The sequence below is a fragment of the Rhizobium sp. JAB6 genome (assembly GCF_003024605.1).
Lineage (GTDB): Bacteria > Pseudomonadota > Alphaproteobacteria > Rhizobiales > Rhizobiaceae > Rhizobium.
On sequence record NZ_PYJQ01000005.1, the window covers coordinates 108,974 to 221,457 of the forward strand.

General features: G+C 60.4%; 107 protein-coding genes and 1 tRNA gene (2 of these 108 running past the window's edge). 53 read left to right on the forward strand and 55 right to left on the reverse strand.

What is annotated here, in order from left to right:
- Positions 1 to 506: the final stretch of a peptidoglycan-binding domain-containing protein gene (locus C7U61_RS06385; protein ID WP_106997321.1), read on the forward strand. 520 nt of this gene lie to the left of the window's left edge; the window shows 506 of its 1,026 coding nt (coding positions 521-1,026); its start codon lies beyond the left edge, outside the window; the stop codon is at positions 504 to 506.
- 96 nt (positions 507 to 602) lie between these two features.
- A complete protein-coding gene (locus C7U61_RS06390; RefSeq protein ID WP_106997690.1) occupies positions 603 to 962 on the forward strand; it encodes a DUF1491 family protein in 360 nt (119 codons plus the stop codon).
- 7 nt (positions 963 to 969) lie between these two features.
- Here the strand turns inward: C7U61_RS06390 and C7U61_RS06395 are convergent, their stop codons facing one another.
- Both C7U61_RS06395 and C7U61_RS06400 read right to left on the reverse strand, forming a co-directional pair.
- Entirely contained in the window at positions 970 to 1,977 is a 1,008-nt protein-coding gene (locus tag C7U61_RS06395) for a DUF2336 domain-containing protein (protein ID WP_245410761.1), read from the reverse strand.
- Between the two features lie 430 nt (positions 1,978 to 2,407).
- Entirely contained in the window at positions 2,408 to 2,614 is a 207-nt protein-coding gene (locus C7U61_RS06400; RefSeq protein WP_106997323.1) for a hypothetical protein, read from the reverse strand.
- 520 nt (positions 2,615 to 3,134) lie between these two features.
- Between C7U61_RS06400 and C7U61_RS19475 the strand changes: the two genes are divergently transcribed.
- Positions 3,135 to 3,302, forward strand: coding sequence for a hypothetical protein (locus C7U61_RS19475; protein ID WP_181315809.1), 168 nt, complete (start codon positions 3,135 to 3,137; stop codon positions 3,300 to 3,302).
- A gap of 126 nt (positions 3,303 to 3,428) precedes the next feature.
- Here C7U61_RS19475 and C7U61_RS06405 read toward each other — a convergent pair whose 3' ends face one another.
- From C7U61_RS06405 to C7U61_RS06415, 3 genes are all read right to left on the reverse strand, one after another.
- Complete coding sequence (locus C7U61_RS06405) at positions 3,429 to 3,977, reverse strand: DUF1254 domain-containing protein (protein WP_106997324.1); 549 nt, start codon at positions 3,975 to 3,977, stop codon at positions 3,429 to 3,431.
- Positions 3,970 to 4,557, reverse strand: a complete 588-nt coding sequence (locus C7U61_RS06410; protein WP_106997325.1) for a DUF1214 domain-containing protein — start codon at positions 4,555 to 4,557, stop codon at positions 3,970 to 3,972. Before C7U61_RS06410 ends, C7U61_RS06405 begins: the two co-directional genes overlap by 8 nt.
- A 212-nt stretch (positions 4,558 to 4,769) precedes the next feature.
- Positions 4,770 to 6,989, reverse strand: a complete 2,220-nt coding sequence (locus C7U61_RS06415; RefSeq protein ID WP_106997326.1) for a transglycosylase domain-containing protein — start codon at positions 6,987 to 6,989, stop codon at positions 4,770 to 4,772.
- A 165-nt stretch (positions 6,990 to 7,154) separates the two neighbouring features.
- Between C7U61_RS06415 and C7U61_RS06420 the strand changes: the two genes are divergently transcribed.
- The gene (locus C7U61_RS06420) at positions 7,155 to 7,643 is read left to right on the forward strand and encodes a YcgN family cysteine cluster protein (RefSeq protein WP_106997691.1); all 489 of its coding nucleotides are present in this window, start codon (positions 7,155 to 7,157) and stop codon (positions 7,641 to 7,643) included.
- Here the strand turns inward: C7U61_RS06420 and C7U61_RS06425 are convergent.
- Positions 7,621 to 7,950 carry an MmcQ/YjbR family DNA-binding protein gene (locus tag C7U61_RS06425; protein ID WP_106997327.1) on the reverse strand — a complete coding sequence of 110 codons (330 nt, stop codon included), beginning with the start codon at positions 7,948 to 7,950 and terminating at the stop codon, positions 7,621 to 7,623. The genes C7U61_RS06420 and C7U61_RS06425 overlap by 23 nt on opposite strands.
- 153 nt (positions 7,951 to 8,103) lie before the next feature.
- On the opposite strand from C7U61_RS06425, the gene C7U61_RS06430 reads away from it, so the two are divergent.
- From C7U61_RS06430 to C7U61_RS06490, 13 genes are all read left to right on the forward strand, one after another.
- Positions 8,104 to 8,412, forward strand: coding sequence for a Dabb family protein (locus tag C7U61_RS06430; RefSeq protein WP_106997328.1), 309 nt, complete (start codon positions 8,104 to 8,106; stop codon positions 8,410 to 8,412).
- A 557-nt stretch (positions 8,413 to 8,969) separates the two neighbouring features.
- Positions 8,970 to 9,224, forward strand: a complete 255-nt coding sequence (locus C7U61_RS06435) for a hypothetical protein (RefSeq protein WP_015339224.1) — start codon at positions 8,970 to 8,972, stop codon at positions 9,222 to 9,224.
- A gap of 120 nt (positions 9,225 to 9,344) precedes the next feature.
- The gene (locus tag C7U61_RS06440; protein WP_106997329.1) at positions 9,345 to 10,016 is read left to right on the forward strand and encodes a response regulator transcription factor; all 672 of its coding nucleotides are present in this window, start codon (positions 9,345 to 9,347) and stop codon (positions 10,014 to 10,016) included.
- A complete protein-coding gene (locus C7U61_RS06445; protein ID WP_106997330.1) occupies positions 10,006 to 11,403 on the forward strand; it encodes a HAMP domain-containing sensor histidine kinase in 1,398 nt (465 codons plus the stop codon). The genes C7U61_RS06440 and C7U61_RS06445 overlap by 11 nt, the downstream gene beginning before the upstream one ends.
- 91 nt (positions 11,404 to 11,494) lie before the next feature.
- Positions 11,495 to 11,926, forward strand: a complete 432-nt coding sequence (locus C7U61_RS06450) for a hypothetical protein (RefSeq protein ID WP_106997331.1) — start codon at positions 11,495 to 11,497, stop codon at positions 11,924 to 11,926.
- Positions 11,927 to 12,021: 95 nt separating this feature from the next.
- Positions 12,022 to 13,164, forward strand: a complete 1,143-nt coding sequence (gene ccmI / locus C7U61_RS06455) for a c-type cytochrome biogenesis protein CcmI (RefSeq protein WP_106997332.1) — start codon at positions 12,022 to 12,024, stop codon at positions 13,162 to 13,164.
- Positions 13,161 to 13,610, forward strand: coding sequence for a cytochrome c maturation protein CcmE (ccmE, locus tag C7U61_RS06460; protein WP_106997333.1), 450 nt, complete (start codon positions 13,161 to 13,163; stop codon positions 13,608 to 13,610). Before ccmI ends, ccmE begins: the two co-directional genes overlap by 4 nt.
- The gene (locus C7U61_RS06465) at positions 13,607 to 15,595 is read left to right on the forward strand and encodes a heme lyase CcmF/NrfE family subunit (protein WP_106997334.1); all 1,989 of its coding nucleotides are present in this window, start codon (positions 13,607 to 13,609) and stop codon (positions 15,593 to 15,595) included. Before ccmE ends, C7U61_RS06465 begins: the two co-directional genes overlap by 4 nt.
- 58 nt (positions 15,596 to 15,653) lie before the next feature.
- On the forward strand, positions 15,654 to 16,109 hold the full coding sequence (locus tag C7U61_RS06470; RefSeq protein ID WP_106997335.1) for a cytochrome c-type biogenesis protein: 456 nt from the start codon (positions 15,654 to 15,656) through the stop codon (positions 16,107 to 16,109).
- Positions 16,110 to 16,275: 166 nt separating this feature from the next.
- A complete protein-coding gene (locus C7U61_RS06475) occupies positions 16,276 to 17,829 on the forward strand; it encodes a Do family serine endopeptidase (RefSeq protein WP_106997336.1) in 1,554 nt (517 codons plus the stop codon).
- A 186-nt stretch (positions 17,830 to 18,015) separates the two neighbouring features.
- Positions 18,016 to 18,693 carry a response regulator transcription factor gene (locus C7U61_RS06480; RefSeq protein WP_197044210.1) on the forward strand — a complete coding sequence of 226 codons (678 nt, stop codon included), beginning with the start codon at positions 18,016 to 18,018 and terminating at the stop codon, positions 18,691 to 18,693.
- Entirely contained in the window at positions 18,690 to 20,105 is a 1,416-nt protein-coding gene (locus tag C7U61_RS06485; RefSeq protein WP_106997337.1) for an ATP-binding protein, read from the forward strand. The genes C7U61_RS06480 and C7U61_RS06485 overlap by 4 nt, the downstream gene beginning before the upstream one ends.
- A gap of 105 nt (positions 20,106 to 20,210) precedes the next feature.
- Positions 20,211 to 23,171, forward strand: coding sequence for a bifunctional [glutamine synthetase] adenylyltransferase/[glutamine synthetase]-adenylyl-L-tyrosine phosphorylase (locus C7U61_RS06490; RefSeq protein WP_106997338.1), 2,961 nt, complete (start codon positions 20,211 to 20,213; stop codon positions 23,169 to 23,171).
- Here the strand turns inward: C7U61_RS06490 and C7U61_RS06495 are convergent, their stop codons facing one another.
- Together C7U61_RS06495 and pepN are read right to left on the reverse strand one after the other, a co-directional pair.
- Positions 23,172 to 25,487 (reverse strand): PAS domain-containing sensor histidine kinase, encoded by a 2,316-nt coding sequence (locus tag C7U61_RS06495; RefSeq protein WP_106997339.1) that lies wholly within the window; start codon positions 25,485 to 25,487, stop codon positions 23,172 to 23,174.
- Between the two features lie 227 nt (positions 25,488 to 25,714).
- On the reverse strand, positions 25,715 to 28,363 hold the full coding sequence (gene pepN / locus C7U61_RS06500; RefSeq protein ID WP_106997340.1) for an aminopeptidase N: 2,649 nt from the start codon (positions 28,361 to 28,363) through the stop codon (positions 25,715 to 25,717).
- 467 nt (positions 28,364 to 28,830) lie between these two features.
- On the opposite strand from pepN, the gene C7U61_RS06505 reads away from it, so the two are divergent.
- On the forward strand, positions 28,831 to 29,688 hold the full coding sequence (locus C7U61_RS06505; protein WP_106997341.1) for a hypothetical protein: 858 nt from the start codon (positions 28,831 to 28,833) through the stop codon (positions 29,686 to 29,688).
- Positions 29,689 to 29,697: 9 nt separating this feature from the next.
- On the opposite strand, the gene C7U61_RS19480 is transcribed toward C7U61_RS06505, so the two are convergent.
- The 7 genes from C7U61_RS19480 to C7U61_RS06535 all read right to left on the reverse strand — a co-directional run bounded on the left by C7U61_RS19480 (position 29,698) and on the right by C7U61_RS06535 (position 38,304).
- On the reverse strand, positions 29,698 to 29,853 hold the full coding sequence (locus C7U61_RS19480; protein ID WP_181315810.1) for a hypothetical protein: 156 nt from the start codon (positions 29,851 to 29,853) through the stop codon (positions 29,698 to 29,700).
- A 59-nt stretch (positions 29,854 to 29,912) separates the two neighbouring features.
- Positions 29,913 to 30,104, reverse strand: a complete 192-nt coding sequence (locus C7U61_RS06510) for a hypothetical protein (protein WP_106997342.1) — start codon at positions 30,102 to 30,104, stop codon at positions 29,913 to 29,915.
- A gap of 140 nt (positions 30,105 to 30,244) precedes the next feature.
- Positions 30,245 to 31,129, reverse strand: a complete 885-nt coding sequence (locus C7U61_RS06515; protein WP_106997343.1) for a uracil-DNA glycosylase — start codon at positions 31,127 to 31,129, stop codon at positions 30,245 to 30,247.
- Between the two features lie 107 nt (positions 31,130 to 31,236).
- On the reverse strand, positions 31,237 to 32,526 hold the full coding sequence (locus tag C7U61_RS06520) for an Hsp70 family protein (protein ID WP_106997344.1): 1,290 nt from the start codon (positions 32,524 to 32,526) through the stop codon (positions 31,237 to 31,239).
- A 217-nt stretch (positions 32,527 to 32,743) separates the two neighbouring features.
- Positions 32,744 to 35,863 carry an efflux RND transporter permease subunit gene (locus C7U61_RS06525; RefSeq protein WP_106997345.1) on the reverse strand — a complete coding sequence of 1,040 codons (3,120 nt, stop codon included), beginning with the start codon at positions 35,861 to 35,863 and terminating at the stop codon, positions 32,744 to 32,746.
- Positions 35,860 to 37,095 (reverse strand): efflux RND transporter periplasmic adaptor subunit, encoded by a 1,236-nt coding sequence (locus C7U61_RS06530; RefSeq protein ID WP_106997346.1) that lies wholly within the window; start codon positions 37,093 to 37,095, stop codon positions 35,860 to 35,862. Before C7U61_RS06530 ends, C7U61_RS06525 begins: the two co-directional genes overlap by 4 nt.
- A 420-nt stretch (positions 37,096 to 37,515) precedes the next feature.
- The gene (locus C7U61_RS06535; RefSeq protein WP_106997693.1) at positions 37,516 to 38,304 is read right to left on the reverse strand and encodes an SDR family oxidoreductase; all 789 of its coding nucleotides are present in this window, start codon (positions 38,302 to 38,304) and stop codon (positions 37,516 to 37,518) included.
- 292 nt (positions 38,305 to 38,596) lie between these two features.
- On the opposite strand from C7U61_RS06535, the gene C7U61_RS06540 reads away from it, so the two are divergent.
- Both C7U61_RS06540 and C7U61_RS06545 read left to right on the forward strand, forming a co-directional pair.
- Positions 38,597 to 40,261 (forward strand): electron transfer flavoprotein-ubiquinone oxidoreductase, encoded by a 1,665-nt coding sequence (locus C7U61_RS06540; RefSeq protein ID WP_106997347.1) that lies wholly within the window; start codon positions 38,597 to 38,599, stop codon positions 40,259 to 40,261.
- Between the two features lie 6 nt (positions 40,262 to 40,267).
- Positions 40,268 to 40,795: a GNAT family N-acetyltransferase gene (locus C7U61_RS06545; RefSeq protein ID WP_106997348.1), complete on the forward strand. Its 528-nt coding sequence runs from the start codon at positions 40,268 to 40,270 to the stop codon at positions 40,793 to 40,795.
- An 83-nt stretch (positions 40,796 to 40,878) separates the two neighbouring features.
- On the opposite strand, the gene C7U61_RS06550 is transcribed toward C7U61_RS06545, so the two are convergent.
- Entirely contained in the window at positions 40,879 to 41,793 is a 915-nt protein-coding gene (locus tag C7U61_RS06550; protein WP_106997694.1) for a DMT family transporter, read from the reverse strand.
- A 144-nt stretch (positions 41,794 to 41,937) separates the two neighbouring features.
- Between C7U61_RS06550 and C7U61_RS06555 the strand changes: the two genes are divergently transcribed.
- Complete coding sequence (locus C7U61_RS06555; RefSeq protein ID WP_106997349.1) at positions 41,938 to 42,411, forward strand: Lrp/AsnC family transcriptional regulator; 474 nt, start codon at positions 41,938 to 41,940, stop codon at positions 42,409 to 42,411.
- Between the two features lie 66 nt (positions 42,412 to 42,477).
- Here the strand turns inward: C7U61_RS06555 and mgtE are convergent, their stop codons facing one another.
- Positions 42,478 to 43,851: a magnesium transporter gene (gene mgtE / locus C7U61_RS06560; protein WP_106997350.1), complete on the reverse strand. Its 1,374-nt coding sequence runs from the start codon at positions 43,849 to 43,851 to the stop codon at positions 42,478 to 42,480.
- Positions 43,852 to 44,203: 352 nt separating this feature from the next.
- Entirely contained in the window at positions 44,204 to 45,217 is a 1,014-nt protein-coding gene (locus tag C7U61_RS06565; protein ID WP_106997351.1) for a zinc-binding alcohol dehydrogenase family protein, read from the reverse strand.
- Positions 45,218 to 45,321: 104 nt separating this feature from the next.
- On the opposite strand from C7U61_RS06565, the gene C7U61_RS06570 reads away from it, so the two are divergent.
- Complete coding sequence (locus C7U61_RS06570; protein WP_106997352.1) at positions 45,322 to 45,726, forward strand: helix-turn-helix domain-containing protein; 405 nt, start codon at positions 45,322 to 45,324, stop codon at positions 45,724 to 45,726.
- Here C7U61_RS06570 and C7U61_RS06575 read toward each other — a convergent pair.
- Positions 45,691 to 46,899 carry an MFS transporter gene (locus tag C7U61_RS06575; RefSeq protein WP_245410770.1) on the reverse strand — a complete coding sequence of 403 codons (1,209 nt, stop codon included), beginning with the start codon at positions 46,897 to 46,899 and terminating at the stop codon, positions 45,691 to 45,693. The two genes, C7U61_RS06570 and C7U61_RS06575, sit on opposite strands and share 36 nt — an antisense overlap.
- A gap of 325 nt (positions 46,900 to 47,224) precedes the next feature.
- On the opposite strand from C7U61_RS06575, the gene C7U61_RS06580 reads away from it, so the two are divergent.
- Positions 47,225 to 48,172 (forward strand): diacylglycerol kinase family protein, encoded by a 948-nt coding sequence (locus tag C7U61_RS06580; RefSeq protein ID WP_106997354.1) that lies wholly within the window; start codon positions 47,225 to 47,227, stop codon positions 48,170 to 48,172.
- A gap of 6 nt (positions 48,173 to 48,178) precedes the next feature.
- Here C7U61_RS06580 and C7U61_RS06585 read toward each other — a convergent pair whose 3' ends face one another.
- Positions 48,179 to 49,516, reverse strand: coding sequence for a glutamine synthetase family protein (locus tag C7U61_RS06585; RefSeq protein WP_106997355.1), 1,338 nt, complete (start codon positions 49,514 to 49,516; stop codon positions 48,179 to 48,181).
- A 148-nt stretch (positions 49,517 to 49,664) separates the two neighbouring features.
- Between C7U61_RS06585 and C7U61_RS06590 the strand changes: the two genes are divergently transcribed.
- Positions 49,665 to 51,032: an aspartate aminotransferase family protein gene (locus C7U61_RS06590; RefSeq protein ID WP_106997356.1), complete on the forward strand. Its 1,368-nt coding sequence runs from the start codon at positions 49,665 to 49,667 to the stop codon at positions 51,030 to 51,032.
- A gap of 30 nt (positions 51,033 to 51,062) precedes the next feature.
- Here the strand turns inward: C7U61_RS06590 and C7U61_RS06595 are convergent, their stop codons facing one another.
- The gene (locus tag C7U61_RS06595) at positions 51,063 to 52,082 is read right to left on the reverse strand and encodes a glycosyltransferase family 2 protein (protein ID WP_181315819.1); all 1,020 of its coding nucleotides are present in this window, start codon (positions 52,080 to 52,082) and stop codon (positions 51,063 to 51,065) included.
- Positions 52,083 to 52,178: 96 nt separating this feature from the next.
- Between C7U61_RS06595 and C7U61_RS06600 the strand changes: the two genes are divergently transcribed.
- The gene (locus tag C7U61_RS06600; protein ID WP_106997358.1) at positions 52,179 to 53,138 is read left to right on the forward strand and encodes a lysylphosphatidylglycerol synthase domain-containing protein; all 960 of its coding nucleotides are present in this window, start codon (positions 52,179 to 52,181) and stop codon (positions 53,136 to 53,138) included.
- Between the two features lie 4 nt (positions 53,139 to 53,142).
- Here the strand turns inward: C7U61_RS06600 and C7U61_RS06605 are convergent, their stop codons facing one another.
- From C7U61_RS06605 to C7U61_RS06620, 4 genes are read right to left on the reverse strand one after another with little or no spacing between them, the layout of a single operon-like run.
- Positions 53,143 to 54,384, reverse strand: coding sequence for an RNA polymerase sigma factor (locus C7U61_RS06605; protein ID WP_181315820.1), 1,242 nt, complete (start codon positions 54,382 to 54,384; stop codon positions 53,143 to 53,145).
- An 11-nt stretch (positions 54,385 to 54,395) separates the two neighbouring features.
- The gene (locus C7U61_RS06610; protein ID WP_106997360.1) at positions 54,396 to 54,776 is read right to left on the reverse strand and encodes a YciI family protein; all 381 of its coding nucleotides are present in this window, start codon (positions 54,774 to 54,776) and stop codon (positions 54,396 to 54,398) included.
- Positions 54,777 to 54,793: 17 nt separating this feature from the next.
- Positions 54,794 to 55,156 carry a YciI family protein gene (locus tag C7U61_RS06615; protein ID WP_106997361.1) on the reverse strand — a complete coding sequence of 121 codons (363 nt, stop codon included), beginning with the start codon at positions 55,154 to 55,156 and terminating at the stop codon, positions 54,794 to 54,796.
- A 10-nt stretch (positions 55,157 to 55,166) separates the two neighbouring features.
- A complete protein-coding gene (locus tag C7U61_RS06620) occupies positions 55,167 to 55,526 on the reverse strand; it encodes a YciI family protein (protein ID WP_106997362.1) in 360 nt (119 codons plus the stop codon).
- A 155-nt stretch (positions 55,527 to 55,681) separates the two neighbouring features.
- Between C7U61_RS06620 and C7U61_RS06625 the strand changes: the two genes are divergently transcribed.
- Positions 55,682 to 55,912: a hypothetical protein gene (locus tag C7U61_RS06625; RefSeq protein WP_106997363.1), complete on the forward strand. Its 231-nt coding sequence runs from the start codon at positions 55,682 to 55,684 to the stop codon at positions 55,910 to 55,912.
- Between the two features lie 32 nt (positions 55,913 to 55,944).
- Here C7U61_RS06625 and C7U61_RS06630 read toward each other — a convergent pair whose 3' ends face one another.
- From C7U61_RS06630 to C7U61_RS06635, 3 genes are all read right to left on the reverse strand, one after another.
- Positions 55,945 to 57,447, reverse strand: coding sequence for an AMP nucleosidase (locus C7U61_RS06630; protein ID WP_106997364.1), 1,503 nt, complete (start codon positions 57,445 to 57,447; stop codon positions 55,945 to 55,947).
- Positions 57,448 to 57,578: 131 nt separating this feature from the next.
- Positions 57,579 to 57,755, reverse strand: a complete 177-nt coding sequence (locus C7U61_RS19485; RefSeq protein ID WP_167667933.1) for a hypothetical protein — start codon at positions 57,753 to 57,755, stop codon at positions 57,579 to 57,581.
- Between the two features lie 204 nt (positions 57,756 to 57,959).
- The gene (locus tag C7U61_RS06635) at positions 57,960 to 58,298 is read right to left on the reverse strand and encodes a DUF2147 domain-containing protein (RefSeq protein WP_106997365.1); all 339 of its coding nucleotides are present in this window, start codon (positions 58,296 to 58,298) and stop codon (positions 57,960 to 57,962) included.
- Between the two features lie 463 nt (positions 58,299 to 58,761).
- Here C7U61_RS06635 and C7U61_RS06640 point away from each other — a divergent pair, with 463 nt between their 5' ends.
- Positions 58,762 to 59,025, forward strand: coding sequence for a sel1 repeat family protein (locus C7U61_RS06640; protein WP_047627276.1), 264 nt, complete (start codon positions 58,762 to 58,764; stop codon positions 59,023 to 59,025).
- Between the two features lie 172 nt (positions 59,026 to 59,197).
- On the opposite strand, the gene C7U61_RS06645 is transcribed toward C7U61_RS06640, so the two are convergent.
- Both C7U61_RS06645 and C7U61_RS06650 read right to left on the reverse strand, forming a co-directional pair.
- Positions 59,198 to 60,310, reverse strand: coding sequence for a pyridoxal phosphate-dependent aminotransferase (locus C7U61_RS06645; RefSeq protein ID WP_106997366.1), 1,113 nt, complete (start codon positions 60,308 to 60,310; stop codon positions 59,198 to 59,200).
- Positions 60,311 to 60,839: 529 nt separating this feature from the next.
- Positions 60,840 to 61,238: a PilZ domain-containing protein gene (locus C7U61_RS06650; RefSeq protein WP_181315811.1), complete on the reverse strand. Its 399-nt coding sequence runs from the start codon at positions 61,236 to 61,238 to the stop codon at positions 60,840 to 60,842.
- A gap of 310 nt (positions 61,239 to 61,548) precedes the next feature.
- Here C7U61_RS06650 and C7U61_RS06655 point away from each other — a divergent pair, with 310 nt between their 5' ends.
- The gene (locus tag C7U61_RS06655; protein ID WP_106997368.1) at positions 61,549 to 61,983 is read left to right on the forward strand and encodes a glyoxalase superfamily protein; all 435 of its coding nucleotides are present in this window, start codon (positions 61,549 to 61,551) and stop codon (positions 61,981 to 61,983) included.
- 65 nt (positions 61,984 to 62,048) lie between these two features.
- A complete protein-coding gene (locus C7U61_RS06660; protein WP_106997369.1) occupies positions 62,049 to 63,416 on the forward strand; it encodes an MATE family efflux transporter in 1,368 nt (455 codons plus the stop codon).
- A 64-nt stretch (positions 63,417 to 63,480) separates the two neighbouring features.
- On the opposite strand, the gene iolB is transcribed toward C7U61_RS06660, so the two are convergent.
- The 5 genes from iolB to C7U61_RS06685 all read right to left on the reverse strand — a co-directional run bounded on the left by iolB (position 63,481) and on the right by C7U61_RS06685 (position 70,254).
- Positions 63,481 to 64,278 (reverse strand): 5-deoxy-glucuronate isomerase, encoded by a 798-nt coding sequence (iolB, locus tag C7U61_RS06665; RefSeq protein WP_106997695.1) that lies wholly within the window; start codon positions 64,276 to 64,278, stop codon positions 63,481 to 63,483.
- A gap of 70 nt (positions 64,279 to 64,348) precedes the next feature.
- Complete coding sequence (gene iolE, locus C7U61_RS06670; protein ID WP_106997370.1) at positions 64,349 to 65,266, reverse strand: myo-inosose-2 dehydratase; 918 nt, start codon at positions 65,264 to 65,266, stop codon at positions 64,349 to 64,351.
- A gap of 64 nt (positions 65,267 to 65,330) precedes the next feature.
- Positions 65,331 to 67,181, reverse strand: a complete 1,851-nt coding sequence (iolD, locus tag C7U61_RS06675) for a 3D-(3,5/4)-trihydroxycyclohexane-1,2-dione acylhydrolase (decyclizing) (RefSeq protein WP_106997371.1) — start codon at positions 67,179 to 67,181, stop codon at positions 65,331 to 65,333.
- An 88-nt stretch (positions 67,182 to 67,269) separates the two neighbouring features.
- Positions 67,270 to 69,204, reverse strand: a complete 1,935-nt coding sequence (iolC, locus tag C7U61_RS06680) for a 5-dehydro-2-deoxygluconokinase (protein ID WP_106997372.1) — start codon at positions 69,202 to 69,204, stop codon at positions 67,270 to 67,272.
- A gap of 177 nt (positions 69,205 to 69,381) precedes the next feature.
- Positions 69,382 to 70,254 carry a MurR/RpiR family transcriptional regulator gene (locus C7U61_RS06685; RefSeq protein WP_106997373.1) on the reverse strand — a complete coding sequence of 291 codons (873 nt, stop codon included), beginning with the start codon at positions 70,252 to 70,254 and terminating at the stop codon, positions 69,382 to 69,384.
- A 233-nt stretch (positions 70,255 to 70,487) separates the two neighbouring features.
- Between C7U61_RS06685 and C7U61_RS06690 the strand changes: the two genes are divergently transcribed.
- From C7U61_RS06690 to C7U61_RS06700, 3 genes are all read left to right on the forward strand, one after another.
- The gene (locus tag C7U61_RS06690) at positions 70,488 to 71,606 is read left to right on the forward strand and encodes a Gfo/Idh/MocA family oxidoreductase (protein WP_106997374.1); all 1,119 of its coding nucleotides are present in this window, start codon (positions 70,488 to 70,490) and stop codon (positions 71,604 to 71,606) included.
- A gap of 142 nt (positions 71,607 to 71,748) precedes the next feature.
- Entirely contained in the window at positions 71,749 to 72,966 is a 1,218-nt protein-coding gene (locus tag C7U61_RS06695; RefSeq protein WP_106997375.1) for an FAD-dependent oxidoreductase, read from the forward strand.
- 127 nt (positions 72,967 to 73,093) lie between these two features.
- Positions 73,094 to 73,183 (forward strand) — tRNA-Ser (locus C7U61_RS06700).
- A gap of 81 nt (positions 73,184 to 73,264) precedes the next feature.
- Here C7U61_RS06700 and C7U61_RS06705 read toward each other — a convergent pair.
- Positions 73,265 to 74,167, reverse strand: coding sequence for a LysR family transcriptional regulator (locus C7U61_RS06705; RefSeq protein ID WP_106997376.1), 903 nt, complete (start codon positions 74,165 to 74,167; stop codon positions 73,265 to 73,267).
- A 119-nt stretch (positions 74,168 to 74,286) separates the two neighbouring features.
- Between C7U61_RS06705 and C7U61_RS06710 the strand changes: the two genes are divergently transcribed.
- From C7U61_RS06710 to C7U61_RS06725, 4 genes are all read left to right on the forward strand, one after another.
- Positions 74,287 to 75,015, forward strand: a complete 729-nt coding sequence (locus C7U61_RS06710) for an SDR family oxidoreductase (protein WP_106997377.1) — start codon at positions 74,287 to 74,289, stop codon at positions 75,013 to 75,015.
- A gap of 30 nt (positions 75,016 to 75,045) precedes the next feature.
- Complete coding sequence (locus tag C7U61_RS06715) at positions 75,046 to 75,330, forward strand: Atu4866 domain-containing protein (RefSeq protein ID WP_245410771.1); 285 nt, start codon at positions 75,046 to 75,048, stop codon at positions 75,328 to 75,330.
- Positions 75,331 to 75,869: 539 nt separating this feature from the next.
- Positions 75,870 to 76,931, forward strand: a complete 1,062-nt coding sequence (locus C7U61_RS06720) for a porin (RefSeq protein ID WP_106997379.1) — start codon at positions 75,870 to 75,872, stop codon at positions 76,929 to 76,931.
- Between the two features lie 447 nt (positions 76,932 to 77,378).
- Positions 77,379 to 78,467 (forward strand): porin, encoded by a 1,089-nt coding sequence (locus C7U61_RS06725; protein ID WP_106997380.1) that lies wholly within the window; start codon positions 77,379 to 77,381, stop codon positions 78,465 to 78,467.
- 111 nt (positions 78,468 to 78,578) lie between these two features.
- Here C7U61_RS06725 and C7U61_RS06730 read toward each other — a convergent pair whose 3' ends face one another.
- Together C7U61_RS06730 and C7U61_RS06735 are read right to left on the reverse strand one after the other, a co-directional pair.
- Positions 78,579 to 79,484: an alpha/beta hydrolase gene (locus C7U61_RS06730; RefSeq protein WP_106997381.1), complete on the reverse strand. Its 906-nt coding sequence runs from the start codon at positions 79,482 to 79,484 to the stop codon at positions 78,579 to 78,581.
- Positions 79,485 to 79,611: 127 nt separating this feature from the next.
- The gene (locus C7U61_RS06735) at positions 79,612 to 81,663 is read right to left on the reverse strand and encodes a lytic transglycosylase domain-containing protein (protein WP_106997382.1); all 2,052 of its coding nucleotides are present in this window, start codon (positions 81,661 to 81,663) and stop codon (positions 79,612 to 79,614) included.
- A 217-nt stretch (positions 81,664 to 81,880) separates the two neighbouring features.
- Between C7U61_RS06735 and dapA the strand changes: the two genes are divergently transcribed.
- Both dapA and smpB read left to right on the forward strand, forming a co-directional pair.
- A complete protein-coding gene (gene dapA, locus C7U61_RS06740) occupies positions 81,881 to 82,765 on the forward strand; it encodes a 4-hydroxy-tetrahydrodipicolinate synthase (RefSeq protein ID WP_106997383.1) in 885 nt (294 codons plus the stop codon).
- A 134-nt stretch (positions 82,766 to 82,899) separates the two neighbouring features.
- Positions 82,900 to 83,379, forward strand: coding sequence for an SsrA-binding protein SmpB (smpB, locus tag C7U61_RS06745; RefSeq protein ID WP_069616140.1), 480 nt, complete (start codon positions 82,900 to 82,902; stop codon positions 83,377 to 83,379).
- Positions 83,380 to 83,892: 513 nt separating this feature from the next.
- Here smpB and C7U61_RS06750 read toward each other — a convergent pair.
- Positions 83,893 to 84,477, reverse strand: a complete 585-nt coding sequence (locus C7U61_RS06750) for an NYN domain-containing protein (protein ID WP_106997384.1) — start codon at positions 84,475 to 84,477, stop codon at positions 83,893 to 83,895.
- Positions 84,478 to 84,788: 311 nt separating this feature from the next.
- Here C7U61_RS06750 and rpoZ point away from each other — a divergent pair, with 311 nt between their 5' ends.
- From rpoZ to recO, 11 genes are all read left to right on the forward strand, one after another.
- Positions 84,789 to 85,187, forward strand: coding sequence for a DNA-directed RNA polymerase subunit omega (gene rpoZ / locus C7U61_RS06755; RefSeq protein WP_075852112.1), 399 nt, complete (start codon positions 84,789 to 84,791; stop codon positions 85,185 to 85,187).
- A 100-nt stretch (positions 85,188 to 85,287) separates the two neighbouring features.
- A complete protein-coding gene (locus tag C7U61_RS06760; RefSeq protein WP_106997385.1) occupies positions 85,288 to 87,510 on the forward strand; it encodes a bifunctional (p)ppGpp synthetase/guanosine-3',5'-bis(diphosphate) 3'-pyrophosphohydrolase in 2,223 nt (740 codons plus the stop codon).
- A gap of 181 nt (positions 87,511 to 87,691) precedes the next feature.
- The gene (locus C7U61_RS06765; RefSeq protein WP_106997386.1) at positions 87,692 to 87,841 is read left to right on the forward strand and encodes a DUF3563 family protein; all 150 of its coding nucleotides are present in this window, start codon (positions 87,692 to 87,694) and stop codon (positions 87,839 to 87,841) included.
- A 210-nt stretch (positions 87,842 to 88,051) separates the two neighbouring features.
- The gene (locus C7U61_RS06770) at positions 88,052 to 88,639 is read left to right on the forward strand and encodes a DUF2062 domain-containing protein (RefSeq protein WP_106997387.1); all 588 of its coding nucleotides are present in this window, start codon (positions 88,052 to 88,054) and stop codon (positions 88,637 to 88,639) included.
- Positions 88,640 to 88,680: 41 nt separating this feature from the next.
- Complete coding sequence (gene acpS, locus C7U61_RS06775; RefSeq protein WP_106997388.1) at positions 88,681 to 89,085, forward strand: holo-ACP synthase; 405 nt, start codon at positions 88,681 to 88,683, stop codon at positions 89,083 to 89,085.
- A gap of 114 nt (positions 89,086 to 89,199) precedes the next feature.
- Entirely contained in the window at positions 89,200 to 89,946 is a 747-nt protein-coding gene (gene lepB / locus C7U61_RS06780) for a signal peptidase I (RefSeq protein ID WP_106997389.1), read from the forward strand.
- The gene (gene rnc, locus C7U61_RS06785) at positions 89,943 to 90,662 is read left to right on the forward strand and encodes a ribonuclease III (RefSeq protein ID WP_106997390.1); all 720 of its coding nucleotides are present in this window, start codon (positions 89,943 to 89,945) and stop codon (positions 90,660 to 90,662) included. Before lepB ends, rnc begins: the two co-directional genes overlap by 4 nt.
- Positions 90,663 to 90,684: 22 nt before the next feature.
- A complete protein-coding gene (gene era, locus C7U61_RS06790; RefSeq protein WP_106997696.1) occupies positions 90,685 to 91,629 on the forward strand; it encodes a GTPase Era in 945 nt (314 codons plus the stop codon).
- 85 nt (positions 91,630 to 91,714) lie between these two features.
- Complete coding sequence (locus tag C7U61_RS06795) at positions 91,715 to 92,470, forward strand: Crp/Fnr family transcriptional regulator (protein WP_106997391.1); 756 nt, start codon at positions 91,715 to 91,717, stop codon at positions 92,468 to 92,470.
- A gap of 191 nt (positions 92,471 to 92,661) precedes the next feature.
- On the forward strand, positions 92,662 to 93,171 hold the full coding sequence (locus C7U61_RS06800; protein ID WP_245410762.1) for a response regulator: 510 nt from the start codon (positions 92,662 to 92,664) through the stop codon (positions 93,169 to 93,171).
- Between the two features lie 58 nt (positions 93,172 to 93,229).
- A complete protein-coding gene (recO, locus tag C7U61_RS06805; protein ID WP_106997393.1) occupies positions 93,230 to 94,009 on the forward strand; it encodes a DNA repair protein RecO in 780 nt (259 codons plus the stop codon).
- A 27-nt stretch (positions 94,010 to 94,036) separates the two neighbouring features.
- Here the strand turns inward: recO and C7U61_RS06810 are convergent, their stop codons facing one another.
- The 3 genes from C7U61_RS06810 to C7U61_RS06820 form a co-directional block, all read right to left on the reverse strand.
- A complete protein-coding gene (locus tag C7U61_RS06810) occupies positions 94,037 to 94,885 on the reverse strand; it encodes an MOSC domain-containing protein (RefSeq protein WP_106997394.1) in 849 nt (282 codons plus the stop codon).
- A 9-nt stretch (positions 94,886 to 94,894) separates the two neighbouring features.
- On the reverse strand, positions 94,895 to 95,533 hold the full coding sequence (locus C7U61_RS06815; protein ID WP_106997697.1) for an HD domain-containing protein: 639 nt from the start codon (positions 95,531 to 95,533) through the stop codon (positions 94,895 to 94,897).
- Positions 95,534 to 95,618: 85 nt separating this feature from the next.
- Entirely contained in the window at positions 95,619 to 98,363 is a 2,745-nt protein-coding gene (locus tag C7U61_RS06820) for a DUF2339 domain-containing protein (protein ID WP_245410763.1), read from the reverse strand.
- Positions 98,364 to 98,654: 291 nt separating this feature from the next.
- On the opposite strand from C7U61_RS06820, the gene C7U61_RS06825 reads away from it, so the two are divergent.
- Both C7U61_RS06825 and C7U61_RS06830 read left to right on the forward strand, forming a co-directional pair.
- The gene (locus C7U61_RS06825; RefSeq protein ID WP_106997396.1) at positions 98,655 to 98,993 is read left to right on the forward strand and encodes a hypothetical protein; all 339 of its coding nucleotides are present in this window, start codon (positions 98,655 to 98,657) and stop codon (positions 98,991 to 98,993) included.
- A 148-nt stretch (positions 98,994 to 99,141) separates the two neighbouring features.
- Positions 99,142 to 99,654 (forward strand): superoxide dismutase family protein, encoded by a 513-nt coding sequence (locus C7U61_RS06830; protein ID WP_106997397.1) that lies wholly within the window; start codon positions 99,142 to 99,144, stop codon positions 99,652 to 99,654.
- Positions 99,655 to 99,770: 116 nt separating this feature from the next.
- On the opposite strand, the gene C7U61_RS06835 is transcribed toward C7U61_RS06830, so the two are convergent.
- The 7 genes from C7U61_RS06835 to C7U61_RS06865 all read right to left on the reverse strand — a co-directional run bounded on the left by C7U61_RS06835 (position 99,771) and on the right by C7U61_RS06865 (position 104,001).
- Positions 99,771 to 100,289 (reverse strand): tyrosine phosphatase family protein, encoded by a 519-nt coding sequence (locus C7U61_RS06835; RefSeq protein ID WP_106997398.1) that lies wholly within the window; start codon positions 100,287 to 100,289, stop codon positions 99,771 to 99,773.
- On the reverse strand, positions 100,286 to 100,903 hold the full coding sequence (locus C7U61_RS06840; protein WP_106997399.1) for an HD family hydrolase: 618 nt from the start codon (positions 100,901 to 100,903) through the stop codon (positions 100,286 to 100,288). Before C7U61_RS06840 ends, C7U61_RS06835 begins: the two co-directional genes overlap by 4 nt.
- Positions 100,900 to 101,739 carry a folate-binding protein YgfZ gene (locus tag C7U61_RS06845; protein ID WP_106997400.1) on the reverse strand — a complete coding sequence of 280 codons (840 nt, stop codon included), beginning with the start codon at positions 101,737 to 101,739 and terminating at the stop codon, positions 100,900 to 100,902. Before C7U61_RS06845 ends, C7U61_RS06840 begins: the two co-directional genes overlap by 4 nt.
- Positions 101,740 to 101,915: 176 nt before the next feature.
- Entirely contained in the window at positions 101,916 to 102,674 is a 759-nt protein-coding gene (locus C7U61_RS06850) for a hypothetical protein (protein WP_106997401.1), read from the reverse strand.
- 16 nt (positions 102,675 to 102,690) lie between these two features.
- Positions 102,691 to 102,948, reverse strand: coding sequence for a hypothetical protein (locus tag C7U61_RS06855; RefSeq protein WP_015339315.1), 258 nt, complete (start codon positions 102,946 to 102,948; stop codon positions 102,691 to 102,693).
- A 104-nt stretch (positions 102,949 to 103,052) separates the two neighbouring features.
- Positions 103,053 to 103,487 (reverse strand): TIGR02301 family protein, encoded by a 435-nt coding sequence (locus C7U61_RS06860; RefSeq protein WP_181315812.1) that lies wholly within the window; start codon positions 103,485 to 103,487, stop codon positions 103,053 to 103,055.
- Between the two features lie 94 nt (positions 103,488 to 103,581).
- Positions 103,582 to 104,001: an NUDIX domain-containing protein gene (locus C7U61_RS06865; RefSeq protein ID WP_106997403.1), complete on the reverse strand. Its 420-nt coding sequence runs from the start codon at positions 103,999 to 104,001 to the stop codon at positions 103,582 to 103,584.
- 161 nt (positions 104,002 to 104,162) lie between these two features.
- Between C7U61_RS06865 and C7U61_RS06870 the strand changes: the two genes are divergently transcribed.
- Together C7U61_RS06870 and C7U61_RS06875 are read left to right on the forward strand one after the other, a co-directional pair.
- A complete protein-coding gene (locus C7U61_RS06870; protein WP_106997404.1) occupies positions 104,163 to 104,483 on the forward strand; it encodes a YnfA family protein in 321 nt (106 codons plus the stop codon).
- 43 nt (positions 104,484 to 104,526) lie between these two features.
- A complete protein-coding gene (locus C7U61_RS06875) occupies positions 104,527 to 105,291 on the forward strand; it encodes an SOS response-associated peptidase (RefSeq protein WP_106997405.1) in 765 nt (254 codons plus the stop codon).
- Between the two features lie 75 nt (positions 105,292 to 105,366).
- Here the strand turns inward: C7U61_RS06875 and C7U61_RS19490 are convergent, their stop codons facing one another.
- From C7U61_RS19490 to C7U61_RS06900, 6 genes are all read right to left on the reverse strand, one after another.
- Entirely contained in the window at positions 105,367 to 105,507 is a 141-nt protein-coding gene (locus C7U61_RS19490; RefSeq protein WP_015339320.1) for a hypothetical protein, read from the reverse strand.
- 323 nt (positions 105,508 to 105,830) lie between these two features.
- Positions 105,831 to 106,691 (reverse strand): CDP-diacylglycerol--serine O-phosphatidyltransferase, encoded by an 861-nt coding sequence (gene pssA, locus C7U61_RS06880; RefSeq protein WP_106997406.1) that lies wholly within the window; start codon positions 106,689 to 106,691, stop codon positions 105,831 to 105,833.
- A 20-nt stretch (positions 106,692 to 106,711) separates the two neighbouring features.
- Positions 106,712 to 107,410, reverse strand: coding sequence for a phosphatidylserine decarboxylase (locus C7U61_RS06885; RefSeq protein WP_106997407.1), 699 nt, complete (start codon positions 107,408 to 107,410; stop codon positions 106,712 to 106,714).
- A 302-nt stretch (positions 107,411 to 107,712) separates the two neighbouring features.
- Complete coding sequence (locus tag C7U61_RS06890; RefSeq protein ID WP_106997408.1) at positions 107,713 to 108,411, reverse strand: phosphatase PAP2 family protein; 699 nt, start codon at positions 108,409 to 108,411, stop codon at positions 107,713 to 107,715.
- A 136-nt stretch (positions 108,412 to 108,547) separates the two neighbouring features.
- Entirely contained in the window at positions 108,548 to 110,434 is a 1,887-nt protein-coding gene (locus tag C7U61_RS06895; RefSeq protein WP_106997409.1) for an ABC transporter ATP-binding protein/permease, read from the reverse strand.
- 202 nt (positions 110,435 to 110,636) lie between these two features.
- A protein-coding gene (locus tag C7U61_RS06900; RefSeq protein WP_106997698.1) for a LysM peptidoglycan-binding domain-containing protein crosses the window boundary here: on the reverse strand, positions 110,637 to 112,484 show its 3' portion. Its footprint extends 207 nt past the window's final position; the window shows 1,848 of its 2,055 coding nt (coding positions 208-2,055); the start codon falls outside the window, past its right edge — the gene reads right to left on this strand; it ends in the stop codon at positions 110,637 to 110,639.

A 112,484-nucleotide genomic window follows, 5' to 3' on the forward strand; every position in this document is an offset into this window, starting at 1 on the left:
ACGGCGCCGTCGACGGAAAGCCGGGATCGCGCACGACATCGGCCATCCTCTTCTTCCAGGAGGCGTCCGGCCTCGCGCAGACCGGTACGCCGACGCCGGAACTGCTGGCCGCCCTGAAGGCCAGCAATGCCGCCAACGCCCAGGCTGCAAGCGACAAGACGAATACGGCAGCTGTTATTCCCTCCGCTCGCCCCGTCAATGTTTCCGCTACGGCGGATGCGGTGGACCCGGTTGCCGCTGCCATCCAGAATGCCGAGAAGAACATGAAGACCGGAGCCGTCGCGGCCAAGGCAACGCCGAGCGATGCCGTCAACAAGGTCAACATGGTCATGCAGATCCAGAAGGGTCTGAGCAATATCGCCTACAGCAACGTCAGCGTCGACGGCGTTGCCGGAGAGCAGACGAAGGCAGCTATCCGACGCTTCCAGAAGCACTACCGCCTGCCGGAGACCGGGGAACCGAACATGGCGGTCCTCAAGAAGCTGCAGGATATCGGCGCGCTCTGAAGCCGGCTGTACAGGCTTCTACCGCAAATCTGGTACGACTACGCGCTGCAGGCGGCTTCAATTGCCTTGGCGGGCATGCACCGCTATAGCTCGGACATGAGATTGCGCAGCGACATATTTGTTTCCGCCCTTATCCGCCGCTTGTTTGCCGGTGGCGATTTTGCTGCTGTCGAGCACAAGGGGGAGGAGCAGGCGGGCGCGATCTTCATCCGCCAGCGTTTCCGCGACGGATTAGAGACCCTGTATGCGCCGGCTCCGCAGAGCCTGTTCGATGAGGAAGAGAGCGGAACACGGCTCTTCGAGGTCCGTGTCGAGCGGAAGGAACCGCCGGAAATCCGCGAAATCCTCAATCGCGAGCTAAAGTTCGATCCCGATTTGTGGGTCGTCGAGCTTGAAACGGACGATATCGGCGATATCGTCCCCTTAGCCGGTTTCCGCGCCAATCCTCTCGATTGAGCCGTCCTTATCGACGGTTTGCGACGCGCAACTGGTGGGCGGATCCCGATTTCGGCCCGAACAGCGGTGCTCCGGAACGTTGTGTCGATTTTTCCTGTGGCAGATAGGTGTAGCGGTCGGCGCGACGCCATGCCTCGACGCGCGCCTGGCTCTCTTCCGGGTCGATATCATCAAGCACAAGCCATGCGCGGCTAACGCTGCCATGCCGCTCGGCCAGATGCGAATAGAAGCGCTCGAGTGAATAGACGGCATCGGCAATGCCCATGCCGAGGCTGACGAGCGTGACGGCGAGCTGTTGCCCCGAAGTGTCGAGCAGCACGCGTTCCGCAAGCCAATAGCTGGAGGAGAGAGCATCGGCTAGCGTCGTTGCAAATTGCACCGCATCGCGCTCGCGCGCAAAACGGACGAGCAGCGCCTCTTGCGTCTCGCTGAGGCTGCGCAATCCAAGCCGGTCGCTATCGTTGCGGGTCAGATGGCGCGCAGCTTGCTTGATCTGCTGGCGCAGGATTTCTTCGCGCGATTGCCGTTCGGTTTCCGCCGTGCCGGCCTGCGATGAAACCACGTCGGCCGGCTGCCCCGGCATTGTCATGCCGCGTTCCGGTTCGGCCTGGTGCAGGCCGACGAGCGCGTCGATCACCTTGGGAGAAAGGGACGAGCGGCGAACGATTGCCCGCGCGTGGGCCGCGCCTTGCGTTCGGGCGATGGTGATGAGCGTATCGTCATCGATCGCTTGTGAACTCGTCAGGAAGGGCGCAGCGATGGCGATCGGCTGACAGCCGATGAACAGCGCAACGGCCTGCGGCACCGTCTCGCATTGAGAAAGGGCGGCAACTGCCTGTCGCTTCGCTTCGTCGGAGGATGCCTGGAAAACAGGGGTGAAAAGCTCGGCGAACTGGCGAAGCTCCGATTTGGACGGATGGCCCATGCCCTCGAAGCTGGTGATCGTCGCCATCAGAACCACGTCCTTCTTGCGGACAGTCGCAGGCTCTTCCAGGTCTCGAAACCGATCACGCACGCCAACACCCATACCGATACGCTAAACAAAGAAGCAGGGAGCCAGAAGGTCGACCTTGTTTCCCGCTTCGCTTCGCTCCGGCCGAACCGGACGACTCTTTCGATAAAGAGGACATCCTTGGTGGTGACTGTCGAAACGGGTATGGACACGGTCGTCCTTATCTGGCTTTCGCGAAAGACTAAGGCCGGCAGGGTTAACGGTTCGTGAAAACTTTATTAAAATCCGAATAAAAATTGCGCGTTAAGCTTGCGGAACGGCCGAGGCGGCGTTTTGCCCCGCACGGACGGCCGCCCAGGGTCAAGCACGCCTGTGGAAAACCTTTATGCGAACTCCCGCCGAAAGCGAAATTCAACCTGCACGTGCTTCCATCGCAAGGATAGTGAAACGCGATGCCGCGAGATGATCCGCTTTCGCGAGCGAATGGAGTTGTTCAGATCTCCTTGTGCTTGCGCAAGGCCGCAAGCAGCTTTTCCGAGGTGTTGTAGCCGGATTGAAAAAGGCCGATCGCCGCCGTGGCCGCAAACTGGGCTTCCGCACTTTTAATATCTATCCGCTTTTCCAGGCACCACCCGTCGAGCGCGTTGCGCAGGACCGTGACATCCTCCGGTAAAAAGACGGAGCTGCCCGTCGCAAACATTGATTGCCCTCAAGTTTCGACTTTTTACATTACGTTAATTTTTCGTGAGCGCAAATAATATTTGTGTGACGCTTTTCTGCAACGCGACGCCCCTTGCTTCATTGGCGCGTACGACCGCCTGCATGTTAAAAGTATGATATTACTTGATTTTGTCGCGGAGACGCGCGCGAAAATTTTTCCTCCGGTGATGAAACCAAAACCGTCGCCCCGACGTTGATAAGGCATGACGAACGAGGCTGGAAATGACATGCGATGAAAATTAGCATTCTGTTAACTGTGATATGTATGAATTCCGATTGAAAGCAGCCATTGGCAGAATGTGACGAGTGTAAGGCAGCATGGAAGCCGAAAATTGGTGCCCATGCCACGGTGTAAGGGAAAAGCCGTGAGAAGGCGTTGATGCCTCCATTGAAGTCTAACGACAGGCTGGAATGGAGGAAAGCGCTAGCCCGCTTCAAAGGCGGGCAGGGTGAAATCAAGTCGCAGGTTCATCCGTCTCGAGACGTTAATGGAGACGAGAATGGCAAAGATCATATCTCTTTCGGATCGGCGTTTGCGTCTGCCGCCGCGCGCCCAGAAGGAACCGGTGGAGGCAAGAATACTCCTGTTCACCGGTGTGCGTTACGAGCATCTGGATACGCCGACGCATCGTCCTGGAGCGGGCCCGAAGCGGGTAAAAGGAAAATAATCATTGAAGAAGCAGCAGGTGCGCAATGAGTTCGTGCGCACTTGCCGCTTGTGGCCGCCCAACCGTGCTTCTGCAGGCGCCTCTCACCAAACCTGCTTTCATCCGCTTCCGTTCAGCCGCTATATCTCAGCCATTGTCGAATGCTTCGCAGCCGGCTTGTGAGAGAAACTCTCGTGCCGCGTCGTCGAAGCTTGCCTGCGGCGCCATAGTGTGCAGGACCGCATAGCCTTGCGCCCGCGGCACTTCCACGAGGATCGACTGGGCAAGCGCGGGAGGCAGTGCCTTTCGTATGCTCGTCAGCTGAACGGGAGATGCAAGCAGGAGATCGAGCGCTCCGCCGACCGACGTCCGGTCACTCATGCTGAACACTTCATTGGACGCCGCGTCGTAGATGGCAAGCGACCAGAACGGCACCTTGCCTTTCGCGGTCAGGTGAACGGGCGTGTCCTCGATGTCGAATGCGCAGACGGCCGTGCGGATATAGGGATCGATATTGGAAAGCCCCGCATCGTCGTCCTTGTTGTCGAGCATGTAGAAATGGTTCTCGTCGCCTTCGTCCGACACGCGCGTATAGGCATCCCGATCGGAGAAATGCGGCAGCGACAGAATGATGATGATATGCAGCAGTATCGCGCCGAATATGCCGGTCAGGATCGCGAAGAGGAATCTAAACATTGCCGCATCCGATCTTCTCGAGTTTCGGCATGCTGAGATCGATCAGGCCGGAATTGCTGGCCGCCGGCGAATCCAGAAGTGTCCATACCAGGCGGAAATTGCCGGCCTGTGGTAAGGCGAGCCAGTTGCCGGACTGGGCAGAGGAGGAAACGGTGATGCTGAAGGTCGAATCCGGCTTGCGCAACACCACCCAGGAATTGATGGTGGAGGGGCGGTCGGCAGCGTCTTCGATCGGCCGGCCATCATTGCCGGCGATGAAGAGGGTCCACAGTCTCGCCGGCGGCGTCTGGCCGCTGATGCGGTAGGTGCAGCTTGCCGTCAATTTCGCGCCGCTATCGTCATCGGAGGCGGTAAACACCAGCCCTTCGGCAGTGCCGTAGAGCAGCCGCCCGGCACGCGCTCTATGGGATTTCGCATAAGGATCGGCATCCGCCGTCTGCATTTCGGGGAAAGCCTGCCAGGCGCCAAGCTTGATCGCGCCGAAGCCCGATGTGGCGTCCAGCGCCAGAAGCGTGAACACGATCCCGCCGCCAAAGGCGATGACAAGCGAAAGCGCAACAAGAAGGGGAACTCGGAACACCCTGGGATCGTCCTCGTGACAAATCAGTGTCGATTTATTCCTGATTCTGCCGATAGGGGGAAGGGCGGGCCGCTATTTACGGCTGTCGCGAGAACGATGGCCAGGATGGAGAACGGCAGCGGCCACAAAGCACCGCCTTCCATCCCTCGGTCGGAAGGCAGGCTTGCCGCGGCCATCCGCATCGCGCCGCGAATATTTTCCGCCGGAATCGATCACTCCGGCGCCGTCACGTTGCGGGGCTCCGCCGCTGCCACCTTCTGCGCCCCAAGCGGTGTCGCGGCTTTGAGCCTTTCGCCGATATCGCGCAGAATGTTCGTGGAGTCCACCGATAGCGATCGCGGCCGTACCAGCGGCGGCAGCCCGCCACCGGCGGGGTCGGGGGGCTTCTTGGCCGCAACGGTTTGCGGCTTCTGTACCGGGAAGGGGTTGGGGATGCCGGGAATCGGCTTCAGCACGATGCCCTGATTGGCATAATCCATGATCTTCTTGAAGGTCATGGCCGGCAGGGTGCCGCCCGTCATGTTGTTGGTGGAGGTATAGTCGTCGTTTCCGAACCAGACCGCGCAGGTGTAATTGCCGGTAAAGCCGATGAACCAGGCGTCGCGATAGGCCTGCGTGGTGCCGGTCTTGCCGCCCACCACGATGCCGTTGTCGAGGGCCGCCTTGCGGCCCGTGCCGATGACCGGAACCTGCGTCAGCATCTGGTTCATATAGGAGGTGGCTTTTTCGCTGAGGACACGCTTGGCAGGCGCCTCGTCGCGGCTGAAATCGTAAAGCACCTTGCCGTCATAGCCGGTGATCTGCTCAATGCCGTGGCGGCGCGACTGCATGCCGTTGGCGGGGAAGACCGCATAAGCGGTCGCCTGATCGAGCACGGTCACCTCGGATGTGCCGATCGGAATGGTCTTGTCGTTGCGGATCGGCGTCTCGACGCCCATGGCCTTGGCCATGTTGCGGATGGGCTGAATGCCGAATTTCTCCTTGGCGAGCCGTACGGGGATGGTGTTGATCGACTGTGTCAGCGCCTGGGTGAGCGTCACCTTGCCTTCGTAGCGGTTCTCGTAGTTATGCGGGCTCCAGTTGCCCCAGCTGATCGGCGCATCGACGATGGTGGACGTCGGCGTCATGCCGTTTTCCATCGCGACCGAGTAGGTGTAGACCTTGAAGGATGAACCCGGCTGGCGCAGTGCCTTGGTCGCGCGGTTGAATTGGCTTTCGCCGTAGTCGCTGCCGCCGACCATGGCGCGCACCGCGCCGCCGTTTTCGATGACGACGGAAGCGCCCTGTTTGGCCCTATAGCGCTCACCGAATTCCATCAGGCTGGATTGAACCGAATCTTCCGCCGCCTTCTGCAGCCCCATGTCGATGGTGGTGCGCACGATGAGCGAGCGCTCGGGGAAGCGGGTAGCAAGCCGCTGCACCTCATCGAAGGCCCAGTCGAGGAAATAATCCGGGGATTCGATCTGGGCGCGGTCGACCACCGAAGCCGGGTTGCGCCGCGCGGCGACGACCTGTCCCTCGGTCATCAGCCCGCTCTGTACGAGATTGGACAGCACGTCGTTGGCGCGGGCACGCGCCGCCGGCAGGTTGACATGCGGCGCATATTTCGCCGGTGCCTTGAAGAGACCGGCCAGCATGGCCGCTTCGGCCAGATTGACGTCGGCAATGCTCTTGCCGAAATAGAACTGCGCCGCCGCCGCTGCGCCGAACGTGCCGCCGCCCATATAGGTACGGTCGAGATAGAGGCTGAGGATCTCCTTCTTGGAGAGATTGGCCTCAAGCCAGATGGCGAGGAACGCTTCCTTGACCTTGCGTTCGATGGAGCGCTCGTTGCTGAGGAAGACATTCTTGGCAAGCTGCTGCGTGAGCGTCGAGCCGCCCTGGACGACGCCGCCGGCCTGCGCATTGACCGTGACTGCGCGGAACAGGCCGATGACATCGATACCGAAATGATCGAAGAAGCGCCGGTCCTCGGTTGCCAGTACCGCCTTGATGAAGTAGTCCGGCAACTGGTCGACCGGTACGGAATTCTCGTGAATAATGCCGCGATGGCCGATGACGTTGCCGTAACGGTCGAGGAAGGTGACGGCGAAATTGCCGCGGTTGCGCCAGTCGCCCTGTGTCGCCTCAAAGGCCGGCATAGCGAGCATCAGCATGACGACCGAGCCGGCGGTCCCCAGGGTCAGTCCTTCACCGAGCAGTTCGAAAAAGATACGCTTCCAGCCGCGCACGCGGAATCGGCGAAAGAAGATGGTGATCTCCTCCCATGCTTCGGCGAGGCCGAAGCCGGCATTCCACAAGGTGGAATCGATCCATGAATCAAGCCGCAAAAAGAAATAGCGCTTGCGACGCCGCGGCTTTTCGGCCCCGTTGTTCCCAGGCGTCTCGGGCTCTATCTTCGGCCCGTTTTCTGGATTGGATGGGTCTTCCACGCTCTACTTCCCGACCACATTACTGCCGCGTGTCTCCTTGTGGCACACGCAAAGCCCATTATCTCATAGAACGGCTAATTGAATAATTGGTTGATTTACAGAAAAGAACAAGAGACATGCATGCCGCAGCCCAAATTCTCTTTTCCCGGGGGCGAGGACGATATGATGACAGACGAAATGCCCTTCTGGAAAAGCAAGACTCTGGCGGAGATGAGCCCGTCGGAATGGGAAAGTCTTTGCGACGGATGTGGGCTCTGTTGTCTGAACAAACTCGAGGAGTGGGATAGCGGCGACGTCTATTTCACCTCGATCCGTTGCAAGCTGATGGATGGCGAAAGCTGTCGCTGCACAAGCTATCCGAACCGCTGGGATTTCGTCCCCGATTGCGTGCAGCTGACGCCTGAGAAGGTGCCCGAGCTCGAATGGCTGCCGCCCACCTGCGCCTATCGCCTCGTCAACGAGGGCCGCGATCTCTATTGGTGGCATCCCTTGATTTCGGGCGATCCGGAAACGGTTCATATTGCCCGCGTTTCGGCCCGCGGACGCACCGTCAGCGAAAACGATGTCGATCTCGACGATTTCGAGGATTATGTCGTCGATTGGCCGCTGACCGTCGAGGACGATATGGAGCCTAATCCTCCGGCAAAGCCATAGATTTCGGCGCTGCATTCCGCCATGCCTGGCACACGAGGCTCCTGACCGTCTCGTTTTTTGCATCGCGATGGAAAAGTCGCGTCCAGCCCTTCAGGCCCCAACCGCCAGGCACGGCGGCGGTATGCCCGGGCATGACGGCCGAAGCCATTTGCTGCTGGTCCGGCGTCAGCCTGAGGACGCAGAAATCCGGTCCCCGAAGCGTCATGAAGATCTTGCCCCGCACGCGAAAGTCACGGGTGCCGAAATGTGAGCCCTCCGCCGTTTCCGGCAAGCCGAGGGCAAGGGATGCGAGCTCCTCGTCCGTCATGGCCGCGACAGTATCATGTGCTCCCATGCAGTAAAGGGAAACGCGAAGGGGGGGTACGACCAGATAGCTCCGCCGTGATTTGGTCAGTTCATTGAATTGAGCCGGTCCCCATGATATCGCGCCGTGCCTCGCATATCCAAAAGGAGCCGCCGCGTGATCCGTCATATCGTCTTCTTCACCGTTCCCGATCGCGCCAAGCTTGAAGAGGTCCGTTCCGGCCTCTCGATCCTGACCGCCATTCCGCATGCGCGGCTTTTGGAGATTGGCACCAACGTCAAGACCGATCAGCTCGGAACCGAAGTCGATCTCGTGGTATATGGCGAATTTGACGACGAAGCGGCATTGGCCGCCTATAAGGCGCATCCGAACTATCAGCGTTCCATCGAGCGCGTTCGTCCGCTGCGCGAAATGCGCATTGCCGCGGACTACGAGACTGCGGCCGCCATGCGTGAACCGTTTTGAACGCGGGGCGAGGTTTCTCCCGCCAGTCATTTCAACGGATTGGGCACGCGAACGGAATCGGATTGTCGGCCGCCTGATTCTCGGCTTGAGATCCTTGAATCAACTTTTGAAATTCCGGATTCAACTTGCGAGGAAATCGCGGCAAGCGATTCAAAGGACTCACGAAATCGCAACACCTTATCTCAATAAGGCGCTTGCGGGCCGGTTGGCACCGGTCTCGGGAGGGCGACGGCTCACGTCGCGTCCATGAGCAGATGATAAGCAGGAATGATTAAAAATGGCTAAGCCCGCCGTTTCCATGGTGGCGCCTGGAACCCGGATATGTAACGAGCGACTGATATCGCCGATAGATTGTATCGTTGCGGCGTCCTGAAGCGACAGCCGGTTGCCACTGCGCTGGCGCTGTGAACTGACGATTAATAATATCAATTGGTTAGCGCATAGACTTGGCGATCTCTACGTCTCATAGGCCCAAAATTACAGGCCATTCATTTGCCATTCAGACGTGTTTGGGTAAATAATCGGCCAAGTTAATATCCCTGCGGGAAGTCCGAAGCATGGCCTCATTTTCAAGCATAGCAGCAGCGGCTCTCGTCCTGGCCGGCTCGTCTGTTCTGCCGGCGCCAGCGCCGACGTCGACCTTGGTCGCACGCGCCAATAGCGATTGCAGTGAGGCCGCTGACGAGGTGGTCGCCAAGACCGGTGGCCAGCTTCTCTCGGTACAACCATCCGGCGACAGCTGCATCATCACCGTTCTCGTTCAAGGCAACGGCCAACGCCCCCGTAAGGTGACGATGAAGGTGCCCATGTGACGCAAGCGCATTTGGCGCCAGCCTAAAGCGTTGAATCTTACACGAAATCTTATTGTTTCCGTGATTCCACTGCAGCACGATTTACAGTACTGTTTCGAACCGGGGAAATTGGATTTAGACATGCGCATTCTCGTAGTCGAAGACGATATTAACTTGAACCGCCAGCTTGCCGAGGCCTTGAAGGAGGCAGGCTATGTGGTCGATACGGCCTTTGATGGCGAGGAGGGGCATTTCCTCGGCGATACCGAACCTTACGATGCGATCATCCTCGATATCGGCTTGCCTGAAATGGACGGCATTACCGTGCTTGAGAAATGGCGCGGCGCCGGGCGCACGGTCCCGGTACTCATCCTGACCGCCCGCGATCGCTGGAGCGACAAGGTGGCAGGCATCGATGCCGGCGCGGACGACTATGTCGCCAAGCCTTTCCATGTCGAGGAAGTGCTTGCCCGCATCCGCGCGCTCATTCGTCGTGCCGCCGGCCATGCCTCCTCGGAAATCGTCTGCGGCCCGGTGCGTCTCGACACCAAGAGCTCAAAGGCGACCGTCGACGGCAAGCCGCTCAAGCTTACCTCTCATGAATACCGGCTGCTTGCCTATCTCATGCATCACAAGGGCGAGGTCGTCTCGCGCACCGAGCTGGTCGAGCATATGTACGATCAGGATTTCGACCGCGATTCCAATACGATCGAGGTATTTGTCGGTCGTCTGCGCAAGAAGATGGGTGTCGACCTGATCGAAACGGTCCGTGGCCTCGGCTACCGAATCCAAGCTCCGACCAATGCGAATTAAGTCGCTCACCGCTCGCGTCCTGCTGCTGACTACGCTTTGGTCCGCCGTGGCGCTGGTGGTGATCGGCCTCGTCATCTCGAATATCTACCGCAAGAGCGCCGAGCGCGGCTTCCAGGATCTGCTGCGCGCCCAGCTCTACAACGTCATCAACTCCGTGACGATCGGCGATCAGGGTGCATTGTCAGGCAGCCCCCAGCTCGGTGATTTGCGCTTCGCCCAGCCCAAGACCGGCTGGTATTGGATGGTCGAGCCGCTTGGCACCTATACCGCGACCCCGCTGGTCTCGCCGTCGCTCGGCGCCTCGAATCTGCCTGTCCTCTCGGTGCTGGAAGCGCCCTTCGACAAGAATTACGAGCGCTACTATATCGTCACCGATGCCTTCGGAAACCGCGTTCAGGTGGCCGAAACCGAAGTCGTGCTTGATACGGATGGCCGTGCCGCGCGCTTCCGCGTAACCGGCAATGTCGCCGTGGTCGAGGATGACGTGCGCAATTTCTCCCACAGCCTCTATTTCGCACTGGTCGGCTTCGGCGTCGGAAGCCTGATCGTCAATGCACTCGCCATTCTCTATGGCCTCAAGCCGCTCGATAAGGCGCGTGCGGCGCTGGAGCGTATCCGCGCTGGCGAAAGCGAGCGCCTGCAGGGCGATTTTCCGCGTGAGATCCTGCCGCTTGCCAATGAGATCAATGCGCTGATCGACAGCAACCGCCGTATCGTCGAGCGCGCCCGCATGCAGGTCGGCAATCTCGCGCACTCGCTGAAAACGCCGATTGCCGTTCTTCTGAATGAATCGCGAGTCTTGGAACGCTCGCACGGCGATCTGGTGAAGAACCAGGCTGAGGCGATGCAGGGTCAGGTGCAATCCTATCTCAACCGCGCCCGCATCGCCGCCCAGCGCGAATCCGTATTGGCACGCACCGAAGCCGAGCCGGCGCTGGAACGGCTCGTCCGTGTCATGCGGCGGCTGAACACCGACAAGGAATTCGAACTCTCCGTCTCGCCCAATCTGGCGCTCGCCATGGAGCAGCAGGATCTCGAGGAGACGGTCGGCAATCTCCTCGAAAATGCCGCCCGCTTTGCCGAACATAAGGTGCGTCTGGTTGCAAACGAGGCGCCGGCCGAGGTCAAGGGCATCGATCCGGCGCGGCGCCATTGGGTGGAACTGGTGGTTGAAGACGATGGCCCGGGGCTGGAGCCGGATCAGATCCGCGAAGCCATGAAACGCGGGCGCAGACTGGACGAGAGCAAGCCCGGCACCGGTCTCGGGCTTTCGATCGTCAGCGAGATCACCAACGAATATCAAGGCCGTTTCGAACTCTCCCGGGGTGCCTGGGGCGGGCTTCGGGCGAGCCTAATTTTGCCGGGCCTGACGAAGGATGTTGCGTGAGGAACGGCATGATGCCAAAAAGGCGCTGTGGGTCATGATGATGCCGCAGCGCAGTACCTATGGTTTTGCTTTTTGATACTGGTTCGGTTGTATGAAGCTTCGCACCTTTTTCCTGGTCGCCCCCTCTCTTTTTGCCGCGCTTGCGCTTTCTGGTTGCTCGACGACGGGCAGCCTGGGGGGCAGCAAGAGCCTGTTTTCGTCCGCGAAGCCTCCGGCCTCTGCGACCTTCATCAATGCTCTTGATGGTGGTATCGTCGAGCGCACCGGCATCAAGCTGAGCGACAACGACAAGCAGCGCGCGCTGGAAGCGGAATATCGTGCCCTCGAGACCTCGCCTCTCGGCCAGCCTGTCGCATGGAAGGGCAGGAACGCAAGCGGCGAAGTTGTTCCTGCCGCGCCATACCAGGTGGGCTCGCAGAATTGCCGGCAATATACGCATACCGTCACGGTGGACGGCAAGCCGACGACTGCGAGGGGCGCGGCCTGCCGCAATGACGACGGCACCTGGACACCGCTTGAATAGGCGTCTGCACTGAAAGGCGCGGCCAAACGCCTCAAATCTTCGTCAGATAGGCTTTCCTGGTTGGAATAAGCAGCCCGTTAAAGTATTGGGCGTCTATGCTGTTCTGGATTCTCGTGGCCGTTCTTACGGCGGTTGTCGGCGCTGTGCTGCTCTATCCTCTTCTGCGTGGTGCGAAGGAGGCGGAGGATCGTCGTTCCGGAGAAGCCGAGGTCTATCGCGATCAGCTCCGAGAACTGGAGCGCGATCTTGCCGGTGGACTCATCTCCGCGCAGGAGGCGGGCTATGCCCGCGCCGAAATCGGCCGACGCCTCATCGCTGTCGCCAAGGAGGAAAAGACGGAGGCGAAATCGTCTGCGCATGGCAGCTATCGTCTTGCTCAAGCCTTCATCGTCGTTGTTCTTCCGGCCGTGGGTCTCTGTCTCTATCTTGTCAATGGCGATCCCGGCCTGCCGGCGCAGCCGCTGGAAGCGCGGCTCGAAAAGCCGGGAAACGATCTCGCCATCTCGATCGTCAAGATCGAGCAGCATCTTGCCAAGAACCCGGATGACGCCAAAGGCTGGGAAGTCCTCGCGCCGATTTACTTCAGGACCAATCGTATCGGCGATGCCGAACTTGCCTATCGCAATGTCATCCGTCTGTTGGGGCCGAACGCGGCTCGCCTCGGTGATCTGGGCGAGGTGCTGGTCGTCAAAGCCAATGGCATAGTCACGGCGGAGGCGCGGGGCGTGCTGCAGCAATCCCTAGCGCTCGATGCCGCCAATCCGCGTACGCTTTTCTATCTGGCGCTCGCGCTGGAGCAGGAGGGCAAGTCAGCCGATGCAAAGACCGCCTTCGAGGCTCTCGCGAAACAATCGCCGCCTGATGCGCCCTGGCTTGCTGTGGTCAACGAACATATCGTCAAGAATGGCGGCCAGCCGACGGCACCCGTGAACGACAAGGCTCCCGGCAATCCGACGGCAGAGGATGTCGCTGCGGCCAATGCGCTGAGCAGTGGCGACCGCCAGCAGATGATCCGTGGTATGGTTGACAGTCTCGATGCCAAGCTCAAGCAAGACCCGAACAATTTCGAGGGCTGGATGCGGCTGATCCGCTCCTATGCGGTGCTGAATGATCGGGAGCGTGCAGCGGATGCGCTGAAGCGAGGCTTGGCGGCTTTTCCGCCCGATGGAAGCGAGGGCCGGCAGCTTCTGGCGCTGGCGAAGGAATTAGGACTGCCGACGGAGGTGAAGCAGCAATGACCCGCAAGCAGAAACGTCTGGCCGTGATCGCCGGCGGCATGGGTTTCATCGCCGCCGCCGTGTTGCTCGTGCTGTTCGCGTTCAGCCAGTCGGTAGCCTATTTCTACATGCCGGCGGATCTCGCCAAGACGCCGGTCAATGCCGGGACGCTGATCCGCCTTGGCGGGCTCGTCGGCGAGGGATCGATCGTGCGCGGTCAGGGCACGCAGGTGCAGTTCTCCGTCACCGACGGCACCGACACGATCAAGGTCAAATACGACGGCATTCTGCCCGATCTGTTCCGAGAGGGGCAGGGGGTGGTTACCGAAGGCAAGTTCGAGCCGGGCAGCGACGTTTTCGTTGCCGACAGCGTGCTCGCCAAGCATGATGAGCGCTACATGCCGAAGCAGGTCGCCGACAAGCTGAAGGCTGATGGCGTCTGGAAGGGCGAGGAGGCTACCCGATGATCATCGAGCTTGGACACTATGCCCTGGTGCTGGCGCTCGCGACAGCGCTCATCGTCTCCGTCCTTCCCGCGATCGGCGCGCGGCGCGGCGACGTGTCGATGATGGATATCGCCCCCGTCGGCGCCATCGTCATGTTCCTGCTCGTCGCCTTCTCTTTCGGCGTGCTGACCTATGCCTATGTCGCCTCTGATTTCTCCGTCTTCAACGTCTGGGCCAACTCCCATTCGCTGATGCCGCTGATCTTCAAGATCTCCGGCGTCTGGGGCAATCACGAGGGATCGATGATGCTCTGGCTGCTGATCCTCGCGCTGTTCAGCGCGTTCGTTGCCCTCTTCGGGCGCAATCTGCCCGATGTGCTGCGCGCCAACGTGCTCGCCGTGCAGTCCTGGATCTCCTCTGCCTTTCTTGTTTTCATTCTGCTCACCTCCAATCCTTTCATTCGGCTCAACCCGGCGCCGGCGGAGGGCAAGGATCTCAATCCCGTCCTCCAGGATATCGGGTTGGCGATCCACCCACCCTTGCTCTATCTCGGCTATGTCGGCTTCTCCGTCTGCTTCTCCTTTGCGGTCGCCGCACTTCTGGAGGGCCGCATCGATGCCGCCTGGGCGCGCTGGGTACGGCCGTGGACGCTGGCTGCCTGGAGCTTCCTGACGCTCGGCATCGCCATGGGCTCCTATTGGGCCTATTACGAACTCGGCTGGGGTGGCTGGTGGTTCTGGGATCCGGTGGAAAATGCCTCCTTCATGCCCTGGCTTGCCGGCACGGCGCTGCTGCATTCGGCACTTGTCATGGAAAAGCGCGACGCCCTGAAGATCTGGACGGTGCTGCTGGCGATCCTCACCTTCTCCCTGTCGCTGCTCGGCACCTTCCTAGTCCGTTCCGGCGTGCTGACCTCTGTCCATTCCTTCGCCAGCGATCCAACGCGCGGCATTTTCATTCTCTGTATTCTCCTTGTCTTCATTGGCGGCGCCCTTTCGCTTTTCGCGCTGCGTGCACCGAAGCTTGCTGCCGGCGGATTGTTCGCACCGATCTCGCGCGAGGGCGCGCTGGTGCTGAACAACCTGATCCTCACGGTCGCCTGCGGTACTGTTTTGATCGGTACGCTCTATCCGCTGGCGCTCGAGACGCTCACCGGCGACAAGATTTCCGTCGGCCCACCCTTCTTCAACATGACGTTCGGATTGCTGATGACGCCGATCCTGATCGCCGTGCCTTTCGGACCGCTGCTGGCCTGGAAGCGCGGCGATCTGCTCGGCGCGCTGCAGAGGCTCTATCTCGTGGCAGGCCTCGCGTTCCTGGCCGGCCTTGTCCTGTTCTACATCAAGCACGGCGGACCAGTGCTGGCCGTTCTTGGCCTCGCCGCCGGCTTCTTCCTCGTTATCGGTGCTTTGGCTGATCTCTGGTATCGCGCCGGTGTCGGCAAGGTGGCAGCGGGTGTTGCCTGGCGTCGCCTGAGCGGGCTGCCGCGCTCTGCCTTCGGCACGGCACTTGCCCATGCAGGCCTTGGCATCAGCGTGCTCGGCATTGTGGCGGTGACGACTTTCGAGGCCGAACACATCACGAGCATGAAGCCGGGCGAGACGGCCGAGCTCGGCGGCTACAGCCTGCGCTTTGACGGCGTGCAGCCAGGCGTCGGCCCCAATTTCACCGAGGACCGCGCCCATTTCACCGTCAGTCGCGGCGGGGTTGCCTTTGCGGAAATGTCGTCCGCCAAGCGCGTCTTTACTGCAAGCCGAACGGCGACCACCGAATCCGGCATCCTCACGCTCGGTCTCAACCAACTCTATGTGTCGGTCGGCGATGTCAGCAAGGATGGCGGCATGGTCGTACGCATCTGGTGGAAGCCCTTCATTCTCTGTATCTGGCTGGGCGCGCTCATCATGGCGATCGGCGGTTTCGTGTCGCTCAGCGACCGTCGCCTGCGCGTCGGCGCACCGAGCCGCAAGGCGAAGCCGGCTCGGCCTGCAATGGAGCCGGCCGAATGATGCGTTTGGCTGAGGGGGATTCCGCGTGAAGAATAGCGGGGCTGGGAAGAACGAAGGGGTGTTCGTCCGCTTGCTTATGCTGCTGGCATTGCTCTTTGCCGCGGCTCCCGCCTTTGCCGTCAACCCGGACGAAGTTTTGCCCGATCCGGCCTTGGAGGCACGGGCGCGGACAATCTCGGCCGAACTGCGCTGCATGGTCTGCCAGAATCAATCCATCGATGATTCCAATGCCGATCTCGCGCGCGACCTGCGCTTGCTGGTGCGCAAGCGCCTGACGGATGGTGATACCGATCAGCAGGTGCTCGACTACATCGTCTCCCGCTACGGCGAGTTCGTGCTGCTCAAGCCGCGCCTGAGCGAAAAGACGTACATCCTGTGGGGTGCACCGATCGTGCTCTTCGTAGCAGGCGGACTGGCCCTTGCCGTCTATGCGCGCCGCCGTACCGGCAAGCCCACCGGTAGCCCCCTGAGCGCCGACGAAGAGGCGCGGTTGAAAGATATCCTCGGGAAATGATGCAGCCGTCATCTTTCATCGTAATACTGCATTGATTTCCTCACATTACGAATTTTTCATGGGGCGGACAGTTCGTTGTAAGGTGCCGTGCCCTATATCACCATCATGAAGAACCACAGCCGGCTCCGCCGGCGCAAATCTGACGAGAAGAAAAGGTAACTCGCATATGTTCAGGAATATCAAGGACACCTTGTCCCGCAGCACCGCTATGAAGGCTTCCGTCGTCGCCGGCCTTGCTGTCGCTGCCCTGGCAACGGGTGTTCCGGCCGTCGTCCCCGGTGCCTATGCCGATGCCGTCAACGTTCAGGCGCCGCAGGTTCCGAGCTTTGCTAACGTGGTGGACGCCGTCTCGCCGGCCGTCGTGTCGGTTCGCGTCGAATCCCGCGTAAACTCGGTTGCGGAGGAGGATGATTCCTTCGGTCTCGGCCGCGGCTTCGATGACCTTCCGGACGATCACCCGCTGAAGAAGTTCTTCCGCCAGTTCGAACAGCAGCAGGGCCGCGGCCAGCAGCGGGGCCAGAACCAGCAGAAGAATTCGGACGACAAGGGCCGCCTGCGTCCTGTCGCTCAAGGCTCCGGCTTCTTCGTTTCTGAAGATGGCTACATCGTCACCAACAACCACGTCGTTTCCGATGGTGCCGCTTTCGTCGTCGTCCTCAATGACGGCACGGAACTCGACGCCAAGCTCGTCGGCAAGGATAGCCGCACCGATCTCGCTGTCCTGAAGGTCGATCCGAAGGGCAAGAAGTTCACCTATGTCGGCTGGGCCGATGACTCCAAGGTCCGCGTCGGCGACTGGGTCGTTGCCGTCGGCAATCCGTTCGGCCTCGGCGGCACCGTGACCGCAGGTATCGTTTCGGCCCGCGGCCGCGATATCCATTCCGGCCCCTATGACGATTACATCCAGATCGACGCACCGGTGAACAAGGGTAACTCCGGTGGCCCGACCTTCAACCTCAGCGGCCAGGTGGTCGGCATCAATACCGCCATCTTCTCGCAGTCGGGCGGCAGCGTTGGCATCGCTTTCGCGATCCCGGCAACGACGGCCAAGGATGTCGTCGCCGATCTGATCAAGACCGGCACGGTTTCGCGCGGCTGGCTCGGCGTCCAGATCCAGCCCGTCACCAAGGATATCGCCGAATCCCTCGGCTTGTCCGAGGCAAGCGGGGCTTTGGTCGTCTCCCCGCAGGACGGTTCGCCGGGCCAGAAGGCCGGCATCAAGAACGGCGACGTCGTCACCGCCGTCAATGGTGATCCGGTCAAGGATCCGCGCGATCTCGCTCGCCGCATCGGCGCCATGCAGCCAGGCTCCAAGGTCGAGGTTTCGATCTGGCGGGCTGGCAAGTCGCAGTCGGTCACGGTCGAGCTCGGCACGCTTCCGGCCGATCAGAACCAGGCCTCCAACGACGACTCGCAGCCGAGCCAGCCTCAGCAGCCGTCTTCCGAGAAGGCGCTGGCCGACCTCGGCCTCACCGTCGGCCCGTCCGATGATGGCAAGGGCGTAGCGATCACGGCCGTCGATCCCGACTCCGATGCCGCCGATAAGGGCGTGAAGGAAGGCGAAAAGATCACGTCGGTTAACAACCAGCAGGTCTCCAACGCCGGCGACATTGCCAAGATCATCGAGCAGGCGAAGAAGGACGGCCGCACCCGCGCCCTATTCCAGATTCAGTCCGGTGACGGCAGCCGCTTCGTTGCTTTGCCGATCAACGCCGGCTGATCCTTCAGACGGATGAAATGCATTGGGAAAGCCGCGCAGGCCACGGCTTGTGCGGCTTTCCTTTTAGAACATGTCGAAAATGAGTGGTTTCGAGGCAGGTGAAAGATGACAACCGCTAGCCAACATGCCGTGACTTCTCCTGATTCTGGTTGTGCCGAGGCAGCGTCGGCAGGTAATGTCGCTCACATGAAGATTCTGATCATCGAAGACGATCTTGAAGCGGCGGCTTACCTTACCAAGGCGTTTCGCGAGGCCGGCATCATTGCCGATCATGCGAGCGACGGTGAGAGCGGCCTCTTCATGGCCACGGAAAACACCTACGATGTCGCCATCATCGATCGGATGCTTCCTCGCCGGGATGGGCTGTCTGTCATCAGCGAACTGCGCCGCAAGGGCGTGCATACGCCGGTTCTGATCCTTTCCGCGCTCGGCCAGGTCGACGATCGCGTTACCGGTCTGCGTGCCGGCGGCGACGACTACCTGCCCAAGCCCTATGCCTTCAGCGAGCTTCTCGCCCGCGTGGAGGTACTCGGCCGCCGCAAGGGAACGCCGGAGCAGGACGTTCTCTATCGTGTCGGCGATCTGGAGCTGGATCGCCTCTCGCATGAGGTGCGCCGCGGCGGCAAGGAAATCCTGCTGCAGCCGCGCGAATTCCGCCTCCTTGAATATCTGATGAAGAATGCCGGCCAGGTCGTCACCCGCACCATGCTGCTCGAAAATGTCTGGGACTATCATTTCGATCCGCAGACGAATGTCATCGACGTCCACGTTTCGCGCCTGCGCTCCAAGATCGAGAAGGATTTCAGCCAACCATTGCTGAAGACCATTCGTGGCGCCGGATACATGATCAAGGACGAGGGATGAGCCGCTTCCGCGTCCTCTTCAAGTCCACCGCAGTCCGCCTTTCCGCCCTCTACATTCTTCTTTTTTCGCTCTGTGCAGCGACGCTGGTTTTCTACGTCACGGCCATGTCCGAGCGGCTGCTGACGGAGCAGATCCGCGATGCCGTCCAGCAGGAAGTCAGCCAGGTCAAGCGTGCCTATGACATCGGCGGCCTGAACCTGCTTCTTCGCACCATGGAGCGCCGCGCCCGCCAGCCGGGGGCCAATCTCTATGTCATTGCCGGCCCTTCCGGCGATATTCTGGCCGGCAATGTCGCCTCCGTGCAGCCCGGCGTGCTCGGCCAAGCCGGCTGGACGGAGCTGCCCTTCGTCTACGAGCGCTATACCGACGCCTCCAACGATCCGGAGCGCCGCCATCTGGCGATCGCCAATATCTTCATTCTCGACAACGGCTTGCGCATCCTCATCGGCCGTGACCTCGGCGAGCCCGAGCGCTTCCGTGTGCTGGTCCGCCAGGCGCTGATGCTGGCACTGGCGATCATGGGCCTTGGCGCGCTGGTCATCTGGTTCGGTATCGGCCGAAACGCGCTGAAGCGCATCGACCGGATGACGGATGCCGGCCGTAAGATCATGGCGGGCGATCTTTCCCAGCGCCTGCCTGTCGGCGGTTCCGGTGACGAGTTCGACCGAATGTCGGCATCGCTGAATGCGATGCTCGAGCGTATCGAGAAACTCAACGAAGGGCTGCGGCAGGTCTCTGACAACATCGCCCATGATCTCAAGACTCCGTTGACGCGCCTGCGCAACAAGGCGGCCGATGCGCTCGACAATGCCGATAGCGAAGGCCGCCGCGCGGCGCTCGAGGGCATCATCGCTGAGTCCGATCAGCTGATCCGCACCTTCAACGCGCTCCTGATGATTTCCCGCGTCGAGGCGGGCTCCGTGGCCGCCGAGTTGACGGCAGTCGATCTTTCCTCCATCGTCGCCGATACGGCCGAGCTCTACGAACCGGTGGCGGAAGAGGTGGGCCTGACACTCACCGCCGATATCGAGCCCGAGGTGGAAGTGCAGGGCAATCGCGAGCTGATCGGCCAGGCGCTGTTCAATCTCATCGACAATGCTCTCAAATATGCGTCGGGTTGCAGCGGCGAACCGGCGATCACCTTCAAGCTGGCGCGCACGAGTGACGCGGTGACGCTCGCCGTTGCCGATCATGGGCCGGGCATTCCCGCCCATCAGCGTGCCGATGTGGTCAAGCGTTTCTTTCGGCTGGACGAAAGCCGCTCCAAGCCTGGAACCGGCCTTGGCCTCGCGCTGGTGGAGGCCGTGATGGAGCTGCATGGCGGCCGGCTGGAGCTTTCCGATACCGATCCCGAAAATGCGGATGCAAAGGGATTAACGGTCACCATGATCTTCCCCATGCAGAAACAATAGGTTAATCCTGCACTGGAGCCGGAAGAAATAGAGCATGATGTTGTCCGAAATCCCCTGACACTTTTCGGCATCATGCTCCATCCGCTTGCTGTTGGGGAGAACTGCATGACGACGACGCAAAGCGATTTGCTGCGGGACGTTTCGGCCGGGCGGCTGCGGCCGTTGAACCAGGCGGAGGCGAAGTCAGCCCTGGCGGATCTCAAGCAGATTGCCGGAGCCGAGCCCGTCGTTGCCGATCTGCTGGCGGGCGAGAGCGCATTGCGGGATTTCGTCGTCGCCGCCCTCACGCTCTCCCCTCATTTGCGGGAAACCGCCAATCTCGAACCGTCTCTTCTCGTCGCCGCCATCGAAAAGCCGCTGTCGCCGCAGATCGAAGCATTGGCCGGGGAAGCCCGGCAAGCCTGGCTGCCGGCGGAGGGCGGAGGCGCTTCGCCTTCCGAATCCGAGGTAATGAGCCGCCTGCGTATTGCCAAGCGCCGCGCGGCCTTTCTCATCGCGCTCGCCGATCTCGCGCGCATTTATGACGGCAAGGTGACCACCCGTTGGCTGAGCCGGCTCGCAGAGGCCGCTATTTCCGCAGCCGTCGACCATCTGATGCTGTCGTCGCATGAAGCCGGCAAGATCAGGGTCCCCGATCCCGCCGCTCCGGGCCAAAAATCGGGCCTTATCGTGCTCGGCATGGGCAAGCTTGGAGCGGAAGAACTGAACTATTCCTCCGATATCGATCTGGTCGTCTTCTTCGATGAGACCGCGGGCATCGTCCCGGATCCCGATGATGCCATTGACATCTTCCCGCGGCTGATGCGGCGTCTGGTGCGTATCCTGCAGGAGCGCACGGCGGATGGCTATGTGTTCCGAACCGATCTCCGCCTGCGCCCCGATCCCGGCTCGACGCCGCTTGCGATCCCTGTCGACGCCGCGATGATTTACTACGAGGGCAGGGGGCAGAACTGGGAACGCGCCGCCTTCATCAAGGCGCGGCCCGTCGGTGGCGATATCGCCGCCGGTCAGGCCTTCATCCGCGATCTCGTGCCCTTCGTCTTCCGTAAATATCTGGATTATGCCGCGATATCGGACATCCACTCCATTAAGCGGCAGATTCATGCGCACAAGGGACACGGCGCGATCGCGGTCAAAGGTCACAACGTCAAGCTCGGCCGCGGCGGCATTCGCGAGATCGAGTTCTTCGTGCAGACGCAGCAGCTGATCGCCGGCGGCCGCATGCCCGCCCTCCGCTGCCGATCGACGGAGCAGACGCTTGCCGAATTGACCGAGGCGAAGTGGATCGATGCGGAAACCCGTGACGAGCTGACATCGGCCTATTGGTTCCTGCGGGACGTCGAGCATCGCATCCAGATGGTGCGTGACGAGCAGACGCACCTGCTGCCGGAAACCGACGCCGAACTCCGGCGCATCGCCTATATGATGGGTTTTGCCGACATTTCGGCTTTCTCCGAAGCGCTTGTGACGACATTGAAAACCGTCGAGCGCCGCTATGCGCGCCTGTTCGAACAGGAAACCAAGCTGTCGAGCGAAACCGGCAACCTCGTCTTCACCGGCCAGGGCGACGATCCCGACACGTTGGAAACGCTGCGGCGCCTCGGCTTCGATCGGCCGTCCGACATCGCCAATGTCATTCGCACCTGGCACTACGGCCGGTATCGTGCCACGCAATCCGTCGAAGCGCGCGAGCGGCTGACGGAGCTGACGCCGGAGCTGCTGCGCGTCTTCGGCGAAAGCAAGCGCGCCGACAAGGCTTTGCTGCGCTTCGACAGCTTCATTTCCGGCCTGCCGGCAGGCATCCAGCTCTTCTCGCTGCTCGGGACCAATCCGGCGCTTCTCTCGCTCATCGTCAACATCATGTCGTCCGCGCCACGGCTTGCAGAGATCATCGCAGCCAAGCCGCATGTCTTCGACGGCATGCTGGATCCAAGGCTCATGGCCGAACTGCCGACGCGCGATTATCTAGCCGAACGCCTGAAAAGCTTTCTGGCCCCGGCGAGGCATTATGAAGAGACGCTCGACCTGCTGCGCATCTTCGCATCCGAGCAGCGCTTCCTGATCGGCATTCGCCTGCTGACGGGCGCAATCGGCGGAACGATGGCGGCCCGCGCCTTCACTGACCTTGCCGATCTCATCGTCGAAGCGGCGCTGGACGCCGTCATGAAGGAGATCCGCGCAGCGCATGGGGAATATCCCGGCGGCCGCGTCGCCGTCGTCGGCATGGGCAAGCTTGGCAGTTTCGAGCTCTCGGCCGGTTCCGACATCGATATCATCCTGCTTTACGATTACGACGATGCGGCGGCTGAATCGTCCGGTCCGAAGCCCCTGGATGCGACGCGATATTTCACGCGTATCACGCAGCGCCTGATCGCTGCCCTTTCGGCGCCGACGGCCGAGGGCGTGCTCTACGAGGTCGATATGCGTCTGCGGCCGTCAGGCAACAAGGGCCCGGTCGCAACCCGCATCAACTCGTTCGAGAAGTACCAGCGCGAGGAAGCGTGGACCTGGGAGCACATGGCGCTTTCGCGGGCGCGGCTGATCTGCGGCGACGAGGCATTGGTGAACGATGCAGAGCGCGTCATTGGCGAGGTTCTCTCTGCAAAGAGAGATGCCGCCAAGATCGCCAAGGATGTTCGCGAGATGCGCGCCATGATCGAGCAGGAAAAGCCGCCGGCGAGCATTTGGGATCTGAAGCTGATATCAGGCGGGCTGATCGATATTGAATTCATTGCGCAATATCTGCGCCTGATCGCACCTGCCCGTGGCGTCGGCATCGATGCAAGCGGCCTCAGTACGGCCGAAGCGTTGAAACTGCTCGGCGGCAGCCTGATGGATCGAAATGATCTCGATGTCTGCCTCAAGGCGCTGCAGCTCTACACGGAAGTGTCGCAGCTCATCCGCCTGTGCATCGACGGTACGTTCGATCCGAAAAACACGCCTTCCGGCCTGATCGAACTGGTCTGCCGCGCCGGCGATTGCCCCGATCTCCGTACGCTGGAAGCCGAGCTGAAGCGCCTGTCGAAAGCGGTGCGGAAAGTATTCCAGGCGACGGTCGGCAGCTGATCAGCGCTGATCCGGGATGCGGATTGCGATAACAGTGCCGATGCCCTCGCGGGACCGGATGCGCATGCGGCCGTGATGCAGTGCCGTCAGTGAGCGGGAAATGGCGAGTCCGAGGCCGGAGCCCCCCTTGCTTTTCGCATATTGGCTCTGCACCTGCTCGAAGGGCTGGCCGATCTTGCTCATCGCCGATTTGGGAATGCCGATGCCAGTATCGGCAATGACGAGCATGACGGCATCCCCAACCCTGCGCGTGCGCACCGAGATGCGGCCGCCGTCATTGGTGAATTTCACCGCGTTGGAGAGCAGGTTGAGCACGATCTGCTTCATCGCCCGACGGTCGGCATGGAGCTTGATGTCGGAAGAAATGCGCTGTTCGACGAGAATGTTCTTCTCTGCCGCCGGAATGCGGGTGAAGCGCAGGCATTCCTCTATGAGCGGCGCGAGATTGATCTGCTCGCAGCTGAGCTTCATATGCCCTGCTTCGATCTTCGACATGTCGAGAATGTCGTTGATGACGTTAAGCAGATGCTTGCCGCTGTCGTGAATGTCCTTGGCATATTCATTGTAACGGGCCGAGCCGAGCGGGCCGAACATCTGGTCCTGGAGGATTTCCGAGAAGCCGAGAATGGCGTTGAGCGGCGTGCGCAGCTCATGCGACATATTGGCCAGAAATTCGGATTTGGCCTTGTTGGCGGCTTCGGCGCGTTCCTTCTCCGCAAGATAATTGGTGTTTGCAGTCGAAAGCTCCGCCTTCTGCTTTTCGAGAATGCGTCGCGATGCCGAGAGATCGTTAATGGTTGCCATCAGCCGGCGCTCCGATTCGCGAAGCCGCTCCTGATTGCGCTTGAGCTGGGTAATGTCGGTGCCGACCGAGACGAGACCGCCGTCGCGGGTGCGGCGCTCATTGATCTGCAGCCAGCGCTCGTCGGCAAGCTGAACTTCCGTCGTCTGCGAGTGATTGGAGCGGCCCGGATCGACGATGCGGCGCTCGATGACGGGCCGCGCGGCAGCTGCATTGACGACGGCGCGTTCGGTGCCCGGTACGAGCACGTTGTCCGGCAGGCCGTATGCCTGCTGGAAATGGGCGTTGCACATGACCAGGCGATCGTTCTTGTCCCACAGGACGAAGGCTTCGGAGGTGCATTCGATCGCGTCGGCAAGGCGCTGATCGGCCTCCGCATAGCGCTGCGCCAGCCGGTGCTGCTCGGTCACGTCCATGGCGATGCCGATCATGTGGACGCGGCCGGAATTGGTCCGGATCACCTGGGCGCGGGCGCGCATCCAGACATAATGCCCCTTGGCGTGGCGAATGCGCAGGATCTGGTCCACCTGGCCGGCATTGCCGCGGGTGACGGTGCGGGCGAGCATATGCAGGCTGTTGTCATCCGGATGCATCAGCCGCGCCGCGTCCGTGAAGGCGAGCGGTTTGTCGGCGACCGGCAGCCCGAGCATGTCGTACATCGATCGCGACCAGAAGAATTGCCGGCTGGTGAAATCGAAATCCCAGAGGCCGCAGCGCCCGCGCGACAATGCCGTTTCGACCCGCAGGTTGGATTCGAGGAAGATTTCGTCTGCATCCCGGGCACGCTTCACCTGGGTGTAGTAGGCATAGAGGATGACGAGCAGGATGGAGGATATGCCGGCAAAGAGTGTGACGTTCAAGGTCAGCTCGTCGCGCCAGAGCTTTTCGATCTCATCCATCGACGCTGCCGACAGAATGAAATCGCCCTTGTCGCCGATCAGGGAAATCGCGGCATAATAGGGCTCGCCGCCGATCATGGTTTCGATCACGCCCGCATGATCGCCGAAATTGCGGATGGCCGTCACCTCCGGAAAGAAGTCGGAGACGAGCATGCCGATATAGCCGGAGCCCGCGGTCGACGAGCCGAATACGCGGCCGCTCGACTGCACGAGCAGGACGAAGGCGCCGTTGTCCAGCCGGTCCTGGGGGAGGTAGGAGGCGAGTTTCCGCTCCGCGCCGCCGCGATCGCCGGCTTGGAACAGGCTGGGATCGTTCGAAAAGGCGGCGGCTGCGGCCGCGATGGAAAGCGAGGTCGTGCGCCGCGCCGAAGCCGCCATGCGGCTATGTTCCGTGATCATGCCGAAGAAATGCGAGGCGGCAACGACCAGCAGGAAGGAAACGATGAGGACGGGAATGATGCGCTTGAGAATATGCTCCGTCTGCGGAAAACGATGCGAAATCGTCTCCATCCGCACTCCGGTTCGATCGGTAACGCCGCTATGCCAGGATTTCAGACCGTCGAAATTAACACGCAGCCGTCCATCGGCCGCGGTTGCCCGCCGCACGTCCACCATCGCTTTAGCCTTGTCCCTCGTGTGATTCGCTGCGCCGCTCGCCCGAATCTGCCTTAATGAATCATTCGTGATTCGGCTTGTCCAGAGGGTGCGGTAAAACTTTCTTAACCATCCGCGATTTCAGCATATTTTACACACGCAGCGGTAAGTTGCATGCTTTCGGGACTCGTTGAAGCTGAAGGCCGATGCAAATCAGCCTTTGAAATCGGCGCACCGGGCGATCGAAATCACTCCTTGAGGGTGCGCTCGACGATGTCGCGCACGTCGGTCGAAAGGCTGCCCGAACGCTCGATCCGCATCAGCGCCGAACGGGCATGATCGGCGCGTACGGGTTCGAGGAGCCGCCATGAGCGCATCGAGGTCAGGATGCGGGCCGCAAGTTGCGGATTGCGCTGATCGATCTCGAGGATTTCGTCGGCGAGGAAATTATATCCGGCGCCGTCGGCGCGGCCGAAGCCCGTGGGATTTGCGAAGGCAAAAGTGCCGATAAGCGAGCGGACGCGATTAGGGTTGGTGCGCTTGAAGAGCGGCGTTTCCATGAGCAGCCGGATCCGCTCCAGCGCGCCGGCGCCGGGGATTGCCGCCTGAATGGCGAACCACTTATCGATGACGAGCGCATTGTCGGCGAAGCGGTTCTGGAAATGCGCAAGTGCTGCTGCCGTCTGCGTCATATCGGGGAAGCGCTGTGCGAGAATGGTGAGCGCGGCGCTGAGGTCGGTCATGTTGTTCGCAGTATCATAGGCAGCCTTCGCCCGCGCCGGCGTTTCATCCAGCTGTGACAGGTAGCCGAGTGCCGCATTGCGCAGGGCGCGGCGTCCGGCGCTTGCTGCGTCGGGGCTGAATGGTCCCGGCGTCTGCATGCTGTCATATAGCGCGGTGAAGACGTCCTTTCCGGCCTCGGCGATGCGCTTGATGATCGTCTGGCGCGCCGCATGGATGGCATCAGGATCATTGTTGCCGCCAAGCTCTCGGGCAATGTCGGATTCACTCGGCAAGGCAAGCGCTTGGGCCCGAAAGGCAGGTTCCAGGCTTTCGTCGGCTGCGGCAGCCAGCAAGGCATCAGTGAAGGCCGAATCGCAAGTTATGTCGGCACCCTGGCGCGCATCCCGTGCGGCTTGCAACAGGTTCGGCAGGCCAAGATCGATCAGCGCCTGCCAGCGGGCGAAATGATCGGTCTCATAGCGGGCGATCAATGCCAGATCCTTAGGGCTCTGGCTGAACTGCAGATTGATCGGCGTCGAGAAGCTGCGATTGAGCGAAAGGACCGGCCGCGAGGGAATGCCGTGGAACGTCACCGTTTGCGTCTGCTTCGTCAGGTGCAGCACGTCGTCCGTCAGCTCCGCTCCGGTCACGGATGCCGGCGTGATGACATTGCCATTTTCGGCAAGCAAGCCCATGCGCAGCGGAATATGCATCGGCTTTTTGACCGTCTGCCCGGGCGTTGCCGGTACCATCTGTTCTAGCGACAAGATAAATGTCTTGGCGTCGGCATCATAGGCGCCGGATGCGGTGACGAGAGGCGTACCGGCCTGATGGTACCACAGCGAAAACTGCGTGAGGTCGCGGCCGCTGACATCCTCGAAACATCTAACGAAATCTTCGATCGTTACGGCCTGTCCGTCATGCCGATCGAAATAAAGGTCCATGCCTTTCTTGAACAGATCGCGGCCAAGCAGCGTCGCGATCATGCGTGTGACCTCGCTGCCCTTCTCATAGACGGTTGTCGTATAGAAGTTGTTGATTTCACGATATGTCGTTGGCCGCACCGGATGGGCAAGCGGGCCGCTGTCCTCCGGAAACTGTTCCGATTTCAGGTGACGGACTTCGGCAATCCGCTTGACCGGACGCGAGCGCTGGTCGGCGGAAAATTCGTGATCGCGATAGACGGTGAGGCCTTCCTTGAGGCAGAGCTGAAACCAGTCGCGGCAGGTGATGCGATTGCCGGTCCAGTTGTGGAAATATTCGTGCGCGATGATGGCTTCGATATTGGCGTAATCGGCATCGGTCGCCGTCTCGGGATCGGCCAGAACGTATTTGTCGTTGAAGACGTTGAGACCCTTGTTCTCCATCGCCCCCATGTTGAAGTCCGATACGGCGACGATCATGAAGATGTCGAGATCGTATTCGCGGCCGAACCGCTCTTCGTCCCACTTCATCGAGCGCTTCAGCGCGTCCATGGCGTAGGTCGCGCGCGGCTCCTTGCCGTGTTCGACATAGATCTTCAGCGCGACCTCACGGCCGGACATTGTGGTGAAGGTGTCCTCGACGACGCCGAGATCGCCGGCCACGAGCGCGAAAAGATAGCTTGGCTTCGGATGCGGATCGAACCAGGCGGCGAAATGCTTGCCTTCACCATAGCCGGCGCCGCCGAGGAAATTGCCATTCGAGAGCAGCAGCGGATTGGCGGCCTTGTCGGCAATGATGTTGACCGTATAGGGCGCCAGCACATCCGGGCGATCGGGGAAATAGGTGATGCGGCGGAAGCCTTCGGCTTCGCACTGCGTGCAATAGATGCCGCCGGTGCGGTAAAGGCCCATCAATTGGGTGTTGGCTTCGGGATTGATGACGGTGGTGATTGTCAACTCGAAAGGTGTGCTTTCCGGCAGGTTGCGGACGGTCAGGCTTTCTGGCGTCGCATCATATTGCCCGGGGGGAAGTTCGCTCTGATCGAGCAGCAGGCCGGAGAGAACCAATTCGTCGCCATCAAGCACGAGCGGTGCATTCGTATCGATACCCTCCCGCCGATGAAAGATCAGCCGTGCCTCCACCTTCGTCTCGGTCGGATGGAGATCAAAGGTGAGATCCACGCGTTCCAGAACGAAGTCGGTGGGGCGATAGTCTGCCAGATTGACGATCTGGCCGGTGTCTGTGCGCATGGTCTATCCTGATCAGGCTATGCATCGGCGGGTCCGGTCCGAAGCTTTCCTCCGAACCGAAAGTGGCAGCATCATTACATCGAAATCTGAACCAAAGTTAAAGTCATATCGCAACGTCGATATGTTTTGTTACGGCACGATAAGTATTCGCTTACCGAGCTATTCTCATTTCAGATGTTCGAATGAAATGCGGCAATTCTCCACCTGCATTTGCAGGCCAATAGTAGAATTGCTGAACATAACGTTCAGGCGGAACATGATTGCACTACCCTCACATGCAGACCGTTACCGTCAGAGAACGATATTTTAAAGTAAACCATCGTTTAACCTCTTGCGATATCGGCAAGCTTGCATGACTATAGCATGCTATTAGATATGGGAATTATGATCGATTCGGGGGAATTCGTTCACAAAGATGAAACATCAACTTTCTGTTGCTTTTTAAGAAGGGCACCCAGGAGGCCCGATTGAGTTTTCCCGCCGAGCAACTTGCTCGCCATCCCAAGTTTCTGGCGTCCTTGCGCTTTCTTTCCGAGACATTGCGTAACCGGTATGACAACGGTCCGAGGATTGCGCGTATGCTAGCCTCGCATCAGCGTTGGCTTCTAAGTCAATCCGCCTATGCGCTCCATCTCGAACATGATCCAGAGCGTCCCCGGTCCGGGCTGACTGTCGTCGCGCTGCGTGACCTCATCACGCATTATCGCATTGCCAGCCGCAATACGGTCTTGAGCTTTATCGAGGAGTTGCTGACCTATCGCTTTCTGGAATTGGCTCCCGGGCCGGCTCGCCGCCCCCGGCGCTATGTGCCGACTGAAACCACCTACTCGGGGATGTTCGGTTGGTATCTTGCCAATCTGGCCGCGCTCGATCTGATCGACGATGGTGGCCGCGCTGCCGCGCTGGTCGCCTCGCCGGCGCTTCTGGACCTAGCGCAGCCGCGCATGGCGCGCACCTGCCTGGCAGCCGATCTTTGGCGTGAGCCGCCGGAAAGCGTCGGTCTGTTTCTTTGGACGGAATCCGGGGGTCTCGTCGTCGATTACATCATGTCGAGGCTCGACCTGGATGGGGAGGCGGGCGATCGGATCGATATCGGTCACGTCGATGCGCGCGCCTTGGCAGCCCATTTCATGATATCGCGAACGCATCTCCAACGCATCTTGCGCAAGTCCGCCAATCGCGGCGACGTCGGCTGGTATGAAGCCAAGAAGACGCAGATGTGGATCTCGCGCAATTTTCTCGACCAGTATTGCGGGTGGCAGGCCATAAAGTTCGCGGCAGTCGATGAGGCCTTTACCTGGGCGCAATCCGCCTCCCGAGGCTGATCCCGATCCTTAAAGCGGGACGCTGGCAGCCGCAGTTGGCGCATCACGGCTGCCGTTCTTGCGGAAGTTGCGTGCGCGCTCGAATTCTTCGGCGGCGCGCACCGCGGAGCCGATATGGCCGACGGAATCTAACAGGGCGATGAATGGACGCAAACCCGAAGACATGATGTCGTTCCTGATACTCAAACGTTTTGCTGGATTGCTGCGCTCTTCGCGCTCATCGGTCAGCAGGCGCGGAAATCGGCGAAGATCGCCGTCGGACGGCTGACGCGAGCCGACGTTCCTGTGCCTCGCGCGGTCATCTGCTCATTGGCAGCAATGCCGAGGTTGCGATGTCCGCTTGTGGCGCGTACGGGCTCCAGCGCGCGGCGCAGGGTATCGAACCCGCAGTGGATAGGACGAAAACGTGCAGTCATGGCCTTGGTTCCTTTAGAGATTCCTCCCAAGACACCAGCACATATTGCAGTGCAATATTCATTTCGCAACGCACAACAGAAGAAGACTGCCATGCATAAAACGCATGGCCTTTGTCATCTTTGATTAGTAACTGTGAGAATCAGCCTAATTTACCGGCGATATAATTCTTGAAGGTAAGGAGATCGCTCCAAGCCAGCCGCTTGTTGATCGGAGCGGTCAGCAATTCCTGGGGATGCAGGCTGGCGATAGCCGGTATTGCGCGACTGAGAACGCTTATTTCCCGCCACTCTCCCCGCAATCCATGAATGGTTTCGGTACTTCCGAAAAAGTGCCGGGCAGTGAAATTGCCGAGCAGAAGCACCGCTTTAGGCTCGGCTAGCGCAATCTGCCTTTCTATGAACGGACGGCATATCTCGATTTCGGGCGGGGAAGGGGCGCGGTTGCCCGGCGGCCGCCATGGAATGACGTTGGTCAGCAGGATCTCATCGCGCTGCAAGCCGATGGCGGCAAGCATTCTGTCGAGCAACTGTCCCGCGCGCCCGGCAAACGGCACCCCTTCACGATCGTCATCGGCGCTCGGCATTGGCCCGATCACCATGATGCGGCCTTCCGGCGTACCGCTGGCAAAGATCGTCGATCGCGCGCTGTTCTTGAGATTGCAGCCGTTGAAGGCCTCGAGTGCCGTCTTCAGTTCGCTGAGCGACCGCGCGCTTTCGGCCGCGAATCGAGCCTGCTCCACGGCTTGCTCATCGGGGATGGCGGGCGTCGTACGCGGCAGCGCTGCTGCGGGAGATGACGCCGGCTTGGCGGCCGGGCGGCGCTCGGTTTGCGGCCGCGCCGCAGGTGCTTGAGTTTCGGTCCGAGGCTGCGCAGCCCGCGCGCCCTGTCGTGCGGCGCGCATAGCCTCAAATTCGGCAAAGCGGTCCACCGGCTCATCTTCCAGCAGCCAGTCGACGCCGGCATCCGCATGGAAATGCAGAAGGGCGGCAAGTTCGGCCGGTGTGAGGTCGCTGGCGGAAATCATGGGCGGACTCTAGAGCAATTCCGGGAAAAGTGTATAGCGGTTTCCGTCTGGAAGTGCGTAGAAACAAAAAGATAGAGCTGGAACGAAAGGGCAGGGTGGCGGCGATCTCAAGCCGTCCATTGGGCGATATCGTCACGCTCGCCGATCAGGGCCAGACCATGGGCGATGGACAGCAGTTCGCCGCCCGTCTCGATGCGCTCCTGGCCGAATCGCTCCGTGAAGATGCGCCGTACCGCCGGCACGAAGGAGGTGCCTCCTGTCAGGAACACTTTGTCGATCGCGTCCGGAGATGTGTTGGTGGTCGCCAGCACATCGTCCAATGCCCCTTCGATACGGGCGAGATCCTCGGCGATCCAGCTTTCGAAATCGGCTCGGCGTACATGCTTGCGGCCGGCCTTGCCGAGCGGCGGGAAGTTGAATTCGGCCTCTTCCTCGCTCGAAAGTGCCATCTTCGTCGCCGATACGGCCTGATAGAGGGGATAGCCTTCGTCATGCTCGACCAGTTCGATAAAGGTTTCCAGCTTCTCCGGCTCCAGGCTGCTGCGCACCAGTGTTTTCAGGTCGGCATATTCGCGCGAGGTCTTGAAGATCGAAAGCTGGTTCCAGCGCCCGAAATTGGCGTAGTAGGAGCTCGGTACTTCCAAAAGCTTGTCGAAGCTCTTGAAGAGGCTGCCCTTGCCGATGGCAGGCGAAACGATGTTGTCGATCATCCGGAAATCGAAATGATCGCCGGCAATGCCGACACCGGAATGGCCGATCGGTGTCGCCGTCAGCCTTCCGCCATGGGTCTCGAAGCGGATGAGCGAATAGTCGGTTGTGCCGCCGCCGAAGTCGGCGACCAGCACGGTCGCATCCTTCTTCAGGTGCTGGGCGAAGTAGAAGGCAGCCGCTACCGGTTCGTAGACGTAGTGGATTTCCGGAAAGCCGAACCGGGCAAGCGCGGCGTTATAGCGCTCCGTCGCAAGGGCCGGATTCGGGTTGGCGCCGGCAAAGTGTACAGGCCGGCCGGTAACGATGCGCGAAACATTTTCCGGCCAGCCTTCTCCCGCATAGGCTCGCAGCCGGCGCACGAAGATCTCCATCAGATCCTCGAAGCTGTGGCGCTTGGCGAAGATCAGCGTGCCCTGGAAGAGGGCGCTCGCCGCAAAGGTCTTGATCGACTGCAGGAAACGACAGTCGCCGGGATTGTCGATGAACTGCCGGATGGCCGCGTGCCCGGCCTCGACCTTGAGGGCGGCTGCGCCCAATCCCGGGTCCTTCATGAAGGAGAGCGCCGTGCGCATGCTGTCTGCCGTGCCCGCAGCGCTGTTGAAGGCGACTGATTGTGTCGCGGGTCCATCGGCCACCGCCAGAACCGTATTCGTCGTGCCAAAGTCGAAACCAAGCGCCCGAGCCATGCCCGCACTCCTTTCCGTCGAAATTGTCTGGATTGGGCCAAGCCCCTATGAGACGCTGACGCGCCCTGTCGCAAAGAGGGCGCGTCATGACATGGCTGAGCTTCAAGTTCAAGCCGGGAAGAGGCTTTTCTTTTGCCCGCCGGGAGCATCGGTCGGCGGCGCTTCCGCGCCCGCTTTCCCGGTAAAAGAAACGGGCACCTTTTGGCGCCCGCTGATCTTATTCGGCAGCGATCGCGGCTGGCGGATCCTTGTGGTGCGGGTCCGCGTCCTTGCGCTTTCCAAAGCGGCTCAGGAAGTCGTTGAGGCGGTTCATCTCCAAGAAGATGACGGGGGTGATGAACAGCGTCAGAAGCTGCGAAACCACCAAGCCGCCGACCACCGCAATACCGAGCGGCTGACGCAGCTCGGAGCTCGCACCGCCGCCGACGGCGATCGGCAGGGCGCCGAGCAGGGCGCAGAAGGTCGTCATCATGATTGGGCGGAAGCGGCGCACGCAGGCTTCATGGATGGCCTCCGCAGGCGATATGCCCGTTGTCGAACGCAGCGTCTCCAGCGCGACGTCGATCATCATGATCGCGTTCTTTTTCACGATACCGATCAGCATCAGCAAGCCGATGAGCGCGATGATCGAGAGGTCGAAGCCGAACACTTTCAAGGCGAGCAGGGCGCCGAGAGCGGCAGCCGGCAGACCGGAGAGAATGGTCAGCGGATGAATGAAGCTCTCGTAGAGAACGCCGAGGACCACGTAGATCGTCAGCACGGCGGCCAGGATCAGGTAAGGCGTGCTGCCCTGCGACTGCTGGAAGATCTGTGCCGTACCGCCGTAGGACGTGAAGATGTCCGCCGGCATGTTGATGTCCTTCTTGATCTGGTCGATCTTCGCCGTGGCGTCGCCAAGCGCTTCACCGGCCGGCAGGTTGAAGGAGACCGTTGTCGACACCAACTGGCCCGTCTGGTTGATGGTGACCGGACCGGTGGTGCGCTGGACATGAGCGAAGTCGGACAAGGGAACCAGCGCACCTTTTGACGAAGCAACGTGGATATCCTGCAGCCTTTGGTCGTCCCAGGGCTTGCTGGTGTCGAATTCGACCATCACGTCATAGCTGTCGCCCGTCGTCTGGATCTGTGCGGCGTCATAGCCGCCGAACGCTTCCTCCAGCGTGGTGCGCAGCTGATTGTTGTTGATCCCGTATTGTGCCGCCTTTTCGGTATCGACGACGATGTTGGCCTGCAGAGCGTTATTCTGCTCATCCGAGGCCACGTCGGTAAAGCTCGGATCGCGGCGCATCGCATCCAGCATCTTGTTGGCCCAGAGATTGGTCTGGTCGGCACTCAGCGCCTGGATAATGAGCTGATATTGGCTGGCCGTTTGGCGGCCGCCGAAGCGCAGGCTCTGCTGTGGCGTAATATAGGCCTTCAGGCCGGCGATAGTGCCGATGCTGGCGCGCAGTTCACGCAGCGTCTGATCCAGCGGCGCCCGCTGCTCCTTCGGCTTCAGCTGGACAAACATGGTGCCGTTGTTCAACGGCTGGCGGACACTGCCGCCGACGATGGACATGACGTGGTCGACGGCGGGGTTCTGCCTGACGAGCGCCGCAGCCTGGTTCTGCAGGTCGCGCATCGCCGGATAGGAGATGTCCTGACGGGCCTGGGTGGAGATTTGCAGGCGGCCGATATCTTCAGTCGGAAAGAAGCTCGCCGGCAGCACCATGAAGAGATAGACCGAGAGCGCGACCGAACCGAGGAAGCTCAGGAGAACCAAACCGCGATTGCGCAGACACCAGGCAACACCCCTGTCATAGCCACGCTGGGTCCAGTCGAAGCCGCGGTTGAAGAGGCGAACCGGATACGGGGGTTGGCTGTGGCCGGCAGAAAGACGCGAGCTGAGCATCGGCGTGACCGTGAGGGACACGACCGCGGAAGACACGATGGCGATGGCGACCACCATGCCGAACTCGTTGAAGATGCGGCCGACCACGCCACCCATCAGCAGGATCGGGATGAACACCGCGATCAGCGAGATGGACATGGAAATGATGGTATAGCTGACTTCGGCCGATCCCTTGATCGCCGCCTGCAGCACCGGCATGCCGTCTTCGACATGCCGCAATATGTTTTCCAGCATGACGATCGCGTCGTCCACCACAAGGCCGACCGCGAGCGTCAATCCGAGCAGAGATATGTTGTCGATACTATAGCCGAGCACATACATCATGCCGAAGGTCGAAATCAGCGACAACGGCACGGCAAGGCCGGGAATGATCGTGGCCGTGACGTGACCGGTGAACAGATAGATCACCAGCACGACGAGGCCGATGGTCAGCATCAAGGTGAATTTGACATCCTTGATGGCATCGCGGATCGGCTGCGCCGAGTCGTTCATGACATGCGTCTGCACAGAGGCCGGAATTTCCGCATGGAGTTGCGGCAGCTTGGCATTGATCGCATCGACCACATCGACCGTATTGGCGTCGGGCTGGCGCTGGATGGCAAGAATGATCGCCTGTTTGCCGTCATACCACGAGCCGGCATTGGTATTCTGCACGCTGTCCTGCACGTTGGCGACGTCGCTCAGATGGATCGGCGCGCCGTTGGGGTTGGCAATGACGAGCGACTTGAACTGCGCGGCATTGGTATTCTGGGTATTGGCATTGAGCGTCATGCTCTGTTTGTTGTTCTGCAGAGTGCCGACCGGAACCTGGCTGTTGGCATTGACGATGGCGGAATTGACGGTATCGATCCCGATACCGCGGGCCAGCAGCTTGTCAGGATCGACTTCGACACGGACCGCATAAGTCTGGGCACCATAGACCGTCACTTCGGCAACGCCCGGAAGGGTCGACAGGGACGGCGAAATGATGTCCTCGGCAATTTCGTCCAGCTTGCTGCGTGGCATCGTATCGCTCTGCACTGCAAGCAGCATGATCGGGGCGTCGGCCGGGTTCGTCTTCTTATAGCCCGGCGGCGTCGTCAGATTGTTGGGCAATTGACGTGTCGCGTTCGAGATCGCGGCCTGAACGTCGGCCGCGGCGGCATCGATGCTGCGGTTGAGATCGAACTGCAGCACAATACTCGTATTGCCGAGGGAGTTCGTTGCCGAGATTTCACTGATGCCGGGGATGGTTTCGAACTGCTTGATCAGCGGCGTGGAAACAGAGGTCGCCATCGTCTGCGGCGAAGCGCCGGTCAGCTGCGCTGAAACGTTGATGGTCGGAAAATCCACCTGGGGCAGGGCCGCGACCGGCAGAAGCTGATATCCGGCCAGGCCGGCCATGACCACACCCAACGCCAGAAGTGTCGTCGCGACCGGTCGCTGGATACAGAATTGCGGGATCATTGCTGTGCTCCAACCGAAATCGTTTCGCTCTTCTCGCTCGGCTGATCGCCGGCTGCAGCAACGTTTTCAGACTTTTCGCCGTTGAACTGCTCGACGACCGTCTGCCCGTCTACCAGCTGTACCTGTCCTTCAGTAACGACATGATCGCCTTCCGAAAGCCCCTTGGCAACTGCGGTAAAGCTGCCGTTCTGCCGCTCCACGGTAACGGGCGTCAAATGAACCTTGTTGTCCTTGACGACATAGGCATAGAAGCCGTCCGGACCGGGGCTGATCGCAACCGTCGGAGCGACGATCACGGGCTCGTTATCGGTCAGATGAACGACGACGTTGACCGATCTGCCGGGCCAGATCGCACCATTGGCATTGTCGAACTTCGCCTTGACGAGGATGGTGCCGGAGGCGGTATCGACGGTATTGTCGAAGAAGCTGACTGTACCCTGCCGAGACTTGCCCTTGCTTGAATTCGGAACGGTGCTGACGGGCACCGCGCCGGCCTTCATCGCTTCCTCCAATTCCCGCAGCTGATTTTCCTGCATGTGGAATTGCACGTAGATCGGATTGTATTGCGTGATGGTCACGATCGCTGTGCCGGGCGTTACATAGGCGCCGGGGCTGGGAACGACATTGCCGAGGCGTCCGTCATAAGGCGCCCTGATCTGCGTATTTTCCAGAAGAACCTGATCGGATGCGAGCTGAGCCTTGTCGGCATTGACGTCGGCAGCCGCCGTATCGCGAGCTGCCACGGCCTGATCGACGGTCTGCTGCGTTCCGGCATTGTTGAGGAGGCTCTTGGCTCGCGTGAGAGCCGCTTCTGCCGCCACGAGCGTCGCCTGGTCCTTGACTACGGTGGCCTGGTCCTTGGCGACGGCGGCCTGCGCGGTCCGCGCATCGAGCTTGGCGATCAGGTCGCCGGCCTTCACCATCGCGCCGTCCTGCGCTTCGATCGATGTGATGATGCCGGACTCCTGCGCGGCTATCGTCGTCATGTTCTGCGCCACAGCCGAGCCTGTTGCTGCAATATCGTTCGGCAGAACTCTCTTCTCGACCGCGGCCGTCTTGACCACGGAAGAGAGCGCCTTGTGCTTTTGATTTCCTGCAGCCTTGCCGGCATCCTTGGTTTCTGCGGAGGCTTGATCGACAAATGCCGCAAGGAAGGGAATACGGTCGCGATAGCTCCATACGGCAAGGGCTGCGACGACAATAAGGCCGAGGGGAAGCCAAAATTTTTTCATATTTAAAGAACCGGGTCGGGGCTTGTTGCAGGAAGCGCGGTGACGGTGAAGTGTATGTGCCGCGCCGCACAACAAAGACGCGCCTTGCCGCAATTCATCACATCGCCGTCGCCGCTAACGTTCGGTAATTCTGTCCCTTTTTACGCGAATTCTTGAACGCTGATGCCAGACAATCTACCACAGTTCCGCATGGCGAAAAATTAAAGCTTGGAAAGCTTTGGAATAGGTTCCGTTTGTGCAGGGCAATAAGCAGTCAAATGGCTATTTTTTGATTGCCATTATGTAATATTCGGCCGGAAAAACAGCCTGAGGCGGTATTTATACTCCAAAGACGTGCTGCAGCGTGCAGAAAGCGTCTCCGCCGCTCACGGAATTGTGTTGCAGGCCTTCTTGTAAAGGCCTGCTCGTTGGCGGACTTTCTTAAAGAGAGCGGGCAGCTCCCCCGTCGCAGCGTATCATGGTGCCGGTGACGTAGCTTGCCGGTTGGCTGCAGAGGAATGCCGCCGTGGCGGCGAACTCCTCCACACGGCCGTAGCGGCCGGCCGGGATGCGCTGCTGACGTTCGGCGCTGACATCCTCCAGGCTCCTGCCTCCGCGCTTGGCCGCGGCTGTATCGAGCTCCGCCAGCCGATCTGTCGCAATGCTGCCCGGCAGCAGCATGTTGACCGTGATGCCATGCGCGGCCACTTCGCTGGCCAGCGTCTTGCTCCAGCCGGCAAGCGCCGGACGCAGCGTGTTGGAAAGCGCGAGATTGGGGATGGGTTCGATGACGCCGGAGGAAGCGACGGTAAGAATGCGGCCCCAGTTCTGTGCCTTCATGCCAAGCAGGAGCGCATTGGTGAGAGTGATGATCCGCGACACCATGGAGACGAAATAGGTCTCCAGCCGGTCAGCGGTCATATCCACCGTCGTTCCGGGAGTCGGACCGCCGCTATTGTTGACGAGAATATCGACGCCGCCGAGCTTCTCCGTAGTGGCCTTGGTGACGACGTCCACGAAGTTCTCGTCGTTGAGATCGGCCCAAATCCAGTCTGCCCGACCTTTGCCTTCGGCATTGATGGCCTTGCAATTGTTCTCGAGCCTTTCGCCGCTGCGGCCGCAGAGCAGAACGTTTGCCCCCTCGCGGGCGAGCGCCACCGCAATGCCATGGCCCAGCCCCTTCGACGAGGCGAGCACCAGCGCGCGCTTTCCGCCAATACCAAGATCCATTCCGATTACCTTCATGCTATTCGAATTGCCTGAGCGCCATTTATAAGGCCCCATCGGACGACTATGGAAGACGCACTTTGCAGACGACCGTAGATAGCGTCAAAATATTGACGTTGACGTAAGAGTAACTTAACTTGTTTTGCGTGCTGGGCAAATTGGGGGATTGCCTGTCGCTTCCCGGCTCGACAATCCCTTCCCATTTTGACAAGAGATAAACGAAACGGGGAAGACGCCCAAAGGGGATGAGGTCGCGGTCCGAGATCATCGGACGCCGGCCAAGCGGAGAAGATGAATGACTGAGGCGAACGAGCTGCCGGAACGCGAGAGCATGGAATTCGACGTTGTGATTGTCGGCGCGGGTCCCGCGGGCCTGTCGGCTGCGATCCGGCTGAAGCAGATCAACCCGGATCTGACTGTCGTCGTGCTCGAGAAGGGAGCCGAAGTCGGCGCCCATATCCTGTCGGGCGCAGTCGTCGACCCGATCGGCATCGACCGACTGCTGCCGGGCTGGCGCGAAGAAGAGGGGCATCCCTTCAAGACGGAAGTGAAGGACGATCACTTCCTGTTCCTGGGACCTGCCGGTTCCATCCGCCTGCCGAATTTCCTGATGCCGCCGCTGATGAACAATCACGGCAATTACATCGTCTCGCTCGGCAACGTCTGTCGCTGGCTGGCCGAAAAGGCCGAAGCCTTGGGCGTCGAAATCTATCCGGGCTTTGCAGCGACCGAAGTGCTCTATAACGACGAAGGCGCCGTCATCGGTGTCGCAACCGGCGACATGGGCATCGAGAAGAATGGCGAACCCGGCCCGAACTATACCCGCGGCATGGTGCTGCTCGGCAAATATGTGCTGATCGGCGAAGGCGTGCGCGGCTCGCTTGCCAAGCAGCTCATTGCCAAGTTCGATCTCGCGCGGGACCGCGACGTGCCGAAATTCGGCATCGGCATCAAGGAGCTTTGGGAAGTCAAGCCCGAAAACCATAGACAGGGTCTCGTGCAGCATTCCTTCGGCTGGCCTCTCGGCATGAAGACGGGCGGCGGCTCCTTCCTCTATCATCTGGAGGACAATCTGGTCGCCGTCGGCTTCGTCGTCCACCTGAACTACAAGAACCCCTATCTCTACCCCTTCGAGGAATTCCAGCGTTTCAAGACGCATCCGGCGATCCGGAGCACTTTCGAAGGCGGCAAGCGCATCTCCTATGGTGCGCGCGCCATCACCGAAGGCGGGTGGCAGTCGGTGCCGAAGCTGACCTTCCCGGGCGGTGCGTTGATCGGCTGCTCGGCCGGCTTCGTCAACGTTCCCCGCATCAAGGGCAGCCACAATGCGGTGCTGTCCGGCATGCTGGCGGCCGACAGGATCGCCGAGGCGATCGCCGCCGGTCGCAGCAACGACGAGGTGATCGAGATCGAGAACGAATGGCGCCAGTCCGACATTGGGAGGGATCTGAAGCGGGTGCGGAACGTCAAGCCGCTCTGGTCGAAGTTCGGCACGGCGATCGGCGTGGCGCTCGGCGGCCTGGACATGTGGACGAACCAGCTCCTCGGCTTCTCCTTCTTCGGTACGCTGAAGCATGGCAAGACGGATGCCGCCTCGCTGGAGCCTGCGGCCCAGCACAGGAAGATCGACTATCCGAAGCCGGACGGCGTCCTGACCTTCGACCGTCTCTCCTCGGTGTTCCTGTCGAACACCAACCACGAGGAAGACCAGCCGGTGCATCTGCAGGTCAGGGACATGGACCTGCAGAAGAGGTCGGAACATGACATCTATGCCGGTCCGTCGACGCGCTACTGTCCGGCCGGCGTCTATGAATGGGTGGAGAAGGACGGCGAGGACACCTACGTCATCAATGCCCAGAACTGCGTCCACTGCAAGACCTGCGACATCAAGGACCCGAACCAGAACATCAACTGGGTTCCCCCGCAGGGCGGCGAAGGGCCGGTCTATCCGAATATGTGAGATGCGATGACGGAGATCGAACAAGGCGCCTGGACGATCCGTTCGGCCAGGGCCGACGAACTGCATCTGCTCGCTACCATCGAGATCGATGCCTTCTGGGCTCTGCATGAGGCCGGCGCGGTCGCCTGCGAGCCGACGTCGCTACCTCTCGAGGTACTGGAACAATCCCTTGCGCAAGACTTGCTGTTCGTTGCCGTCGATGGCAATGACCGGCCATTCGGTTTCCTCGCGGGCATCCGCAAGGACGGCTCGGTTCATATTGCCGAACTCGATGTCGTCAGGCGTTGGCAGAAGCGAGGCGTCGGACGCCGGCTGATGGAAGCTGCGATTGAAGCGGCCAGGGCTCAAGATGCGGCAGGCGTCACTCTGACGACAGACCGGCAGGTGGCCTTCAACGCGCCGTTCTATGCCTCGATGGGGTTTCGTATCCTGGATGACGAGGACAGGCCGGCCGTTCTCACGCAGATCCTGGAGAATGAATTGGCCCACGGCGCCGATCCGGCCAGGCGTGTGGCCATGGCGCTGCGATTTTGATCCTGGTTTCATGAATTCAGGGGCAAATAGAAAGAGCGGCTCAGCACTTCGCTGAACCGCTCCATATCTCGGCAAGATGCGATTTAGTGCTGGACGGCCTTCCGGGCCAGCACGCCGGTCGAAAGTGCCACCCCAAGTCCCGTAACGATTGCGGCCGCAATACCGGTCAGTCCGATTTCCTCGCCGAGCAGAAAGCCGCCGCCGATCGTGGCAAGAACGGGGGTGATGGCGGTAAAGGCTGCGGCCTGCGTGCCCCCGAGAGCCTGGACGGCAAGACCATAGGCAAGCGTGGCGGCAAGGCCCGACAGCAACCCTTGGCTGACGATCTGCAGCCCGATTTCCGGCAGCGGCACGGAGGCAAGCGAGTTGCCGAAGATGGCGGCCAGGCCGACATGGATCAGCAACGACCAGACGGCGATGATGGCGCTCGATTGGACGGCGCTGAGGCCTGAGCGGCGGAAGGCGTGAGTGTAGGTTGCCCAGAGCACGGCCGACAGCGGCAGCAGGGTAAAGCCCTCCCAGGAGATATGCACGCCATAGAGGCTGCGGGCAAGCAGGATCACGACGCCGGCGACGATGCCGCCAAGGCCGAGCCAGCGGGTGATATCAAGCCGCTCGCGAAACAAGAGCACACCGATCAGGGCGGTTGCCAGGGGCATGGAGCCGCCGAGCAGGACGCCGGCCGACGAGGCCGGCGTGAATTGGATGGCAAGCGTGGTGAGCTGAAAGAAGAGGGCGCCGGAGCCGCAGACCATCAGCGCCAGCAGCTTCAGAGGCACGCCCTTCGGCAGCAGGCCTGTCTTCCACCAGATGGGGGCCAGCACCAGGGCCGGTACGCCGTAACGGATCAGGCCGAGGTCGATGGTGCCCATCTGCGTTTCGGCGGTATGACGGGTGGCAAGAATCCAGTTTGCCCAAATCAAGACGGTGACTATGGCGCCGGCATAGCCGACCATGGTGGGGGGTGCCTTGCGGGTGGAGAGAGACAAAGCGGTCATCGACATATCCTTTCCAACGATCCGGTTATCTTTCGAATGAAGAAAAGATAGCGCCGAAGGCCGAGGCATGTCCTTGCTAGTTGTGGCTCCAAAATCGTGCTATGAGCAATGTTCTGCCAAAATAAATGATTGAGTTTCCCGGATATGCCAAAACTGGATAAATTCGATATTGCAATCCTCAATTGCCTTCAGGAGGATGCGCGCGCCACCAATGTCGAGATTGCCGAGCGCGTCAATCTCTCGCCGTCACCCTGCCTCAGGCGCATCCGCAATCTGGAAAAATCCGGCCTCTTGCGCGGCTACCGGGCAGATATCGACCGCAAGCAGGCTGGCCTCGGCCTAACGGTCTTCGTGGAGCTCAAGGTCGGCCAGCACTCGAAAGAGAATTCCGAGACACAGCAGGCAGCATTGCTCGCCATTCCGGAAGTGGTCGCCTGCCATTTGATTTCAGGCACGGCCGATTTCCTGGCGGAAGTCGTGGTGGAGGATCTGGCGGCCTATGAGAAGGTAATGTCGGAAAAGCTTCTGGTGCTTCCTGGCGTGGTCGATCTGCGCTCGAACTTCGCGATCCGCACCATCAAGACCAATGGCGCTCTGAAATTGCCCCAGCCTGACTGAAACAGCCGGAGTGAAAACACAAAAGGGGCCGTCGCCGGCCCCTCTGCGATGGGAGTCTGATTATTCTCAGAGCATCGTGCCGCTGAGGATCAGCAGCGCGACCGAGAAATAGATCACCAGGCCTGTGACATCGACCAGCGTCGCGACGAAAGGTGCCGATGCGCTGGCGGGATCGAGCCGCAGCTTCTGCAAAGCGAATGGCAGCATCGAGCCGGCGAGCGAACCGAAGGTGACGATGCCGATTAGGGCAGCGAAAACCGTGAGAGCGACCAACTGCCAGTGCGGACCGTAGTTGAAGAGGCCGAGGCTTTGCCAGAGCACGATACGGGCGAAGCCGACGAGGCCGAGGATCGCGCCGAGCACGATGCCCGTCGGCAGCTCGCGGAACGCCACGCGCCACCAGTCGGAGAGCTTGAGTTCGCCGAGCGCCAGCGCCCGGATGATCAGCGACGTCGCCTGCGAGCCGGAATTGCCGCCCGAGCTCATGATGAGCGGGATGAAGAGCGTCAGCACGACAGCCTTTTCCAGCTCGCCTTCGAAATGCTGCATGGCGCTCGCCGTCAGCATTTCGCCGAGGAAGAGGGCTGCCAGCCAGCCGGCGCGCTTGCGGATCATGCCCGTAAAGCTGATCTTCATATAGGGCTGGCCGAGGGCCTCCATACCACCGAACTTCTGGGCGTCTTCGGTCGTATCGGCGATCATCGTGTCGATGACGTCGTCGACCGTGACGATGCCGAGCATATGCCCCTTGTCGTCGACAACCGGCAGCGCCAGCAGATCGTGGCGGCGAATCAGGCGCGCGACGTCCTCCTGCTTCATCAGCGGCGGTGCCGTGACTGGCACGCCCTTCTGGGCGACGGTCAGGATACAGGCATCCGGGTCACCGGTGATGAGGCGGCGCAGCGTCACGACGTGCAGCAGCACATGCGTTTCGTCGTCGAGAACATAGATGGCGTAGACCGTTTCGCGGGAGCGCTCGACCTGGCGAACGTGGTCGAGCGTCTGGGCCACGGTCCAGCTTGCGAAAACGCTGACGAATTCCGTCGTCATGATGCCGCCTGCCGTGCGCGGCGGATAGCCCATCAGGCCCTGAATCGCCTGCCTTGCTTGCTCGTCGAACGTCGCGAAGAGGCGGGCGCGGGTATCGACATCCATCTCAAGCAGCACGTCGGCGACGCGGTCGTTGGACATGCCATGCAGCAGGCGCGCAGCGTCTGCATTGCCCATGACTTCGAGAATGGCGGGTGCGTTGCGCAGTTCCGGCCGGTCGAGAATGCGCACGGCACGCTCTTCCGGCATTTTGGCCAGAATGCGGGCAGCCTCTGCCACGTCTGTTGCGTTCAGAGCCTCGACGCGCTCCGCAATGGTGACGGCGCGATTGTTATTGATGAATGCACGAGCGGCATTGCCGGCCCGCGCGGGAAAGCTGTTGATGTTCATTATAGCTCGCCTTTCCGGTCGATCCGCCGTCGTAGCGGATCGTGGCGAGCCGACAGGAGTCGGTTAGTGCACGAATGCTACTGACGGCAAAGGCAATCGACTACTACTGTCGCTAGGCATCGAAAGATGGCTCCGGTTGATCGGTATGGAAAACGCTGTTCCCCATGTGCGGAGAAGTCGCGCCGAAGGCATGAAAAGTCAAGAGGCTGCAGAGCCTAAACGCTCGTTCCTGCGATAAAATTTTGTTTAGGCGGCTGCAAATTTTTGCGATGCATCAAAACCTGGTGCAAATGCGTTAAAACAAAGCGGCCGGACGACATCCGCCCGGCGCCCCGTCGAGAATATTGACCGCTCAGAAACCTGCGAGAACGACCTTGCCCTTCACCTTGCCGGTTTCAATGAGGGCATGCGCCTTCTTCAGATTGGCCGCGTTGATCGTACCCGCGGTCTCCGTCAGGGTCGACCTGATCTTGCCGGCATCCACCAGTTCCGCGACCTTGGTCAGCAGCTTGTGCTGCTCGATCATGTCGGCGGTGTTGAAGAGCGGACGGGTGAACATCAGTTCCCAATGGATCGATACCGCCTTTCGCTTGAACGGCACGACATCGAGCGTCTTCGGATCATCGATCAGGGCGAAGCGGCCTTGCGGCGTGATGGCTTCGATGATCGAGCCGATATGGTCTGACGTGTTCGTCGTCGAGAAGACGAAGGCGGGTGCGCCGATGCCGAGCGCTTCGATCTGTGGCGCAAGCGGCTTCGAGTGATCGATAACGTAATGGGCGCCGAGTTCCTTCACCCAAGCCTGCGTTTCCGGCCGCGATGCCGTTGCGATGACGGTGAGATCGGTCAGCGCGCGGGCGATCTGGATGGCAATCGAGCCTACGCCTCCGGCCCCGCCGATGATGAGGATGGCATTGGTGGCCCCGGGAACCGGGTCTTGCACTTTCAGGCGGTCAAACAGCGTTTCATAGGCGGTGATCGAAGTCAGCGGTAGCGCGGCGGCTGCTGGAAAATCGAGGCCCTTCGGTTTGGCGCCGACAATGCGCTCATCGACAAGATGAAATTCGGCATTTGAGCCGCCGCGATTGATGGCGCCCGCATAGAAGACTTCGTCTCCCGGCTTGAACATGGTGACGTCGGGCCCGACTGCTTTGACGATGCCTGCAGCATCCCAGCCGATGATCTTGTATTCACCCTCCGGCGGGGCGACATTGGCACGGATTTTGACATCGACCGGATTGACGGAAACCGCTTTCACCTCGACCAGCAGGTCATGACCCTTTGCCTCGGGCGTCGGCAGTTCGATGTCGATCAGCGATGTCTCCGCGGAGATGGGTTGCGGTTGCTTGTAGGCGACTGCGCGCATGGGAGAAGCTCCTGGTTTTGTTGCACAGAGGCTAGATGCGCATTATCGTTAAAAGGCGCAAGAATGCACAATTTCTGTACGTAGGTACAAAAAGGATACTATCGATGTCGGTTCCGCGTTCCAAACTGGTCAAGAATTTCCCGGGCTGCCCGGTCGAGGCGACGCTAAGCCTGCTCGATGGCAAATGGAAGGGCGTGATCCTGTTTCACCTTATGGAAGGGACGCTGCGCTTCAACGAAATCCGCCGCAAGCTGCCATCGGTGACGCAGCGCATGCTGACCAAGCAATTACGGGAATTGGAAGAATCCGGACTGCTATCGCGCACCGTCTTTCCGGTCGTGCCGCCGCGCGTCGATTATGCGCTAACGCCGCTTGGCGCCAGCCTCGGGCCGATCATCAAGGCGATGGCTGTCTGGGGCGAGGAGAATGTATTTTGCCATGACGGGCGCCAGCAGCTGGGCGCCCCTGGCATGTCATGCACGCCCGGGGCGGCGCTCCAGGCCAACTGAAACGGCGAAGACGGCAAGGCCTGCGACGGAAAGGACCGCGCCGACATAGCCGGTGGCGGCAGCCGTGAAGCCCCAGGAGATTACCAGACCGCCCAGCCAGGCGCCGAGCGCATTGGCGATGTTGAAGGCGGAGTGATTGGAGGCGGCGGCAAGCGTCTGGGCATCGGCGGCCACATCCATCAGCCGCGTCTGCACGGCCGGACAGGCTGCAAAGCCGCAGCCGATCAGGAAGACGCAGATGCAGAGCATGATGGAGTTGGCCGCTGTCAGCGAGAAGAGCGTCATGATGACGATGTTGAAGATCATCATGCCGCCGATCGTTCCCTTGATCGAGATGTCGCCAAGGCGAGAGCCGACGATGTTGCCGACATTCATGCCGATACCGAAGAGCGCAAGCACGACCGGCACCATGGCGGTGCCGAGGCCGGCGACCTCGGTCGTCGTCGTGGCAACATAGCTGAAGATCGAAAACATCCCGCCGAAGCCGACGGCGGCGACGCCGAGCGAAAGCCAGACCTGGATGCGCGTCAGCGCACCGAGCTCGCGGGCGATGCTGGCGCCTTCCTCGACCCTGTCCTTGGGGAGGAAGAGGGCGATCAGCATCATGGTGGCAAGGCCGATAGCGCCCACCATCATGAATGCTGCGCGCCAATTCAGAAGCTGGCCGAGGAAGGTGGCGACCGGCGTGCCGATCAGCGTCGCGATCGTGAGGCCAAGCATGACCTGGCCGACGGCGCGCACGCGGCGATGGACCGGCACCATGGAGGCGGCAACCAGCGCCGCCACGCCGAAATAGGCGCCATGCGGCAGGCCGGTGATGAAGCGCAGCGCCGTGAAGCTTTCGAAGGTCGGCGCAAAAGCGCTGGAAATATTGCCGGCGGCAAAGATCGCCATCATCAAGAGCAGCAGCGTGCGGCGCGCCATCTTGGCGGCAAGCACGGCAATGACAGGCGCGCCGACGACGACGCCGAGCGCATAGGCGCTGATGACATGGCCCGCTTGCGGCGTGGTGACCCCGAAGGTGCTGGCGACCTCGGGCAGAAGCCCCATGATGACGAATTCGCCTGTTCCAATACCGAAGCTGCCGACGGCCAGTGCCAGGGTTACAAGCGCGACGGCAGTGCGGGATGGCGTTTCCAGGGAGGTTTGGGTATCGAGAACCTCGACGGCAATATCGCTCACGAAAACTCCTTGGGCGACACACGAAGATCAATGCCTCAATGGGCAGCAAACTCCGGTCACGCGGCGTTCGATGTATCAAACTGGGATATGGGACTGGCGAGGCACGGACATGCCTCGGTTGATACTATCAATGATTGAGGCGCATGTGTCGCGTGCATTTCTTGCAGTGCAGCATGTCGGATCATGCATAAGTACGCTGCAGCCGATCTCGGCGAAACGGCTACAGCGCTTGAAATCGTTCTCTCCAAAACCATCTGAAAAGAAGCGCACGGGGCCTCAGCCCCTGATACAATTTGCGGAGGACCGAGAGCCCCTAATGAAGTTGATCGGCTTTTTCAATCGCGATGGCGGAACGTTCCGCACGACTGATATGGCTGCCTATGAAAGGAAAGCGGAGCAGGTCTTCCGCGAGGCTGGTCACGATTTCGAAGCTGTTGTCGTCGAGGGGCGCAACGTCGTGTCGGCGATGGAGCGTGCCGCGCGTCGTGACGATATTGACGGGATCGTCGCAGGCGGCGGCGACGGCACCATTTCGGCGGCCGCCGCCATTGCCTGGAAAAACGGCGTCGCTCTCGGCGTCATTCCGGCCGGCACCATGAATCTATTTGCCCGTTCTCTGCGCCTGCCGCTCGACATATGGCAGACGCTGAACGTGCTTGCGACGGGCGAGGTCGATAACGTCGATATCGGCAGCGCCAACGGCCGCGCCTTCATCCATCAGTTTTCCGCAGGCTTGCATGCGCGCATGGTCCGCTATCGCAATGGCTACACCTATCGCTCGCGCATCGGAAAGATGTCGGCCAGCACGCGTGCGGCCTTCGGCGTCATTGCCAATCCGCCGGAATTCGACGTGGACTTCGAGGTCGGCGGCGTTCGCGAGCGCCGGCATGTCTCGGCCATCTCCGTTTCCAACAATCCATTCGGCGCCAATGCGCTGCTTTATGCCGATAGCCTGCGCAGCGGCGAGTTGGGCTTCTATACCGCAAAGCCGCTGCGGCCGCTCGGCGTCGCCAGGCTTGCCATCGACATGCTGCGCGGCCGGTTTCGTGAGAATGCCGACGTCATGGTCATGCACGCCCCGGAGGTGCATCTACATTTCCCGAAACTGCGCCAGCTCGCCAACTGCGTGATGGATGGCGAGTTGCTGCCTCTCGAGCGCAACGTGACCCTCAAGGTCCATCCAGGCGAACTTAAGGTAATGGTCGGTGAAGGAACTGCCGCCAGCGTTGCCCGTGAGGGTGCCGTTGACAGCGTCGCTATTTGAACACGATCAAAGGCCGGGCAGGTAGGTTCGATAGTCGAAATCGGAAACGCTGCGCAGATAACGGATCGCTTCCTTATGCTTCGTATCGCCGTAGAGCTTCTGATACCGCTCGCCGAAAATGTCGGCAATAAAGGCGGAGGCACGGAAGCGCTCGACGGCCGTGAGAAGATCATGAGTCAGCTTTGGCGCATCGGTCGGTATATAGGCGGGCGTCGATTCCTCACCGGGATCCAGTTCATTCTCCAATCCGAGCAGCATGCCGCCAAGGATCGCCGCCAGCATCAGATAGGGATTGGCGTCCGCTCCGGCGACACGGTGTTCGATGCGTGCGCCCGGCCCATCCTTCTCCGGAATACGCACCGCAGTGCCGCGATGACCGAAGCCCCAGGTCAGATCGACGGGGGCAAAGGAGCCTGGCTGGAAACGGCGGTAGGAATTGGCATAGGGCGCAAAGACCAGCTGCGCGTCCTGCAGCGTCTGCAGCAGACCTGCGCAGATCGACTTCAGTCTCTTCGGCTCGCCGCCCGCGGCATCGAGGACATTACGCCCTTGAGCGTCGATGATGCTCGCATGCACATGCAGCCCCGAGCCGGCATGGTCGGTATAGGGTTTGGCCATGCAGGTCGACTTCAGCCCGTGCTTTCGCGCCGCCTGTTCCGCCACCCGCTTCAGCATGATGCAATCGTCTGCCGCCGCCAGCGCGGGGCGATGCAGCAGGTTCACTTCGAACTGACCGGGACCGAATTCCGCCGTCGTCGCATCCGCCGGCAAGCCCTGTGCCCGCGCATAGGCGCGCAGCGTTTCAAGGTAGTCGTCAAGGAGATCGAGGGCATCCATGTCATAGAGCTGAAAGCCGTTCGGCTCGCCCCGGTAAGTCAAGGCTGCCGGCGGCGAGGGGACGCCTTTCTCACGCCAGTCACCGGCAAGCAGATAGAATTCCAGCTCGGTCGCGATGACGGGTGTCAAGCCGAGCGCCGTATAGCGATCGATTACGGCGGAAAGGATGGCGCGCGGGTCCTGAAAGCTCGGGCTGCCGTCGAGCTCGTGCATGGTGGCCAGCACCTGCTTCGATCCCGCCGGCGCCCAGGGCATGTCCACCAGCGTGCGCCGATCGGCAACGCAGGTGCCGTCCGGATCCCCGATGGTGAGCGACAGGCCGGTGATATCGTCATTGTCGTCACCCCAGATATCGAGCGATTGTGTCGAGGTCGGCAGCCGCACGGCGCCCGACCAGACCTTCTTTTCGGCTGAAATCGGGATCTGCTTGCCGCGCAGGCGGCCGTTCATGTCCGAGATCAGCACTTCGATGCGCGCGTTACCTTCGGTTGCGTTGCCGGCGGTCATGCTCTTGTAAATCCTCCATGCTCACGGCATGGTCGTAAACCAAGATAGCTTGCAGTCAAGTCGGGCTGGGGTGAGAGGCCGGGCACATAATGGCGGCGTTGAAAGACTTGCCTGACAAATGCAAATTCAAAGAGGGTTCGAAATAGGCATGTCCGATACACCAAGCCGCTCCAATCTCGCCGCCCTCGATGCTGCCCATCACCTCCATCCTTTCGCTGATATGCGCAAGCTCAACGCCGATGGCGCCCGCATCATCCAGCGCGGCGAGGGTGTCTATATTTTCGATGCGGAAGGGCGGAAGTATCTGGATGGCTTTGCCGGCCTCTGGTGCGTGAACATCGGCTACGGCCGCACTGAAATCGGTGATGCTGTTGCCAGGCAGATGAACGAGCTGCCTTATTACAACACCTTCTTCGGCACCACGACAACGCCGGCGACGCTTCTCGCCGAGAAGGTCTGCGCCCATGCCGGACCGGAGTTCAACCATGTCTTCTTCACCAATTCCGGCTCCGAGGCAAACGACACCTGGTTCCGCATGGCGAGGGTCTATTGGGGCGCGGTGGGTAAGCCGACGAAGAAGACCATCATCGCGCGCAAGAACGGCTATCACGGCTCGACGGTCGCCGGCGCCAGCATGGGCGGCATGAAATACATGCACGAGCAGGGCGACCTGCCGATCCCTGGCGTCGTCCATATCGGCCAGCCCTATTGGTATGCCGAGGGCGGCGATCTCTCGCCGGAGGAATTCGGCCTGAAGATTGCGCGCGAGCTCGAAGCCAAGATTGACGAATTGGGCGAGGATAACGTCGCAGCCTTCGTCGCCGAGCCGGTGCAGGGTGCCGGCGGCGTCATCATCCCGCCGTCCACCTATTGGCCCGAGATCGCGCGCATCTGCAAGGCAAGGAACATCCTGCTCGTCTGCGATGAAGTGATCTGCGGCTTCGGCCGTCTCGGCGCATGGTTCGGCCACCAGCATTTCGGCGTCGAGCCCGATCTCGCGCCGATCGCCAAGGGACTGTCATCTGGCTATCTGCCGATCGGCGGCGTGCTCGTCAGCGATCGCATCGCCGATGTGCTGATCAATGAGGTCGGTGAATTCAATCATGGCTTTACCTATTCCGGCCATCCGGTCTGTGCGGTAGCGGCCATCGAAAATCTGCGGATTATCGAGGAGGAAAGGCTGGTCGAGCGTGTGCGCGACGATATCGGTCCTTACTTTGCCAAGGCTTGGGGCAGTCTTGGCGATCACGATATGGCCGGCGAAGCCGTCAGCATCGGCTTGATGGGCGGCCTACAGCTTGCTGCCGATAAATCCACGCGCCGGCGCTTCGAAAAGCCGGATGCGATAGGGTCTGCCGTGCGCAATCATGCTTTGGCAAATGGCCTGGTGCTGCGCGCCACCCGCGACCGCATGCTGGCCTCGCCGCCGCTCATTATCAGCCATGAGGAAGTGGACGCCATGGTGCGGATCGCGCGTGGCGCGCTCGATGCCGTTTGGGCTGAGGTGAGATCGTAGCTTCGCCAGCGCCGGTCGATCGACCGGAGCTTAGACGTCCTGATGATCTCGATCGAAGATCTTGCGCACGATGTAATTCGGCGAGAGATCGTCGCGATAATAGATGCGTGCGATCATTTCGGCGAGGATGCCTGTCGTGATCATCTGTACCGACGACAAGAGCAGCACGACACCGACCATCAGCAGCGGGCGGCTGCCGATATCGTCGCCGAAGATGAACTTGTCGATGAAGAGCCACAGCAGGATGACGCCTGCAAGTGCGCCGAGGCCGAGGCCGAGCGAGCCGAAGAAGTGGCCAGGCCGCGCCTTGTAGCGCATGAAAAACATTACCGACAGCAGATCGAGGATGACGCGGAAGGTGCGTGAGATCCCGTATTTCGAGGTGCCGTGCTGGCGGGCATGGTGGGTGACCGGGACTTCGCCGATGCGCGAGCTCGGCACGACGCCGGCGACCCAGGCGGGGATGAAACGGTGCATCTCTCCCATCAGCTTCACCTGCTTGATGATGGAAGAGCGATAGATCTTCAGGCTGCAGCCATAATCGTGCAGCTTGACGCCGGTGATGCGGCCGATCAGGTAGTTGGCACACCAGGAGGGAATCTTGCGCAGGAGAAGGCCGTCCTGGCGGTTCTTGCGCCAGCCGACGAGCAGATCGAGCTGCCGCCGCTCCAGCTCCTCGACCATCGAAGGAATGTCCTTCGGGTCGTTCTGCAGATCGCCGTCCATGGTGGCGATGAGACGGCCGTTCGCCGCATCGATGCCGGCCTGCATGGCGGCCGTCTGACCAAAATTGCGCTGAAGCTCGACGATGCGCAGCGTCAGCCCTTCTTGCGAAAGCGACCGGCGGGCATTGACGAGTGTCGCGTCCGTGCTGCCGTCATCGACCAGGATCAGCTCCCAGGATTTGCCAAATCCACGCATGGCGGCACAGATGCGATCAATAAGCGGTCCGACGCTTTCTTCCTCGTTGAAGACAGGCACGACCAGTGAAAGCTCGAGAGGGCTTGCCGGATCGGCCTGGGGGAGGGTCGACTCTGCCGTTGTCTGCAACACTTCTTTCTCCTAAAAGACCGGCAGTACCTGCCGGACGAAACGAGCGAAAAGTCCGGTTTCAGCCTTCCGCTCGCATTTGGGTGCCCTAACTACATGAAGACTCCGACGGTTGCCAGCCGACAGAATTGGTTTATTCGCAACCGAATGACGCTGCTGACGCTCGCGGTCGTCCTTGCCTACGCCGCCTTCATCGAATGGTTCTGGGGCTGGACCTCGATCCTGGCGCAATGGGGCAAGGTCGGCGCCTTGCCGATCCTTCTAGCGCTCGCGCTTCTGACCGGCACCTATTTCCTGCGCACCTGGCGCATCTATGATTATTTCCCGAAGGAAACATCGGGCCATTTCGCGGCGCTGTTCCGCGTGACGCAGGTCCATAACCTGCTGAACATTATGATGCCGTTCCGAACGGGGGAAACCAGCTTCCCGGTGCTGATGCGCTCCGAATTCGGCATTCCTCTGGCGCGGGGAACTTCGGCGCTGTTTGTCATGCGGCTGCTCGACCTGCATGCGCTGCTGGCCGCGGCCGGCGTCGGCCTTGCGCTGGCTTCGCCCTATCATGTCGTGGCCTGGATCCTGTGGGCGGCTTTCCTGCTGCTGCCGGTCGCAGGCTTCGCCTCCCGCCGGCCGCTGATCCGCCTTGCCGCCCGCACCTTGCCAAAGAAGGCGCAAGGGCTGGTGCATGAGCTGGAGCGCGGCCTGCCGGTTGATGCGAGCGCCTTTGCGCGCGCCTGGCTGACGACCATCGTCAACTGGCTGGTCAAGGTCGTGGTGCTCGCCTGGGCGCTCGGCTTGATGAACGTCACGCCGCTTTCGGCAAGCTTCGGCGGCGCGCTCGGCGGCGAATTATCCTCCGTCCTGCCCGTGCATGCGCCCGGCGGGGTCGGCACCTATCCGGCCGGCATTACCGCCGGCGCCATGGCCTTCGGGGCTTCGAGTGCCAAGCAGGCAATCGAAAATCTCGCACAGGCGAGCATCAATGCTCACCTGCTGATCGTGGTATCCGCGTTGACGGGGACCGCGATCGGATTGTTGATCTCGCGCAAACGCGGCTGACCGGCTACTGTCGCGTCTTGCTCTCAAGCTCCGCCAATCGCTTGCGCAGAAATGCCTGCTCCGGCGCCTGTTGGCATAGCGAAAGCGCGGCCTGGTAGGATTGCCGCGCCTCATCCATCCGACCAAGTTGGCGAAGAAAGTCGGCTTTCGCGGCGTGGGTGAGGTGATACCGCGCCATCCGTTCCTCTTGCAGCAGCCCGTCTACGATGGAAAGTGCCGCCGCCGGACCATCGCATATGGAGACGGCAACCGCCCGATTGAGCTCGATTACGGGGGAGGGGCTGGCCATCAGCAGCAGGTCGTAGAGCGCCACCAGCTTTCGCCAATCGGTATCGTCCCCGTTCACGGCGCGGGCATGTTCCGCCGCGATCGCCGCCTGCAGCGCATAGCTGCCGACGCTCTCTGCCGCCATCGCCTTTGCGGATAGCGCCAGGCCTTCGCGGATCTGGGTGCGATCCCAGAGCGCGCGATCCTGATCGGCAAGCAGGACCAGATCGCCTGACGCATCGGCTCGGGCAAGGCGTCGCGAATCCTGCAGCAGCATGAGTGCAAGCAATCCTTCGACTTCCGAATCGGGCAATAGCTGCAGCAAAAGCCTGCCGAGGCGAATGGCTTCGGCCGCAAGGTCGGCGCGGACGATCGCCGAGCCTGATGATGCCGAATAACCCTCGCTGAAAACGAGATAGATGACACGCAGCACCTGCGCCAGCCGCTCCGGCAATTCCGTCTTGCAGGGTACTTCATAAGGAATATGGGCAGCGCGAATACGGTTTTTGGCACGGACGATGCGCTGGGCGACTGTCGGAGCTGGAATCAGAAAGGCATGGGCGATCTCCTCCGTCGTCAGGCCGCAGACCTCCCGCAACGCCATCGCCATCCGCGCCTCGGCGGGAATAAGCGGATGGCAGCAGGTGAAGATCAGCCGCAGCATGTCGTCCTCGATCTCTTCGTTTTCGGCGACTTCCATCGCCTCTCCCTCCGGATAAAGGCTCTCTGTAATGTCCGGGCGAGCCGCGTCGAAACGCGTTCGGCGCCTGATGTGATCGATGGCACGAAAACGTCCGGCTGAGACGAGCCAGGCATAGGGATTGGCCGGGATCGTCTTCTCCGTCCACTGCTGTGCCGCTGCTGCAAAGGCATCGTGAAGAGCTTCATCGGCCCGGTCGAAATCGCCGAGCAGACGGATCAGCGTCGCCAGCACGCGGCGCGAATGGCTGCGATAAATGCCTTCAATGGTTCGGTTCAGCGACATGGATGTCAGGATGTCTCCGCCAGATCTCCCCGCAGGGTCAGGATACGAACCGGGCGGATTTCGACGGCGCCATAGCGTGCCGAGGGTATGCGTTTGGCGATACCAGCGGCGCTATCGAGGTCGGGTGCTTCGATGAGATAGAAGCCGGCCAGGTGCTCCTTCGTCTCCGCGAACGGTCCGTCCGTGACCGAAAATCCATCGCCGCCGTCCGGCCGGACGACGATCGACTTGTCTCGAAGCGCCAGCGCATCGGAAACGATCATGCTGCCGTCCCGTCGCAACTCCTCGTCGAAGACGAAATGCTCGCCGATCAGATGGTTCATCTCGTTCGGCGTCAATCGTCCGTCGACATCTACCGCTGTGTAGATCAGGCATAGAAACCGCATGTATTTTCCTTTCTCAGTCATTCGTCCGGAAAGCGGATGTCAAAGGCGGTGCGAACCTCGATCATGCCGTAGCGCGCGACGGGGAAGGTGGCGGCGATCGCAGTCGCTTCCTCCATATCCCGGGCCTCGATCAGCACGAAGCCGCCGAGATGTTCCTTGATCTCCGCGAACGGACCGTCGGTCACAGCGGTTTCGCCGCGGCGCACGCGAACCGTTTTCGCAGTCTCCGGTTCGCGCAGGGCATTGGCGACGATGAGGTGGCCGCTCTCGCGCAGCCGGTTGTCGTTGTCGATCGAATCCCGCGTCAGCTTTCGCCCCTCCTCCTCCGAAATCTTGGCGATCTCTGCGCTTTCGAACCACACCTGGCAAAGGAACTTCATGGTCGTCTCCTCAAACGTCCGGGCCGAAGGAATGGATCGGCCGTACCTCGATGGCACCGAGCTTGGCGAGCGGAATGCCGGCGGCAATCCGGATCGCATCGTTCAGATCCTTCGCCTCGATCAGGATGAAGCCGCCAAGATATTCCTTGGTTTCGATGAAGGGACCGTCGGTTACCGATGTCTCGCCATTGCGGACCCGCACCGTCACTGCGGATTTCGGCGACTGCAGCGCTTCCGCATGGATCATGTTGCCGCTCGCCATCAGGTCGCGGTCATAGCCGAGGGAATCCGCATCGAGCTGGTGCTTTTCCTCCTTGGACATGACGTCGAGCCTCGTGCCATCGAACCAGACCTGGCAGAGATATTTCATCGCAGCGTCTCCTCTTCAATTTGCTGACAGCCATAGACGAGCGGCTGCAAAGCAAATCGACATCCCGATCCGCAGCATGACAAAAATTTTCTGTGCTGTCGAAAAAGCCTGAGCCCGGTCGACCAGTTCCGTCATCTCAAAAAGGAGAAACGGACATGTACAACCTCGAAGCAGCGCTCATCTACCACTGGCACAAGAAGACCCTGTCGGACGAGGAGTTATTGCAGATGTCAAATCCCGGCGAAGTGATTGCTCGCGCGGCGATCGGATTTGCCATTTTTGCCGTGATGATCCTTGGTCTGAATTTGTGGGCAGCACCAAACGACCAACGGCCGCAAGTCGCGGCCGCCTATCATGTGCAAACGATGTCAGCAGGAAAGCAATAGGGGGAAGCCCCATTGCCTTGCTGGCTCGTGGCTTATTGGAATGCCGTTTCGAAGAAGCTGCGCAGCTTGCGCGAATGCAGCGCTTCCGGCGGCATGGCGGCCAGTTTCTGGATGGCGCGGATGCCGATCTGCAGATGCTGGTTCACCTGGGTGCGATAAAAGGCCGTCGCCATGCCCGGCAGCTTCAGCTCGCCATGCAAAGGTTTGTCCGAAACGCAGAGCAGCGTGCCGTAGGGAACGCGGAAGCGGAAGCCGTTGGCGGCGATCGTTGCCGATTCCATATCGAGCGCGACCGCGCGGGCCTGCGACAGCCGCTTCACCGGGCCGGCCTGATCGCGCAGTTCCCAGTTGCGGTTGTCGATGGTGCCGACCGTGCCCGTGCGCATGATGCGCTTCAGCTCGAAGCCCTCATAGCCGGTGATTTCGGCAACGGCCGCTTCCAGCGCCACCTGCACTTCGGCCAGCGCCGGGATCGGCACCCAGACCGGCAGGTCGTCGTCGAGAACGTGATCCTCGCGCATATAGGCATGGGCGAGCACATAGTCGCCGAGCCGCTGGCTGTTGCGCAGACCGGCGCAATGGCCGAGCATCAGCCAGGCATGCGGGCGCAGCACGGCAACGTGGTCCGTGATCGTCTTGGCGTTGGAAGGGCCGACGCCGATATTGATCATGGTAATGCCGGCATGGCCTTTCTTCTTCAGATGGTAGGCCGGCATCTGCGGCAGCCGTGGCGCGGTCACATCGCCCTCGGGCTGGCCGGAGCCAGCCTTGGTGATGATGTTTCCCGGTTCCACGAACTCGGTATAGCCGTCGCCGCCGCTCGCCATCAGCTCGCGCGCCCATTTGCAGAACTCATCGATATAGAACTGGTAGTTCGTGAAGAGCACGAAATTCTGGAAATGCGCCGCACTGGTCGCCGTGTAGTGGACGAGTCGTGCCAGCGAATAATCGATGCGCTGCGCTGTAAATGGCGCAAGCGGCGAAGGCTCGCCCGGCGGTGGGATATATTCGCCGTTGGCGATTTCGTCGTCCGTGGTGTTCAAGTCCGGTGTGTCGAAGAGGTCGCGCAGCGGAATGTCTTCGAAAATACTCGCGGTTGCTTCCACATGAGCGCCTTCACCGAAGGCGAAATGGATCGGGATAGGCGTCGTCGATTCCGTTACGACGACCGGAACATTGTGGCTGCGCATCAGCAGCGTCAGCTGTTCCTTGAGGTAATGCTTGAAGAGCTGCGGGCGGGTGATCGTCGTCGTGTAGACGCCGGGCGCCGTCACGTGGCCGTAGGAGAGACGCGAGTCGACATGGCCGAAGCTCGTCGTTTCGATGCTGACCTGCGGATAGAAAGCGCGGTAGCGCGCGGTGATCGGCGCGCCTTTGGCAAGCTTGGTGAAATTGTCGATCAGGAACGCGGTGTTGCGATCGTAAAGCTCCGTCAGCGCTTCGACGGCCTTGCCCGGATCATCGAAGGTCCGCGGCTGGAACGGGCTGGGAGAGGAGATGTCGAGGGGTGAAAAGGGAGAGGTTCTGTTGCTCATGCGCCATTATAGAGTGTCGTTGGTTACAAGCAAACGACGTTGCATGAGGCGGCCCGGATTCTCGCAGCTATTTTTTCGGCCACCGCGGGTCTGCGCGAGGATCACGCGCAGACGTTTGTTGCAGACGTTTGTTATTGCACCGTCGTGCAGTAAGGCGCGCCGGTCTGCAGGCAAGTGAAGCTTGCCCCAAAATGCGACTGCGCACCGCTGCGGCCGGCGTGTTCGACCGCAACCGAGAAGCTGAATGCGAAGACGGCGGCAAACAGCATGATGACAACGAAGCGCCGTGCGATGATGATCGAGTCCATATTCCCAGCTCTACCCATGCCCTATACTGGACACTGTTTTGCCATGGTCAGGCTGAACAGGTGCTGAGATACCGGTTCATCCGGCGTTCAGAAATGTTACCGGCTTCGATTGTCGTCTGCCGCTGCTTACGGGCAAATAAAAAGAGGCCTGCCGGCAGATAGCGGGCGGGCCTGACACGCATTTTGTAAGAGGCAAACGCCTTTTTAAAGTCTTGTCCAGGTCTGTGACTTGCAGAATACCTTCAGCACGCAGCCCTTCATCCTCACGCTATTGCCGCTCACGGTGCCGGAGCCGCTATAGGTCTTGTCTTCGGAAGGATCTGTCAGCTCACCTGTATAGCTGCCGCCCTTGCCCTGCATTTTGCCGATCTGCTTGCCGGCATATTTTCCGGTTTTCAGCGTTACGCAGTAGCTGTCCGCACAAGGTGTGATGGCGGCGGTATCGCCCTCGACGGTTTTCCAGTTGCCGACGATCGGCTCTTCGGCAAAGGCCGCACTCGCGCTCAATAGCAGCGCGGCGGCAAGAATGGCGGCACGGATCATGATGTTGTTTCTCCCCCGGACGTCGCCCGGCTCGGCAGCCGGGATTGTGGCCAAGATTATCTGACGCGAACGTAAAGGTAAACATGGTTTTTGGAGCGCAAATAGTCTGCGTCGCATCCACAAGCCTTGTCGAAACACTTCATCCAGCCAGACCGCGTTCTTTTTGTGGTGAACGAAGGGTTTAAATCCAAATCCTAACAGAAGATTAAACTCGCTCGAAAATCCTTAATTCGCAAGGGAAGCCATGTTTAACAAAATCCCAAGTTTACCAAGCATTTGCACTTTGTTTGCATCAAATTAAGCATGCATTTTAGGCGTTTTTTGAAAGCCGCCTGCGATAGTGAAGCCATCAAACGAGCGGGGCAAACTCGCCGGCCGGAGGAACCGGAAAGCCGCGAACGACGGCAAGGTTCGGACGGAAAACAGGGCAGATACGAACGGAAGTCAAACAGGGATAATAGCAATGGCACGCTTCGAAACGACGATGTCTGGAAATGCCATGATGGGTGGTAACAGCGCCGATGCCCTTTGCGAACTCGGCGTGAACTACGCGACCGGCAGGGGCTGCAATGCAGACCTCGTTGCCGCCCACAAATGGTTGAATATCGCCGCCATCCGTGGCAGCGAGCGCGCCGCCGAGCTTCGCGCCGACGTCGCCGCGACCTTGACCAAGATGCAGCTCGCAGCAGCGCTGCGCGCCGCCCGCGAATGGATGACCACGCACTGAGGCGGGCCGCAAGCAAGGCGATTTAATGAACTGATGAAAACCGCGACCAGCCGGAACAAGGCAGGCGCGGTTTCGTCGTTTTAAAGCAATGCCAGTAAAAGTGCGTAGCGGTTTTCCGTCCGGATTGCGTGAGAATATCGACGTAGAGTGCTTCCGTGAAATGCTCTACGCCCTAACCGATCGCCTTCAACACCTTGGGCAGCGCTTCGGCAAGCAGCTCCAGATCATGCCTAGGTCCGACACTGACGCGGATGCAGCGGTTGAGCGGGGCGACACCCGGCATGCGGATGAAGACGCCGTGCTGGATCAGCCCGTCGACGATCGCACGGGCATAGGTGCCGTCCCGACCGCAATCGATGGCGACGAAGTTGGTGGCGGAGGCAAGAGGTAGTAAGCCATTGTCGCGGGCGATCGTTCCGATCTCCTCGCGCGCGGCCCGGATCTTGCCGACCACCTCGGCGAGATAGGCCTGGTCCTTCAGCGCGGCGAGCGCCGCCACGGTCGCAAGCCTGTTCATGCCGAAATGGTTGCGGATCTTGTCAAAGGTCAACACCGTCTCCGGCGCGCCGATCACATAGCCGACGCGGGCACCGGCCAACCCATAGGCCTTGGAGAAGGTGCGGGTGCGCAAGACATTCGGCAGGTCGATCAGGGCGGAGATATCCGGCAAGGAGTTGGCAGGCCCGGTTTCGCTATAGGCTTCGTCGAGGATCAACAGGCAGTTTTCCGGCAGCGCACGGGCAAAGGCGGCGATCCTGTCGGCGTCCCACCAGCTTCCCATGGGATTGTCGGGATTGGCGAAATAGACGAGCGGCGCATTCTCGCGCTTCACCGCCTCGAGCAGCCCATCGAGATCCTCGCGATCGCCGACATAAGGCACGGTGACGAGGCGGCCGCCGAAGCCGGCAACATGGAAATTAAAGGTGGGATAACCACCAAGCGAGGTGACGACGGGCGTACCCGGCTCGATCACCATGCGGGCGATCAGGCCGAGCAGACTGTCGATGCCTTCGCCGACGGCGATATTGGCCGGCTGCACACCGAGATGCGCCGCCAGCGCCTGCTTCAGCTCGAAATTTTCCGGATCGTTGTACATCCAGATATCGCCGGCCCGCTCGCGCATGGCCGCAATGACGGAGGGCGCCGGCCCGAAACCGTTCTCGTTGGCACCGATGCGGGCTTTGACCGTCAGCCCACGCTGACGCTCCAGCGCTTCGGGGCCGACGAAAGGAACGGTGGAGGGCAGGGCGCTGATCAGCGGCGTAAAGCGCGAAAAGGCAGACATGCTGGCTTTGTTTCCCGAATTCGGTTGCTGAGTGGGGCAGAATAGGCGCTTGGCGGGTGGTTGCAAGAGCGGAAAGACGCGGCCTTCGGATCGCGTCGTCGCAATCACTGAAAATCCTTGTCAGTTGTCATTAAAGGGCGTCTCTGTCGTCGCGATGGCATCGATTCACGAGGTCATGATGGATAAGCTCGCAATAGGGTTCCTTGCATCAAACAATGGAACCTCATTTCGGACGATCAGCGAGACCATTCGAGCGAACATGATGAATGCTGCCGCCGTCGTGCTGATTGGTAACAGGGCTTCGTCCGCAGCGTTGGCCTATGCCGAACTGTGGCCACAACGACTGTTCAAATCCATCCTGACGATAACGTACTTTCGCTGGAACAACGTGTCATGGCTGCGGAACGCAGCCTTTTCATCGATCTCATACGCCGCATATCAATGGGCAGACTGCGCCTGCCGTTATAGAACGAGGCGTCCGAGATGGGCAGAATGCAGCCACCGACCGCGCTCCGAGGTCCCACTGGATTTATACCGACTGCCTTCTGCCGCGCGCAGCCAGCGCCTCAACATTGCCGATCATGAAATCTGCGCGTACGACGCGGCGAAGCGTGTCCGGTTCGATCAGGTTGATAAAGCGCACATGGACACGATTGCCGATGCGGCTCGTTTCAGCGCAGGCGATACGATAGGCGAGGCCCAGAATGTTCAGATAGTAGTGGGTCGGCAGGCCGACAGTCGTGGCGACGGTAAAGCTCGCGCCGCCGCATGAGATGTCGGTAATCTCGGCGCTGCGCACCGAAATGCCGGTGAGACAGGGACGAACAGCCACGAGGCGCGCAGGCCTCTGAACGTAGAAACGTTCCCAGCTGCGTTCGTAGACTTCGGATTTGACTTTCGCCAGATGAGTTGCGCGAAGCATTGTCATTCCCTGTTGGAGAACAGACCGAATTCATCTCGGTTACCCTATGAACCTTGCACGGAGATTTTGCGGAACCGTCAATTCCATTGATAGAATTTTAACGGGTTCGTCTTTCGTACCGATTTGGACGCATCTTGACAGGCGCATCGGCTTCGATCATACGAACGAGCGGTTCGAGGCGCCTGCCGCTCGCGGATGAAAATCCAGGGTGAAGTCCTCGCTGTTTTGGGTCACGGCCATTCACGGCATGCTGACTGACGGTAATGCGAGCTCCGTTTCACAGTCGTAAGTGCGTGCCTTAGCAAAGGCTGATCCTATGACGACGTATCCGTCCATAGATGAATTGAAGGCTCAGGCCCGGCGTCTGCGCCAGGCCATGGCCGAGCGCGGCGATGACATGAGCCACTCGACGGCGCTGGAACTCATCGCCAAGCAGCATGGGCTGCGTGATTGGAACACGCTGTCGGCGCTGGCGGCAAAACCGAATGCCGGGCCGGACGCGCCCTTCGATGTCGGCGCCGCCGTTCGCGGCCGCTATCTGAACAAGCCGTTCACCGGCAAGGTTCTGGCGATGTCGGCGAACTCAGGCGGGCTCTACCGGATCACCATTCACTTTGACGAGCCGGTCGATGTGGTGGAGTTCGAGAGCTTCTCGGCATTTCGCCAGCGCATCAACGCCCAGATCGATGCCGACGGCATTTCGCCGCGCAGGACATCGAACGGCGTACCGCATCTGGTTCTCGACATCTGATTTCATCCTTCATCGTCAGACCGCCATCTTCGCCGCTCGCGGGAGGGCCCCGTCCGGATATCACCATGACGTACACACTCGAAAACAACATGTTTCTCACCGGCTGGCTGCCTGGCGTGTTTGCCAGGACAGCCGCACCGATCATCGTCATCACGACAGTCAGCGGCCTCTTTGCCGTGGTCGACGCCTATTTTCTCGGTGCCTATGTCGGCGCCGATGCGCTCTCCGCCGTCAGCCTCATCTTTCCCGCGCTCATGCTACTGATCGCGCTGCAGACGCTGGTTTCCAACGGCATGGCGAGCATTCTCGCCCGTCGCCTCGGCGCCGGAAATCGCGATGGCGCAAGATCGGTATTCACCGGCGGCCATACGCTGGCACTCGCCGTCGTGGTCGCAATCAACCTCATCTACTGGCTCGCAGGACGGCAGTTCATTGCCGTGGCTGCGGCAGGAAATGTCGAGGTCGCTCGCAACGCCGAGGCCTTCATGGGCGTCATGGTCGCCTTCGCGCCGATCAGCTTCTTCCTAGCGCTGCATCTCGATGGGCTGCGCTGCGAAGGAAAGCTCGGCTTCATGACGCTGGTGACGCTCGCCTCGACGCTGCTCAATATCCTGGCGAACTGGCTATTGATGGCCATTGCACATTGGGGCGTGGTCGGCTCCGCCGGCGGCTCGGTCCTGGCGCAATTCATCTGCCTGATGATCGTCATCAGCTATCGCCTACGCCGCCCTGGCGGTCTTTGGGTCGACATGGCGCTGCATGTTCGCGAGTGGCGCGGCATCTTTGCCTTTGGTGCGCCGATGAGCCTTGGCTTCATCGGCATTTCGCTAAGCTCGGCGGCGATCCTCTTTAACGTGTCGATCTGGCATGAAGGGGATTATGTCGCGACCGTCGGCGCCTACGGCATCGTTACGCGGGTGATGACCTTTGCCTATCTGCCGCTTCTCGGCTTGAGCATCGCGCTCCAGACCATTTCGGGTCACAATCACGGCGCCGCTCTGCCGGCGCGCGTCGGCCATGGCGTCGTCATCGCAATGACCTCAGCCCTGGTCTACTGCGCTGCCGTCGAACTGATTGTCGAGCTTTCGGCGGGGCATCTAGGATCGATCTTCGTGGCCGATCCTCTGATCGTCGCGGAAGTCGGCCGCATCCTGCCCTGGACGATCGGCGCCTATTTCCTCTTCGGCCAGGCGATCATCCTGTCGTCCTATTTCCAATCGATCGGCGATGCGAAACGCGGCGCGATCTTTGGCCTGTCGCGCTCCTATCTGTTCACCTTGCCGCTGACATTCCTCCTGCCGCTCGTCTTCGGCGAACGCGGGATCTGGATGACACCGATTTTCGCTGAGTTGGGGATGATCCTGCTCACCTGGCTGGTGCTGTCGCGCAATGCCAGGGATCGGAAATGGCGCTACGGTTTGTTGCCGGCATGAGAATGGAAAAAGGCCACGCGTTCGGAGCGTGGCCTTTCCGTTATGAGCCGATATCAGGCATCATTCAGGACTTGAGAAGCCATTCATGTTCCGCGGCATTGTGGAATTTCCAGATCCGCTTAGGCCCGGCCATGACATTCAAATAATAGAGATCGTAGCCATGGCAGGCGGCGCAGGGGTGATATCCCTTCGGCACCAGCGTCACATCGCCATCCTCCAGCACCATGACCTCGTCGAGCGAGCGGTCGTCCGTATAGACACGCTGGAAGCCAAAACCCTGCGGCGGGTTGAGACGATGGTAATAGGTCTCCTCCAGGAAGCTCTCGTGCGGGAGATTGTCTTGATCGTGCTTGTGCGGCGGATAGGAGGAGGTATGTCCGCCCGGCGTAATCACTTCGACGACCAGCAGCGAATGCGCCGCTCCATCGTCTTCCGGCATGATGTTGTTGACGTAGCGGACATTGGTGCCCTTGCCGCGCGTCAGCGCCGGGTGCGTGCCCGGCGGAATGGCGCGGGCTTCATAGGAGCCGCCTCCCGGTGCCGAGCAGACGGCAAGTTCGAGATCCGTCTCGGCGGTCACCGCCCAGCTTGAGCCTGCTGGAATATAGAGCGCGTGGGGTGCGCCCTCGAAAGGACTCATGCGGCCGCCGAGCGAGCCGAAATCCTTTGTACCCGCCTTGGCGCTTCCCTTGCCACTGACCCAGACGAGGCAGACTTCCCGATCGCCGGTTTCAGCCGAAGCGGTTTCGCCCGGCTTCAGGTGATGGAGATCGAAACCGACATAGGTCCAGCCGGCATTTTCTGGCGTGACATGGGTGACACGGCCATGCGAGCCGCTAGGTTTGACCTTGAGATTGGGCATGGTTTCCTCCATTGCTTGGGAGTGTGCTCCTCGCCAACTTGTGACGCAGGAGAGAGGGGCTCATCCTCCGTTATCCCTTGGGAAAGCCTTCGGTTTCCACCGTGTAGCCTGCAGCCGTCATGACGCGCATCAGCTCGGCGTAACCGATCTTGGCCATCTTCTGCGGCGGCGCCTTGCGCGGGTCCTGCTCGGCTTCGACGACGAACCAGCCTTCATAGCCATAGTCGGCGAAACGCTGGACAATGGCGCCGAAGTCGAGCGAACCGTCGCCCGGCACCGTGAACGCGCCAAGCGCTACGGCATCGAGGAAGGACTGCCGGCTGCGATCCAGCCCGTCGACGACGGACTTCCGGATATCCTTGACGTGAACGTGGTTGATGCGGGCGTGGTGATTGTCGATGGCGCGCAGCACGTCGCCGCCGGCAAAGGCGAGATGGCCGGCATCGAGCAGCAGCGGAATGCCTTCGCCGGAGTTGCGCATGAAGGCGTCGAGTTCCGGCTCGGTTTCGACCACAGCCGCCATGTGATGATGGTAGGACAGCGGCATGCCCTGGTCGGCGCACCATTCGCCAAACTCGGTGACGCGGCGGGCATAGGCTTTCATCTCGTCATCCGAAAGACGCGGCTTGGTGGCGAGCGGCTTGGAGCGGTCGCCCTGGATGGAGCGGCCGACTTCGCCATAGACGATGCAAGGCGCATTGACGGCCTTGAACAGCTCGATCATCGGCGCGATGCGGTCCTTGTTGGCGGCAATCTCCTCATTGACCAGAGTGCCGGAAAACCAGCCGCCGCAGAGCGTCACGTCGGCGGCACGCAGGATCGGCAGCATCTCATCGGGGTTGCTGGGGAAGCGCCGGCCCTGTTCCATGCCGGTGAAGCCCGCACCGCGCGATTGGCGCAGGCATTCCTCGAGGGATACGTCGTCGCTAAGCTCAGGAAGATCGTCGTTCCACCAGGCGATGGGCGACATGCCGAGTTTGGCCTTCATCGATAGTCTCCTTGAAAAGGCGAATGGAGGAGCCGAAAGCTCCTCCAGAAATGACGGAAAGGGATCAGCCGATGCGCTGGGAGGCGCGGGCTTGTTCGTAGGCGACGCGGGCCTTGTTGACCTCGGCGCGAGGGCTGACCTCGGGAACGGCGACATCCCACCAGTGGCCGCCTTCATTCGTCGTGATCAGCGGGTCGGTGTCGATGACGATGACCGAGCTGCGGTCGTTCTTCTTCGATGCTTCGATGGCCTGTTCCAACTCGGTGATAGACGAGACCTTGACTGCAATCGCGCCCATGCTGGCTGCATGCGCCCGGAAGTCGATTTCCGGCATGACCTCGTAGCGGGCATCCTTCAAGAGGTTGTTGAAGTTCGCGCCACCGGTCGCCATCTGCAGGCGGTTGATGCAGCCATAGCCGCGGTTGTCGAGCAGGACCACCGTGATCTTCAGGCCGAGCATGACTGATGTCGCCAGTTCGGAATTCAGCATCATATAGGAGCCGTCGCCGACCATGACGACGACATCCTTCTCCGGCCGCGCCATCTTGACGCCAAGGCCGCCGGCAATCTCATAGCCCATACAGGAGAAGCCATATTCCATGTGGTAGCTGCCGGGTGCGGTCGCCGGCCAGAGCTTGTGCAGTTCGCCGGGCAGGCCGCCCGCTGCGCAAACGAGAATGCTGTCCTTGCCGCCGAGCGTACGCGTGACGGCACCGATGACCTGGGCGTCGGAGGGCAGGGCGACGTTCGTGGTTGCCATTGCCTTGGCGGCGGCTTCCATCCAGACCTTCTTTTCCTGCGTCGCCTTCTCGGCTAGCGATGCGGGTGCGCGCCAGCCCGTGAGGCCGGCGGAAAGCGCCTTCAGCCCTTCGCGCGCATCCGTCACCAGAGGGTGACTATTGTGCTTGAGAGCGTCATACGCCGCGATGTTGAGGCCGATCATGGCCAGCTTCTCGTTCTTGAACAGCGCCCAGGAGCCGGTGGTGAAGTCCTGGCAGCGGGTGCCGACGGCGATCACCAGATCCGCGTCTTCGGCAATGGCATTGGCCGCAGATGTGCCCGTCACGCCGACCGAGCCGAGCGCAAGGGGATGCGTCTCGTCAATGGCCGATTTGCCGGCCTGCGTGACGACGACGGGAATATCATGGGCTTCGGCGAAAGCAGCGAGTTCCTTTGTCGCCTGCGAATAAAGCACGCCGCCACCGGCGAGGATGACGGGTTTTTCCGAGCGGCGGATCAGCGAGATGGCGCTGGCGAGTTCGTCTGCATCCGGCTGCGGCCGGCGCTGCGTCCAGACGCGCTCCTCAAAAAAGCTTTCGGGATAATCGAAGGCTTCGGCCTGCACATCCTGGCAGAGCGACAGCGTCACCGGGCCGCAATCGAGTGGATCGGTCAGCACCTGCATGGCGCGCTTCAGCGCCGATATGATCTGTTCCGGGCGGGTGATACGGTCGAAATAGCGCGAGACCGGGCGGAAGGCGTCGTTGGCGGAAACGGTGCCGTCGCCGAAATCCTCGATCTGTTGCAGTACCGGATCGGGGGCGCGGTTGGCGAAAACGTCGCCCGGCAGGAAGAGAACCGGAATACGGTTGACATGCGCAACGCCGGCGGCCGTGACCATGTTGAGCGCGCCGGGACCGATGGAGGTCGTGCAGGCCATGAAACGCTGGCGGAAGCTCGCCTTAGCATAGGCGATGGCGGCGTGGGCCATGCCCTGCTCGTTATGGGCACGGAAGGTCGGCAGCTCCTCGCGCACCTGATAGAGCGCCTCGCCGATGCCGGCGACGTTGCCGTGACCGAAGATCGCCCAGACGCCGCCGAAGATGGGCTGCTTCCGCCCGTCAATGATTGTCATCTGCTTCTTGAGGAAATGCGCGACAGCCTGTGCCATCGTCAATCGGATCGTCTTGCCCATCGGGCGCCTCCCAAATGCCATATCTCATTGTTCAAGCAATTCTAAACCGCAAAACCGCTATGCGCTTTGCTGGAATTGCCTCAGAATTTTACCGGCTGCGAGTTTTGAGCCACGCATCCGTCAGTTGCCGGAAGCGGCCGGCCATGTCGGCAATCGCTTCCTCGTCGTTCATGCCGCCCGACAGCCATGCGCGGGCCGCATCGGAGAAGATGGTCCGCCCGACGGCGAAACCCTTCACCGAAGGCGCTGCCAGCGTCGCTTCGAAGCTGCGGATCAATTCCTCCGCCGGCGCCTCCAGGCCGAGCAGTACGATACCGCGGCACCATGGATCATTTTTGGCGATCACGGCATCGATTTTTTTCCAGGCCGAGGTCGATTCCTGCGGCTCCAGCTTCCACCAGTCCGGCTTGATGCCGAGCGCGTAGAGCTCTTCCATGGCAGTCGGGATCGTGTCGTCGGTCAAAGGACCGTTCTTGCCGGCGATGATTTCGACCAGAAGCTCGCGGCCGACCTTGCGTGCGGCTTCGAACAGCGTGCGCAGCTTCTCCTGCTGCTCCGCCTTCAATTCTTTCGGATCGTCCGGATGGTAGAAGCAAAGGCATTTGATGCAATGATTGAGCGGCCATTCGACGAGCTGCGAGCCGATATCCTGGCTGAACTCGAATTTCAGCGGCTTCGATCCCGGTAGTTCGACGGGGCGGCCGATCCAGGTAAAATTCTTGGTCGCGGCATCGAAGAAGGCATCACGGCCGAAGCGCTCATCGATCAGCATGCCATAGCCGGGGCGGCCGTCGGCCACCCGCGCTGCAGCCTCGACCGCGAGCCGCTTGAAAGCAACGATCCTGTCATGACCGATGCCCAGCTCGTCGGCGACGCTGACGAGCTGCGAACGATGGTCGACCGCAAGCGCCATCAGCAGCGGGATTTCATCGCCGCGACGGGTCGTTGCCCAATGAATGTGATTGATCGCCTCGTCCTTGCGCAGCGCCCTATGCTCGCTGCCCGTCTTCAGGAAGAAATCGAGCTCCGTCCAGGTCGGATATTCCGGCGAGCAGAGCAGGCGGGAAACGGCGAAGGCCCCGCAGGCATTCGCCCAGGTTGCGCAGGTCTTCAGTGGCTCGCCGCGCAGATAGCCGCGCAGGAAGCCGGACATGAAGGCATCGCCGGCGCCGAGAACGTTGAACACCTCGATGGGGAAACCTTGGCCGACGATGCCGGCCTCGAGATCGTCCGAGATCGGACCTTCATAGACGATGCAGCCCATGGCGCCGCGCTTCAGCACGATGACGGCAGACGACAGACGGCGGATCTCTTTCAAGGCGCCGAGCACGTCATCGGCGCCCGAGGCAATCATGATCTCTTCTTCGGTGCCGACGATCAGGTCGCAATCCGGCAGCGTCTCCTTCATCTTCGAGGACACGCGCTCCGATTTTACATAGCGCTCGAAACCTTCGGCATGGCCGGCAAGACCCCAGAGGTTCGGCCGGTAATCGATGTCGAAGATCACCTTGCGGTCATTCGCCTTGGCTATGCGGATCGCCTTGCGCTGCGCCGCTTCGGTGTTGGGCTTGGAGAAATGCGTGCCGGAGACCAGAACGGCGCCCGAGGATTTGATGAAATTCTCGTCGATATCGTCTTCATTCAGCGCCATGTCGGCGCAATCGGAACGGTAGAAGATCATCGGCGAGACGCCTTCGGCCTCGACCGCGAGCAGCACCAACGCCGTCAGCCGCTCCTTGTCCGTCGCGATCCCATCGACGGCCACGCCCTCGCGCGCCGCCTGTTCGCGGATGAAGCGGCCCATCTGCTCGTCGCCGACACGGGTGATCAGGCCGGACTTCAGGCCGAGCCGCGCGGTGCCAATGGCGATATTGGCCGGGCAGCCGCCGACCGATTTGGCGAAGGAAGCAATGTCCTCGAGCTTCGAGCCGATCTGCTGACCGTAGAGATCGACGGAGGACCGGCCGATGGTGATCACATCGAGTTTTGTCTCCGGCTGGGCGCCAGGATTGTCGTGTGCCATGATGTCCTCCCGTCGGGGCATGATCTCTTTGCTCTACAGCCTGCGCCGAGATCATACATTATTGAAAATGCCGGTGTTCATTTCGTCCCGGTTGCGATGGACCAATCGGCCATCTCCCGTGCCGTGATTGTGAGCGTAGTGAAACATCGGTTCCGAGATTTTGTCAATTCGGAATGTTTATTCCATTTTCGTTTTATCCGCTTTTATCGTGTTCTTTCTCCGCCGCTCCGCGACGGCGACCGGAAAGGCCATGATGAGGGCCATGGAGGCCGATAGCGACCGAAATCCTGCAAAGTCGGCCTCAGCCACCTCGAACCAATGGGTGGCGCATGCGGTAAGGGGTGAAAAGGCCGAATCGGTAATGGCGATGACGGGGACGTTGTGGGCCGCAAGATCCTGCGCCTGCGCCAAACTGTCGGCGGCATAGGGCGAAAAGCTTGCGGCGATCGCTGCGTCGCGCTCGGTGGCGAAGCGGGCGATCTCGCCGTCGATGCCGTTGGGCGAGGCGACGATCTGGTGGCGTATATTCAGCTTGGAGAAGGCGTAGCTCATATGCGCCGTCAGCGGATAGGAGCGGCGCTTGGCGATGAGATAGATCGTTTCGGCCTCGGCCAGGACATCGACAGCCTTGACGAAGGTATCGGTTTCGATGGTCGCGGCGAGCCTGTTGATGGACTGGCTTGCAGCGGACAGGAAGCCGGAAAGGATGCCGGCCTCCTCGTCTTGAATGCCCGATCGTTCGAGTGTCACCAGACGCTCTTCATAGCTCAGGGTTCGATCGCGCAATCTTTCCCGGAAGATACTCTGCAGATCGGAAAAGCCCTCGTAGCCGAGATGATGGGCAAGGCGCACCAGCGTCGAAGGTTGGACTTCGGCGGACGCCGCAATGCTGGCCGTTGTGCCGAAGGCGATTTCATCGGGATTGCCGAGCGCGAAGGCGGCAACCTGTGCGAGGCGCTTTGGCATGGCGTTCTTGCGCTCGATGATGATGCTGCGCAGGCTTTCGAAGTCGCGCGGCACCCTGGTTTGCGTCTCGATATTGTTGTCCATTCGCCGTCCTTCAGCTTCCCCAATGCCCGCAATGAAACAAATATTCCATATTTGCAACGATACCGGATTTTGAATCGTTCGGCACGAATAATTTTAACTTTATGAATTTAAACATATAAATATCGATTTGCGTCGCATCGTATGAATATCAAGGTCATGAGTACGCTTGTCAAAACGGTCTAAATATTCCAAAAATCGCTCACGTCGGGAGAAGATGTGAGGAGGAAGGGCAAATGAAGCCGTTGGGCGTTGGATTGATCGGTACCGGTTATATGGGCAAATGCCACGCGCTGGCTTGGAATGCGGTCAAGACCGTATTCGGTGATGTCGAGCGGCCGCGGCTGGTGCATCTCGCCGAAGCCAATGCCGAGCTGGCGAAGGCGCGCGGCGACGAGTTCGGCTTCGAAAAGGCAACGGCCGATTGGCGCGAGCTCATCGCAGATCCGGAAGTCGACGTCGTCTCCGTCACGACTCCCAATCAATTCCACCCGGAAATGGCGATCGCCGCCCTCGAAGCCGGCAAGCACGTCTGGTGCGAGAAGCCGATGGCGCCGTCCTATGGCGATGCGGAGCGCATGCTGGCTGCGGCCAAGTCTTCCGGCAAAGTTGCCATCCTCGGCTACAATTATATCCAGAACCCCGTGATGCGGCACATCAAGTCGCTGATCGCAGAAGGCGCGATCGGTGCGGTCAATCACGTCCGCGTCGAGATGGACGAAGACTTCATGGCCGATCCGAACGGCTTCTTCTATTGGAAGAGCGAACTTGCTTCCGGCTATGGCGCCCTCGATGACTTCGCCGTGCATCCGCTTTCGCTGCTTTGGTTCCTCTTCGGCCATGTCGAGGCCGTCATCGCCGATATGGTGAAGCCCTATGCCAAGCGGCCGCTGAAGGATGGCGGCGGCCGCGCTGTCGAAAACCATGATCTCGCCAATGTGCTGATGCGCCTCGACGGCGGCATTTCCGCCGTTCTCATGGCCAACCGCTCCGCCTGGGGCCGCAAGGGCCGGATCGCCCTGCAGATCTTCGGCTCCAAGGGGTCGATTTCCTATGACCAGGAGCGCATGAACGAATTCGAGCTTTACCAGGCCGAGGGCAGGGACAGCGAACAGGGCTTCCGCAAGGTGCTGGCCGCACCCGCGCACAAGCCCTATGACCGTTTCATTCCAGCGCCTGGTCATGGGCTAGGCTTCAACGATCTGAAGATCATCGAATGCCGTGAGTTGATCCGCGCCATATCGGGCGATGCTGCGTCAGTCGTGGCTTTCAAAGACGGCCTGCGCATCGAGAAATCGGTGCACGCCATGGCGCAATCGTTCCACGAACGCCGCTGGGTCGAAATATCGAGCTGAGCGCTCGGCCTAATTTTCTCCCGATCCGGGGCGCAGGGTCAGCCGTGATTGACGCTTGCGGATGCAGGCGTTACCCCTGAAGTCCATAGGCAGCCTTCCGCGCAACGCGGAAGGAGCGCCATAAAAACATGGAGTACGGATCGTGACGGGCAGATTGGTCATTGTCGGGGCCGGGCAGGCGGGTTTTGCGCTCGCAGCCAAATTGCGCGGGCTGGGTGATTCGCGGCCGATCACCATCGTCGGTGCCGAGGAAAACCTTCCCTACCAGCGGCCGCCTTTGACCAAGAAGTATCTGCTCGGCGAAATGACCTTCGATCGCCTGCTGTTCCGGCCTGAACATTGGTATGCCGACAATAATGTCGAGATCCGCGTGTCCACCTGGGTCGAGCAGATCGATCGGGCCGCCAAGCAGATCGTCATGCAGGACGGCTCCAGGCTGGATTACGAGACGCTGGCGCTTGCGACGGGCTCGACGCCGCGCCGCCTGCCGCCCTCCGTCGGCGGCGCGCTCGAAGGCGTCTATCTCGCTCGCGACAAGCGAGACGCCGATCTTCTTGCCGGCGAAATGCGCCCCGGACGCCGGGTGCTCATCATCGGCGGCGGCTATATCGGGCTTGAGGCCGCCGCCGTGGCGCGCCATCGTGGACTCGAAGTGACCCTGATCGAGATGGGCGACCGGATCTTGCAGCGCGTAGCGGCCAAGGAAACGGCCGATATTTTCAGGGCCATCCATCAAAAGCACGATGTGGTCATTCGCGAGAAGACCGGCCTGAAGCAGCTCATCGGGCGCAACGATCATGTCATCGCCGCCGAATTGTCCGATGGGTCCACCGTCGATGTCGATTTCGTCGTCGTCGGCATCGGCGTCGCCCCCAATGACAGGCTGGCCAAGGAAGCGGGCCTCGAGGTCGGCAACGGCATCGTCGTCGATTCGTTTGCCCGCACCTCCGATCCCTCCATCTTCGCCATGGGTGATTGCGTGGAATTGCCGTGGGAGGGCTGCCGAATCCGGCTCGAATCCGTGCAGAACGCCGTCGATCAGGCGGAAGCCGCGGCGGGAATCATGGCCGGCAGCGAAAAGGCCTATGATCCGAAGCCATGGTTCTGGTCGGATCAATATGACGTCAAGCTGCAGATCGCCGGCTTCAATCTGGGTTACGACGAGACGCTTCTGCGTCCCGGTACTCGCGAGGGGGCGGCCTCTGTCTGGTATTTCAAGCAGGGCCGTTTTATTGCCGTCGACGCGATAAACGACGCAAAGGCCTATGTAACCGGCAAGAAGCTGCTGGAAACCGGCGTCAATCCGTCGAGGGAGGTTCTTGCCGACCCGGCCGCGGATTTGAAGCAGCTGCTGGCTTGATGTAAATTCAGGTCGGCCGAAGCATGCTTCCGCCGACAATCGCCTGTTGCTGAATCATGGAAAGAACGTACACAAGCGCGAAAAAGCGCTTGCGTCGATAAATGAATGGCCCTATCAGGGCCGCACCGGAGAGGTGGCCGAGTGGTCGAAGGCGCTCCCCTGCTAAGGGAGTATACCAGAAATGGTATCGAGGGTTCGAATCCCTTCTTCTCCGCCATTTTAGCTCAATTGCCCACATCTGCAGGCGACGGACGAAGCTGGAACTGCCCACTCCTGAAGACCAATTCTACCGGGAATTTCAGCCTGCGAAGCCCTCGTAGCGCTTCAGATATGCTATCAGCGCCCTAAGCTTCGGCGCCATGTTTCGTCGATTGGGGTAATACAGGTAGAAGCCAGGGAAATAGGGGCAATATTCCTCCAGGATCGGCACCAGCTCCTTTCTGTCGATGAAGGCGCGAAAGCTCTCTTCCATTCCGAATGTGATCCCCGCTCCGGCGACCGCCAGCTTGATCATCACGCCCATGTCATTGGTCGTCACGTGCGGTGCGACCTCCACCCGGAATTCCTTGCCTTCTTCCGCAAACTCCCAGCGATAGGGGACAGCCTTTGGCGAAGGGCGCCAGCCTATGCATCGATGCATTGGAAGTTCTTTCGGATGCCTGGGAATGCCGAATCGGTCGCGATAGACAGGGGAACACACGGCCAATTGCCGCTCGTTGCCGGCGACGGGTAGGGCAATCATGTCCTGCTCGATGACTTCGCCAAGTCGGACGCCGGCGTCGTAGCCTTCCGATACGATGTCGAATTCCTCGTCGGTCACGGTGATGTCGAGCTGGATCTCGGGATTAGCGTCCGCGAAGCCCGCGAGAAAGTCGCCAGCGAGAAACCGCTCCGCGATCGAGGAAACGGCAAGCCGTAGCTGACCGCGAGGTCGCGTGCGCAATGTCTCCGTCTTTTCTATCGCGGTGCGTATGTCCGATACTGCAGGCTCCACCTCCGCATAAAGCCGTTGGCCGGCCTCCGTCAGGCTGACACTGCGAGTTGTGCGCTGTAGCAGCGCGATGCCCATGCTCTCCTCCAATCGCCGGATCGTCTGGCTGACCGCAGAGCGGGTGACGCCGAGCCTATCGGCGGCGGCGCGAAAATTGCGCTCCTGAGCCACGAGAATGAAGACGGAGAGAGCATTGAGATCCGGCCACATTGGTAATTACTGCTTTCCAAGCTGTCACTGAATGGACGTCTTATCACGACAATGGTGCTCTGTATCCTCCTGAGAGCCGGTTCCGGAAAAGAACCGTCTACATAGGAAGGAGTGATCGAATGCCTATCGATAAAGTGATTCTCATCACGGGTGCCTCCAGCGGTATCGGCGCGGGCATCGCCCGCGAACTCGCCTCCGCCGGCGCAAGGGTCATGCTTGGTGCACGGCGCATCGACAGACTGGAGGCCCTGGCGGCCGAGATTCAGGAGAATGGCGGCGCGGCAATGACCCGCCGGCTCGACGTCACCGATAGGGCCGACGTCGCCGCCTTTGCTGAGGCGGCACGCCTGGCCTGGGGATGCGTCGATGTGATCGTCAACAATGCCGGCATCATGCCGCTTTCCCTGATGACATCGATGAAGGTCGGGGAATGGGACAGAATGGTCGATGTCAACATCAAGGGTGTGCTTCACGGCATCGCGGCTGTCCTACCCGAAATGACGGCGCGTGGCTCCGGCCACATCATCAATATCGCTTCGATCGGGGCGCTGGCCGTCTCTCCGACGGCTGCCGTCTATTGCGCAACCAAGTACGCCGTTCGGGCGATCTCCGATGGGCTGCGCCAGGAGTGCCGCGACGTCCGGGTCACCTGTATCCATCCGGGCGTCGTCGAGAGCGAGCTGGCCGATACGATCACGGACCCAGTCGCGGCCGAAGCGATGAAGTCCTATCGAGCCGTTGCGTTGACCCCCGACACCATCGGTCGGGCGGTGCGCTTCGCGGTCGAGCAGCCCGATGATGTCGACGTCAATGAGATCGTCGTGCGTCCGACAGGGGCGGCGCATTGATCCGCCCTTACTCTCATTCCGGCGGGTATCCTGTTCGCTTCGCCGGCACTTTCCGAGGATCGAATTGAAATGAAGAAAGCGACTCAGACTTACGTCGGCATGTGGGTGACCGCCGATGAGCATATTCGTCATGAGCTCCTGCCGAACGGCCGCTATATCGAGGCGCGGGGCAACCGGGAACGGGCCTATCAGGGGCGGTACCTGGTGACGAATGATCATATCGACTACTGGGACGATACCGGGTTCACCGCCGACGGTGACTTTATCGATGGCGTGCTCCATCACGCCGGAATGATCCTCTATCGAGGGAAATGATTGGTCCAGGGCCGCGGCCGCCGCTTTACGGCCGGTCCCTGTCTCGCGCCATTCGGGACTGTCCGAATCGCTCATGCCGGAATCACCCGTGTCCCTGCATCGTTTTGGGACGCGGGTCGAACTCACACGTGGCTGCTCGTCCGGCCACGAAGCAGGCAAGCGTTGCAAAGAGCTTGCAAAACCGCACAAAAATCCGCCGGTCAGCCATGGAATGGCCATCTGCCCGCCATTTTCCAGCTAACGGAAGTCATTTTAACAGGTTGCGTAAGTCCCCGTAGATTAAGAGGTTTCTTAACGAAGTCTAAATAATTGCGGCCATCCTGTTGCCGACTTGTGTCCTTTCAGCAACAGGAATTGCGGAAGGCTTACGCAAATCCCCCTTTCGGAGAAGATGTCGATTGCGTGACAGAACACGTCTTGTATTTTCACTCTCGGAAGCGAGGGCGATTGATCGTCCACTTCTTGAAACGCGAGGATGGGACAGGGAATACCTTCGGGTAGTTCTCATCTTCGATATAAAACTTTGACTGGAGGTCAATATGAACATCAAGAGCCTTCTTCTCGGCTCCGCTGCTGCGCTTGCAGCAGTTTCCGGTGCTCACGCAGCTGACGCTATTGTTGCTGCTGAGCCCGAGCCGCTGGAATACGTTCGCATCTGCGACGCTTACGGTGCCGGTTACTTCTTCATCCCGGGCACGGAAACCTGCCTCAAGATCGGTGGTAAGGTTCGTACCGAAGGCGAGTGGTTCAGCGCTTATAATCCTAACACTCATTTTGGCACTCTCTGGCACACTCGTGCTGAGCTGCAGCTGCAGACGGCAACGGACACCGAATACGGTCCGCTGAAGACCAACACCGAAATTCGTTGGGACTGGCAGGAAGGCAATGCCACGGCGACCAACCTGCTGCACGCCAGCATCAGCCTCGGTGGTTTCCTCGTCGGTAAGGAAGACTCGCAGTTCAACGTCTTCACCGGTTATGCCGGCGACGTCATCAACGACGACGTGGTCTATGACGGCCCGTACGAACTGAACCAGATCACCTACAACTACGACGCCGGCAACGGCTTCACGGCTGTGATCTCGGTCGAAGACAGCAACTCCGGCGCGGGCGCTACGGGCGCCAACGGCGAAGACAGCCACAACCACTACGCTCCTGACGTTGTTGCCGGTGCTGGCTTCAAGTCTGGTGCATGGAGCTTCAAGGTCGTTGGCGGCTACGACTCGATCGTTGAAGAAGGCGCCATCAAGGCTCGTGTCGATGCCGACTTCGGCGCATTCTCGGCCTTCTTGATGGGCGGCTGGAACACCGATGGCGACAAGCTCAACAAGTACGCCGGTTCAAACGGTGGTGGCGATGCTGCCGGTATCGGCTGGGGTGACTGGGCCGTTTGGGGTGGCGTTGGCGTTCCCGTCAACGACAAGCTGAAGTGGAACCTGCAGCTCGCCTACACCGACTCCAAGATTTTTGCCGCGACCACGAACGTCAAGTGGAACCCGGTCAAGAACCTGCTCATCGAGCCGGAAGTCTCCTACACCAACTGGGACTCCATCAAGGAAGATCAGTGGGCTGGTATCCTCCGCTTCCAGCGTTCGTTCTAATCTGATTTGACCTCGGTCATATGAGATTTCTCACTTCGGTGAGGAAAGCCCGGCCGAAAAGGCCGGGCTTTTTGCTTTACACACAGCTCTGATATCAAAAGAAGAGCAATCGGCTTATAAGGCACACTCCCCGCGATATTGCTTACCGAGTGAAAGTAACTTCTTGTAATTTTAAGTAGAATTCGCTCAGGATGTGTCGGCAATATGACAGTTTTGCGACGTGATTTTTGTGCAACGCACTCGTTTGAAACCGCCGTCACAATTGTTCATAGTTTACCTCCTGATATTGCTCTGAAAAAAACGATCTGTAGGTTCCAAATCGGAAGCAAGACTTAGGGTCTTGGTTCTCCCAGATCAGGGGTCAACTTTTAAAGTAGGTGGGGTAGGGCGCGTCGATTTTCTCGGCGTGTATTGTCATACCTAATCGATATTGGAACTGGAGTTACTATGAACATCAAGAGCCTTCTTCTTGGCTCCGCTGCTGCGCTGGCAGCAGTATCCGGCGCTCATGCTGCTGACGCTATCGTCGCCGCTGAGCCGGAGCCGCTCGAATACGTTCGCATTTGCGACGCCTATGGTGCAGGCTACTTCTTCATCCCGGGCACCGAAACCTGCCTTAAGATCGGCGGCATGGTCCGTACCGAAGGCAAGTGGTACGATGCCTACAATCCGAATAGCCACAACGGTACTCTCTGGCACACCCGCGCCCAGCTGAGCGTCGACACTGCAACGGATACCGAATACGGTCCGCTGAAGACCAACACGGTGTATCGTTTTGACTGGAACGATGGCAACGCCACGGCCACCAAGCTGCTTTGGGCCAATATCAGCCTCGGTGGTTTCCTCGTTGGTAAACAGGACTCGCAGTACAACCTGTACGCCGGCTATGCCGGCGACGTCATCAACGACGACGTGATCTACGACGGTCCGTATGAACTGAACCAGATCACCTACAACTATGACGCCGGAAATGGCTTCACGGCTGTAGTCTCGGTTGAAGACAGCAACTCCGCTTCGGATTCGTCTTCCTACGGCGGCGCCTGGGTTCAGGCGAAGGCAAACCACTATGCTCCGAACGTTGTTGCCGGTGTCGGCTACAAGGCAGGCGGCTTTGGCTTCAAGGTGGTCGGCGGTTACGATTCGATCGTCGAAGAAGGTGCCATCAAGGCTCGTATCGATGCCGACTTCGGCGCATTCACGGCCTTCTTGATGGGCGGCTATAACACTGACGGTTCCAAGCTTAACCAGTATGCCGGTTCCAACCTGAACGCATCTGCGTGCCCGGCGGGCCGCGGCGATCTTTGCGGTTGGGGTGACTGGGCCGTATGGGGCGGCGTTGGCGTTCCGATCAACGACAAGCTGAAGTGGAACCTCCAGCTCGCCTACACCGACTCGAAAATCTTCGAAGCCACGACCAACGTGAAGTGGAACCCGGTCAAGAACCTGCTCATCGAGCCGGAAGTTACCTACACCAACTTCGATTCTGTAAATCAGGATCAGTGGGCTGGTATCCTGCGCTTCCAGCGCAGCTTCTAATTGGGTTCGCGGAATCGAATTTGACAGATCTTCCGATCAGACCTCCGATCGGAAGAGGGAAGGCCCGGTTTCCCCCCGGGCCTTCTTGTTTGCTACAAGGATCGCGCGGTTTCAGGCTTCGTCCTCAAAGCCTGAGATGAAAGCGCCGATCGCCTCGGGAATGTCACCGAGATGCAGAATGGGAGCGTGTCCTTGTCCACCGGCGATTTTAACGACGATGTCTGAATGGCGCCTTGCCATCTCGTCCGTTGTGATCTGTGTCAGAAGCTTCGAATTCTCGCCGCGAATCACCATCAGCGGAATATCGTGAAAGGCTTGGAATTGTGGCCACAGGTCTGGAATCGGCGCTTCCAGGTCGAGTGCCTGCATCTGCGCAGCAATGGCGGGATCGTAATCGGCAATCGGCTTGTCGTCGCGAGAGGCATAGATTGCCCGCGCCATGTCCTGCCAATCCTCCTCGTCGAGCGCGCCAAAGGCGCTGCCATGATTCTCCCGAAGTATCTCGATAGCCTCGTCCCAATTGGCGGGTTTCTTGTCCCGGTTGAGATAATCGCGGATATCCGCCAATCCGATCTTCTCAAGAACTGGACCGATATCGTTGAGGATCACCGCCTTGAGAATATCCGGCCGGCTGGCTGCGAGCATGTGCAGAACCAATCCGCCGCGCGACGTGCCGATGAAGATGGCCTGATGAATCCCGAGCGCAGCGCAAACCGTGAGTACATCCTGCCCTTCCACGATGAGATTGTAGCGGGATTTGTCCTTATCCCATTCGGATACCCCGCGTCCGCGCGCATCGAGCGTGATCACCCTGCGCGGGGCTACCGAGTCCTGCGACAGAAGCAGCGCCAGTTGATGAAAGTCCCGCGAGTTGCGCGTCAGGCCGGGCAGGCAGAAGACGGGTGTTCTGGCCTTCGTGATCGTCTCGTCGCCGGCATAGTCCCGCACATGGAGCTTCAGGCCATCTTCCGCTGCGATCGTTCTGGCAAGAAAACCGTTTTTGTCGTCGCTGCGCATGCGCCGTCCCCCGTGCCGTGGCTGTCGCGAGGGATGTAACGTCATTTCCGCAGCCTACACAACTGCGGTTGTCGGCTGAAGCATATCGCGCAAAGCCTGGGCGGCGCCTTCGCGATAGTGATGGGTCTTAGCCGCGGCCGTTGATCAGATCGTGTACGATATCGGTCTTCTGCCCCAGCCGGACCTTGTAGACCTGATAGTTTTCCATCACACGCTGCACGTAATTCCGAGTCTCGGGGAAGGGGATGCGCTCGATCCAGTCGATCACGTCGTCAAGCGACTTGCCGCGTGGATCGCCATAGCGGCTGATCCATTCCGGCACCTTGTTCGGCCCTGCATTGTAAGCGATGAACGTCAGAATGTAGGACCCGCCGAAGGTGTCGATCTGCTCGCCGAGATAGTGGGCGCCGAGCGTGGCGTTGTAGCCGGCATCCTGCGTCAGCTTGTCAGCGGAATAGGTCATGCCGTGCCGGCCGGCAACGGCCTTTGCCGTCTTCGGCAGCAGTTGCAGCAGGCCGCGGGCATTGGCAGAGGAGACCGCAGCCGGATTGAAGGCGCTTTCCTGCCGGGCGATGGCATAGGCAAGCGCCTTGCCTGAGCCCGAAATATTGGCATTGTCTGGAATGACGCCGATCGGGAAGGCGAGTGCCGCGACGTCGATGCCCCGTCCATAGGCGATCTTGCCGATCTGCAGCGAAAGCTGGTGATTGCCGGAGCGTTCGGCACGGGCCGCAAGCAGGGCGACCTCGCCGGGGCTATCCAGCTGTTTCGCCAGAGCGCGATAGAGCGCATCGGCACGCCATCCGTGTCCTGCAGCTTCAAGCCGCGAAATCGCCTGCACTGCCTCGCGTCCCTGGAAGCGCTGGCGATCCGAAGCGGAGGGTGAGGGATAGGTGACGTTGAGAGTGCGGCGGCCAAGCTTCTCGGCGGCTAGCTGGCCGTAGAAGGTGCTCGGATAGGAAGCGGCCTTCGCATAGAAATCGGCAGCTTTGCCCGGTCCGCCTGCCTCTGCCGCCCGGCCGAGCCAATACCAGCCCCGCGATTGCGAGATCGGTCCGTTCGACACCTGCAGGATTTTGCGGAAATGGATCGCCGCATTGGCGCCGTCCTGCAGGCCGCGCAGAGCGTACCAGCCGGCGTGGAATTCGGCCTCGCCGACATCCTGCGGGCTTTCCGCGACGCTGGCGTCGACGATGCGATAGGCGGCCTTCAATTCACCCTGATCCACAAGGCCGCGGCTGACGATGCGCTGCTCGGCCCACCATGCGCCGGGGCTGACAAGCACGCTGCGGTCTTTCGGCATCTGCGCCAGAAGATTGGCGGCATCGTCATATTTGTTCTGGCGGCGCAGGTTTTCGATCCGCATGAAGAGATAGGCGGGGTCCTTGCGCCATTGCGTATCGACGCCTGCAATCAGCGCCTCGGCCTTCGGAGAGCGGTCATTGACGGCTGCCCACGCCTTATAAAGCGATTGCGCCCTGCCGAGATCGCCGAAGCGTTTGGCCTGTGCAGTCCGGTCGCGGTAAAGCAGATAGTCCATGCGCGCCTTGTGATCGGCAGGCGAAAGCAGGCTGGGAAATTCCGCGAGGATTTTGTCCTCGAGAGACTTGTCCAGCGGCTCGCTGCGCCAGATATTGCGGATCAGCTTTCCGGCCTGTGCCGATGCGCCGCGCGCCATGAGCGCCCGCGAAAGGATAATACTGCCCTCCACGGTCTCCGGCTGCGAGTTGCCGAAAGCGGCAAGGACCTGATCCGTTGCCGGATTTTCCAAATAAAGCGCCCGCTCGGAATTGGCGCGCAGGCTGCCGAGCCCCGGCCAGCCGACAAGCTCCCGGGCGGCGGCGGCAATCTCGCCGGAGGGGATGCCCGGCTGGCCCGAAGTGGCGATCGCCCAGGTCAGGATATGGCGGTCAAGCGTGCCTTCGCCCATGCCATTGCGGATGGCGAGCGCCTGCATCGGGTTTTTGTTGGAAAGGGCGTCGAGGCCTGCCTTGAGGTCGCCGTTCACCGGCGCGATGGCGCCGCTGCGCGCAATTCCGGCCGTGCTCATTGGGTCCGTCGCCATGGCAATGTCGGCGCTCGAGCGCGTTGATGTCTGCTGGCCGGGAAGCTGGGAGGCAACGGAGCCCCAGGCGACCGCCAAGCCCACAACGGTCCAGATCATGACAGGTCTTTTCATCCGGCTACTCACAAAACAGACAGGCCCCTTCCATTTGCCAAATGCAATATTAACGAAACCTTACCGATGGTCCGAATTTCAATCAATTATGATATCGGAAACTGCCCTTTACCATCCAAAGCGTGCTTGTCGCGGTCAAGCCGGCGCTTTATGGTGCGCGGATTCATAACCATGGATTGCGGCTGAAGCATGAATGCCGCACCGCTAGGAGACTTGCATGTTCCAGGGATCCATTCCCGCTCTCGTTACGCCCTTTACTGACGCCGGCAAGGTGGATGAGGCTTCCTTCGCCTCGCATGTCGACTGGCAGATAAAAGAGGGCAGCAAGGGATTGGTGCCGGTGGGTACGACGGGTGAATCGCCGACCCTGTCGCATGAGGAGCACAAGCGGGTCGTCGAGCTCTGCATTGAGATCGCCGCCAAGCGTGTCCCCGTCATGGCGGGAGCGGGCTCGAACAATACCCGTGAGGCAATCGAGCTGGCGCAGCATGCCGAAAAGGTCGGCGCCGATGCGGTTCTGGTCGTAACCCCTTATTATAACAAGCCGACGCAGAAGGGGCTTTACGCGCATTTCGCTGCAGTCGCGGAAGCGGTGAAGCTGCCGATCTACATCTACAACATTCCCGGCCGTTCGGTTGTAGACATGACGCCGGAAACGATGGGAGCGCTCGCCAAGGCCTATTCCAATATCGTCGGTGTCAAGGATGCGACCGGCAAGATCGAACGCGTCTCCGAGCAGCGCATCAGCTGCGGCCGCGATTTCCGCCAGCTTTCGGGCGAGGATGCCACGGCGCTCGGCTTTAACGCCCATGGTGGCGTCGGCTGCATCTCGGTCACGGCCAACGTCGCACCGCGTCTTTGTGCCGAATTCCAGGCGGCCACCCTTTCAGGTGACTATGCCAAGGCTCTCGAATATCAGGATCGTTTGATGCCGCTACACAAGGCGATCTTCCTCGAGCCAGGCCTTTGCGGCGCCAAATACGGTCTCTCCCGGCTTGGCCGCATGAGCCGCAATGTACGCTCGCCGCTGCTGTCGACCCTGGAGCCGGGCACGGAGGCCGCGATCGATGCAGCCCTGCGCCACGCTGGCCTCCTGAACTGACGGCGCTCGAGCCAATTGCCCAAACTCTGCCGGGCCGCTCTCTTCACAAGGAGGGCGGTCTCGCTTATTTAGAGGGCAGGAACTTGGCGTGCCTCTGGCCGCTGCCGGAATGACGCAAGAAAAGAAGAAGAATCATGGCACCCAAAGGCAGCCAGCGCGTGGTGAAGAAGATCGTGGCCGAAAACCGCAAGGCGCGCTTCAACTACGAGATCATCGATACCTATGAAGCGGGCCTTGTGCTGAAGGGCACGGAGGTCAAGTCGCTGCGCGAAGGCAAGGCGAATATTGCCGAGTCCTACGCTTCGGACGAAGACGGCGAGATCTGGTTGATCAACTCCTATTTGCCGGAATATCTGCAGGCGAACCGCTTCAATCACGAGCCGCGCCGCCGGCGTAAGTTGTTGCTTTCCAGCCGCGAAATCGGCCGGCTTCGTTCGGCGATCAATCGCGAAGGCATGACCCTGGTACCGCTGAAGATCTATTTCAACGACAGCGGCCGCGCCAAGCTGGAATTGGCCCTCGCCAAGGGCAAGAAGCTGCATGACAAGCGCGAGTCCGAGAAGGAGCGCGATTGGAACCGGCAGAAGAGCCGCCTGCTGAAGGACAATGGGTGAGGAGCGGTCGGGCAAAGCCCGAGCAATCGATCCAGTGAATCGATTGCAGCGCCGAACGCCCTGAGCCTTAGCGAAGGGCCGGCTGCCGCGGCAAACCCGAAACGCTCTGTCGCGCGCAATTATCCCTGGCAACGCAGCTGGGCGTATTCGATTGCAGCGACGAACGCCCCTTCGGCAGGCTCAGGATGCCTTAGCGAAGGGCCGGCTGCCGCGGCAAACCCGAACGCTCTGTCGCGCGCAATTATCCCTGGCAACGCAGCTGGGCGTATTCGATTGCAGCGACGAACGCCCCTTCGGCAGGCTCAGGATGCCTTAGCGAAGGGCCGGCTGCCGCGGCAAACCCGAACGCTCTGTCGCGCGCAATTATCCCTGGCAACGCAGCTGGGCGTATTCGATTGCAGCGACGAACGCCCCTTCGGCAGGCTCAGGATGCCTTAGCGAAGGGCCGGTTGCCGCAGCAAACACGAAACGCTTCCCGCCGCGCGCAGCAAACCTGTCTAACGCGGTCCCAGATTATTCCTCGGCGTCCGCAGCGCCGTGACCCCCCTCGGGAGCGCGTGCCGGCCGCTCCGAGGCTTCGCGGCCGATTTCGGCCTTCAGCGAGACAAGGTCGATGAAATGGTCGGCCTGACGGCGCAGATCGTCGGCGATCATCGGCGGCTGGGTCGCCATGGTCGAGATGACCGAAACCTTGCGTCCGCGGCGCTGGAGCGCCTCCACGAGAGTCGTGAAGTCGCCGTCGCCGGAAAATATCACCAAATGATCGACGGTCTCGGATTGCTCCATGGCATCGATTGCCAGCTCGATGTCCATATTGCCCTTGATCTTGCGGCGTCCCATGGAATCCGTGAATTCCTTGGCCGGCTTCGTGATGACTTTGTAGCCGTTGTAGTCCAGCCAGTCGATCAACGGACGGATCGAGGAATATTCCTGATCTTCGATGAGAGCGGTGTAATAATAGGCCCGCAGCAGATAGCCGCGCTTTTGAAATGCTTTCAGGAGCTTGCGGTAATCGATATCGAAGCCGAGGCTCTTGGACGCAGCGTAGAGATTGGCGCCGTCTATAAAGAGTGCAATTTTTTCGCGTGGGTCAAACATCGCTTACGTATCCACTGTTATAAAAACGTAATCATTTCATTTAAAGGCTAGCTAAAACAATGCCTTGTAAAGCGTTGCAGAATAATTCGTATTACTTTATGAACTATTCATATAACCGAGATTTAGGGCACGCAATGCGATATTCCAAGCAACTTGCGGTGGAAATCGCTGTTTGTCTAGGGTAATTTTAGCACTTTCCCGGAGGCTGCAAAGCCGCTGAAACAGGAAAAACTTGAATTTGCCATCGTTTGCTTGTATCGGCGTGCTACTCCGAGACATGATGACGACATCACGACCGCAAAGGACAGGCAATGGCCCGTGTCACAGTAGAAGATTGCATTGATAAAGTAGAGAACCGGTTCGAGCTCGTGCTGCTCGCCAGCCACCGTGCCCGCCTGATCTCGCAGGGCTCCTCGATCACCATCGACCGCGACAACGACAAGAACCCGGTTGTTGCGCTGCGCGAAATCGCCGACGAGACGCTGTCGCCGGACGATCTCAAGGAAGACCTGATCCATTCGCTGCAGAAGCATGTCGAAGTGGACGAACCCGAGCCCGATCCGGCAAGCCTCCTGGCGGCTGGCGCTTCCGCCACCAGCGAAGAGGAAGAAGATCTGCCGGAGACCGTCACGTTCGATCAGATGTCGGAAGAAGAGCTTCTGGCCGGTATCGAAGGCCTTGTTCCGCCGGAAAAAAGCGACGACTACTGATCGTTGATCTTGATGCTCCGGGCAGGAGCGATATGATGGCAAGATGCGTGCGCCGGTCGGATGACTGGCGCGCTTTTGTTTTTGCTGGAGTAGCTTTGGAATGATGCGGCAATACGAGCTTGTCGAGCGCGTGCAGAAATACAAGCCCGATGCCAACGAAGCTCTCCTCAACAAAGCCTATGTTTATGCGATGCAGAAGCATGGCCAGCAGAAACGTGCCAGCGGCGACCCCTATATTTCCCATCCTCTCGAAGTTGCTGCCATCCTGACGGATATGCGTCTGGATGAATCGACTATCGCCGTCGCTCTTCTCCACGACACGATCGAGGATACGACGGCAACGCGCGCCGAAATCGACGAGATGTTCGGCGAGGATATCGGCCGTCTCGTCGAGGGCTTGACGAAGATCAAGAAGCTCGACCTCGTCACCAAGAAGGCGAAGCAGGCCGAAAACCTGCGCAAGCTGCTGCTCGCCATTTCCGACGATGTGCGCGTGCTTCTCGTCAAGCTGGCAGACCGCCTGCACAACATGCGCACGCTCGATCACATGTCGCCGGAAAAGCGCGCCCGCATTTCCGAGGAGACGATGGAAATCTATGCGCCGCTCGCCGGCCGCATGGGCATGCAGGACATGCGTGAGGAACTGGAGGAACTTTCCTTCCGCCATATCAATCCGGAAGCGCATGACACCGTCACCAAACGTCTTGAAGAGCTGTCGCGCCGCAACGAAGGCCTCGTCAAGAAGATCGAGACCGAACTGCGCGATCTGCTTGTCGCCAACGGCCTGGCCAACGCCATGGTCAAGGGCCGGCTGAAGAAGCCCTATTCGGTCTTCCGCAAGATGCAGTCGAAGTCGCTCTCCTTCGAGCAGCTTTCCGATATCTATGGCTTCCGCCTTCTCGTCGATGACATCCCGTCCTGCTATCGGGCGCTTGGCATCGTCCACACCCGTTGGCGTGTCGTTCCCGGCCGCTTCAAGGATTATATCTCGACGCCGAAGCAGAACGACTACCGCTCGCTGCACACGACGATCGTCGGCCCTTCGAGCCAGCGCATCGAGCTCCAGATCCGTACAAAGCGCATGCACGAGATCGCCGAATTCGGTATTGCCGCCCATACGCTCTACAAGGACGGCGCCAACAGCAATGGCGATAGCGAGCTCCTGTCGAGGGAAAGTAACGCCTATTCCTGGCTGCGCCATACGATCGAGGCGCTGGCCGAGGGCGACAGTCCGGAAGAGTTTCTCGAGCATACGAAGCTCGAACTGTTCCAGGATCAGGTCTTCTGCTTCACGCCCAAGGGCAAGCTGATCGCCTTGCCGCGCGGCGCGACGCCGATCGATTTTGCCTATGCCGTCCATACCAATATCGGCGATACGACCGTTGGCGCCAAGATCAACGGCCGCATCATGCCGCTGGTCACGCGGCTGAACAACGGCGATGAAGTCGAGATCATCCGCTCAGGGGTGCAGGTGCCGCCGGCCGCCTGGGAAGAGATCGTGGTCACCGGCAAGGCGCGCGCCGCCATTCGCCGCGCAACCCGCCTTGCCATCCGCAAGCAATATGCCGGCCTCGGCCATCGCATTCTGGAGCGCACTTTCGAGCGCGCCGGCAAGGTCTTTTCGCGAGATGCCCTGAAGCCGGCCCTGCACCGTCTCGGCCAGAAGGATGTCGAGGATGCGATCGCCGCCGTCGGGCGAGGGGAGATGTCTTCGCTCGATGTCTTGCGAGCAGTCTACCCGGATCATCAGGACGAACGCGTGACCGTGAAGCCCGCCGGCGACGAGGGCTGGTTCAACGTTCGCAGCGCCTCCGGCATGATCTTCAAGATCCCGGGCAAGAACAAGGCCGAGGTTTCCGACGGCGGTGATATCGATGCTCCGCCGATCCGCGGCATCTCCTCGAATGTCGAGGTACATTTCGCGCCGACCGGCGCCGTTCCTGGCGACCGCATCGTCGGCATCATGGAAAAGGGCAAGGGCATCACCATATATCCGATCCAGTCGCCGGTCCTGCAGCGGTTCGATGACGAGCCGGAGCGCTGGATCGATGTGCGCTGGGATCTCGATGAGGCCAATAAGTCCCGCTTTGCGGCGCGCATCCTCATCAACGCTCTCAACGAGCCGGGCACGCTGGCAAAGGTGGCGCAGACCGTGGCGGATGTCGATGTCAATATCCGCGTGCTCAACACCGTTCGGGTCGCAGCCGATTTCACCGAAATGGCGCTGGACGTCGAGGTCTGGGATCTGAGGCAGCTGAACCAGCTTCTGGTGCAGCTCAAGGAACTCGATTGCATCGCGACCGTAAAACGCCTCTACGAGTGAGACGGGCAGGTCTCGAGGCAGCCTGCATATTTTGTGATCATTTTATGACCAAATTCGAGCGCCTTTCCGGATAGCTATGCGCATTGCGCATGGCTGCGTGGATTTCAAAGCGGTGGTAATTAACCTTTGTCGGGCCTATCTTCTGGTCATCGAAGAAACGAAACTGAGATGAGAAAAGACAATGTTTACCCCGATCAAGAAAATCGCCCGTGCCTTGCGTGTTCCGAGTGTTGAAGAACGCGAAATGGCTTATCTGAATGGCTCGCATGACCGCTTTGATCTTGAGTACCGTCAGCGTCAGGTCGATCGCGGTCTGTTCCGTCAGCGTTAATAGCCGTTAATACTTCAAAGACCAGGAGGGGCGCGCCATTGTTGCGCCCTTGGAGCATCCCGATCTTGCGGGATTGACTGAAGAGAACGTCCATTTTCCGCATCAATGGCAGTGACGTTCCAAAAAGAGCCGTACTTTCGGTTCTTAATCGGTGCATGATACGTTCGGTCGCTCTTGTCACGACGGCCCCCATTGCACTAGATAAGCCGCATGCTGTTTCGCCGCCGAAAACCACTGACATTCAAGGAAAAACTGCGGGAGCACCTTTGGCCCCGCAAGGGTTTTGTCCGCTCGTTCCAATATTTCGGCAAGCGCCTCGTTCGTCTTGCCGCATCGCCCCATTCGGTTGCAGCCGGCTTTGCCGCGGGTATTGTCGTGTCCTGGACGCCGTTCATCGGCGTGCATTTCGTCATGGCGATCATCATCGCATATTTGATCCGCGGCAATGTCATCGCTTCGGCGCTCGGCTGTCTGGCAGCCGGTAATCCTATTACCTATCCCTTCATCTGGGCTTTGACCTGGGAGATCGGCCATCTGATCCTGTCACGCGACAGCGGCGGTCAGGGCGGCAGCATCGATCTGCCCGCGCTTTGGCACAAGGGCGATCTCACGCAGATATGGGATCCGGTGTTGAAGCCCATGCTGATCGGCGGCATTCCGCCTGCCATTGTCACGGGCGTGGTCGTCTATGCGCTGACCTATTATGGTGTGAAGACCTTCAAAGTCCGCCGCAAGAAGCGCCTTATGGAGCGCGCACGCGAGCGGCTGGCGCTTGCCGAGAACGCATCGAGCGTCTGACCCTGACTGACCTTCTACGGGCCGCCAGGAGGGCCTTTTTCATGATCATCGGCATCGGCAGTGATCTCATCGATATCCGCCGTGTGGAAAAGACGATGGAGCGTTTCGGCGACCGGTTCATAGAGCGCTGCTTTACCGATATCGAGCGTGCGAAGTCCGAAGGCCGCAAAAACAAGGCGGCGTCCTATGCCAAGCGCTTTGCCGCCAAGGAGGCCTGCTCCAAGGCTTTGGGTACGGGATTGGCGCAGGGCGTCTTCTGGCGCGACATGGGCGTTGTCAATCTGCCGGGCGGAAAGCCGACCATGCAATTGACCGGCGGTGCCGCGGAAAGGCTGGTTTCCATGCTGCCGGCAAATCACCGCGCTGCCATTCATTTGACGATAACGGATGATTTTCCTCTTGCTCAGGCCTTTGTGATCATCGAAGCGCTGCCGATGGATGCCTGAATCACGGCTGCATGTCGCTTTTGGCCTCCGCGCCATTGCCGCGATGATGTGAAGCGAGTAGACAGTGCCTGAATACAAGTGCGCCGGTGGGGTGCGAAAAAGGAACAAGACTGCGTGTCCGAGAAAGCCGTAAAACAGCAGAACGCCCTGTGGGAGAACATCAAGGTCATCGTTCAGGCGCTGGTCCTGGCCATGATTATCCGCACGGTTCTCTTTCAGCCATTCACCATTCCGTCCGGCTCGATGATGCCGACGCTTCTTGTCGGAGACTATATCTTCGTCAACAAGTTCGCCTACGGCTACTCGAAGTACTCGCTGCCGTTCTCACCCGATCTGTTCAGCGGCCGCATTTTCGGCAGTGAACCGAAGCGTGGCGATGTCGTGGTCTTCCGCTTCCCGCCGAATCCGGACGTCGACTACATCAAGCGCGTGATCGGCCTGCCGGGCGACCGCATCCAGGTCAAGAGCGACATTCTCTATATCAACGGTCAGGCCGTTCCGCGCGAGCCGCATGGCACCTTCTCTTCGGACTACAGCCAGGAGCCGGGCGACCACATCGCCGTCTACAGCGAGCGCCTGCCGGATACTGGCAAGGTCTACGACACGCTGGATCTTTCGCCGAATTCGCGTGGCGACAACACCCAGGAATATGTCGTTCCGCCGGGCCATTACTTCATGATGGGCGACAATCGCGACAATTCCGACGACAGCCGTTTCGATGTCGGCTATGTCCCTGCCGAGAACCTAATCGGCCGTGCCAGCGTCATCTTCTTCTCTCTGGGTCACGACACCTCGTTCCGTGAAATCTGGAAATGGCCCACCAATATGCGTTGGGACCGTATCTTCAAGGTTGTCGAATGACGAAGGCGCAGGCGCTCTCCCAGGCGGATCGTGCCAGGCTTGAAGTCGTTATAGGCCATGAATTCGCCGAAAAGGAGCGTCTCGACCGTGCGCTGACCCATGCCAGCGCGCGGACGCACAAGACGGGCAACTACGAGCGGCTGGAATTTCTCGGCGACCGTGTTCTCGGCCTTTGTATCGCGGAATTGCTGTTCAAGACCTTCGGTGCGGCGACGGAAGGCGAGCTTTCGGTTCGCCTCAACCAGTTGGTCAGTGCCGAGACCTGCGCCGAGGTTGCCGACGAGATGGAGTTGCATCTCTATATCCGCACCGGCGCCGACGTGAAGAAGCTGACGGGCAAGCGTATGCTCAACGTGCGCGCCGATGTCGTCGAGAGCCTAATTGCCGCGCTCTATCTGGATGGCGGCCTCGAGGTCGCCCGCGCCTTCATCCTGCGTTTCTGGGAGCGCCGCGCTATTCGGCCGGAAGGCGCAAGGCGCGATGCCAAGACGGAGTTGCAGGAGTGGGCGCATGCGAAATTCGGCGTCACCCCGGTCTACAGGGTTGATGATCGCAGTGGACCGGATCATGATCCACGCTTTACGGTGACCGTGGAAGTCAAGGGAACGGCGCCCGAAACGGGAATAGAACGCTCCAAGCGTGCGGCCGAACAGATGGCGGCGACGCGGATCCTGGAGCGCGAAGGTGTATGGCAGCCTCAACTGACTGAGAACTGACTGCCGGAGAATGACGGAAAAAATGACCAATCAGCAGGACACGCCCGCCGACGACGGCGCGGTTGAACATATCGGCCCGACGCATTCGGGTTTCGTTGCTCTTATCGGGCCCACCAATGCCGGTAAGTCGACGCTCGTCAACCGGCTCGTCGGCGCAAAGGTCTCGATCGTCAGCCATAAGGTTCAGACGACTCGCGCCATCGTGCGCGGCATCGCCATTCACAACAATGCGCAGATCGTCTTCATGGACACGCCCGGCATCTTCAAGCCGCGCCGCCGTCTTGATCGTGCCATGGTGACGTCCGCCTGGGGCGGCGCCAAGGACGCCGATCTCATCATGCTGCTGATCGATAGCGAGCGTGGTCTGCGCGGCGATGCCGAGGCGATCCTGGAAGGGCTGAAGGATGTTTCCCAGCCGAAGATTCTGGTGTTGAACAAGATCGACCGCGTTCGCCGCGAGGACCTGCTGGCGCTTGCTGCTGCAGCCAACGAGAAGATTGCCTTTGAGCAGACCTTCATGATCTCGGCGGAAAACGGCTCCGGCTGCGACGACGTCATGGATTATCTGGCAAAGACCCTGCCGGAAGGTCCCTGGTATTATCCGGAAGATCAGATTTCCGATCTGCCGATGCGTCAGCTCGCCGCCGAAATCACCCGCGAAAAGCTGTTTCTGCGCCTGCATCAGGAGCTTCCCTATTCCTCGCATGTCGAGACGGAAAAGTGGGAAGAGCGCAAGGACGGCTCCGTGCGCATCGAACAAGTGATCTACGTCGAGCGCGAAAGCCAGAAGAAGATCGCTCTCGGCAAGGGCGGCGAGACGATCAAGGCGATCTCTACCGCATCCCGCAAGGAGCTTTCCGAAATCCTGGAACAGCCCGTGCACCTCTTCCTCTTCATCAAGGTCCGTGAAAACTGGGGGGATGACCCCGAGCGCTTCCGGGAAATGGGGCTCGACTTCCCGCATTGACGAAAGTTTGCGTTCCTCGAACGCTTAATATTACAGTGGCTTATTGGGCGCATTCTGTTTACCACTGTAATTTGAGGGGTGTTTCATGGCGAAGGCAGCAGCGATGGTGCATGGGCGGCGCACGCCCTGCGAGCAATGTCCGCTGAGATCGCTGCCGCATTTCCGAGAATTCGAGCGTGACGAACTGAATTTCATCAGCGGCTTCAAGAAGGGGGAGCTTCTTGTCGATGCCGGCGCCACGATCTTCCTCGAAGGCGCGCATAGCGCTCACCTTTTCACCATCCTCTCCGGCTGGGGATTTCGGTACAAGACGCTGGAGGATGGCCGCCGCCAGATCCTGAACTACGTGATGCCCGGCGATCTTATCGGATTGCAGGGATCGATCATGGGCGAGATGCAGCATTCGACGGAAGCGCTCTCGCCGATATCGCTCTGTGTTTTCGAGCGCACGGAGCTGATGACGCTCTACAATTCTCATGCCTCGCTGGCCTATGATCTGACCTGGATCGCATCGCGCGAGGAGCGGATCCTCGATGAGCATCTTCTGAGCATCGGTCGACGCTCCGCGGTCGAGCGGGCAGCCTATCTCATTGCCTATCTGCATCAGCGCGCCAGCACCCTCCGCCTTTTCAATGGCAGCAAGGTCATCCCCATCACGCAGCAGCATGTCGCCGATACGCTCGGCCTATCGGTCGTCCATACCAATAAGACTTTGAAAAAACTGGCATCTCGTGGCTTGCTCCTTTGGCAGGAACGAGGTTGCGAGGTTCTGGATGGCGATGGGCTTGCAAAGCTTGCCGGCTGGGACGGTTTTGATTCGGGCAAGCGTCCCTTCATCTGAGCGCGGCTTTCGAGCAAACGGCATGTCTTTTTTAAATGCTGGCAATAACTGTATCAGCATAGATTATTGTTATCGTCACTTTTCTACCAGTTTCACCTTTTACTAACCCCGGCTGGAAAAGCGATTGGAGCATGGTGACGAGCCCATAGTACCGCAGTGCAAAAAGTGCGAAGCGGATTGGAGGCAAAGTCATGTCACAAGAGACTGAGCCAAGACGGATGGAACAAACCATCCATTCAATACGGGCCGATGATTGGCGCCGGAGGGATCGATGCGGGACTTTTTACGGGCGGCGCCAGCTGGCGTATACGTGCAGGGATGGCGCTGATATGACGTTTCAGCGCGTGCTTATACTGGAAGACAATCTCATTATTGCAATGGAGACCGAGGAAATCCTTCGTCTAGTAGGTATCCAGCAGATTGAGATTGCTTCGAATCTGGAACAGGCGGTCAACGCGATCCATTCCGAACATTATGATTTTGCGATGCTGGACGTGAATCTCGGGGAGTCGACGAGTTTCGGCTTTGCCAGATTGTTGATGGAACGCGGCATTCCCTTCGGCTTCGTCAGCGGTTATTCCGATACGCTCGATTTTCCTGCCGATCTGCGGCATGTGCCGCTTTTGAACAAGCCCTTCGACGAGCAAGCCATGCGTTTCTTTGTCGAGGCGCTGGCCGGCGGCTCCCCTCGTGCCATGTGACAGCCGCAGCGGTTTGTCCTAAACTCGAATCGCAGAAATCTTTCGGGGCAGCCGGCCGATGCAATGGCAGGACCATGCGATCATTCTGGGTGTCAAACGTCTCGGCGAGACCAGCGTCGTCGCCGAGGTGATGACGCGTGGCCGTGGTCGCCATATGGGGCTGGTACGGTCCGGCCGCTCGCGCGCCATGCAGCCGGTGCTGCAGGCCGGCAATCTCGTCGAGGTCACCTGGCGCGCCAGGCTGCACGAACATCTCGGCGAATTTCGTATGGAGCCGGTGACCCTCAGGGCCGCGCGTTTGATGGAAACCGCGACTGCCGTCTATGGCGTGCAGGCAATGGCTGCATTGCTGCGGCTCTTGCCGGAGCGCGATCCGCATCCGCATCTCTATGACGCGCTCGATGTCATTCTGGAAAACCTGCAGAACCCCGCCGATGCCGGCGAACTCTTCGTGCGCTTCGAACTTGCCGTGCTGAACGATCTCGGCTTCGGCCTCGATTTGACGGAATGCGCGGCAACCGGCGTGCGTGAAGATCTGGCTTTCGTTTCGCCGAAATCCGGGCGTGCCGTTTGCCGGGCGGCCGGCATGCCCTGGGCAGACAAGATGCTGGCGTTGCCGCCGTTTCTGACGACCGGAGCCATGATCGCCGCGGATCGGGAGAGCCTTTCCGCCGCCTTCCGGCTAACCGGCTTCTTCCTGCATCGCCACGTCTACGAGCCGCGCGGCATAGAGATCGCCGCGGCACGCGATGGCTTCATGCAGGCAGCCTTGAAGGCGGTTGCCGTCGCGTCGCCTCATGATGGCATGGTATCGCCGAGCCTTGTCGCCAAAGGCTGAGCAGAATGGCATGCAAATGGCGTGTTTCTAGCGCCGCTTGAAGGCCCAGCCTTCAGGCCGTTCATCAAGCACCGTTACCGTATCGCCGATCTTCACCGTGCCTTCGCCGCGCGGTACGGCATTCCAGCCGAAGAGCGGGCCGGGCACCCGCCGGTCGGCCGACATGCGGATGCGGCCCATGGCTGGCATGGGATTGGGTACATCGCGCGAGCCGGTCCGCTGGTCTTGCGTCGTCATGATGCAGCGTGAGCAGGGCTTGACGAGGTCGAGGCGGATGCCGCCGATCTCGATCGCCGCCCAGCGATCCTCCGGCCATTCCTCGTCGATGTCGATGACGATATTCGGGCGGAAGCGCTCCATGCCGACGGTGCCTTCGCCATGAGCGGCAAGATCGGCGTTGAGCGCCTTCAGCGAGCCGGTGGTGGTGACCAGAATCTGATAGCCATCGGCAAAGGTGACGGGCGTATCCTCGCCCGCCCATTCCGGATTGGCGATACGCTTGGCCAGCCTGTCGAAGAAGACCAGCTTGACCTCGCGGCCCATCCATGCCGACAGCGCCTTGTTGGTGTCCTCATCCGCGACGGAGGCGTTGACGGCTGATTTCCAGACGACGATGTCCATGCGGTTGTCAGGATGGGGTGGCGGCACGATGATGTCCGGCTTGCCCTCCATCTTCAGGCGCAGATAAGAAGGAGCCGGCTGGATGTCGATCCGGGCCAATGCCTGCAATTCGCGCTGGGTGATGAAGTTGCCCGAGGGATCGACCAGCATGGCGCGGCGATCGCCGGCGAAGCCGAAAGCATCGACGGCTGCCGACGGAATGGCGATGCCGCGCGCGCTCTTGAGGGGATAGATGAAAAGATCGCTGACGCGCATGGATAACCCTCAGATTTCGTCGATGAACATTGCCAGCACGGTCTTCAGCCTGTCATGCCGTGCTCCGGCAAGCTTGGCGCCGGTCTCGGTCTGGAAGCCGTCCGCCAGTTTGAACAGCTTTGTCTCGAAATGATCAATGGCGAAGCGCTTGTCGTCAAGCGGTCGTTCGCTCGCCAGCGGATCGAAGGGGTCGTATAAGCCAGAACCCAGGCGCCCGGCAATGTAGAAACAGCGCGCAGCGCCCACCATGCCGATGGCATCCAGCCGGTCGGCATCCTGCAGGATGTTCGCTTCCAACGTTTCCGGCGGCAGATTGGCGGAGAAACTATGCGTGGTGATCGCATGCGCGGCAGCGGCGATATCGTCGTCCGTCCAGCCGAGTTGCCGCAGAATGCCCGAAGCCTTCTCGGCAGCGAGCCGCGAGGCCTGCGCGCGATGCGGCGAATTCTTTTCCACGGCAACACAATCGTGCAGCAGTACGGCGGCGGCGAGAATCCGCGCATTGCCGCCTTCCTCGGCCTGGATTGCCATAGCATTGCGGAAGACGCGGAGAATGTGGGCGATATCGTGCGAACCGTCGTCGCCGTCCGCGGCGTGGGGAATGAGATCCGCAGCCAGCGCTTCGAAGGGTGCGAAGGCTCGCGCCATCTTGTCGGTATCCATTGTCACATTTGCTCCGGAATGGTCAGTCGGCAGGTTTCATTGTCCTATCGGGTCAATGTATCAACCGCAATCACCCCGTCGCTTTCCTGGCTGTCAGGATTTTCTGGTAGAACAGGCCGATACCGATCAGCACGGCGCCGAGACCGATGAAGGACAATGCCCGCAGGAAGCCTTCAAGGTTCGCCATGTCGATCAGGAAGGCCTTGACGATGGCGATGAAGACAAGCACCGCCGAGGCGATGCGCAGGCTCCGTGCCTCGAAGCGGGCACCGAGCCCGAGAAGCGCGATGCCGATCAGCAGCCAGACGACGGAATAGGAATAGAGCTCGCCCTGGATGAAGCCGTTCCAGAAGGGAATGTACTCGCCCTGCCAGAAGCGCCGCACCGACAAGGTTGCCCATGCGAAGGCCATCACGGCCGCCGCGACAGCCAGCATTGCGACATAGGGTGGGGGACGCCGGCTGCGGGCAAAGAGCGCCAATCCGCCATAGGCGGCGGCAGGCAGAAGATAGGCGAGCAGCAGCAGGTTGAAGAAGGGGATATGGCCCGTGCTCTCGCCCGTCATGAATGGATTCAGCCCAATCAGATGCAGGGTCAGGATCATGAAGACCGAAATGGCGCCGAGCGCCATGGCGCCGTAACGGAAGACAGGGCTTGCGGCGCTGAGATCGAGCGCCATCAGCGTTGCGGAAGCACCGATTGCCAGCAGCGTGTAGATCGACTGCTCGCCGAGTGTGGGAGCCGCATCGTTCAGAACGCCGCCATTCGTGGCATGGCGCACGAGGATGGCGATTGTTAGCAGCACGAGAAAGCAGGCGAGCGCCTGCAAGGCATTGCGTAGCCGCAGGCTCGGCGAATGACGCGTGATGAACGCCGCAAGAACGGCGAGACCCGCAGGAATGCCGTATCCGGCAAGCAGCATGTTGAAGACCGGCGTCGTACCGAGCTCTGAGGGGTCGACGATCGTCGGCTGCCAGGCGATGCGCCCCATGGCGATGACCAGCGCGGCAACCATGGTCCATGGCAGAACTGGCCAATTGCGCAGGCGTCCTGCCAAAAGGTAGGCGATGCCGACAGCGGGCAGCAGGATCGTCGCGATGGCATGATGCGCAAGCGTATGCAGGGCGAAGGCGGCTGCCGCAAAAGAGCCGGCCGCGAGGATGTTCGTCGGCAGATTCAAGGCTTCTCCGTCGCGGCGGTGCTGCCATTCTGCAAGCGCGATGAGAACTAGTGCCAGCCCGACGCCGTAGAGCCCATGCAGCCAGTCGAGCGTCCAGTTGCCGAAGTTAACGAAGCTGACCGTCGCGATCGCCAGCGGCGTGGCGGCCATGACAAGGCTCCAGAGAGCGGCATAGGGTTTCTCTGCTTTGGCAAAGCGCCTGAGGAAAAAGGCGCCGATCAGCACGAAGAGGGCGCCGAGGCCGAGCACCTCACAGAGCACGGTGTTCTGCAGGCTGGCGGTTCCATCCGTAGCCGTGGGTTCGGTCCCGGCGATCCAGTTGGTCAGAACGCCGGACGTGCCGACAACGGCGACGAGCGCAGACAGGATCGTTGCCCAGGCCGCATGCAGGCGGCCGGCCCCGAAGGCTGCAACCGCTGCGACGATCGCCGCAAACATGAATGTGGCGTCGACAATGGGATATCCATGTCGAAGGCTGTAATTGATGAGGCAGAGCGATACCGCGAGCGCGCCGATCGCGGCCGTCAGCGTCATGCCGAGCGGCTGCCGCGCGAGAAATGCTATCCATTCCGTGCCAGCGCTCACTTGCTTGGGCATGTCTCCGGGCAGCGCTGTTGCGGTGTCTTTGTTCGCCGCTTCGGAGATTGGATAGTGTCCCGGCCACAGGAAGATCGTGCCGCCGATCATGGCCAGCATGGAAAGTGTGACCGGCGCGAGATCGACGACCGGGCTGAAGGCGATGTAGAGCAGGGGCCAGAAGCTCAGCAGCCCGTTTGCGAGCGATGGCGCGATCAGCCAGCGACGCAGGCGTGACGCCAGCAGGGTCGCAAGCCAGGTCAGCACCAGATAGCCGAAGAGTACCGAGGGGCGTGGAGCGGTAGAAGCGATCAGGGCAGGGGTCACCATCGACGCCAGCAGGCCGAGGCCGGCAAGCGCCTGCCCATGCAGCAGCGATAGGCCGAGCGTGGCGAGTGAAATCAGCGCGAGAAGAATGAAGGCGGTCGTGGGGCCGATGAATTCGTAGATGGCATGCGCCGCATAGGTCGAGCCGAACAGGCCGACGACACCGGCCGCCGTCAAGACGCCAGGGATCATCGCATTCCGGAAGGCATTGTTCAGAACCGGCGCGGCCCGACGGCGGACCACTTCGCCTGCTGCAATCAGGGCGAGGCCGAAGAGTGCCGCGAGAGCCAGACGCACGCCGGGGCTGAGAAGGCCGCTCTCGATCGAATATTTGACCATGAAGATGCCGCCGAGTGCCAGCGCGATCCCGCCGACCCAGACGGCCCAGCGTGCGCCGATCGTGCTCTCCAGGCTCTCCTTCGCTTGAGCGGAGGCCTGTGCCGCAGAAGGAGCGGCCTCCTCCTCGGCCATATCCGCCGTCTCGCGTGCGACGAGGGCAGGGTCCCCGGTATTGGGCGCATCTGCGATCGCCACTTTCGGTTCGTCTTGGAGGGGCTGTTTGGCGGCGTAAGCCGCCGGAATCGATTCGCCCGCATCCGCTGCCGGTATCTTGCCCGCAAGAGCGTTTTGCAGCTCCTGAACGCGGGCCTCCAGCTGCTTTATCTTAAGGTTGTGGCCTCGCAATACCACGATACCGACAATCAGGATGACGAGCGGCAGCAATTCCATCATGTCTCTCCATGGGCAATCCGTCGCACCATATACGAAACTGCGCGCCGGGTAAGACCAGATCGCCGGATTCGCTTATGATTTCAGGAGATTATGCCGCGTCGTCTGACAAACCGTCGCTAAACAGATATTAGGAAATCTGGATTTACCGCTTGGGAACTATGGTTAATACTCATTAACAATTTGGCTTTACCGGGAGCGCGAAGCAGCTTAATAGCAGTTCCTAGTTTTAGCTCTGAATGTTTTGTGTACAAACGACGTCGCATGAGGCGGCTCCTACCTCAGGAGGTTTGTATGTCCCATGTCTCTTCCATATCCAACAGCTCCTATCCGTATCGTGGCACGCTCTCGCGCCTTGATTCGAATGGCGATGGTCTTTTGAGCGAAGGGGAACGCGCGGCGGCCGAGCGCCCCGGCATTCTCGAAGCCGACGATCCCGGTGCTGCCGCCGATGGTTCGAGCAGCGCATTGGGCAACCTTATCGCCAAGCTCATGCAATTGCCGAGTGCCGATGCTGCCTCGACGGCAAAGTCGCCGGAATCCAGTGTTGGCTACGATCTTGATCTGCTGTCGCCGATGGACGCCTACAACAGTACCTACGGCCAGTATGAGGCCAACGGCGCAGCGGCCTGACAAGCACTTCCCCGTATGAGAAGGCGGCCTGCCGAAGCACCGGCAAGCTGCCGCATCATTTTTGATGTCGTGCCTTTTTTTCATTCGCCGGAACAGTCATGCCTGCCGTGCGTTGGGCAATTGCCACGCAGAACAGGGAGGGTGTTCCATGAAGCGGCTGATGATCGTTGCAATTCTCGCTCTTGCTGCAGCCACGCCCGCCGCAGCGCAAACCCAAAGTCAAAATACCGCCACTGCGGATTTTATCGGTCTCGACGGCAAGCAGGCCGGGCGGGCAACACTGACTGAGGGCAAAAAGGGCGTGCTGATCGAGATGGAAGTGTCGGGCATGCCCGCCAATCGCTGGGTCGCCTTCCATATCCATGAAAATAGCCGGTGTGAGCATACGCACGGCTTCGAGTCCGCCGGCGGTCATTTCAATCCCACCAAGGCGGAACACGGCTTCCTCGCGGCGAACGGGCCGCATGCCGGCGATATGACCAACCAGTATGTCGATCAGGATGGCAAGCTGCGCGCGCAGGTCTTCAACGGCATGGTATCGCTGAACGGCAAGAACGGCATCCGCGGCCGCACGCTGATGATCCATGAAAATTCGGACGATTACCGCAGCCAGCCTGTGGGCGGTGCCGGCAAGCGTCTGGCATGTGCCGTCATTCGATAGGAAGCCGGCGAGCCAGAGAAGCGAGAGTAAATCCAGTCGCTGACGCGGCCGGTGCCCGGCTTGGCTGTTCTGCTGCGTTTGGTCCATCTGGCGATGATTGGATGACCGTCGGCGTGCTAGCTGGCCAAGGGCAGTGTGAAAGGCGCATTGCCGTCGGCATCCGCGCCGCGGCCGATCTCTTTGACGGCGGCCACCAGGCGCCCCTGGCGCCCGAGCAAATCGTCGCCGATGGCGACCAGCCGGGCGTTCGGCGTGACGAATGACGAGCTTGCTCGCAGGCGACGCACCAGCACTACATCGTCTTGCTCGGGATGAACGGCCAAAGCCACGATCAGCGCTGCCGCCGGCGAGCGGGAGACGCCCATCCAGCAATGGATGAGCAAAGGCGCGGTTCGATCCCAGCCGGTCGCAAAATCGATGATGGCACGAACATGTGCCTCCTGCGGGGCGACGAGATCGCCTGTCCCGGCAAAACTGATGTCGTTCATATGGAGCAGCAGATGCCGATCCGCCTGGATAACGGCGGGGCGGTGGAAGCTGTGATCCTTGGCCATCAGGCTGATCATTTCGCGCGTGCCGTGGCGAACGGCCATTTCGGCGATGCGTGCAAGCGGCGACACGACGATCCCGGTCACGCCCCAACCCTCATGGCAGCGCGCTCCGCCTCGATCGCTTCGAAGCGCTTGAGAAACAGCCGCTGCGCCTCGATCGCTGGCATAGGTTCGATCGGCAGCATCTCGCGCGTGATGTCGCGCGGCTGACCGAAGAACTTGCGTGCCTCGTCGGGCGTGAAGCCCGCAAGCAGCGTCGCCTCGAAATAGGCCGAGATCGTATCGGCTTTCTTGATCTTTTCCTTGAGCTTCGGTGCGCAATGCGGGGGCAGAGCGAAGCGCCGGTAGATCGCCGCCTCGAGCCGCTTCTCCACGGCCTTGTAATCGCCGCCGACGACGGACTTGAACGGCGAGATCATGTCGCCGATGACATATTCCGGCGCGTCATGCAGCAATGCTGCAAGCAGTTCGTCGGGCGCTGCCGGATTGAGATGGCGAAAGATCGCCTCTACCACAAGGCTATGCTGCGCCACCGAAAAGGCGTGGTCGCCGGAGGTCTGGCCGTTCCAGCGTGCGACACGAGCAAGACCGTGCGCAATATCGCTGATCTCGACATCGAGGGGCGATGGATCAAGCAGGTCGAGCCTGCGACCGGATAGCATGCGCTGCCAGGCGCGCGCGGCCGTCGCCGATGTCATGCCGACGCCTCATCGGCGCGGGTGGGAAAGGAGAGGCCGGACCATGTTGGAAGAGACACGGTGACGTCGACTTCGCCAGCCCTTATCGGCGCCTCTTCGGCAATGGCTTTGCCGGCCCTGTCGATGCGGACGATGGCAAGGCCCGCATTGCCGGCCGTCGACCCCAGCGCGCCGATCGGCTTGCTGCCGACGGTCAATTCCGTGCCGGAGGGGGGCAATTCGGAACTGCCGCTGACGATGACCACACGCCTGCGCGCCGTGCCGCGATGATGCATGCGGGAAACCACTTCCTGGCCGATATAGCAGCCTTTGCGAAAGCCGAGGCCGCCGTTCAGATCCATCAGCACATCGTGTGGGAAAGCATCCTGCAATGCGAAATCGCGGCCGGAAACGGCGATGCCGCTGGCGATCCGCAGCGTGTCATAAAGTGTCTCGGGATCGCTGCCGTGCTCGCCAGGTATACGTGTCAGCACAATGCCCGCTTTCGCGAAGCGGCTGTCCTTGGGCCCGTCCGCTGCGGCATCTCCCCATGCGGCCGTGACGCCCTGTATGTCCTCCGCGACGAAATCGACCTTGGCGCGGAGCCGATACATGGTGAGCCGCTTCAGCAGGGATTCTCGCTGCTCACTGTCGGTTTCGAGGATGAAGCCGGTGCCATCCCGCCAGATCATGAAGTCGAACAGGATCTTGCCTTGCGGTGTCAGCAATGCGCCGGGGCGAGCCGCATCGGCGCCAAGCGAGACGAGATCGGTGGTGATGAGATTGTGCAGAAACGCTTCCGCTTCCGCGCCGGCAATGCGGATGAAGGAGCGCTCTCTCAGAAATACGGCTGGCATGATGGTTCCGCTGATTTGGCCTAAAGCACGTCGCGATCTTTCAGATCGCTTCCTGCGCTTCAGGTCTCTGATCTTGCGCATGTCGTTGTCGCAAAACCGCTGCGCACTTTTGCGCGACATGCTTCATTACGCAGAGGTAGGGCCTTCGGCGGGGAACTGCAAGTTCCCCGGCCGGATCATTCGCCCGAGGTGAAGAATTTCCAGCGGCCGTCCGGCGTGATGCCGACACGGTAGAAATTATAGCCGCCGAATTCCAGCATGTCGGCATAGTCGCCGGCCGTCACGATGCGCATCAGATCGACCTTCTCCGGCGTGGAGAGCGTTTTGATGTCCTTTTCGGCGAAATAGGGCCAGACATAGACCTCGTCCGGGGTTCCCTGACCGACATGGGCAAAGCCAGTCGACATGATGTCGAGGAGAATGGACAGGATCTCGATGCCATCTGGATCGCCCGATAGGTCATGCAGCGTCTTGATCGGGTCTTCGCCGGGATCGTCGGCCGTGACCTGGGTCTGCTTCAGGCCGCCACCGATATTCATCAGCGGGCGCAGGCGCTCGAGATCGCCGGAAGCGGCAGCCTCCACGATCGCGGCGCGAAGCTTCTTCACCGGCTCGGGCGCCTTGTCGATATCGAAGAGGAACTCGACCGATTTGCCGGTGCTGGAAGCGCCACCGCTGCTCTGTGCGGCCTGCTTGTCGATCAAGGGATCGGGCGCCGGCAGCGCGTTGTTGGCGGGTGCTTCCAGTGCCTGCTCGATCGGCTTCTCGTTCTTCTGCTGTGTGGATTGTGTTGTATCTTTCGCCCGGAGGGCTGGCGGATTAAGCTGAGAAAAGGCGCCGGCCGGCAGCGGCAGGACCGTGCTGCCCAAAATCAGGGTTACGGCAGCGAGGGAGGCAATGGAACGGGAAAACGCATCGCCTGGAAAGATACGCATAAGCAATCTCTGATTGTTATTGCAGGGTGCGGTTCGGGGAGAATTCGCCCGCGAGCATGCGTTCGCGCAGCGATTCGAGCAAGGCTTCGGCACCCTGTTCCCCTTGAATCCGGATCGTCTCGCGAATCGCATGGGCAATGGCCGCGTCGGCGATGATTTCGGGCTCGATGCCGTCAGCCATACCGTCCGCCCAAGCTTCGTTCTGGTATTCCAGCGCTGCCTGCATCTTTTCATGAACGATCATGTCGTCGATTTCGTTCAGGCTGGCTTCCATTGTTTCTTTCCTCGAGACGTTCATGTCCTTACCACTTGCTTAATAACTTTATCAGCCTTTTCCCAAAACGACACGGCTCGCTATGAAAAGAGGTTAATAAATCGTTAATTTCCAAAGCGCGCGGTGATTTCTGTCGCCAGTGTTGCACCTTCGTTACGGTATCGCTCTTCCGCAAGGCGGGCCTGTGGCGTGCAATTCGTGTAAACCGACGCAAAGGACCGATACCCGCGGTTGAAGGCGGCAGTCAGCTTTTCTCTTCGTTTCGGCTCGCTCTTGGTTTCCGTGTCGAGCAATTGCTGCATGTCGCCCCGCCAGCCATCCTCACGTGTCGGACTGCAGAGATTGCGCAGATAGTCGATCGAGCCGAGGATTTCGGAAAGGCGGGACAGTTGTTGGTCGTAAGGTGCCGGCTGCTCCGCGTTCCCGCTATCCGGCCCCTGTGCCGACGGCGCGTTTGCTGCCGGCTGTGCTGCAACGGGAAAGGCTGCGGCAAGCGCGATGCAGATCAGAAGCGGTTGGCCAAGGCTGTTATGAATCATGTAACCATGTTGACCGGACAAGCATGACCGGAACAAGGCGCGGCAGGCGGTTTCCACGCCGATATTGCTCAGCATCGTTAATTTCGGGGCCGAGCTATGGGTTTGCTGCGGCAAGCCGTTCCACACATTCGAGCACGCTGGCCGGAACGGGTAGGGTGCGTACCTCCTCCACCGTATACCAGCCAAGGGCAGCCGCATCGTCGGCGGCTTCGGCGACTGCATCCTCATCGGCCTCCACAAGGAAGACCGAGAGCAGGAAGTGGCTCGTCAGAGTCCCGTCCGCCGCGTGGGAGCGCAGGTCGTAAGTCTCGAACAGCCGGGGATTGCGCGCGGATATGCCCGTCTCCTCCTTGAATTCGCGCAGCGCCGCGTCGGTCGGCGTCTCTCCGTCTTCGGCCCGCCCGCCCGGAAAGGCGTACATATCGGCAGACGGCGGATTGCTGCGCAACACCAGCAGGAAGCGGCCATTGCGTTCAAGAATGGCGGAGGAGGCAGGGCGAGGATTGGAGGTCATGGATTGCTTTATATTTGGACAGGAAGATCGATGCGCGATGGCGATGAGCCATCTGCGGCCATTTCTACAGGAAACGGCGCTTGCTGTCCCGCGGGAAAGCCTCTTAACTCGCTTCCGGCGGAACCGCGATTCTGAATGCGCCGATACAGGGACGATCGGGGATGATCTACGGGCTATATGCTTTGGCGGCTCTTGCTGAAATTGCAGGCTGCTTTGCCTTCTGGGCGTGGCTGCGTCTGTCGAAGCCCGTCTGGTGGCTGGCGCCTGGCCTGATATCGCTGGCACTCTTCGCCTGGCTGCTCGCATTGGTGCCGAGCGAGGCGGCCGGGCGCACTTTTGCCGCCTATGGCGGCGTCTATATCGTCGCCTCCATTCTCTGGCTCTGGCTCGCCGAAGGGCGGCCGCCGGATCGATGGGATATTTCCGGGGCGGCCGTCTGTCTTGCCGGCGCGGGGATCATTCTCTTCGGTCCGCGCGGCTGACCTTAGGCTTGACCCGATGCCTTGCGGGTGCAAAACAAGCCCCATGTGCGGACGTTTCGCTTTGATATCGACGGCAGACCAAGTGGGGGAGGCGCTCGGCGTCCTGCTGAACGAGGTTTTTCCCGCGCGCTATAATATCGCACCGACACAGCCGATCCTCGTCGTCATCTCGGGCGACAGGCAGCGGCCTGGCAGCAACCTGCCGGATCGCCGCGCCTTGCTCGTGCGCTGGGGCTTTATGCCCGATTGGGTAAAGGACCCCAAGGAATTCCCATTGCTGATCAATGCGCGAGCGGAAACGGCCATCGGCAAGGCATCCTTCCGCGCGGCTATGCGCCATCGCCGCATCCTCATCCCGGCGTCCGGCTTCTACGAATGGCATCGGCCGCCGAAGGAAAGCGGGGAGAAGCCGCAAGCCTACTGGATCCGGCCTCGCAGGGGCGGTGTCATCGCGTTTGCCGGGCTGATGGAAACCTGGTCGTCGGCCGACGGTTCTGAGGTCGATACGGGTGCGATCCTGACGACGGCGGCAAACAGCGCAATCCGATCCATCCACGACCGCATGCCCGTCGTCATCAAGCCGGAGGATTTTGCCCGCTGGCTCGATTGCAAGACCCAGGAACCCCGCGACGTGCTCGATCTGATGAAGCCGGTCCAGGAGGATTTTTTCGAGGCGATCCCGATTTCGGATCGCGTCAACAAAGTTGCCAATATGGGGCCGGATGTGCAGACGCCCATAGCACTCGATACGGTCAGGAAACCGCCGAAGAAGGCGGATCCGGAAGATGGTCAGCTAAGTCTTCTCTGAGCGGCCGCCATTCGGCGGCCAGTGACCGGAAATGTTGCCTGCCGGTGTCGGTCGGCGGCGGGCAAAACGATATTCTCAGGCGATCTTCTTCTTGAGCGGCTTCGTCTTCAGCATCAGGTGGGCTGCCAGAACGGCTTTCAGGCCCAGCGGACGATAATGCTTGCTGGGATCGATCTTTGCCTGCGGTTGTGCCGGCTGATCCTTCTTCTGCGTCATGTTTCACTCCTCACCATGCTCCCCCGGAGCATTTTTCGATTCACAGTCGAGTAGTGCTTTTTGTCGTAAATCATGACAAATCGAAGGCGTTTTCCAATCAGCTTTTGTAAACAACGACCATATTTCGAGAGATTAGCGCCCGAAACCTCGTGTGGAATCGGCACTGCCGCAATGTTCGACGCCGCGGAAATATCGTCCCGAGCCGCCTTGCGGTTGCTCTGATGAGCGATCGCCATGTCTCTGATTGATAAGGAAGACCTGCCGACTTGCGGTTGCAGCGCGGCAAAGCCGCCGGAGCGCTGTTGCGCGGCAATATGCGGGTTCTAGATATGCCGGCCTATGTCATCATTGGAATCATCGACATTGGGATCGGCGGGACCGTTGATGGTGTAGGTGCCGTATTTCTTCGCCCAGGAGCGTGCGCCGAAGGGCAGCGACAGCAAATAGATGACGACGGTCACGACCATGACATGCCACGTATAGCTCATCAGCAGCGCGACATAGACGACAAGGCCGAGCATGATCGGCAGAACCAGATCGCGCCTTACGCCGTTGCCTTCCGATTTACCGGACCAGACCGGCAGACGGCTGACTAGGAGAAAGCCGATGAGGACGGTGTAGGCCGCGCCCCACAAGGCGAAGGTGCGATCCGGCGTCAGCCCAAGAAAGCCCAGATAAACCGGCAGCAGCACCAGCATGGCGCCGGCGGGGGCCGGTACGCCGACGAAATATTCCGATTGCCATGAGGCCTTATGCTCGCGCTCGGCCATGACGTTGAAGCGGGCGAGCCGCAATCCGGCGGCGATCGTGTAGATCAGTGCAGCGATCCAGCCGAGCGAGCGGGCCTGATCGAGCAGGAAGACGTAGACGACGAGCGCCGGGGCAACGCCGAAGTTGACGATGTCGGCAAGCGAATCCATCTGCGCGCCGAATTTCGAGGTCGCCTTCATCAGCCGCGCGACGCGCCCGTCGATGCCGTCGAGGAAGGCGGCGACCAGCACGGCAACAACGGCCAGTTCGTAACGGTTTTCGAAAGCGAGGCGAATGCCTGTCAGGCCTGAGCAGATCGCCAGCACGGTGATCATGTTCGGCACCATCAGCCGCAACGGGATTTCGCGGAGGCGCGGTCCGCGCGCTTCGTCGTTAGGCCCATGCGGCTCGAATGGCGGAAAAGGCGTCTTCATCGCACTCGTGTTCCTATACTTCAGCTGCGGCGGCTGATGGTTGCACCCTTGGCCGAGCCGAATTCGGCAATGACGGTTTCCCCGGCGATCGCCCGCTGGCCGACGGCAACGCGCGGCGAAGCACCTTCCGGCAGGAAGATATCGAGACGCGAGCCGAAGCGGATGAGGCCGATGCGCTCGCCGGCGTCCAGCGGCTCGTTCGGATGGACGAAGCAAAGAATGCGGCGGGCAACGAGGCCGGCAATCTGCACGACGCCGATTTCGCCATGCTTCGTTTCGATCACCAGGCCGTTGCGCTCGTTCTGTTCGCTCGCCTTGTCGAGTTCGGCATTGAGGAAGCTGCCCTGGCGATAGGCGATGTTGGTGATGCGGCCGCGCATCGGCGAACGGTTCACATGGCAATCGAAGACGTTCATGAAGATCGAGATGCGCAGCATCGGCAGGCTGCCGAGGTTGAGCTCGGCCGGCGGCGTCACCATCTGCACGCTCGAAACCTTGCCGTCGGCCGGCGATATCGCCAGATCGTCATCCTGAGGCGTCATGCGTTCGGGATCGCGGAAGAAATAGGCGCACCACAGCGTCAGGATCAGACCGACCCAGAAGAGCGGCTTGAAGATCCAACCGAGCACCAGCGACGCGACGAAGAAACCTGCAACGAAGGGATAGCCCTCCTTGTGTATGGGAACGATGACATTGCGTACGCTGTTCATCAAGCTCATCTACGGTCTACTCCGTTAGGGCATTCCCACCTGGAACCGGGCTCCGGTCCCAGGCAAGATCATGCCAGTCAAAAGAATGAGAACAAGATAAGCGGTCTTGCTCTGATTACCTGTCGAGCGTGACTACAGGCAAACTCTGTCATGGGCAATGCTTCCGCACGCTCGTCCTCAACGCAATCCGCGTCGAGCACGATGCCAACGTTCCCCTGACTTGAAAAGTGTTGCCTGTGGAAACCCGTGAAGGACGCAATGACAGGCCGCCGATGACGGCGGCCTCCATGTTCTGCGTCGGCGATCGGAAATCAGAGGCCGAGAGCGGCGCGCAGTTCTGCCTTGGCGCCTTCGTACTCGGTCTTGTAGTCGTCATGCGTCATGATCGTCTGGGCAATGACGGTTCCTGCGATGCGGCCGGCTTCGATATCGGAAGCATAATGGATGCCGCCGACGACGCGGTTGTGGCCGTATTCCCAGGCCCGCGCCATGATGGCAGCGCGCTTTTCCGGCACCATGTTCGCGAGCACGATGCCCATCAACGTGCCGACGGTCGTGTGGCCGGACGGATAGGAGCCGGATTTGGAGAGCGGTACGATCGGCTTTACGAGATCGCTGTAGAGGTGCGGGCGCGGCCGCTTCCAGACATCCTTGGCCGGATCGACGACAGCGCCTTCGGTCTCCACGACGCGATCGAAGAAGGCCGAGAACTTCGGCAGGTTTTCCTTGGTGAATTTCGGACTGTCGATGACGTCGGAGAAGCGCCAGACATTCTCTTCGGCATCGGCCACGGCGCGAGCCGCCATTTCCGGCGTGCGGGTCACCTGGATCGTCAGGATTTCGCCGAGCTCCGCCTTCATCTGTGCGGAATCATTGGCGGGCGGCGGCGGCAGCAGATTGAGAAGGTTGATTTCCTTGGCATCGGCGAAAGGCTTGGCATCTTCGGCGAAAACCGGCGAGGCGAGGCCGACGACGAGCAACAGGCTTAAAGCTTTGGCAAAAGTACGCATTTTGGGGGCTCCGTTCAAAAAAGACCCTCGTACCTAGCAAGCTGTCATCTCAGTCTCGTGACAACAATCGGTGCATAACAGCAGCGCCCGCCATATCTGCCATGGTGTGCGGAATGCAGCGCTTCCGCGGGTTTTCTCACCTTGCCGGCGCCAGCCGGTCGATAACGCCCAGATCGTCGCTCTCACGCACTTGCTTCAGATGCTCCTCGGCCTGTGTCGCCTCGCGCTGGCGGTTCCACATGGAGGCGTAGAGCCCGTTCCGCGCCAGCAGATCGGCGTGAGTGCCGCGCTCCGCGATGACACCGCTTTTCAGCACGATGATCTCGTCGGCACCGATCACCGTCGACAGGCGGTGAGCAATGACGAGTGTCGTGCGGTTCTTGGAAACGACATCGAGAGCGGCCTGTATTTCGCGCTCGGTCGTCGTGTCGAGTGCCGAGGTCGCCTCGTCGAGGATCAGAACCGGCGGCGATTTGAGAACGGTGCGCGCAATCGCGACGCGCTGCTTCTCGCCGCCGGACAATTTGAGACCGCGTTCGCCGACCTTGGTTTCGAAGCCTTCGGGCAGGTTGCGGATGAACTCGCCGATCTGCGCGATCTCGGCGGCCGCCGTCACCTCCGCTTCGCTGGCACCCGGCCGGCCATAGCGGATGTTGTAGGCGATGGTGTCGTTGAAGAGCACGGTATCCTGCGGCACCATGCCGATGACCTTACGCAGGCTTTTCTGCGTGATGGTCCGCAGGTCCTGGCCGTCGATGGTGATCGTCCCACTCTGCACATCGTAGAAGCGATAGAGCAGGCGCGACAGCGTCGATTTTCCGGCGCCAGAAGGCCCGACCACGGCGACCGTCTTGCCGGCCGGTACTTCGAAAGAAATGCCCTTCAGGATCGGCCGGGCCGGATCATAGGCGAAATGCACGTCCTTGAAGGAGATGGCGCCATTGCCGATGACGAGCTCCTTGGCGTCAGGCGCATCGACCACTTCGGGCTTGACCTCGAGCAGATCGAACATCTCCTCGATATCGGTCAGCCCCTGGCGTATTTCGCGATAGACGAAACCGATGAAGTTCAGCGGCACGGAGAGCTGCAGCAGCATGGCGTTGATGAAGACGAAGTCGCCAACCGTGTGATGGCCGTTCAGAACCGACCAGCCGGACATCACCAACATCACTGTCGTACCAAGGCCAAAGATCAAGCCTTGGCCGAAGTTCAGCCAGCCAAGGGACGTCCAGACGCTGGTGGCCGCCTTTTCATACCGCTCCATCGACTGATCGAAGCGTTTGGCTTCCATCTCCTCATTGCCGAAATACTTGACCGTCTCGAAGTTCAGCAGCGAATCGATCGCCTTGGTATTGGCGTCGGTGTCGCTGTTGTTCATCGTCCGGCGGATGGAGATGCGCCAGTCGCTCGCCTTGACGGTGAACCAGATGTAGAGCCAGACCGTGGCAGCCGTCACGGCGAGGTAGGAAAAGCCGTAGCCGCGCCAGAAGATGATGGCCGTCAGCAGGAATTCGATGAAGGTCGGGATCGTGTTGAGGATCGTGAAACGGACGATCGTCTCTATACCCTTCGTGCCGCGCTCGATGATGCGCGAGAGGCCACCGGTCTTTCGCTCCAGATGGAAGCGCAGCGAGAGTTCGTGCATGTGCACGAAGGTCCTGTAGGCGAGCTGGCGCACCGCATGTTGGCCGACGCTCGCAAACAGCGCGTCGCGCAGCTGGTTGAGGCCGAGCTGGATCAGGCGCGTCGCGTTCGTGGCGATGATCAAAGCGATAGGGCCGACGAGGAAGGCAGGCAGAATGCCTTGCATGTCGAGCTTACCATTCAGCGCATCGACGGACCATTTGAAGAAATAGGGGACCAGCAGCAGGAAGAATTTCGAAACCAGCAGGAAGACGGACGCCCATACCACCCGCATCTTCAGATCCATGCGCCCGCTCGGCCACATATACGGCCAGAGATTGACGATTGTGTTCAACGGATTGCTGGAATCTGCCGATATGGTTTTCTTCTGGCCTGCCATGTCCGTCTCCGGCGAATGATTGGGCAGCCGGGTGTGGCAGCATTGCACAGCCGGCTGGCGAGCCTTCCGGCCAAGACGTGGCCATTGTTCGAAGGCGGTGGGGTCGGGCGACGCTTATACTATTTTCATGCCGTATAAAAGCAGCGGCCGGGCACTGATGAGCCCGGCCGCCGGCAATATTCACGATGTATGCTGGCTGTCGCTAGAGATGCTCGCCCGAAAGCCGCTTGCGATGAAGCGCCTCGGCATTCGGCAACGCGTCCTTCGGCAGGCCGAAGACCTGACCCGGCAGAATCCGGTCCGGATTGTTGATCTTGTCTTCGTTTGCCAGATAGATCGTCGTATAGCGCACGCCCGCACCATAGATGCGGCGCGAGATCTGCCACAGCGTATCGCCGCGACGGATGATGACGGCATTGGTGTCCGGCGAAAGCGGCGCCTGCTCGATCGTCTTCGGCTCGTTGGATGAGACTTCGACATTCGGCTGTGCTGGCGGCGTCTGTGCCGGCGCGGTGATGACGGCGATCATCTGTTCCAGGCTGGGCAGAGCGGCGGCGACCGATTTCGGGTCCTTCGGCAAGGTGACGAGCGCAGCCAGCGCCTTGCCGGCCGCACTGGAGGCATCGGCCGCAGCTTTCTTGAGTTCGGCGCTCGCCTTGATGGTCGGGCGGAATTCCGAGAGCGACTTCAGCGCGATTTCCGTACCGGAGCGGGCGGCGGCAAGCTGTTCCGCATTCGGCTGCTTGCCGTCGGTAAAGAGACCCTTCAGAAGCGCAAAGGCCTTGCCGGCACCCTCTCTGAGCCTGGTAAGCTCGCCCTCATCGAGCGGCACCATGCTTGCTGCTGCCGCTGGATCCTGGCCGCTGGCAGCAGCGGGCGGCTGTGCCGCAACCGTCACCTGATTGCCTTCGGGACGGGTAAAATTGACGCTGGTGCGCACGACGACCTTGCCGGATCCGTCGAGCACATCGACGCGGATCTTGTGATCGCCGACCGCAAGTGGCATGGGGCCGTCAACGACGAAATGACCGTCCGCACCCGCAGCATTCTCACCGATGAGTTTGTCATCGGCATAGGCGCGGACCTTGGCATTCGGCTTCGCGGTGCCGGCAACGAAGATATGATCGTTTTCGATCTCTACCGCATTGACCATGACGTCCTGATCCGCCTCCGTCTTTGCTGCCGGCGATGTGGCCGTGCCTGCCGCCGGATTGGCGGATGCAACTACCGCACCGTCTTCCTGAGGCGTGGCGTCCGTCGCCGTCGGTCTATCCGTTGCCTTGGCCTGTGCACCCGCCGCCGAGGCCTCTTCGCCCGCCACGACGCGGCCCTGCTTGGCTGACGGTGCGGTAATGATGCGGCTCGCGGCGCCCGGTTTCGATACCATCGCGAGAACCTGGGTGGAATCGTCCTTCGGCACGGAGACGGTCGCCACTTCCTCGGAGCTGACGGCCTTGCCGTCCTTGCCGGTGGCCCGCAGCACCAATTCGTGATCGCCGGGCTGCAGCGGATTGTCGAGTACGGCGGCGAAATCGCCGCTCGGCCCGACATTGGTCGTCGTGACCACCTTTTCGCCGTCGACGATTTCCAACTTGGCATTCGGCTCGGCCGAGCCGGCGATAACCGTCGAGCCATCCGGCTCGACGCGCAACACGTCGAAGGACGGCACGCGCGGAGTGGCTGCAGCAGCCGTCTCAGGCGCCGGCTGACCGGTCAGCGCTGCAAAGGCCTTGTCGATCGCCGCGCTGGCTTCGGCGCCATTGTCGGGAAGAGACTGGATGATGGCGAGCGCCTTGCCCGCACCGTCCTGAACCTTCTTCACAAGTCCTGTCGTTGTTGCGTCGATCCCCTCGGGAAGCATAAAGCCTACGATCGATTGCAGCGCGTTGGCTGCCTTCGTCTTCGCGGCCGTGAAGGTATCCTGAGACGGCGCGTTGCCATCCTTGAACAGCGCCTTGAGATCGGTGAGGGAGGTCTTTGCCGCACCCGTCAGCTCGGTGAGCTTCTTGGTGACGTCTGCCGTGCCGACCGCCGTCGACACCGCATTCTG

Excerpts from the sequence above, each read along its gene's own strand:
- C7U61_RS06390 (WP_106997690.1), top strand. The coding sequence starts at position 603 with ATGAGATTGCGCAGCGACATATTTGTTTCCGCCCTTATCCGCCGCTTG.
- C7U61_RS06400 (WP_106997323.1), bottom strand. The coding sequence starts at position 2,614 with ATGTTTGCGACGGGCAGCTCCGTCTTTTTACCGGAGGATGTCACGGTC.
- C7U61_RS19475 (WP_181315809.1), top strand. The coding sequence starts at position 3,135 with ATGGCAAAGATCATATCTCTTTCGGATCGGCGTTTGCGTCTGCCGCCG.
- C7U61_RS06405 (WP_106997324.1), bottom strand. The coding sequence starts at position 3,977 with ATGTTTAGATTCCTCTTCGCGATCCTGACCGGCATATTCGGCGCGATA.
- C7U61_RS06420 (WP_106997691.1), top strand. The coding sequence starts at position 7,155 with ATGACAGACGAAATGCCCTTCTGGAAAAGCAAGACTCTGGCGGAGATG.
- C7U61_RS06425 (WP_106997327.1), bottom strand. The coding sequence starts at position 7,950 with ATGACGGACGAGGAGCTCGCATCCCTTGCCCTCGGCTTGCCGGAAACG.
- C7U61_RS06435 (WP_015339224.1), top strand. The coding sequence starts at position 8,970 with ATGGCCTCATTTTCAAGCATAGCAGCAGCGGCTCTCGTCCTGGCCGGC.
- C7U61_RS06440 (WP_106997329.1), top strand. The coding sequence starts at position 9,345 with ATGCGCATTCTCGTAGTCGAAGACGATATTAACTTGAACCGCCAGCTT.
- C7U61_RS06445 (WP_106997330.1), top strand. The coding sequence starts at position 10,006 with ATGCGAATTAAGTCGCTCACCGCTCGCGTCCTGCTGCTGACTACGCTT.
- C7U61_RS06450 (WP_106997331.1), top strand. The coding sequence starts at position 11,495 with ATGAAGCTTCGCACCTTTTTCCTGGTCGCCCCCTCTCTTTTTGCCGCG.
- ccmI (WP_106997332.1), top strand. The coding sequence starts at position 12,022 with ATGCTGTTCTGGATTCTCGTGGCCGTTCTTACGGCGGTTGTCGGCGCT.
- ccmE (WP_106997333.1), top strand. The coding sequence starts at position 13,161 with ATGACCCGCAAGCAGAAACGTCTGGCCGTGATCGCCGGCGGCATGGGT.
- C7U61_RS06465 (WP_106997334.1), top strand. The coding sequence starts at position 13,607 with ATGATCATCGAGCTTGGACACTATGCCCTGGTGCTGGCGCTCGCGACA.
- C7U61_RS06475 (WP_106997336.1), top strand. The coding sequence starts at position 16,276 with ATGTTCAGGAATATCAAGGACACCTTGTCCCGCAGCACCGCTATGAAG.
- C7U61_RS06480 (WP_197044210.1), top strand. The coding sequence starts at position 18,016 with ATGAAGATTCTGATCATCGAAGACGATCTTGAAGCGGCGGCTTACCTT.
- C7U61_RS06485 (WP_106997337.1), top strand. The coding sequence starts at position 18,690 with ATGAGCCGCTTCCGCGTCCTCTTCAAGTCCACCGCAGTCCGCCTTTCC.
- C7U61_RS06490 (WP_106997338.1), top strand. The coding sequence starts at position 20,211 with ATGACGACGACGCAAAGCGATTTGCTGCGGGACGTTTCGGCCGGGCGG.
- C7U61_RS06495 (WP_106997339.1), bottom strand. The coding sequence starts at position 25,487 with ATGGTGGACGTGCGGCGGGCAACCGCGGCCGATGGACGGCTGCGTGTT.
- pepN (WP_106997340.1), bottom strand. The coding sequence starts at position 28,363 with ATGCGCACAGACACCGGCCAGATCGTCAATCTGGCAGACTATCGCCCC.
- C7U61_RS19480 (WP_181315810.1), bottom strand. The coding sequence starts at position 29,853 with ATGTCTTCGGGTTTGCGTCCATTCATCGCCCTGTTAGATTCCGTCGGC.
- C7U61_RS06510 (WP_106997342.1), bottom strand. The coding sequence starts at position 30,104 with ATGACTGCACGTTTTCGTCCTATCCACTGCGGGTTCGATACCCTGCGC.
- C7U61_RS06515 (WP_106997343.1), bottom strand. The coding sequence starts at position 31,129 with ATGATTTCCGCCAGCGACCTCACACCGGCCGAACTTGCCGCCCTTCTG.
- C7U61_RS06520 (WP_106997344.1), bottom strand. The coding sequence starts at position 32,526 with ATGGCTCGGGCGCTTGGTTTCGACTTTGGCACGACGAATACGGTTCTG.
- C7U61_RS06525 (WP_106997345.1), bottom strand. The coding sequence starts at position 35,863 with ATGATCCCGCAATTCTGTATCCAGCGACCGGTCGCGACGACACTTCTG.
- C7U61_RS06530 (WP_106997346.1), bottom strand. The coding sequence starts at position 37,095 with ATGAAAAAATTTTGGCTTCCCCTCGGCCTTATTGTCGTCGCAGCCCTT.
- C7U61_RS06535 (WP_106997693.1), bottom strand. The coding sequence starts at position 38,304 with ATGGATCTTGGTATTGGCGGAAAGCGCGCGCTGGTGCTCGCCTCGTCG.
- C7U61_RS06540 (WP_106997347.1), top strand. The coding sequence starts at position 38,597 with ATGACTGAGGCGAACGAGCTGCCGGAACGCGAGAGCATGGAATTCGAC.
- C7U61_RS06545 (WP_106997348.1), top strand. The coding sequence starts at position 40,268 with ATGACGGAGATCGAACAAGGCGCCTGGACGATCCGTTCGGCCAGGGCC.
- C7U61_RS06550 (WP_106997694.1), bottom strand. The coding sequence starts at position 41,793 with ATGACCGCTTTGTCTCTCTCCACCCGCAAGGCACCCCCCACCATGGTC.
- C7U61_RS06555 (WP_106997349.1), top strand. The coding sequence starts at position 41,938 with ATGCCAAAACTGGATAAATTCGATATTGCAATCCTCAATTGCCTTCAG.
- mgtE (WP_106997350.1), bottom strand. The coding sequence starts at position 43,851 with ATGAACATCAACAGCTTTCCCGCGCGGGCCGGCAATGCCGCTCGTGCA.
- C7U61_RS06565 (WP_106997351.1), bottom strand. The coding sequence starts at position 45,217 with ATGCGCGCAGTCGCCTACAAGCAACCGCAACCCATCTCCGCGGAGACA.
- C7U61_RS06570 (WP_106997352.1), top strand. The coding sequence starts at position 45,322 with ATGTCGGTTCCGCGTTCCAAACTGGTCAAGAATTTCCCGGGCTGCCCG.
- C7U61_RS06580 (WP_106997354.1), top strand. The coding sequence starts at position 47,225 with ATGAAGTTGATCGGCTTTTTCAATCGCGATGGCGGAACGTTCCGCACG.
- C7U61_RS06585 (WP_106997355.1), bottom strand. The coding sequence starts at position 49,516 with ATGACCGCCGGCAACGCAACCGAAGGTAACGCGCGCATCGAAGTGCTG.
- C7U61_RS06590 (WP_106997356.1), top strand. The coding sequence starts at position 49,665 with ATGTCCGATACACCAAGCCGCTCCAATCTCGCCGCCCTCGATGCTGCC.
- C7U61_RS06600 (WP_106997358.1), top strand. The coding sequence starts at position 52,179 with ATGAAGACTCCGACGGTTGCCAGCCGACAGAATTGGTTTATTCGCAAC.
- C7U61_RS06610 (WP_106997360.1), bottom strand. The coding sequence starts at position 54,776 with ATGCGGTTTCTATGCCTGATCTACACAGCGGTAGATGTCGACGGACGA.
- C7U61_RS06615 (WP_106997361.1), bottom strand. The coding sequence starts at position 55,156 with ATGAAGTTCCTTTGCCAGGTGTGGTTCGAAAGCGCAGAGATCGCCAAG.
- C7U61_RS06620 (WP_106997362.1), bottom strand. The coding sequence starts at position 55,526 with ATGAAATATCTCTGCCAGGTCTGGTTCGATGGCACGAGGCTCGACGTC.
- C7U61_RS06625 (WP_106997363.1), top strand. The coding sequence starts at position 55,682 with ATGTACAACCTCGAAGCAGCGCTCATCTACCACTGGCACAAGAAGACC.
- C7U61_RS06630 (WP_106997364.1), bottom strand. The coding sequence starts at position 57,447 with ATGAGCAACAGAACCTCTCCCTTTTCACCCCTCGACATCTCCTCTCCC.
- C7U61_RS19485 (WP_167667933.1), bottom strand. The coding sequence starts at position 57,755 with ATGGACTCGATCATCATCGCACGGCGCTTCGTTGTCATCATGCTGTTT.
- C7U61_RS06635 (WP_106997365.1), bottom strand. The coding sequence starts at position 58,298 with ATGATCCGTGCCGCCATTCTTGCCGCCGCGCTGCTATTGAGCGCGAGT.
- C7U61_RS06640 (WP_047627276.1), top strand. The coding sequence starts at position 58,762 with ATGGCACGCTTCGAAACGACGATGTCTGGAAATGCCATGATGGGTGGT.
- C7U61_RS06645 (WP_106997366.1), bottom strand. The coding sequence starts at position 60,310 with ATGTCTGCCTTTTCGCGCTTTACGCCGCTGATCAGCGCCCTGCCCTCC.
- C7U61_RS06650 (WP_181315811.1), bottom strand. The coding sequence starts at position 61,238 with ATGACAATGCTTCGCGCAACTCATCTGGCGAAAGTCAAATCCGAAGTC.
- C7U61_RS06655 (WP_106997368.1), top strand. The coding sequence starts at position 61,549 with ATGACGACGTATCCGTCCATAGATGAATTGAAGGCTCAGGCCCGGCGT.
- C7U61_RS06660 (WP_106997369.1), top strand. The coding sequence starts at position 62,049 with ATGACGTACACACTCGAAAACAACATGTTTCTCACCGGCTGGCTGCCT.
- iolB (WP_106997695.1), bottom strand. The coding sequence starts at position 64,278 with ATGCCCAATCTCAAGGTCAAACCTAGCGGCTCGCATGGCCGTGTCACC.
- iolE (WP_106997370.1), bottom strand. The coding sequence starts at position 65,266 with ATGAAGGCCAAACTCGGCATGTCGCCCATCGCCTGGTGGAACGACGAT.
- iolD (WP_106997371.1), bottom strand. The coding sequence starts at position 67,181 with ATGGGCAAGACGATCCGATTGACGATGGCACAGGCTGTCGCGCATTTC.
- iolC (WP_106997372.1), bottom strand. The coding sequence starts at position 69,204 with ATGGCACACGACAATCCTGGCGCCCAGCCGGAGACAAAACTCGATGTG.
- C7U61_RS06685 (WP_106997373.1), bottom strand. The coding sequence starts at position 70,254 with ATGGACAACAATATCGAGACGCAAACCAGGGTGCCGCGCGACTTCGAA.
- C7U61_RS06690 (WP_106997374.1), top strand. The coding sequence starts at position 70,488 with ATGAAGCCGTTGGGCGTTGGATTGATCGGTACCGGTTATATGGGCAAA.
- C7U61_RS06705 (WP_106997376.1), bottom strand. The coding sequence starts at position 74,167 with ATGTGGCCGGATCTCAATGCTCTCTCCGTCTTCATTCTCGTGGCTCAG.
- C7U61_RS06710 (WP_106997377.1), top strand. The coding sequence starts at position 74,287 with ATGCCTATCGATAAAGTGATTCTCATCACGGGTGCCTCCAGCGGTATC.
- C7U61_RS06720 (WP_106997379.1), top strand. The coding sequence starts at position 75,870 with ATGAACATCAAGAGCCTTCTTCTCGGCTCCGCTGCTGCGCTTGCAGCA.
- C7U61_RS06725 (WP_106997380.1), top strand. The coding sequence starts at position 77,379 with ATGAACATCAAGAGCCTTCTTCTTGGCTCCGCTGCTGCGCTGGCAGCA.
- C7U61_RS06730 (WP_106997381.1), bottom strand. The coding sequence starts at position 79,484 with ATGCGCAGCGACGACAAAAACGGTTTTCTTGCCAGAACGATCGCAGCG.
- C7U61_RS06735 (WP_106997382.1), bottom strand. The coding sequence starts at position 81,663 with ATGAAAAGACCTGTCATGATCTGGACCGTTGTGGGCTTGGCGGTCGCC.
- dapA (WP_106997383.1), top strand. The coding sequence starts at position 81,881 with ATGTTCCAGGGATCCATTCCCGCTCTCGTTACGCCCTTTACTGACGCC.
- smpB (WP_069616140.1), top strand. The coding sequence starts at position 82,900 with ATGGCACCCAAAGGCAGCCAGCGCGTGGTGAAGAAGATCGTGGCCGAA.
- C7U61_RS06750 (WP_106997384.1), bottom strand. The coding sequence starts at position 84,477 with ATGTTTGACCCACGCGAAAAAATTGCACTCTTTATAGACGGCGCCAAT.
- rpoZ (WP_075852112.1), top strand. The coding sequence starts at position 84,789 with ATGGCCCGTGTCACAGTAGAAGATTGCATTGATAAAGTAGAGAACCGG.
- C7U61_RS06760 (WP_106997385.1), top strand. The coding sequence starts at position 85,288 with ATGATGCGGCAATACGAGCTTGTCGAGCGCGTGCAGAAATACAAGCCC.
- C7U61_RS06765 (WP_106997386.1), top strand. The coding sequence starts at position 87,692 with ATGTTTACCCCGATCAAGAAAATCGCCCGTGCCTTGCGTGTTCCGAGT.
- C7U61_RS06770 (WP_106997387.1), top strand. The coding sequence starts at position 88,052 with ATGCTGTTTCGCCGCCGAAAACCACTGACATTCAAGGAAAAACTGCGG.
- acpS (WP_106997388.1), top strand. The coding sequence starts at position 88,681 with ATGATCATCGGCATCGGCAGTGATCTCATCGATATCCGCCGTGTGGAA.
- rnc (WP_106997390.1), top strand. The coding sequence starts at position 89,943 with ATGACGAAGGCGCAGGCGCTCTCCCAGGCGGATCGTGCCAGGCTTGAA.
- era (WP_106997696.1), top strand. The coding sequence starts at position 90,685 with ATGACCAATCAGCAGGACACGCCCGCCGACGACGGCGCGGTTGAACAT.
- C7U61_RS06795 (WP_106997391.1), top strand. The coding sequence starts at position 91,715 with ATGGCGAAGGCAGCAGCGATGGTGCATGGGCGGCGCACGCCCTGCGAG.
- C7U61_RS06800 (WP_245410762.1), top strand. The coding sequence starts at position 92,662 with ATGTCACAAGAGACTGAGCCAAGACGGATGGAACAAACCATCCATTCA.
- recO (WP_106997393.1), top strand. The coding sequence starts at position 93,230 with ATGCAATGGCAGGACCATGCGATCATTCTGGGTGTCAAACGTCTCGGC.
- C7U61_RS06810 (WP_106997394.1), bottom strand. The coding sequence starts at position 94,885 with ATGCGCGTCAGCGATCTTTTCATCTATCCCCTCAAGAGCGCGCGCGGC.
- C7U61_RS06815 (WP_106997697.1), bottom strand. The coding sequence starts at position 95,533 with ATGGCGCGAGCCTTCGCACCCTTCGAAGCGCTGGCTGCGGATCTCATT.
- C7U61_RS06820 (WP_245410763.1), bottom strand. The coding sequence starts at position 98,363 with ATGATGGAATTGCTGCCGCTCGTCATCCTGATTGTCGGTATCGTGGTA.
- C7U61_RS06825 (WP_106997396.1), top strand. The coding sequence starts at position 98,655 with ATGTCCCATGTCTCTTCCATATCCAACAGCTCCTATCCGTATCGTGGC.
- C7U61_RS06830 (WP_106997397.1), top strand. The coding sequence starts at position 99,142 with ATGAAGCGGCTGATGATCGTTGCAATTCTCGCTCTTGCTGCAGCCACG.
- C7U61_RS06840 (WP_106997399.1), bottom strand. The coding sequence starts at position 100,903 with ATGACATCGGCGACGGCCGCGCGCGCCTGGCAGCGCATGCTATCCGGT.
- C7U61_RS06845 (WP_106997400.1), bottom strand. The coding sequence starts at position 101,739 with ATGCCAGCCGTATTTCTGAGAGAGCGCTCCTTCATCCGCATTGCCGGC.
- C7U61_RS06850 (WP_106997401.1), bottom strand. The coding sequence starts at position 102,674 with ATGCGTATCTTTCCAGGCGATGCGTTTTCCCGTTCCATTGCCTCCCTC.
- C7U61_RS06855 (WP_015339315.1), bottom strand. The coding sequence starts at position 102,948 with ATGGAAGCCAGCCTGAACGAAATCGACGACATGATCGTTCATGAAAAG.
- C7U61_RS06860 (WP_181315812.1), bottom strand. The coding sequence starts at position 103,487 with ATGATTCATAACAGCCTTGGCCAACCGCTTCTGATCTGCATCGCGCTT.
- C7U61_RS06865 (WP_106997403.1), bottom strand. The coding sequence starts at position 104,001 with ATGACCTCCAATCCTCGCCCTGCCTCCTCCGCCATTCTTGAACGCAAT.
- C7U61_RS06870 (WP_106997404.1), top strand. The coding sequence starts at position 104,163 with ATGATCTACGGGCTATATGCTTTGGCGGCTCTTGCTGAAATTGCAGGC.
- C7U61_RS06875 (WP_106997405.1), top strand. The coding sequence starts at position 104,527 with ATGTGCGGACGTTTCGCTTTGATATCGACGGCAGACCAAGTGGGGGAG.
- C7U61_RS19490 (WP_015339320.1), bottom strand. The coding sequence starts at position 105,507 with ATGACGCAGAAGAAGGATCAGCCGGCACAACCGCAGGCAAAGATCGAT.
- pssA (WP_106997406.1), bottom strand. The coding sequence starts at position 106,691 with ATGAAGACGCCTTTTCCGCCATTCGAGCCGCATGGGCCTAACGACGAA.
- C7U61_RS06885 (WP_106997407.1), bottom strand. The coding sequence starts at position 107,410 with ATGAGCTTGATGAACAGCGTACGCAATGTCATCGTTCCCATACACAAG.
- C7U61_RS06890 (WP_106997408.1), bottom strand. The coding sequence starts at position 108,411 with ATGCGTACTTTTGCCAAAGCTTTAAGCCTGTTGCTCGTCGTCGGCCTC.
- C7U61_RS06895 (WP_106997409.1), bottom strand. The coding sequence starts at position 110,434 with ATGGCAGGCCAGAAGAAAACCATATCGGCAGATTCCAGCAATCCGTTG.